Source organism: Chryseobacterium lacus (assembly GCF_003336205.1).
Classification (GTDB): domain Bacteria; phylum Bacteroidota; class Bacteroidia; order Flavobacteriales; family Weeksellaceae; genus Chryseobacterium_A; species Chryseobacterium_A lacus.
Window position 1 is genome coordinate 344,094 of sequence record NZ_QPIE01000001.1, and the last position, 85,591, is coordinate 429,684.

Sequence of the window (85,591 nt, forward strand, 5' to 3'; positions counted from 1 at the left end):
CATCAATAATATTAGCAAAATGATAGGTAGGCATGCCGTCGTTTTTTACCAGAACTTTATCATCTAATGTATTGGTATTCACGGTAAATTTTCCACGAATAATATCTTCTAAATTCAAAGTTCTGTCAACAGGCATTTTAAACCTGACTACGTGAGGCGTTTGCTGATCAATAAGCTTTTGCACCTCTTCTTCAGAAAGGGACAAGCTGTTTCTCAAAGTATTCCTTGTGATATAATTATAAGAAAAAACCTCACCTCGAGATTCAAATTCTGCACGGATTTGATCCAATTCTTCAGGCGTATCAAAGGCGATATAGGCAAAATCTGTTTTCAGGATTTCTGCAGTATATCGATCATAAATTTTCCTGCGTTCACTTTGTCTGTAAGGGCCATAATTGCCGCCGTGTTTCGGGCTTTCGTCCGGGATAATTCCTGCCCATTCCAAGGCTTCCATGATGTATTCTTCGGCTCCTTCCACATATCTTGCGGTATCCGTATCTTCAATTCTCAGGATAAAGTCGCCACCCTGATTTTTGGCAAAAAGATAATCATACAAAGCTGTTCTCATGCCTCCCAAGTGCAACGGTCCGGTAGGACTTGGCGCAAAACGCACTCTTACTCTGTTCATTTAATTTTATAATTTGCTGCAAATTTACTTAAAGTAAATGTATTTCTTTCCCGTGAATGGTATTCAAAATCGTAGTATGGACAATTAAATAGTTTGATGTATTTTTGAACAATTTTAGCAAAATGGCGAAAGTTTACAGAAACAATAAATTACTCCTTTACATTCAGGGCTTTACGAGAGCATTGCTTCCTTCAAAAACTGCTGATAAAAAAATAAGTGAGCTTTACAAAACATTGTCAAAGGAAGAAAAAGAAATTGTAGAAAGAAGGGTAAATTATTATAATAAAATTCACAAACCCACTGAAGTTCCACATCATGGAACGCTTGTGAAAGACCTCACTAAGCCAAAAACTCCGAAAGCTTATTATTTCGACACTTATGAATTTGCGCGGCATTTCTCTCCTCATCTTCCGATAGATTATGCTTTTGGAGATGTAAATACCATTTTGGATTCTCCGATGATTACGAAAAGCCGGCCCATTCATGGAAATAATGAAAATAATATTCTGTTGAATCTGGATAAAGGAAGGCATTTTGTTTCTGTAAAAGACGAGTTCCATTTTACAAATAAAAAAGACTTAATGATAGGCAGAGCAGCGGTCTATCAACAACACAGGATAGCGTTTTTTGAGAAATATTTTGAAAATCCGATGTGTGACTTGGGACAGGTAAATAAGAAAGGAGGAAATCCAAAATGGATTAAACCAAAAATTTCGGTTTCTGAGCATTTGCGCCACAAGTTTATCCTAAGCCTGGAGGGAAATGATGTTGCTACTAATCTGAAATGGATCATGTCTTCCAATTCCATCGCTGTTTCGCCTCCTTTGAAAATGGAGACTTGGTATATGGAAGGGACGCTGCGACCCGATGAACATTTTATCGGAATTAAGGAGAATTATGAAGATCTCGAAGACAAATTACAGTATTACATAGATCATCCGAAAGACGCTGATGACATCATTGCCAATGCAAAAAAACACAGAGCTCAATTTGAAAATAAAAGTGTTGAAAATTTAGTTTCTATATTGGTTTTGAAAAAATATTTTGAGTACATTCGTTAACTGAAAAATCGTGTTATGTTAGAAATAGGAGAACGACCGTGGGGGAAATATTATGTTCTGGCAGATGAAAAGAATTATAAAGTAAAAAGAGTCGAAGTATATCCAGGCCAAAAGTTATCATACCAATATCATCATCAAAGACAGGAACAATGGACTATTGTAGAAGGAAATGCCATCGTTATTCTGGATGATAAAGAAATTTCACTTTCCTACGGACATAGCATTTCGATTCCCTTGGGTGCAAAGCACAGGATTATGAATCTTACTGATAAGCCTTTAATATTCATTGAAGTACAAACCGGAAGTTATTTCGGGGAAGATGATATTGTGCGTCTGGAGGATGAGTATGACCGTCAATGATATAGTCTTTAGTTTTGCGCTGCAAAAAGATTTAGTCCAGTTGAGTAATGATGGATTGCCAAGCTTTTTTCGTAGAAAGTTCTTCGTTAAGCATTGAATATTTTTCTAATACAAAATTAGAAGCTTTTTTTCCTTTTTGTAATATTTCGGCTTCATTTTCTTCAAATTGCAAGGCATACGCTTCTATTGTTTTTACAAATGTAATAATGTCGCCATCTGGTATCACTGCAGAAAATTCCTCATGAAAATACTCTTTTCCAGCTTGTCCAGCATATCCAATAACAAAACACCCACAAGCCATGGCTTCGACTGGAGGCAAACCAAAACCTTCACGATGATTAAAACTCAGAAAAAAAACTGACTCCTTCATATGGGATGCCACTTCTCTTTCAGAAAGATTATCAATTGGGAAAAACTCCCAGCTTTTTAAATTTTTCCTAGCTTTCAAAATGTTAATAACCTGTACAGAATCTTCCTCTAACTTTCTAGGCATATAAGCAATTTTCTTTTTTTTGAATTGACCCGGGAAAAAAAAATTATCATCTATTCCCAAAGTTATCTGGAAAATTTTCAAATCTGGAAAGGTATAAGATAAATAAGAATGAGCATCATCAGAAGCAACGATTACCCCTAAGCATCGTGAATTTGTATATGGGTTTTCTTCGGGAAAATTGGCACTATAATGTTGAAAAGTATAATAACAATTTTGATTGAAAATAACATATGGATTCTCAGGCAAAGCTTTATGCATATTGCTTCCATAAATTTCAGGAAGAACTACTATTGAATCTCTCCCAATAATTTCGTCATTACGCGAAGCTACAAAAGATTTTATCCGATTATAAAAAGTAATATTATTTTTTGAAATACTTCCTAAAATTCTCTTAAAAATGTGGTAATTATAAACTACATTTTCCGCATGATACCACTTGTTTTTTGATTTATCTTTTTTTTTAATTAAAAGATAGGATTCAAATCCCACCCGCCGCAGGATGGTAACCTGACGATAAATCTGTTTTATTCCACCTGTAGGCTCTGCATTAGATGGAGAAAGAAAATATATCTTTTTACCCATTGTTATTTTTAATAATATTTTTAATCCAGCTCTCAAGGCTATACTTGTATAAAATATGCTCAGGTAATTCACGATAAGGCGTATTTAGAAAATCTGAATCTAAATGCGGGTTGTCAGGATCAATTACGAGAATATTCTGAGGATCGTAGAAATCATAATTTTTAATCATCTCATTTGTTGTGATGAGTTTCTTTCTTAAACCCATAGCTTCAAAAGGTCTGAATGATAAACCAGTTTGATTTTGATGCGCAATATCCAAAATTATTTTTGTTCTAGAACTTACCTTATAGGATTCAGAAAAAGGAATGAGTTCGTACGTCGATGTTATATGTTGGGACTTCCCATGAGTTTCAATATTTTTAGCAAGATGCCGATAAAGTATAGAATGAGCATGAAGCGAATTAGCATTCAGAAAGTCAAGTATTTTTATCAGATTATATATCCTGCCATCTTCTGTACCCCAAAACAACACATCATATAAAGGTTCGGTATCTGCAGATCTATCACAAAAATAAAAGTTATGATTTTTACTAAATCCGTATTTTATACAATCTAAGGAATCAAAACTGAAGCATTGATCAAAATATTGAATGGTTTCTTCTTGACCTTTAATTTTATTAATGCTGTCCCAAAAGATAGCTTTCATGATACTTGTTTTATTCTTCAATTTCTGAAGATTTTCTATAGATATGACATCAGGGCGGTTAATTATAATTTGCTCATAACGATCTTTTTTCTCCAAAACCCTAAAGAAGTCCATCTGTTGCTTTTCATCCTTCAAATTACGATTAAGAAACAGTTTCATAAAAAAGTTCTGCAATTTCTCTCCAAAATGACGATATTTATATCTTTTAGTGTATGCACTTACCACATGTTTTACCTCATAATTACTGTATTTCTTTAAGCCTTCAAAGATGACTTCATTAAATCCAAAATAATCAGGAGCAATGAACAAAATTTTCTTTTTCATTAGGTAAGAGTTTTAGTAATCCAAGCAGTGAAGCTATAGTTACTCGCCGTGCTATTAATCTCACAATAAGGTTCTTCTAAAAACTGTTCCAAAGACATTGAGCTTTCATTGATAATATATATGTTTCTTTCATTGTAAAAGTCGAATTCTTTTACCAGCTTGTTATTTGTAATCAGTTTTCTTTTATATCCAACAGCTTCAAATGCCCTAAAAGACAGCCCAGCGTGAATCTTATTTTCTACATCCAACACAATCTCTGAGGATTTACATTCAATCATACTCTCTTCAAACGTCAATCCTTTTTTTATAAAATTGATTGGATACTTTCGGTATTTCTCTATTTTCTTTTCATTGTTATAAACAATATTGATATTGATATTTAGTCCTAGATGTTGTAATTCTGATGCGATAAAAGCAATATCTTCAATCCGGTCTTTCATAAATGTTCCCACAAAGAAAACATCCTGTTTTATTATTGAAAACTCAGGAAGATAATCAAAATAGAAATTGGTAGTAAATTCCACACCCTGATATTTTTCTTCGTCATTCTTATCAAAAACAAAAAAACGGTCAAAAAACTGCACCCTTGTTTCAGCCAAGGGAAAACGTTTCATTCCATCCCACTGATAGGCAACTGAAAATTTTGATTTATTCTTAATTTCTTTCAGAACTGATTCAGAAAATAAATCCGGTCTTATGACTAATGCAAAATCAGATTGGCGTATGTTGCTTAGAATTTCCAGCTGTGGCTTTTCTTTTAGCACAGTCAGCTTCTCAGTTTTATAGCTTTTATCTTTTAAAAATATTTTTTTCAAAAAATGTATAAAAGAATTTATATGGGAAATTCTTATTTTTTTTGAGGCATCATGAGGAACAGAATACACGGTAAAACCTAATAATTCCAGATTTTTACGAAAACAGACGGGAAGCCCAAAGTGGTCGGGAACTGCTAATATGATAGTCTTGTTCTTATAAAGTTCCATTTTATAAAATATATCCTTTTTTTTCAAAATATGGTCTCCAGAAATGACGTTCTTTATCCCACCTGTGGCACCCGAAAGGTAAAATCCCATTATTAAAATCAATTGCTTTTTTCTGCTTGTTTTCAATAGCAAAAAGGCAGGCTTGCTTATAATCCGGTTTATAAAATTCAATGTTATTTCTTTTAGGTTCTATGCTAAAGAAAACATCTTCAGCATAAAATTCACCTCTATTTTCAGGCTTCAGATAAACTTTCACCACTTCATCCAACTGCTTGAGAATTTCTATGAATTTTTCTCGTTTCCGTAGAGATAGTCCGCCGTTTCCGACTTCATTATACAAAAGAGTTTTGTCTTTTTGCCATTTTCCATTGCCGTTATAATTTACCAACGATTTTAATTTGTATAGCCCTTTATCCCATAATCCTTTTAAAAAAGGTATGTCTTCGAAAGAGCGGATCCAAGGGGCACCAATGTAATCAAAGTTTTTTCTACACCAATCCATCAGATGATCCTCAAAAACAAAACAGTCAGTTTGGTAGATTAAAATGTATTTTTCATTAAAAGACCGATAAAAATCCAAGTTCAGCATCAATTGATTATAACCATAGATTCCATCAAAAAAATAATCATCAAACGCCAGAGAATTGAATGAGAACTGTTGATATGGAATAATGTCTAATGATTTAGGATGAATAAATGTAATCTTGTAATTTCTTAATATTTCAGTAGCCCGATTCAATGAAATTAAATCGTCACTTCCAGGCACATCTTTATAAATAGGAATGACAACATCTACCATTACTTCTTATATTCCAAAACCGTCTTCTCAATAATCTGAACGCAATCCAATAGTTGTTCTTCGGTGATGACCAATGGCGGAGCCAAGCGAATGATGTTGCCGTGTGTTGGCTTGGCCAGAAGTCCGTTGTCCCGAAGTGTCAGGCAGAGATTCCAAGCCGTAGAACTTTCGGGTGTGTCATTGATGAGGATGGCGTTCAAAAGTCCTTTCCCACGCACTCTGGTGATAAGATCTGTTTTCTCAATTAATTTTTCCATTTCAGAACGGAAAATTTTGCCCAGACTTTCTGCTTTTTCGGAAAGATTTTCCTCTTCAACTACATCCAGAGCTGCCATTGCTACTGCACAGGCTAACGGATTTCCTCCAAAAGTGGAACCGTGTTGTCCGGGCTGGATTACATTCATAATGTGATCGTCCGCCAATACGGCAGAAACAGGATACATTCCTCCGGAAAGTGCTTTTCCTAAAATCAAAATATCCGGCTGTACATTTTCATGATGGCAGGCAATTAATTTCCCTGTTCTTGCAATTCCGGTTTGAACTTCATCGGCAATAAACAGAACATTGTGTTTTTTACAAAGTTCAGATGCGCTTTTCAGATAACCTTCATCCGGAACATAAACACCGGCTTCTCCTTGAATAGGTTCCACCAAAAAAGCAGCAACATTTTCTGAATCATTTTCCAAAACAGTTCGGAGCGATTCTAAATCATTATAAGGAATTTTTACAAATCCCGGCGTGTACGGACCGTAATTCTCATTGGCGTCAGGGTCGTTTGAAAAGGAAATAATGGTAGTAGTTCGGCCATGAAAATTATTTTCGCAAACAATAATTTTAGCAGCATTTTCCGTAATTCCTTTCACTTCATAGCTCCATTTTCTGGCAATTTTCAAAGCAGTTTCTACGGCTTCCGCACCGGAATTCATAGGCAACACTTTATCAAAACCGAAAAGTTCCGTAATTTTTTTCTCGTATTCCCCCAATTTTGAACTGTAAAAAGCTCTGGATGTTAGCGCAAGTTTTTGTGCCTGATCCACAAGTGCATTGACAATCTTTGGATGCGAATGACCCTGATTAACAGCAGAATATGCTGAAAGAAAATCGTAATATTTTTTTCCTTCTACATCCCAGACATAAACACCTTCGCCACGATCCAGCACTACCGGAAGCGGATGATAATTGTGGGCGCCATATTTTTCTTCGAGTTCTATGAAAGTTGATGAAATATTGGTAGGAGTTTGCATGTTTCTTTTTAAATTTAAAGAAGCAAAATTAATGATTTATTTTCAAGTGTATAAATGAAGACCTGAGTATCATTATTAATATTCTCATTCTGAGATCTGGTTTGTCATTATTAACAAAAAATCCGTCTCATTTTAAACTGAAACGGATCTTTTTATTCTTGGAATATTGATGATTAATTCTCGAAACTCTTATCCATCACAAAATCCTCCATGAATTTTGTCGTGTAATTTCCTGCCAGATAATCTTCGTTTTCCATCAATTGTCTGTGGAAAGGAATGGTGGTTTTCACGCCTTCAATATAGAATTCCTCCAAGGCGCGTCTCATTTTTGCAATCGCTTCATCTCGCGTTTGTGCCGTGGTAATCAGCTTTGCAATCATGGAATCATAATTGGACGGGATGGTATATCCTGAATAAACGTGAGTATCAACACGAATTCCATGTCCGCCTGGAATATTCAAACTAGTAATCTTTCCGGGACTTGGTCTGAAATCATTGAATGGATCTTCAGCATTAATCCGGCATTCTATAGAATGAAGTTTCGGGTAATGATTTATCCCTGAAATCGGCGTTCCGGCTGCAAGCATAATTTGCTCACGAATCAGGTCGTAATCAATTACCTGTTCAGTAATCGGATGTTCCACCTGAATTCTGGTGTTCATTTCCATAAAATAGAAGTTTCTGTGTTTATCCACTAAAAATTCTATCGTTCCAACCCCTTCATAGCCAATATATTCAGCAGCCTTCACGGCAGCATCTCCCATTTTTTTACGAAGTTCATCCGTCATAAACGGGGATGGCGTTTCTTCGGTAAGTTTTTGATTTCGTCTTTGTACAGAACAGTCTCTTTCCGAAAGGTGACATGCTTTTCCATACTGATCTCCGGCGATCTGAATTTCAATATGCCTTGGCTCTTCAATCAGCTTTTCCATGTACATTCCGCCATTTCCGAATGCGGCTACAGCTTCCTGAATCGCAGATTCCCAATGTTCTTTAAGTTCCGACGCATTCCATACCCGGCGCATTCCTTTTCCTCCACCGCCAGCTGTTGCTTTGATCATTACAGGATAACCGATTTCTTCAGCTATCTTTGCGGCATCTTCGTAAGAACCGATCAAACCTTCAGATCCGGGTACGCAGGGAACACCCGCTTCTTTCATCGTAGCTTTAGCATTTGCTTTATCGCCCATTCTGTCGATTTGCTCTGGGGTGGCACCGATAAATTTAATACCATTCTTCTGACAAATTCTGGAAAAATTGGAATTTTCTGAAAGAAATCCGTAGCCGGGATGTATTGCATCGGCATTGGTAATTTCTGCTGCTGAAATAATATTAGGAATTTTCAGATAGGAATCTTTGCTCATGGCCGGGCCAATGCAAACGGCTTCATCTGCAAACCGGACATGGAGGCTGTCCTTATCCGCAGTGGAATATACTGCAACCGTCTTTATTCCCATTTCTTTGCAGGTGCGCAGGATACGCATTGCAATTTCGCCACGGTTGGCGATCAGTATTTTTTTGAACATCTTAATTAATTTGAAAAAGAGAAAATTTGAAAATTTGAAAAATGAGGTTTAGTACTCATTACTAAATATTATCAATTAAGAAGGATCAACTAAAAATAAAGGCTGATCGTACTCTACAGGAGTAGCATCATCTACCAAAATCTTCACGATTTTTCCTGAAACTTCAGATTCAATTTGGTTGAAAAGCTTCATCGCTTCGATAACACAGACCACTTTTCCGTTAGACACTTCATCTCCTACGTTCACGAAAACATCTTTATCCGGAGCGGGTTTTCTGTAAAAAGTTCCGATCATAGGGGATTTAATCGTAAGATATTTGCTGTCGTCGTCTGCTTTTTCTTTTGCAGGCTGTTCAGCAGATGGTGCTGGTGCTGCCGCAGGAGCCGGAGCCGGAGTTGCAGCTGGGTACATTTGGGGCTGTGCAATATAACTTACATTTTCGTTTCCTCCCAATGGTGTTTTAATGGTGATTTCAAAATCTTTGGTCTTATATTTCACTTCTGAAACTTCAGATTTGGAAACGAATTTAATAAGATTTTGTATTTCTCTGATGTCCATAATTTGATTTTTTAATAAGGCATCAAAGATACCAAAAAAACGTAAAAAACAACAAAAAACCACCCGAAATTACTGAAAATCGAGTGGTTTTTATATTAAATCGAGCTTTTCTAAGATATTCTCCTAGTTCTCTTCAGTAGTTTCAATTTCTTTTTCCATTACTATTTTTCCTCTGTAGTAGAGTTTTCCTTCGTGCCAGTGTGCTCTGTGGTAAAGGTGCAACTCACCGCTGGCGGCGTCTTTTGCCAATTGAGGAACCTCAGCTTTGTAGTGAGTTCTTCTCTTATCTCTTCTTGTAGACGATTGTCTTCTCTTTGGATGTGCCATTGTAATAATTTTTTTTGATGAGCGATGAGACTCATCATCTCATCATATTAAACTATTTATTTAATTATTGTCTTTTAATTTTCTTAAAGCGTCCCAACGCGGATCGCTCTCTTTTTGCTGTTCTTCTTCAACTTTAGGTTGATATTTCTTCAGTATTTCCAAATCTTTTTCGTCCAGATTCGGAGAAATTTTCTTCATCGGAACAGAGAGTACGATATTCTCATAAATCAGCTGTGCCACATTGAACACATAATCGTTTGCCGGAATTATAATAACTTCTTCATTGCTGTCATCATATTCCTCACCGAATTTTACCAAAACATTCACTTCGGATGCTATTGCAGCATCGAAAGATTCAGTACTGATGTCACAAAGCAATTCTACCGTACCGCTCGTATTAATCCAAAATTCCAGAAAAGTAGAATGCTTTTCCATCAAAACCTTGGCCTCTATTCTCGGATTGGTAAATTCCTGCTCTGTTTCAAAAAGTTGAAAGAACGCATTATCTATCTCAAATCGGAACTGATGTTTTCCGTCTTTCAGACCGGAAAAAGCTACATCATAATTTCTAAGCTTGTCCATAAAATGAGTGTGCAAAAATATGCATTTTTTTTGAATTAGCAAATAAATTTTCCTGAGGCTTTTTAATGAAGAGAATTTACGCAAAAACTTCTACCCTTCTGAATCGTCCGGCAGATCTTCATCAACTCCGCTGTCGGCATAAGCTTTTTTTGGCCGCAGCCTGTCCTGCATCAGTTCATTATACTCTTGGCGGTTTTTAAAAATTTTAATTCCCGTGAAAATGGCTTCGGTAATGCTGCGTTCATCAGCAACATTTTGCCCGGCAATATCATAAGCTACACCGTGATCCGGCGAAGTCCGTACTACAGGCAGTCCCGCGGTGAAATTGACACCGTCCGCATACGCTAATGTTTTAAAAGGAGCCAAGCCCTGATCGTGATACATGGCCAAAACGGCATCATAATTTTTATATTTTTCCGGCTGAAAAAAACTGTCAGCAGGAAAAGGCCCGAATGCCATAATTCCATTTTCGAAAATTTCACGAATGACGGGTTGTATGATTTCTATTTCTTCGTTCCCAATCTGGCCGCCATCACCCGCATGCGGATTAAGGCCTAACACAGCAATTTTCGGTTTCTGAATACAAAAATCCTCAATAAGACATTGATTCAAAAGTTTAATTTGTTTTTTTAATTTCTCCTTTGAAATATTTTCGGGGATTTGCCATACGGGAATATGATGGGTGGAAACCGCAACTTTCAGTTCGTCGGTAACTAAAAACATCAGTCCCTTTTTTTCAAATTTTTCTTCCAGATAACCGGTGTGTCCTGCATGTTTAAATCCGTGTTTCAGCATTTCATCTTTGTTAATGGGTGCTGTTACCAGAACATCGATGTCACCATTTTTTAAAGCTTGTGAAGCTGCTTCCAGCGAATCAATCGCCATTTTTGTCGATTCTTCAGTAGGTGTGCCCAAATCTACTTTTACATTGTCTTTCCACAGATTCACCATGTTTATTTTTCCGTTCTGAGCCTGAGCGGTCTCTTCAACATAATGGAAATTCTGCTGAATTTTAAAAATGTTTTTTTGGTAAGTGAAAAGTTTTCCTGATCCAAAAATAATGGGTGTAAAAAAATCGGTAATGCTTTTATCTTTCAGAGATTTCATGATAATTTCGGGGCCTATCCCATTGTAATCGCCTATGGAAAATCCTACTTTTATCTTATAGTTTTTTGAACTCATATTATTATCTTTGAAGATTATTAGAGAATGACAAATTTATAAATTAAAAGGGAAACTTTTATTTTTATTTGGATTCTCTCCAATCTGAACTTAGAAACTATGTTTACAGGAATTATAGAAGCAACAGGAATTGTTGAAAAAAAAGAAATACAAGGCTCCAATATTCACTTCACACTCAGCTGTCCTTTCACCGATGAACTGAAAATAGACCAGAGCTTGGCACACGACGGATGCTGCCTTACTGTGGTGAATATTTCCGGTACTGAATACACGGTTACGGCAATTGACGAAACTTTGGCCAAAACAAATTTATTTAGCTGGGAACCTGGAACCGAAGTGAATCTTGAACGCTGCACGAAAGTGGGTGGCCGATTGGACGGGCATATTGTACAGGGACATGTTGATAAAACTGGCGAGATAATTGCAATCCGGAACAAGGAAGGAAGTTACCTCATCACGGTCAGCTACAGTGCTGAAGGCGATTTTGTAACCGTTCCTCAAGGATCTGTTACAGTAAACGGAATAAGCCTCACCGTTGCTGAAAGTGATGAAAACCGGTTTTCAGTTGCCATTATTCCCTACACCTGGGAGCATACCAATCTTAGAAACTTAAAAATCGGAGATCGAGTGAATATAGAATTTGATATTATTGGAAAATATATTGCAAAATTATTAGCAAAAAATGCCGCTGAGTAGATATCGAGGATACAGTCTCCGAAACCGCGTATTCTGGGGATTTTTATTGGTCTGCATCCTCAGTATGGCAGGCTCTTCCGTGTTGTCTTTTTATCTCCTGAAAAATAATGCCGAAGAACAGAGCCGCAGCGATTTGCAGGAAGAAACCAATGCGCTGATGGCCGCTCTGGATTACGCTGTAAGCCAGACTCCGATTACTACTGAAGATATTCCCGGGGTTTTGAAAAATAAAATCATGGAAATCGCAGATATCAACAAACACGATATCGTTATTTATGACTTGAACGGCGATTTTCTTATTTCCAATAAACTCGATAATCTGGTTTCCCAAAAGAAAGTTCCACAAAATATCCTTACCCAAGTCGTCACCCAAGACCGAAGAGTGGACGTAAAAGAATTTGATCAGAAAGTAAAAGCCAATAAAACTTCGTCCTACGCCATCTTAAAAAACAACTTCTTGGAACCTATCGGAATTGTCTACCTTCCCTATTATCATAATGAAGATGTGTATCTGGATGTTCTCAATAAATATCTGAAATACATGGTTTTGGTGAACTTACTTATTGTCATTTTCAGCATTTGGCTCAGTTGGATCATCTCGAATAATCTTACCAAAGCCATCACGAATTTCTCTGATCTTATTACCAAAATTACGCTATTCGAAAAAGAAATGCAGCCGATAAAGTATTATCATAACGACGAATTGGGCGCATTGGTAATGGCATACAACAAGATGATTCTTCAAATTCAGGATCAAAAAGAAAGGCTGGCCTTCAGTGAAAAAGAAAAAGCCTGGCGAGAAATGGCTAAACAGGTAGCTCACGAAGTGAAAAATCCATTAACACCGATGAAACTAAATATTCAAAATTTTGAAAGAAAATTTGATCCGGAAGATCCCGACATCCGGGAAAAAGTAAAGCAATTGTCCAGCACAATGATAGAACAAATTGATCTAGTAGCCAAAGTTTCGAGTGCCTTTTCACAATTTGCACAGTTGCCGGAAAAAGTTAACGAAACGTTCAATCTGAATAAACAAGTGCATTCCATCCTCAGGATTTTCAATAACGACAGAATTTTTGTTCATGCCAACAAAGAGAATATCATGATCCACATGGACAAAATTTACCTCAATCGTATTATTACCAACTTGGTAACTAACGCCAAACAAGCTTTGGAAGACACAAAGGACCCTATCATTAATATTGACATTGAACTTATTCAAAAGAAAATAATGATTTCCGTGGAAGATAACGGAATAGGAATTCCGTCCGAAATGCAGGAACGGATCTTTGAGCCCAATTTCACTTCCAAAAATTCAGGAATGGGCCTCGGACTGACGATGGTGCGTAAAATGGTGGAAGATTATGGTGGGACAATAACCGTAAAATCTGAAATTGGAAAAGGATCAAAATTTACCATCAGCCTTCCCGCTAATTTATAATGAAACCCTTTGTTTTTCAAAAATTTTTGGTTCAGCAGTCTTCCACAGTATTTCGTGTGGGAACCGATGGCGTGCTGTTGGGCGCATTGTGCGATGTTTCGGAATCTGAAAACATTCTGGAAATAGGAACAGGAACGGGAATTATTTCATTAATGCTGGCACAAAGAAATCCGAAAGCAAAAATCACAGGTATCGATTTGAATGAAGATGCGGCAAATCTCGCTCTAAAAAACTTTGAACAATCCGAATTTCGGGAAAGACTGCAGGCGAAACATCAGGATATTAAAACTTTCAGTTCAGAAAAATTCGATGCAATTGTTTCCAATCCTCCTTATTTCTTGGAAAATCTTTCGTCCAAAGACAAACTGGCAAGGCAACACACCGGACTGGATTTTAATACTTTGATTTCACAATCCTCCAAACTGCTTTCGGAAAACGGTGTATTTGGTGTGATTATTCCTTCAGATTCCGAAGCGGAATTCTGCAAAACGGCCTTCGATTTTTCTTTACATTTAAAAAGAAAAATCAATATTTTTGGAATAAAAGACGGCGTTGCCAGAAGATGTATTCTGGAATTCTCATTTCAGGAAACTACTTTTTCCGAAGAAAATTTCATCATCGAAGAAAGTCCCAGAAAATACTCCGAACAATATCTAGAGGCAACCCGGGATTTTCATGTGTTTCAAAAAAATAAAGTGTAAAATCGATTTATTCGAACAATTCTGAAGTGTCCAGAACCGAAACTTTTCCGTCTTCACAACGGATGGCCTCTCCGGGAAAATTCTGAATCATGTGGTAATCATGTGTAGCCATCACCACTGCAGCGTGATTTTCAATCGCAACTCTTTTCATCAGCGTCATAATCTCGTTCGATGTTTCAGGATCCAGGTTTCCTGTAGGTTCGTCTGCAAGAATGAGTTCAGGTTGATTCAAAAGTGCACGCGCAATCGCCACGCGCTGTTGTTCTCCGCCGGAAAGCTCGTGTGGCATTTTGTGTTTTTTGGTTTTCATTCCCACACTTTCCAATACATCATTGATTCTTTCGTCTATTTTTTCTTTCTCTTTCCAACCCGTCGCTGCCAGAACAAATCTGAGATTTTTCTCAACCGTTCTGTCCGGCAATAATTGAAAATCCTGAAACACGATTCCCAGTTTTCTCCGAAGATTTGGAATATCCGAAGTCCGCAGTTTTGCCAGATCGAATCCTGCCACACTTCCCTGTCCTCCGGAAAGCGGAATATGTCCGTAGAGTGTTTTCAGCAATGAGCTTTTTCCCGAACCTGTTTTTCCGATCAGGTAGCAAAATTTTCCTTTTTGAATGTAGAGATCTACGTTGCTGAGTACAGTGAAATTTTTCTGTGCAATAGTAGCATTACTGAGGTTGATGATATTATCTCCCGTTTCGTTTCTGTGCGGCATTATAAAAAAATAAAGCTGATAAATTGATTGATGAATGTGAACTTTCAAAAGTAAATAAAGTTCTGTGGATCTCCTAAATTTTGGCAAATTTTAACAACAAAAAATGCCTGAAAAATTTCTCTTTCAAGCATTCTCTTAATATGATAATAAAAGAATTATCTCTTAGCGCGCATTGCACTAACGGTTAAACTCTTTCTGCCTTTTGCTCTTCTTGCAGCCAACACTCTTCTACCGTTTGGCGTGGACATTCTTTCTCTGAAACCGTGTTTGTTTCTTCTCTTTCTTTCTGACGGCTGGAAGGTTCTCTTGCTCATTTCTAATATCTTTAGTGTATAACTATATCTGATTTTAAGACTGCAAAAATACAAAATTTTTTAAACCCGACAAATAAATTTTATAAATGTTCAATCCGGAATGGGCTTTTTAATTTTATTCACAGAATGAATTGATCTTTTCCACAAAAATGGAGACTTTAAAATCTAAAAGGTAACTTTGCAAAAACCGAAATTTTATGTTTACAGCGTCCGAACTTTTAGATATCAACCAGCTTTTAATCCCAGAAAATAAGATCGTCATTATTACGCATTACAATCCTGACGGTGATGCTATTGGTTCTTCGCTGGGTCTGAAGCATTATCTGAATATCAAAGGTTTGAATGCAGAAGTGGTAGTTCCCAACGATTTTCCAAAATTTCTGAAATGGATGCCGGAAGCTAAAAAAATCACCATTGCCGATTACAAACGCAAAAAAGCCTGGGAAATGATTGATCAGGCGGATGTTATTTTCATTCTTGATTTTAATGCAGCACACCGTTGCGGGAATTTGGTTGGTCCGTGGATTGAAAAAGCGAAAGGCATAAAAATTCTTATCGACCACCATCAGCAGCCAGAGGATTTTGATTTCGTGTATTCCGACACATCTGTACCTGCAACTTCGCAAATGGTGTATCATTTTATAGAAGCAATGGAAGAAGAAAATATTGTTAATCAGGATATTGCGGAATGTTTGTATTGCGGAATTATGACTGATACCGGAGGTTTTCGATTCCGTTCCACATCGGCAACTACGCATCGGATTATTGCCAATCTCATTGAAAAAGGTGCAGATCCGGCGATTATTACTTCCAATACCTGGGATACCAATACGGTTTCCAGACTTCATCTTCTGTCTCTTATTTTGTCCAGAATTGAGATTGTGAAGGACGGTAAAGTTGCGATACTTTATCTAAAACGCGATGAATTGAAAGAATTCGGTTTCGATAAAGGCGATACGGAAGGTTTTGTGAATTATGGCTTAAGTATCTTGGGAACCCGAATGTCCGCTTTTTTCATGGAAGATTTGTATGAAGATTTTATCAAAATTTCTTTCCGCTCGAAGGATGATGTGGATGTAAACCAGTTTTCAAGAAAGCATTTTCAGGGCGGCGGACACATCAATGCAGCGGGCGGAAAATATTATAAAGACATCTACGAAACCATCGAAGATTTCAAAGAGAAAATTGAAGAAGAAGATTTTTAACCCTTAAAACACAAGCTTTTTCGGCAGATTGTGCAATAATTCGGTATTGATGATGGCAGCACAAACTTCCGGTTTTTCCCAATGTCCGTTATGTCCGCAATCCAGAACGTAGGATTTGATATTGGTTTTATCGGGAATATTTTTAATGAGCAAATCAGTTTTCACGGCACCATCGTGTTTTCCTGCGATAATCAGAATTTTAGCTTCCAAATCCTGTATCACATGCGTTCGGTCGGGTCGTTCTATCATCCCTTTTACACAGGCTAACGCACCTTCAGGTTTCGTGGAAAGTGCAATTTCTTTAGCCAGTTCTATTTTTCCTTCCAGAATATCTTTTTCATTCGGATTGAAAAGATTGGGAATTCCAGCTGAAACGTAAGCTCTGAAATTTTCGAGAATAATTCTGAAGCTTTTTCTGCGCTGTTCTTTTTTTTCCTCATCATCAGGGAAATAAGTGGAGAAAAACAGCGTAAGACTTTTTAGAAACTGAGGATAATTTTCTGCGAAAGCCAGTGAAACATAGCCTCCCATAGAATGTCCCAGCAAATGAAATTTCTCTAAATTCAGGAAATCCGTTACTTCCTTCACTTTCATTGCCATTTGCTCCATCGTGTGAATTTCGTCTAAAACCGGAGATTTGCCATGACCGGGAAGGTCAATTTTAATAAACCGGAATTTCTCGGACAATAAAGCTTCCATCTCTTCCCAAATGAGAAGATTTTCCATGAAACCGTGCAGCAGCACAAGGTTTTGGGTTCCGTTGCCGGATATTTCGTAGTTCAGCATGATGATCTTTTTATAACTTCGAAGATACCAAAAACCAAACAGTTGATTTTACATTCTTCTTATTTATTGTTTTTAAAATACTGAATCCCACACTCCAGGAATTTTTTAAAATCTTCTTTCGGCATATATCCCGAAACAGGTGTATTAATCACTTCTCCGTCAGGGGTTACCAACACATAATGCGGTTGGGAATTATTGTTAAAATTAACCTGCTGAAACATGCTCCATCTGTCGCCGATGGTTTTTATCCGTTTCATTTTACCATTTCCCATATCAATTCTGGTTTGCTGATCTTCAGGAAGTTCCTCTTTATCATCTACATACAGCGATGCCAAAACCACCTCATTTTGTAATAACGGCAGAATATCGGGTTCGCTCCAGATAAATTCTTCCATTTTACGGCAGTTTTCACAACCGTAACCTGTGAAGTCAATCAGCAACGGTTTATTTTCCTTCTTCGCCTGTTCGATGGCTTTGAAATAATCATGTTCAGGATGCAGCCCGAGAATTCCTTCTCCTTCTTTATGAAAATAACTGACATTCAATGGCGGAAGAATTCCTGAAAGCATTTGCAAACGAGGCCTTTCTGAAGGAAATAATCCCTGAATAAGATACATTAAAAAACCGATACTTAAGATCCCAAATACTTTTCTGCCAGATGAAATTTTGGCCTTTTTATCATCGTGAGGAAATCGGATCAATCCAAATAAATAAAGTACCAATCCCAAAGTAATCACAATCCAGAGCACGATGAAAAGTTCTCTTTTCAGTAAAAAGGTTTTAGAAACCAGATCTGCTTTTGAAAGGAATTTCAGTGCCAGACCTAATTCTATAAATCCTAAAACCACCTTCACAGTATTCATCCATCCGCCGGATTTTGGCAAACTTTGTAATGCCTGAGGAAACAGTGCCAGCAAACCGAAGATAATGGCCCACGAAAGACCAAAACCGGCCAAAGCAAAAGTGAGAAGCATCGGAATATTGCTGGAACCCGTTACCGCGCTTCCCAATAAAGTTCCTAAAATAGGGCCTGTACATGAAAAAGATACGATAACCAGCGTGAGTGCCATAAAGAAAATGCCAACCATTCCTCCCGCTTCTTCCGCCCGTGAAGATTTATTAGCAATAGAACTCGGCAGCGTGATATCGTAATACCCGAAAAAGCTTCCTGCAAAAAACAGAAATACAACAAAAAAGAAAATATTTAGCCCGACCGAAGTGGAAATCTGATTAAAAATATTCCCGGCAATACCGTCTATAACATGAAACGGGACACTCAGCAGAATAAAAATGAGCAGAATAAAAAATCCGTAAATAAAAGCATCTTTTCTTCCTTTGGCCTTATCTTTTGTGCCTTTGGTAAAGAAAGACACTGTAAGTGGAATCATAGGGAAAACGCAAGGCGTCAGCAAAGCAATCAAACCACCTAAAAAACCAAGGATGAGATACGTAAGATAACTGTCACTTTTCTCCACCGGATCGGTGCCACAATCGGTCAGAGGATTATTGAAATCCAGTGAATTAATTTTTAAATTCTTTGGATCTAACGGTGCTGCCTGAACGATTGTCGCCACATCAGGCGGCGAAAGTACAGCTTCATTCTGCGGATTTGTTTCTTCTGAAGTTTCCTGATTTTCTGAACCTGAACCTGAACCTGCGCTCACAGGTGTTATTTTCTTTTCAAATTCCAGAGTATTAGGAGCAAGGCAAACGCGGTCGTCACAGGTTTGATAAGTAAACTCAACGGAAATAACAGCTGGTTTCTCAGGATTTTTAAACCTGAATTTCTGCTTAAACTGCGCATTATTGGAAAAATACACAATTTGAACCCCAAACGCTTCGGAAAACTCGTCATGTTTTTTTCCAACTTCTGTAATTCCTCCAATCAGTTCGATGCCCTCTTTTGAAGTCACGATCATTTCGGTTGGAATTCCGCTATCCGGAGGCAAATCTTTGGAATAAATATGCCAGCCTTTTTCCAATGTTGCCGAAATCACGGCTTCATACACATTGTTCCCAGCCGGATTTACATCAAATTTTAATTTTACGGGATCTTTTATTTGGGCAGAAATTCCTGTATATAAAAAAGCTAAAACAAGAATAAACCAATTTTTAACATTCATTTTTTAATCTGTATTGATATTTTCAAAAAAGCGTTTGTGGCACTGTCAGCGGCATATCTTCTGTCCTGCCTGAACGGAATTACGCCCAGAACTTCATCATCACCATTGCACAGCAGCCAGATTTTTTCACGGGCTAAAATAGGTATTTTCTCATCCCTAAAAAACTTTGACAGTTTCTTTTTGCCAATCATCCCGATAGGAAAAATAAGATCCCTTTCATTCGCTTTTCGAATTTTCAAAGGAAAGTTCAGTTTTTCAAAATCAAAGAGCCATTCGTTCTTATCTCTTAAGGATGTCGGACGATCTGTTAACTGCATTTTCAGCTGAAAGTCATCATTCTGAAAAGTGAAGATTTCATTTTCCGAAATATTCCCGGCACGAAAAAACGCGATGTCTTGGATGGATTCCATCTTCTCCACACTTTTTTTTTCGGTAATTACCAAAGTATCGTGATCTACTAATAAACGGTATTTGTTGGAAAAAAATATTTTCCCGTTTTCCGCTTTCATAATTTTCTGAATTTCATCTGAATACAAAAACCCATACTTTCGCAAAATTTCGGATTGTACAAAGAGAGACTGTCCAGAAAATAAAGATTTATTCAGAAGGATATTTTCGTCCGAAAAAGTTGTCATTTCGTCCGCAATTTCTTCCAGTTTATTTTCCATTAGTTGCCGGGAATCAGAGAGCAACGACAGTGAAGTTTGAAAATTTTCCAAAAAGTTCGGGTTGGTTCCGATTAATAAAGGAACGATTTGATTTCGGATTTCATTTCTGAGGTAATCATTTTTTTGGTTCGAAAGATCTTCCCGATAAGGAACCTGTTTTTCTTTTGCAAAACGGTAAATTTCCTCCTTGGGAAACTGCAACAATGGCCGGAGAATTCCGTTGTCACTTTGTGGAATTCCGGAAAGCCCACGAATACCGCTTCCCCGGGAAAGATTGATTATAAAAGTTTCAAGCTGATCGTTCAGATGATGCGCCGTCATGAGAAAATCCAGCTGATTATCATTCATTATTTTCCTGAAAAAATCATAGCGCAATGCTCTTGCCCACAACTGAACAGAACCGGAAGGCTTCGTTTCTGCATCTGAAACGGTGTACAAATGAAACGGAACCGAATATTTTTTACAAAAATCCTCAGCTATTTTCTGATCAAGGTCAGAATCTTCTCCTCGCAGTTTATAATTTACATGAGCAGCGTGAAAATCGTATTCCAGTTCTTTCATCAGATGAAGCAAAAGCATAGAATCTGCACCTCCGCTGACGGCAATAAGATAGGTCTTATTTCTGCCGTTTTCGGTAATTGAAACGAGCGAATTTTCAAACGCAGAAAGTGTTAAAGTCTTCATAAATATAAGGAATACAAAGATAAGTCATCTTTTACAAAGAGAAATTTTGCCTATATTTGAAATTCTTAAAATCGACAATTTTTAAAAAATAAACATAATGAAATTAAAAAGTTTTTTAGGTATTTCAGCCGTCGCAATTTTATTGACAAGCTGTGTCAGCAAAAAGCAATTTGACGCTTTGAATTCGAACTACAAACAGAGCATTGAAAACTTGGCAGAAAGACAGCGTGAAATTCAGGATTTACGATCAGTAAATTCCGGTTTAGTAAGCGAAAACACTTTGCTGAAAAGCCAGAATGATGCTCTGAAAACCTCGCTGGACGCCTGCTTGAACAATACAACACAAGGTTCTACGAACATTACCAAATTGATTAACGAAATCAATGCGTCGAATGCGTACATCAAACAGTTGATTTCCACCAATGCTAAAAATGACAGCCTGAACCTGGCGCTTTCCAACAAGCTAAAGCGTTCTCTGGACAATATTGCTGACGACGATGTACAGGTAAAAGTGCTGAAAGGCGTGGTCATGATTTCATTATCAGACAAAATGCTTTACAAAACTGGAGAATTTGCAGTATTGCCACAAGCGAGAGAAATATTAGGGAAAGTAGCTTCTGTAATCAATGATTACGATACTTATTCTGTACTTATTGAAGGAAATACAGATAATGTACCTTTGAATTCCGCGAATGTTCCGCGTGACAACTGGGATCTTTCCGCACTTAGAGGAACATCGGTTGCGAAAATTCTACAGAATGAATTTGGAGTAAATCCTAACAGAATTACTGCAGGAGGAAGAAGTGAATACAACCCGAAAACCACCAACGCTTCTGTATCCGGAAGGTCTGAAAATAGAAGAACCGAAATCATCATCATGCCAAAACTGGACGAGTTCATGAAGCTGATGGATATTGCACCTAAGAAGTAATTTATTTTATAAATAATCTTTTATACTACCTCGCCTGAACCATCGGGCGAGGTTTTTTGTTTCATTTTTTATACATTTGAAAAAAAGTAAAGATGAGTTATTTTGACGAACAACTCCCCGAAATGGACCGGTATCTGGAGCAGCACGCTTCTTCGGAACCTGAAATTCTGAAAAGCCTGCGAAAAGAAACCTATCAGAAAACTACGCAACCTCACATGATTTCAGGTTATCAGCAAGGAAGATTTCTAACCATCATTTCCAAAATACTTCGGCCTGAAAAAATTCTGGAAATAGGAACATTCACAGGATATGCTACGCTTTGCTTAGCTGAAGGATTGCCTAAAGGAGGCGTCATTACCACACTGGACATCAACGAAGAACTGGCTTATCTTCCAAAAAAATATTTTGCTGAAAGTGAATTTTCGCAACAAATTGATTTTAGAATTCAGGATGCGAAAGATTTCCTGAAAGAAACCAACGAAACTTTCGATCTTGTTTTCATAGATGCGGACAAAGAAAATTACGTGGAATATTTTCATTCAATAAAACCAAAACTGAAATCCGGATCTGTTGTGATGTTCGATAATGTGCTGTGGTACGGGAAAGTACTGCAAGAAAATCCGAAGCAAAAATCCACGCAGGTTATCCGCCAGTTGAATGAACTGATCGCCGCAGACGAGGATTTTGAAAATCTTATTTTACCTTTGCGTGACGGGGTTAATTTGCTCCGGAAGATATAAAAAATCCATGGGAAAAGTGTATTGCAATGTGGCATTTACAGCCATTCTGGAAGATCATCATCAAGAATCTGTCATGATTTCTCAATTGCTTTTTAATGAAACTGCGGAGATTCTGGAAGAAAAAGACGGATTCTACAGAATTGCTTCAGATGATGACGAAACAGAAGGCTGGATTGATCACAAAAACGTAATAAAAATTTCCGGTGCGGAGACTTTAGAAAACATAAAAGAAAAATTCCGAAACCGTTCAGAATTTTTACCCAGTTTTTGGTCGGATTTGCCTGAAAAAATATTATCAATTTCGAGAGAAAATATTGCAAAAACTGCAAAAAGCCTTGTTAATACCCCTTATATGTACGGAGGCAGGAGCGGTTTTGGCCTCGATGCAAGCGGCTTTGTCCAATTCGTATTCCGGCAATATGGAATAAAACTCCCGAGAACGCTTTCCAAACAAGCTGAACAGGGAGAAGCTTTGTTTTTTGCCGGTGAAAGCAACGCTGGCGATCTCGCATTTTTTGAAGACGAAAATGGGGAAATAGTTCACTCCGGCATTATGCTGAATATGTATGAAATTATTCATTGTTACGGCAAAGTACGGATTGATTCAGTAGATTCTTCCGGAATTTTCAATAAAGAGCTAGGACGTCATTCGCACCGACTTCGTTTTATTAGAAATATTTTGGACTAAAATGGAATTTCTGATTGTTTTTGATATTGTAAATGCTGCGCTGCTTCTGTGGTTGTGGTACATTACATTAAAAAAATACCCTTCACTTCCCGACCAGATTCCTACAAAAATTGATTTTGAAGGCAAACCTTACCGGTTCGGAAACAAGAAATTGGTTTTTGCTCTTCCGGTGATGGCACTGCTTATTTTTGGATTATTCATCTATTTTTTTCAGTTTCCCGAAAAATTCAATTATCCTGTAGAAATAACCCATGAAAACCAAGGCAGACAAACCCTAATTGCAGTTCTGGGCCTGCGGTTGCTCCAGTTTTCAGCTTCACTGATTTTTTTGAACTTGCAGGATTTCACCCTTCGTAAAGCTGTCAATACAGAAGCCAAACCCAAAGTCAGCATGGTGGCTATTTTGCTTAGCTGGATCGCCGTAGTACTTGTGTTCATCACCATTGCCGTGGTTATAAAATAGAATATAATGCAGAGGATTTATAATATTTTCATCAGTTTAATGATTTTCGGAATGAAAATCGGAGCATCATTTAATTATAAACTGAAACGCGGACTTGCCGGCAGAAGGCAAAGCTGCGATATTCTTAAATCAGTTTTCTCAGAAACCGACCGTGTCATCTGGATGCATGCGGCCAGCCTTGGCGAGTATGAACAAGGACTTCCGGTATTGGAAAGTTTGAAAAATAAATATCCCGATTATAAAATTCTCATCACTTTTTTTTCACCTTCAGGATATGAAGTCGTGGCTAAAAAAAATACCATTGCAACTGCGGTGTGTTATCTTCCTTTCGACAAACCGGTTTGGATTAATGAATTTATTTCGAATTTCAAGCCCGTTATTTTTTTCACCGTAAAATATGAATATTGGTACAATCTGTTGCAGAAACTTAACAGAGATCAGGTAAAAATCTATGTGATTTCTTCGCTTTTTTATGAAAGACAAATCTTTTTCAAACCTTATGGTAAATGGTTTGTGCGCCAACTGAGGAAAAATGTGGACTGGTTTTTTCATCAGACCAATACTTCCTATGCTTTAGCGAAAACCATCAAACTTGATCAGTCGTCCATTTCCGGAGACACCAGATACGACAGGGTTCGACAGATAAAAGAACGAGATCCTCATGTTGATTTTATTTCTGAATTTAAAGGGAAAAAACCATTGTTGGTCTTCGGCAGTTCGTGGGAAACGGAGGAAGAAATTGCCGTGATCGTTTCTGCAAAATTACCAGAATTGAAAATTATCATCGCCCCTCATGACCTGAAAAGAGTGGAACATCTTCAACATCTTTTTCCGAATGCGGTTTTATATAGTGAAACAACCTTTGATCAACTGGACGTTCAGGTGATGATTATTGACAGTGTCGGTTTGCTTTCTAAAATATATGCTTATGCTGATCTTGCGTTCGTAGGCGGAGGTTTTCATTCGGCCGGACTTCACAACATTCTGGAAGCGGCCACCTTTGGAACTCCCGTCCTTTTCGGAAACCGATACCAAAAAAATCCGGAAGCTGATGACCTCATCAGGAATAAAGGAGGTGCTTCGTTTATCGATGAAAACTATGCTGCCGATTTTATTCTAAAAATTATGAACGACAAACAATTATTGGAAGAAATGGGAAAGAATGCCGGTGAATTTATAAATGCGCAACCCAATTCTACTGAACTTATCATGAAAAAAATCACTTCAGATTTGGGATAAAAGGTGAAAAGGCTATTATTCTTTGGAAAAAAGCAAAAAGTTTCAGAAAACGCTCTTGTTACGTCGGGAAAAATTTTAACTTTACCATCTTATTCAATTTAACATGAAAAAAATATTATTTTTTACAATGATGGCGGGAATGCTGATGACAGTTTCTTGCAGAAATGACGAAAAGGAGGAGGAAGTAACCTCAGTAATCGGAAACTGGAAAGTTCAGAAGATGACTGCGAAAGGAACCTTTACCTCCGGAGGTTTTCCAATTCCCGTTCCTAATACATCATCGGAATCCGCATGCGTAAGAGATTCAAAACTAGATCTGAATGCAGATAAAACCGGATTTGTCCTCCTGAAACAGGATATTACCGGTCCTTGTGAGGAAATTGGAAATGACAACTTTACATACGCCTACGATCCTGATACTAAAACTATTACTGCAAAATACAATGGATCTATCGAAGAATTCACCGTATCCCATCTTACCAATAACGAAATGACTCTTAAACAAGTGACTGCCATAAGTACGCCTCAGGGAATTTTTAATGGAGAAATAACGCTTAATATGAAAAAATAATTGTATTTAAAAATGAAAAAGATAATTTTATTTTTTGCAGGAATGTTGTTGCTTACAACACTGAGCTGTGACAATGAAGACCCGATTGTATATCCTGAAGTTACCGGCGTATGGAAACCCGTACAAATGGTAAAAACAGTAGTGAATAATGTGAACGCACCTACTTCCGAAACTTTCTTGTACGGCGACTGCCAGCAGGAATCCCGATGGGAATTCCGGGAAGACGGAACCGGTAAAATATTGTGGAGAGTACAATTGAATCCAACTTCCTGCACCACGGCTTTTGAGCAGAATCTGCAATACGATTATAATAACAGCAATGGTGATATTGTTATCAATTACATTACGCACCAGGAAAGAGGCAAAGCGATGGACATTACTGAAACCAGCATGAATTTGAAAATAGAAACGATAAATGCTGACACTCAGGTGTATGAATCTCAGGTGTATACACTTGTAAAGGTTCAGTAAATTTACTTAATAAAAACAAACAAAAGCTCTGTCGTATTGGCAGAGTTTTTTGTTTTTGAAACTAAACATTTAATATTAATGAATCGTCTTTTTGTATAATTTTAAGTACGCTTATTCATTAATTTTCTGATTTACAATGTATTCCTTTGATTCAATCATTCTCCACATCATCTTCTGTGACTTCTTCTCTGTCATATCCTTTATCTTCAACAAAAGGGGTGTTGACCATTTTGATTCCGCTAACAAAAGCTGTTCGGGAGATCATAAAAGCGGCTACCGGCGAAGTGATAAACAAAAAGAAAATAATGGCAAAAACCTTAGTCGAAACCGCAAAATCATAAAAATAAAATGCAACTGCACCAAGAATGCATCCCACACCTAAGGTACCAGCCTTCACTGTGACAGTGAGACGCATATAAAAGTCCGGCATCCGATAAATTCCTAAAGCGGCTATCAATATAAAAATAGCTCCCAGCGTACATAAAATTATTATTACCCACTCACTCATTTGTTCTTTGTTTTATTACTTTCTCCTTTATCCAGATAATAAGAAAAGGCGATTGTACTTAAAAAGGCTATTAGCGCCAAAATCATCGCGACATCCAGAAAGGATTCATTGTCATATAGAATACCAAATATTCCTATCAATCCTACGCCTGAAGTGATGATCAGATCAATCGCCACTACTCGATCCACCACTTGTGGACCCTTCAAAAAACGCAGGAATATAATGAAGAATGCCAGACAAATAATCGGCAAGGGCACATACAGCAAATATTCATGAACAGACATATTATCGTATTACTTCAATTAATTTTTTCTCCAGTCCGTTTCTCATTTTTTCTGCAAATTTCTCTTTATCCTTCAGATTGAAACTATGGATGTAGAGATATTTTTTGTCCGGACTTATATTCAGAACCATCGTTCCTGGCGTTAAGGCAATAAGATTTGAAATCATCGTAATTTCAAAATCAGATTTCAGGCTATGCTCAAAAATTACCACCGCCGGATTCAATTTAAATCTGGGGGTCAAAATTTCTTTTGTCACTTCTAAATTAGCTCTGATCATATCATAAAAGAAGTAGATGCAAAATAATAAAAGTTTGGGTACTTTGTAAAAATATCCTTTTTCTTCAATGGTTCCGGTTCTTGTTAGCATCCACAAAATCGCAAACCCCAGCAGAAATCCGAAAAGAGAGTTGACATAGTTCAAATGGCCGGTGAGCGCAACCCAAACCAGGGAAAGTAATAAGTTAAGTAAAAAATTCTTTATCATTTTCCGTAATTTCCGTTTAGTACCGCATCTATATAAAGATTCGGATTCATGAGTTCAACTGCTGTTCTTTGTGACAGATCATAAAAATATCCTGCATTCAATCCTAGTGATAAAGATACCAAAGAAAGTGCAGCTACCGGTGCAACCAGTGCCGCTTTTTCATAAATGGAAAGCCGTGCAAACCGGTCGATTTCCTTGGTCAAAGGCTTGGGAGATTCTTTCCAGAATACTTCAGACCACATCTTGGCTAAGGCATATAAAGTGACAAAACTAGCAAAAATAAAAGCACCCAAAAGTATATAATGCTGGCTACGTAAAGATTCTCCGAAGAACTGTATTTTTGGCCAGAATCCCGACAAAGGTGGAATTCCGATCAGTGAAAACATGGCAATTGCAATGACCAAAGACAATTTCGGATAATCCTTATACAGTCCGCCCAACCTTGTCATATCAATTGTTTCCCGTATTTTTTGAATAATTCCAGTTATCATCAGCAAATTACTTTTGACAATGACATCGTGCATCAAGTAAAATATAACTCCCACAATGGCGATTTCGGTATAAAGTCCGATTCCCGCAATCAAATATCCGATGTGACAAACAATCAGATAAGAAATAAGTCTACGGATACTGCGTTTGTTGATAGCACCCAAAGCTCCGGTAATCATCGTCAAAATGGCAATAACGATGAAAACATTCTGCATAAATTCATCAAGCTGAAATATCAGCGTAAAAGTTCTCAGCATCGCATAAATCCCCATTTTGGTAAGCAACCCGCCAAAAATAGCGGCAATGGCCGAGGGTGGTGTATGATATGAAGAAGGCAGCCAGAAATACAAAGGAAAAATGGCAGATTTAATTCCAAAACCTGCGAAAAACAATAAAGCCGTCACCGACACCAACCCTTGGTTTACGTTATTTATTTTTACAGCAAGATCAGCCATGTTCAGCGTTCCGGTAATTCCATAGAGGATACCAATAGCTGTCAGGAAAATAATGGATGCCAGCATATTCATGGTCACGTATTTGATCGCGCCTTCCATCTGAAGTCTCTTTCCACCCAGTGTCAAAAGTACGAAAGACGATATAATGACCACTTCAAACCAAACATAAAGATTGAAAATATCGCCTGTCAGGAACGAACCCAGAAGTCCCATGACCAAAAAGTGAAATATCACGAAATATCCGTATTTGATACGGCTCGGATTAATGGCGACTGTCGAATAAATTCCAACCGCCAAACTGATGATGGCCGTCAAAACTACCATAATCGAACTTAATGCGTCTGATACGAAAATAATCCCGAACGGCGCTTCCCAGCTTCCCACCTGCACAATCAAATAGCTAAATTCCTCTGTAGCCCAGAACAACCGCAGACAGAGAAGGAAGGCCAAAAAATTTCCGATGACACTGATTACTTTTTGCGCAGCAATGTTTCGCCAGAAAAAAAGCAGAACAATTGCCGTCAACATGTGCAATAATATGGGGGCAAGTATGAAGTTCGTAATCATATGTCTAAATCCTGAATATTTAGCGAATCCAAATCATCGGATCCTGTTGTGGCGTACACTTTTTTCAGTAAAATGACCGCAAATGAATTCAAAGCAAAACTGATGACAATTGCCGTCAAAATCAATGCCTGAGGAACCGGGTCGGCATAGGCACTCGTAAATGTCTTTTCTGCTTCGTCAATAATCGGTGGTTTTCCTTTTGTAAGGCCTCCCGTCAGGAAAATCAGAATATTAGCTCCGTTGCCTAATAATAAAAGTCCCAGAAGGAGTTTTACCATACTTCTGCGGAGCATCAGGAAAATTCCGGAGGCATAAAAGATACCCACAAGTAAAATCAGCAATAACTCCATCTAAACATTATCTTTAATTGTAAACAAAATCGTAAGTGTAACACCCAATACCACTGTATACACACCGATATCAAAAAACAACGCGGTTCCCACCGAACCAATAACCGCGATGGGTTCTTCTAGCCATAATCCTGTAAAAAAAGGTGCGCCGGTAAAAACGGGAATCAAAGCGCTCACCAAGCAAATTGACAATCCGACCGGAATAAGGGTTTTAGGCGAAAACCGGAACAAGGCCAGCGTAACTTTAGTCGTATGGGCAAAAGAATGCAACACGAAGGCAATCGAAGCAATCAATCCACCCACAAATCCACCACCCGAAAGGTAATGGCCTCGCAATAAAACAAATATAGAAAACATCAGCAACAACGGTATCAAATAATTTGTCGCCGTTTTCAAAATAATTAAGTCAAATGTTTTTGACTTCTGTCGGTTAGTCGGCCTCTTCATTGATTCCTCTGTATTTTAAAATTCCATAAACACCTAATGCAGCAATAGACAAAACAACGGATTCGATTAAAGTATCAAATCCCCTAAAATCCACCAAAATCACATTAACCACGTTCTTCCCCTTTGCCAAGATATAAGCGTTTTCTGCATAAAAATGACTGATTTCCTTGCTGGCTGGATACACCAGCGACTGCAAAGTAATGAGCATAATTAAAGTACCAAAACTCAATGAAATCACGGCATCACGGAAAATAATTTTTTTATTTCTGAATGGAAGAAATCCTGGTAGTTTGAACAAAACCAAAACAAATAAAACCACCGTCAGCGTATCGATGGCGAACTGTGTCATCGCCAGATCGGGCGCACCATAAAACACAAAAATCAGACAGAGACAGTATCCGATAACACCCAGACTCGCAATTGCGGTCAACCTAGAAGTCGTTTTGAGCGTGTAAAAAATAGAAACCAGAATAATGATAAAAAACGTTAATTCGTAAATACTGAAACCCGATAAATCTTCTGTAATCAATTGTAAAGGAACCGTAGTAATCAAACGGTAGCCCACCAATCCGGTTATGAATAGAATAATCACAATCAGATAGTTACGCAGATAACCATTGTGCATCAATCGAGTATAATTAAATGCAAATTTTTTGAAAAACTCACCAAACGATTCCGTGAGACTTTGTGGAGAAACGGGTTCGAGCTTGAGAACATTTTGTAGTGGCGTACGCAAATAGCGATTGAACACAAATAAAAACAAACCGAAAATAATGGTAAAGATCGAAAGTATCAGCACCGTGTTGAATCCGTGCCAAAGCTTAAGATAAAGTTCAGTTTCTCTGACTGCAATTGATGTAAACGCATGATTCAGAATACCATCGTCTGCCAGAAAAGGGAAAATCCCAAAAATCAAAGTCAACAAACTTAAAATCACAACCGGCAACCAAAGAAAAACTGAAGGTTTGTGCAGGCGTGAAGGTTTTTGTATCGGTTCTCCCAAAAAGGGTTTTACACCTGCCAGAAATCCTGAACCAGCCAATAAAACATTGGTAGTAACTGCGAAAATAGTTAGGTAGACGCCCCATTGAGGGAAATTCAATGTAGATTCATAAATTAAATCTTTGCTGATGAATCCAAAGGTAAGCGGTACGCCGGCGCTCGACAAAGCTGCAATAAAAGCTGCAATCGCTACCACAGGCATATATTTTCCTAAGCCCGTAAGTTTTGTGATATCACGTGTGTGAACAGCGTGATCAATTATCCCCGCCGTGAGAAACAAAGTCGCTTTGTAAAGGGCGTGTACCAATATAAAAGTTACGGCCGCATAAAGGGCGTAATCGGTTCCGATGCCCAATAAAAAAACAATGATTCCTAATGCGGAAACCGTGGAATAAGCCAAAATCTCTTTGAGATCTGTTCGGAAAATACTGTGAAACGCGCCGTAAATCATGGTAATTCCGCCAACGATCATCAGTGTATTATTCCAAATATATCCATCACTCAAAATGGGTGAAAACCGGGCCAGAATATAAATCCCGGCTTTTACCATGGTCGCCGAGTGTAGATAAGCTGAAACAGGTGTTGGAGCTGCCATCGCGCCGGGTAACCAGAAATGAAAAGGAAACTGAGCAGATTTTGTAAAAGCGCCTCCAAAAATAAAAATCAGAATCAGGATATACATTGAATTATTCTGCAATATTTCGCGCGAACTCATCAACTCCTGAATCGAAAAACTGCCGGTGATATTGGCGATCAGCAAGAATCCGGCAAGCAACAAAAAACCACCCAGCCCTGTAATGGCAAAAGCCGTCATGGCACTTTTCCGTGAGCTTTCTTCTTCGTTGTTAAATCCAATCAGGAAAAAGGACGTGATGCTGGTCAGTTCCCAGAACATGAACACCGTCATCAGATTGTCCGACAAAACCAAACCGAGCATAGAGCCCATAAACAGCGTCAGATAACAATAAAACCGGTTGAGGTAGTGCGCATTTTTGAGGTAATCCGAAGCATAGAAATAAATCAATGTTCCAATTCCTGTAATGAGCAGGGAAAAAAGCATGGACAGCCCGTCCAGTTTAAAGTCCAGATTGATTCCCAGCGAGGGAATCCACTTGTAATGCAGGAGCAAACTGCTTTCCTCCTGGAGATTCATCATAAAATATCCAAAATATAAAAACAATATCAGCGGAAAAATCGCCAAAAGCCTGTAATATTTGGGACGGAATGAATTCCCCGAAAAAAGAATCAGAAATGCGACGACAAAAACGGTTATTAAGATACCTATCATAAAGGTTTTTGTTTCAGTGTTCGTAAAAATACGAAAATCGACCAAATCTAACGCTCTTCATAACACTAAAATCAGAGAAAATTTCAGAAAATAATTAGAACAATTATCTTTTTATTTCTAGATATTTTTCTTTTGGCACTAGTTTCCAAAATGTTGTAGCACCTGAAGCACTTGAATTTAGATTTTTGAAATTAAATAAAATAAACAAAAGCTCTGTCGAATGGCAGAGCTTTGTGTTTTAAAGCTAAACAGCAATTATCAAACTTTTAAAAAATTTTCGTCCAAATAAAGAAAATAAAAAGAATAGAACCTAAGTTGAAAGCTAAGCCTAAAATATATTTCCTGCTTGCCTTTTTCCTATTTTGTGTCGAATCATTTTTCTTAAAAAGCATGAAACAAAGCAATACAATATTAGCAGTGAACGGCAATACAGACAAGATCTTAAAATCTGCATTTAAAAACCCTCTTCTGAAGAGAAATTCCAAAATATAACCTAAGAGAAAAAGAAAAAAGATAATTTCATTGATATTGTTTTCAATCTTAGTTTTATTTAAAATTGACTTAACCATAAACACAAGTTGTGAATTCGTAAATCATAATAGCAAGACCTACTCATGATAATAGAATTAAATCTCACCAAACATATCAAATTTAATTCACTTTTACAAATATGGCTAGTAATAATATTAATTTGTTTCCTATTATTTTAGATGTTCATTAAAATAATCCGTCACTTTCTGCATCAAATGTACTCTGTCTTTTCCTAAAACATTATGTGCATGGCCGGGATACACTGCATAATCCACCTGAACACCGGAATCGACAGCTGCTTTCAGAAACTTTATGGAATGCTGCCAAACGACTACATCATCCTGAGCACCATGAATCAGCAATAATTTTCCTTTCAAATTCTGAACTTTATCCAACAGATTGCTCCGGGAATATCCTTCAGAGTTTTCTTCCGGTGTATCCATATATCTTTCGGTGTACATAATTTCGTACATATTCCAATCGATAACAGGTCCACCTGCAACTCCAGCTTTGAAAACATCAGGATGACGAAGCATCAAACTTGTGGCCATGAATCCGCCATAGCTCCAACCATGAACGCCCATCCGTAGCGAATCCACATAAGGTAAAGATTTAAGATATTCTACTCCTTTCAACTGATCTTGCATTTCAACCGTTCCCATATCCCGGAACACCGCTTGCTCGAATTTCATACCGCGGTTGCTTGATCCTCTTCCATCCATCGTGAAAACGATGTAGCCGTTTTGCGCCATATATTCATACCAAAGATTGCCTGAAGCCGGAAATGCATTGGTAATCAACTGTAAATGAGGTCCGTTATAGAGGTAAACGATAACCGGGTATTTTTGGTTCGGATCAAAATCAGTAGGAAGAATCAATTTTCCATAAAGCGGCGTACCGTCATCTGCAGAGAGTACAATATTTTTCACTTCCGGCCGCTGATAGTTTTTCAGGGTGTTTTCTGAAGTCAGAATATTGGTGCTTTTCAGTGTTTGGGTATTAATAAGGTTAACAACTCGTGGTGAATTTGCATTGCTATAACTGTCATAAAGCCAGTTGCCATCTTTACTTAGAACGCCCGTGTGTACGCCTTCCGCTTGATCCAAACGCTGTATTTTGTAATTATTCCAGTTCACGCGATACAAATGTTTTTCCAGAGGAGTTTCTTTAGTCGCTGTGAAATAAATATCTTTTTTCTTTTCATTAAAACCTAAGAAATCCGTCACCAGCCATTCTCCTTTTGTGAGTTGCGAGACCAGTCCTTTTTCTAAATGATAATGAAAAAGATGATTGAAACCGGTTCTCTGACTTTGCCAGATGAAATCTACCGATGAATTTGGGAAAAATATCAACGGATGCTGAGGTTCCACATATTTATCATTTTTTTCTTCAAAAACAGTTCTCATTAAATTTCCGGAAACGGCATCATACTGATTCATCTGAAGGTGATTCTGCGCACGGTTCAGCACTCCTACAAAAATCGACTTGTTATCCGGATTCCAGGTAACTGCGGTTAAATATTGTTCCGGATCGCCTTCTATATTGAGAAATTTCGTTGATGCAGTTTTAATATCATAAACACCAAGAGTCACTTCATGGGATTTGGAACCGGCCATCGGATACTTAATATTAACATTTTTTGCCGGCGTCACACTCCAGTCAATCACGGGATAATCCGCTACCATGGTTTGATCCATTCTATAAAAAGCAATTTTCTGATAATCCGGAGAAATAAAAATGCCTTCACTGATGCCAAATTCCTGTCTGTGTACCGCTTGTCCGTTCACTATATTTTCATCCTGATCGGAAGTAATCGCAACAGATTTTCCATTTCTGTTCAGATAAAGATTATTATTTACGGTATAAACCCACGTTTCTTGATCGCCGAGTAACTGAATATTGGCGGCATCTTCAGGAAGTTCTATCGTTTTTTTTAAGTTCCAGATTTTTCCAGATTTCTCCCACCAGAAGAGATTATTTTTTTGTTGATAATATCCTTTGTTTCCCGAAATAAATTTCATGGGTGGAAGCGCGCGGAGTTTTTGATCCTGACTCAATTTGCCGTTGATCTGATACAATGAGATCAATGTATCCGGTTTTCCTGTTTTTAAATCTGTAATTATATAGCCGTTTCTGACACTCTGAAGATGTGATTTTCCGTCTTCTGACCAAGAGAATTGTGTAATATTTTTTACCGCAAGATTGCTCCGGAGCCCGTTAACGGCTTCAGCCATTGTGAATTTCTGATTTTGAGCCAAGATCCAGCTGCTGGCTAACAGAAATAATAAAGTAAATTTTGAGAATTTCATTTGAGAAAAAAATTTCCTCAAAAATAAGAAATAAATGTTAAAGAATGTTAATTTAAAACTGAATATTAACGCCAACCGTTTGGTAACCATAGACCGAAGAAGCGGCAACACTGATTTTGTACTGGCTTTTTTGTGCCATATTTTTTCCGGATTTGGTAATGCGTGACGCTGCAATATTTTTCCCGATGAGATATCCGATGAAAATAGCGATCGGATAATCCGCAGCCCAATGCACCCTGCTTTGCATCATTTCAAAACTCATCAATCCTAACAAAGTATATCCGACAGGTTTCAACCACTTTTTTTCGGGATAATTTTCCGTTAAAACCGTAAGTGCTGCCATCGCCGTAGTAAGATGTCCGGAGGGCATGGCATCATACCGCGAAGTATCTTTTTGATAGGCAGAAAAGCTCGGTGCAAATTTCCAGTAACTGTGTTCCCTGCCGTCACCAAAAGTGATAAAAGGACTTTCTCTTCCGGTAATTCTTTTCAGCGGCTGAACAAATAAACCGGCCTGTGCAATACTTTCCAACAATTGTAAAGCGGTACTTTGAGAACGGTAATCGTTCTTCAAAAAACCATAAGTTCCCAAACCGGCACTGATCAGAATCACCGTCGTTCCGTTTCCAATAAAATAAAGAGCAGAAGCTGCATCTGCAGGAACAATTTCCAGAAATCCGAGTTTATTGTATTGGTGATCTTCATTTAAGCCAAGCGATTCACCAAAATTTCTGCTTTCTTTTATCAGCCAAGGATCTGCGGGAATCAACGCCAAAGTGGCTCCTACTGCTGCCAAGCCGAATGGATAATAAGGCTTTGAAACAAAATCGGTAGCCGTTGCAACAAAATTTCTTGGAATTTTATTTACAGCATCCCAAACCCTTGGTTTTTTATAAACGAAAGTTTCAGTTTCCGAAATCTTATATTCCTGAGTATCAACTATTGCTTGTGTTGAATCGATAGATTGTTGACTATAGAAAAAAGCAACAGCGAAAGAAAACAGAAAAAAGTAGAGTTTTTTAATCATGTTCAGGAGACAAAGTGTTTGAATGATATACCACACCATCAAATGGATCGGTGGTAGATTTCGGTTTATTCCATTTGTATTGGTGAGTCCAATAGGCGAGTCTGGCAGAAAGAATTCCTAATCCTGCTCCAAAAAGCACATCGGAAATATAATGTTTGTTATTAATCATCCTCATCACACCGACACCGGAAGCAACTCCGTAAGCTGCATAAGGAACCCAGGGATGATGCTGTCCATATTCGATGGAAACCAATGCCGCACCTGCGAACGCATTGGCGGTATGCCCGGAAGGAAAAGAATAAGCAGAACCATCGGGCCGCTGATGATTCAACGTGCTTTTCAATAGATGAATCATCCCTAAATTCATAATCTGTGCTTTAATGATAATGGCGGTTCTGTTCTTCCAGTCCGTTCTCGGCGTCATTCCGATCCATTCAAAAGCATACAATCCGGCAAAAGGTAAAAATTGGGCATAATCGTCTACGGAATTCTGATATTCTGAAAATCGCCTTGCACCGTTGGCCATTGTCTCCTTTACATCTTTTTTCCCATTTCCGTCTGATACGGCACCGGCGAACATCAGAAGTACAGGAAGATAGGTTTTATTCTTATCAAATTTATAGCGAATATCTTTCGGAATATGGACTGAATCTGACAGGGATTGTCCGAACGTTTTGCTAAAGAGGAGCAAGCCCAAACAACAGAGTATGAGAGTTTTCATAGTTTTTTTGCAAATCTAATGAAAATTAATAAATTCCATAATCTTATAAGGGTTTTATGCATTTATTATCTTAGATCAATGGAAATCATTGATGAAGGCTTTACTTTTGCATCAGTTAATTAATCAATTTAAAACAAAATATTATGGCAACAAAATGGAATTTAGACCCTGCACACAGTGAAATTACTTTCAAAGTAAGACACATGATGATTTCAAATGTAAAAGGTGAATTCACCGACTTTGACGTACAGTTGGAAAGCGAAGACGACAATTTTAAAAACGTCACAGCAAAAGCTGAAATAAAAACCGATTCTATCAACACAAAAAGTGCAGACAGAGATACTCACCTGAAAAGTGCAGATTTCTTCAATGCCGAAAAGCATCCGCTCATTACTTTTACTACCAACTCCATGAATGATCATGTTTCCGGAAACATTACCATGAACGGAATCACCAAACCTATTGATCTAGATATAAGCTACGGCGGAACTAGCGTAGATCCTTGGGGAAATACAAAAGCAGGTTTTTCTTTTGAAGGAAAAATCAAAAGAAGTGATTTCGGGCTGAACTGGAATGCAGCGCTAGAAACAGGAGGTGTAATGGTGTCGGATGAAGTGAAAATTGCGGGCGATCTGCAGTTTGTAAAAGCGTAACACATCATAAAAGGCCATTTCACCAATGTCCTTTTATTTCACATCACAAATATTAACTTGATCATCAGACAAAGTGCATTTCATTTTGTCTGATTTTTTTTGAAAAATGGCCAGATTAGTTGTTTCTGAAAGCAGCCATATCCAGTTTCAGAGAGAAAAAATTGGAGTAAAAATTACTGCTCCCAATTCCTGAATTGGTAATCGCATAATCCAGCGTTAGTCCGCGGTATTTTATCCCAATCCCGGCGCTGGGCTGAAACGAAACTTTCCGCTGTAAATCTTCAATATCCGTTACCGTCTGAAAACGATTGACGCCCAATCTCACAAAAATGAGGTCGTCGTAAACCATTTCTGCACCGGCATACGGCGTAATACTCGCAAAATCTGTAGAAACCAACGCAGCAGTTTTCGCAAAATCTACATTAATTCCGGCTTCCGGAAGAATAGAAATATATTGGGTAATGTCAAAATTTTTGCTGGCTCCGATGTTGAGTTTAGGCATCGTAAGTTCCATTTTGTCTTTCGGTGCAGGGTTGAATTCTTCACCATTTACGATGGCGGAAAGTTCTTTCTGATCTACATTCCAGAAGTTAACGGTAGTTGTCGCATCCCGAAGCATCGCTCCGTAATTCCAACCGCTGTCTGAGTGATAAATAGCCCCCACATCGAACCCGAATCCAAAAGCATTGGCGAATTTTCCGACATTTCTGTACACGAGTTTAGCATTCACACCGGCGGAGATTTTCTGATTTCCTCCCGGATTAAAAGCGTAGGAAACCAGCGCAGCATAATCTGCCTGAGAAAATTTGGTGATTCTGTCGTAATCAATATTTCCTTCCGTATCTATCATTTGAGTAGTATTCAGAATGTTATCCACACCCAACCGAACTACAGAAACAGCGAAAACACCGCCGCTGTCTTCAAGTGTTTTTGCATAGGCGATATAATCGTATTTGGCGATACTTTCGAAATATTCTGCGTGCATGGCCGCTCCCTGCCAGTCTTTTTCTATTCCAAGCAAACCTGCAGGATTCCACATGGGGGAATACACATCATTCTGGCTGCTGATCACAGCACCACCCATTGCGAGACCTCTGGCTCCGGCACCGATATTTAGAAATTCATTGGAATATTTACGAACGATCTGAGCATCAGCCAATACTCCTGTAAATATGAATAATGCTAGTAATTTTTTCATTGGATTTCGGAGTTTAGTTTCTTTTTGATTCTTTTCGATTTTAAAATTCCATTGATAATAATTGCCAAAATCATAACAAATGACGCTATATAAAATAAAGTACTCATCTGTTCCGATTCTCCAAAGATAAAAAAAGCAAGGATAATTCCGTATACGGGTTCTAAATTTACTGTAAGAACAAGTGTAAACGGCGAAATATACTTCATCAGGTTAACAGATTCCAGCATGGGAAATGCAGTGAAAACTCCGGCCAACAATACTACCAGTGCGAGGTCTCTCCCACTGAGATCCACTACCTCAGCGAGTTGTCCGGATAAGACTGAAAATAACGCAACAATAAGAAAACCACCGAAAATTTCATAAAAAATAATATTTCCCGAACTGGTTCTGCCATACAGTTTGCCATTGAACACGGAAAAAACGGTACCGAAAAGTGCTGCCAGAATTCCATAGAAAATCCCCTCTTTGTATCGGAATTCTACATTGAAGATCAGGGAAATACAAAGTACAATGACCACTCCGATAATAACCTCGGGAAGATCTATTTTTCGTTTAAAAACAATCGGTTCGAGAATAGCTGCAAACAGGGTGGAAAGCGAAAGGCAACTTAATGCGATGGAAACATTGGATATTTTAATCGAATAAAAAAAACAAAGCCAGTGAAACGCCATGAATCCACCAATAGTTACCAACTGGTACATGAGCTTCGTTGGAACATGAAGCGATTTTTTCTGTATAAATCTGATAAAAACAAACAAAATTGCTGCGGCAAAGAGCATCCGGTAAAACACCAGAGTTTGCGCATCTGCTGTAATCAGTTTTCCAATAATCGCCGTAAATCCCCAAAGAAATACGATCAGATGCAATCTGAACAGTGCTGCATTTTTCATATAATTTGCAAAGCTACGGTTTTTACCAGCCTCCGGATGCACCACCGCCACCAAAACTTCCGCCGCCACCAAATCCGCCGAAACCACCGCCACCAAAACCACCACCGCGACTCATACCGCCACCAAAACTACCACCCATCGGAAATGGAAAAAATCCGCCGGGATAGGATCTTCTTCCGCGTCGGGAAAGGATCACATCATCGTCATCATTACCTCCACCGCCACCACGGTTCCCAAAAATACTGCTCAGAATGATAATGACGATAACAGCAATTAAAAGAATTTTTAAAAAACCGATTCCGCCGCCCTCGGAAGAATCTTTTGAAACAATCGGTTTATATTTTCCCTGCACGGTTTCCATCAACGCCGTTGTTCCGCGGTTAATTCCTTCATACCAAAGTCCCTGTTTGAAATTCGGGGCGACGATATAATCGATGATTTGTCCAGCAACCGAAGCTGTCAGATATTTCTCCACATCCCGACCCTGTTGTATGGACATTTTTCTGTCTTCAGAAGCAACAAGAAAAACAATACCGTTGTCTTTTTCTTTCTTTCCGATTTTCCATTGTTCACCAAACTGCCATGCTACGAAATTGACATCTTCACCCTCGGTAGTCGGGATGATGATTACCATAATTTCCGTAGAAGTAGAATCCTCAAATTTAATTAGTTTCTGATTTAGCAATTCTTTTTCAGAGTCCGTCAGAAGCCCGGCTTCATCATACACGGGATAAAGAATCGCCGGTTTCTCGGGTATTTTATACTGTGCCGCTGCGCTGACAAAGAAAGTGGCAATGGCAAATAAAAAGAATAATTTAAGAAAAACTGATCTCATTGGAGAGTTCATTAGGATTGTTTCCGTTGATGGGAAAATGTTTTTTCAGTTCGGTTCCTGTTTTCAGAATAGCTTCCTCCAAGGCTTCAAAATAATTTCCACGGGCAAATGCTGAGGTTATTTCATCGTGCATCCGATCCCAGAAATGCTGATGCACTTTTTTGTGAATACCTTCGTCACCGACAATGGTAAGGTATCTTTTATCAAAATTAATATGAAAAAGTACTGCATTTCTTTCTTCCGTTTTGTGCATATTCAGGCTTCGGAAGATTTCAAAAGCGGTCTTTGCATTATCATCCTCAGAATTGGAATCAATATGAACCCTGATTTCTCCGGAAGAATGATTTTCGGCAGTTTGAATGGCTTCCACGAGAGAAGCCATTTGCCTGTGTGTAAGGAAATTACTCATGATTTTTTATTCAGTGAAAACTTCAGGCGCATTTTCTGCACCAGCAGCAGCTTTGAATAAAGGTTTTTCTTTAAAATTAGTAAAATTGGCAAAAATATTAGTCGGGAACGATTTGATAGTCGTATTGTATTCCTGCACCGATCCGTTGTAGGTTACCGTTTCCGCGCGGATACTGTTTTCAATCGCGGTATATTCTCTTTGAAAATTCGTGTATTGCTGATCTGCTTTCAGGTTAGGATACTGCTCCACAACAGCCATCAAACGGCTTAACGCACCGCTGAGTTCTCCCTGTGCAGCCTGGAATTTTGCCATATCGGCTTCAGTCATATTGGTAGGATCGATGGTGACAGAAGTAGCTTTTGATCGGGCTTCAACGACACCAGTAAGGGTTTCCTGCTCAAATTGCGCATACGATTTCACCGTTCTTTCCAGATTCGGAATCAGATTCGCTCTTTTTTGATACACCGTTTCTACATTACTCCATTTGGTGTTCACATTTTGTTCCTGTTTTACGAGATTATTATACTTGGGAACTCCCCAAACGAGCAATAGCCCAAGAATAACGAGAAGCGCAATACCTAAGGTTCCTGCACTTAAACAACCTTTGTTTTTCATAGTTTATTTTATAAAATGTTGTGAAAATTAGCTGATCAAATATACAAATTATTTGCTAATTTTGTAAAAAATACATAAAAATGACAACAGCTGTAGTGGCCATGGGACTGGGAAACGAAATAGGATATGATAATCAACTTATTTGGCACCTGCCCCGAGACCTCAAACATTTTAAAAATATTACAGAGGGACACCCTATCATCATGGGCAGAAAAACGTACGAAAGCATCGGAAAACCTTTGCCCAACCGTACGAATATTGTGGTGAGCAGAAGAACAGACTGGTTTCAGGAAGGAATTCTGATTGTTGGAAGCGTGAAGGAAGCCCTTAAATTCGCTAAAAAAATTGATGAAGAAGTTTTCATCCTTGGTGGTGCCGAACTGTTCAAAAGCACCATGGAAATCATAGATAAACTGGAAGTAACGGTAATTGATGCCCATTTTGAAGCGCATACTTTTTTTCCTGAAATTGACGAGAAAATATGGAAAAAAACGCATGAAGAATTTATCGAAAGAGATGAAAAGAATGCTTACAACATGTATTTTCAAACGTACGAAAGACGATAACGGAATGAAAAATCCACTGCTCAGAATCAGGGCTGTCCGTCCCAAAATTCTTATCTTTGCACTTCTAAAATTTTAACTGATGAATAAGTATATAAAACTGGTTATTGCAGCTCTGCTCATAGCACTTGGAATTTACATGATGTTTTTTACCCGAGAGACAGGTTGGGGAGTCGTTGTTTTTTTGCTTTCCGCTTTTCCTATATTTCTTTTTTTCAAAAACGAATTTATATTGCTGGCGTTCTGGCAGATCAGAAAACAAAATATGGCGAAGGCTGTGCAATGGCTTTCTAAGATTCAGAATTATCAATCGGTATTACACCGGTCACAATATGGGTATTTTCAATACCTCTCCGGACTTACGCTGGCTCAGGATAATCCCGCGAAAGTAGAACCTTACATGAAAAAAGCTTTGGAATACGGACTGAACATGAAACAGGACCGGGCGATGGCCACGCTGAATCTTGCTGCTTCAGCCATCTCAAAAGGGAGAAAACAGGAAGGACAAAAGCTATTGGAAGAAGCACGCAAACTGGATTCTGCGGGAATAATGACCGATCAGATTAAAATGATGAAGGAACAGTTGAAAATGCCTTCCATGCAAAAACACATGCACAATCCTCACATGAGACAGCGCGGAAAGTTTTTCTAAAAAAGAATTTGTTTAAATTTTACCGAAAAAATAGCGCAGTGAAATTGATCTTCGCTGCCTTTTTTTGGTCTATTTTACGCTTCCATCAAATTCAAGAGCATCTTTCGATGCTCTTGTTGATTTCTATTTTGATACATTTTTCACCAAAAGGAAACTGGTGTGTTTGGTTACGGTAACTGTGCCCAATTCGCGCCACTGAAGAATGTACCAATATGTAGCTGTAGGAACGCGTCTTCCCTGAAATATGCCATCCCAAGTATATTTGTTTGCGGGAGTTCCCACAAAAACTTCTTTTCCGTAACGGTCATAAATTTTAAAAACCAGATCCTTTTTAGACATCAGAGATGAATAATCAATCGTTTCATTCAGGCCATCTTCATTAGGCGTAATGGCATTAATAAGATTGATAATGGAGAAATCCATGGTGATGACTCCACATCTGCTGGAATCTCTTACGTACAGCGTATATTCTCCTCTTGGAAGACCCAGAAAAACATTGGAAGTCTGCCATTGAAAGCCATCTATCGAATATTCGTAAGGTGGATAACCGCCGGTTACTGTTACCGTAATATTTCCTTTCTGAATGTCTATCGCAGTAATGACCGGAACTTCCAACTCTGAAACGGTAACCGATTGGCGATAAACACAGCCATCAAAAGTAAGATCAACCCAATAAGTTCCTGCGCCTGCAAGAATGGTTTGGGTGGTTTCACCTGTACTCCAGAGATAACTTTCAAAATTATCGCCTGCATCCAGAAGTGCTTTTGTATCCGGACAAACTTCCTGATCTGCAAGCGTATCAGATTTTTTAGGCACTTTAATATAAATAGATAAAATTCCGACAACTGAACAAAAGTTTGGTCTTTCAAAGCGGATGTAAAATGTTTCCAGAACATTCACCGTTACCGCTGATGAAATTGGATTTACTCCTTGTTGTGCATCGGACTGAGAGGCGTAGTAAGTAGCCGTCACCAAAGGATCTGTCGTAAAATGGAATAAAAATGTTGAGAGATTTACCTGTTGTATTCCGTCTAAATCGACATCACATACACTCTGATTCATGTTGTCTGAAAGCAACAGAACTTTCGTTCCTGCAAGGAAATTCAAAGGTTTTATTACTGCAGGGCAACCGTCCGGAGAATCTACACGAATGTAAATGATAGTATCCGCAGTATAACTCCATAACAACGGCAGCACATTGGCATTTCCTGCAGTGGCGTCAGATACATTAGCATAATACCGAACAGTAAAATATCCAGCGTTCGGCAATATCTGCGGAGTAATGGTGGACAGATCTACATTGATATTCCCATCCAGATCGTCATCACAAAAACTCCCTGTAAAATCAGCCACTACCGCCAAAGGAAATAATTCTAAAGTGATTTGCGCAATACTTTTGCAACCTTCCGGCGATTTCACAACGGCAAACGCAGTTCCGGGAGCAGCAACATATGATGTAGAATTAGTAATGAGCGCTGCAGGATTTTCATTTTGAGCATCTGCAAGCGTTGGATAATAGGTAATAGTAACGGGGGATTGCGTCGTTACATTAGCGGTAGTCAGATTAAAAGTTCCCTGTCCCTGGATTTCACAGCCTTTTACCGTCGCATTGTTTACCAATACCTGAGCAATATTAAGTGTAACCGTAACCGTTTCACATTCGGGAAAATCCGGATGATTGCCACAGAACGTATAGGTAAAAGTATCTACACCTACACTCTGAGCGTTAGCAGTATATACAATTTGCCCGGTTGTGGGATTTATCGTAACCGTTCCCAATGTAGGTTGTGAAATAATTGCAATGGTTGAAATGTCAATAGCTTGAGGAATACTCACCGATGAAAAAGCGGGCGTAATTTCTTGATTGGTACAAAGGGTATATTGTTCAGAAGAATTCACCATACATTTTTCAACTTTATGAGGCTCAGTAACTAATGGTGCACAGCTTCCCATGGTAACTGAAGCGGTATAAAAACCAGGAAGTGTAGGTGTAAATGAAGGATTGGTAGCATTGGGAATTAATGACCCGTTAAGATACCACTGATAACTGTCATAAATAATAGGATCTACTGTAAGCGTAATTCCCGGAATACAGGTTCCTGTGGCGATAATTACCGGTTGTGTCGGAAATCCGGCAAAGAATCCTCCGTATCCTACAGCATCGGTTCCTGCATTAATTCCTGCTGTAATAGCCTTGCTCGAATTGACGGTGATATGGCCAGAAACATTGGGAATTCCATACGTAACCCAATTAGTAGTTCCCGACATGTTGAAAGGGCCTGTTCCGGCCGGAGGTGGCACTCCATTGACGGTAACTACAGCACCTACTTCCGTGATAAGGTTGAGTTTGGTAGGAATATTCAAAACACCCGTAGGATTTGCATTGGAATGAACCTGATTCTCATCAATAAATCCGAGTTCATCAATTTGTTTCGGAAGATAGCAGTTCAGGGCTGGAATAAAATTAAAACCGCCGGTTGCTACTGACACGCCGGCCCCGTCAAAACCAGCCAAAAGCTGATAAACATACGCATTATGAGAGGTGGAAATGTATAAATTATAGTGATTATTCCCCTGAAGAATATATTTTGATTCGGGTACGCGATAATATTCACCTTCGTTAATAGTCGCAATCAAACCCTCATTGTTCACAAATATTTGCGTGTTATCTTGGGTAGCGATGATGAGGGCGCCTTCCATATTATTCCCGATACTGCCATTTCCTTTTACCAATGCAAAAGTATTTCCTAACCTGCTGACGGGCACCGACTGGTCCATCAGAATATCAGAGCTTGTAGCGATAGCTCCCGCATATTGTCCGTTAAAATTCCCATTCGTCACATTCACAGGCTTATCTGAAACAATTTTACTTCCAATGAAACCTGTACCGTTGGCTGCCATAGAACCAGAACCTTCTATGATATAAGACTGCCCTTTATTCAGAACAAAAGTCAGGGATGGAACCGCAGCTCCTGTAGTTCCGTTGGAAAACTGTATCCCGGGTGCGTAATCTGAAACGGTGACGGTAGTATTGTTTTCTGTAGCGAGAATACTCGTCATAAAATTCAGAATAGGATTCTGCACCATAATAGGTGCTACTGCTGTATAAAACAGTGTTCCCGTAGAAGCAATTCCCTTTGAAGTAACGATTTCCGCATGATTAAAAACCGAAAATCGGAGATTGGCATAGAAAGGAAATTCCGCCTGCACATGAAGCCCTTTTGTTATCGGAGTGAACAGATCACTTTGTTGTGTTGTAATAATATGCTGCCGCGGAACATCAAATTTTTGTGGATTCCCTTTGCTGATGATCACCGTTCCGATAAGGGTATTATTGTTATAAATACTTACTGGAAACGGAGTCGTCCGGTTCGTAGAAAGATAAAGTTTCTGATAAGGATTAGGATTACCAGTCCGGTCAACCATGGGAGCAAACCAATGCTCTCTGTCCAGCTGTGCCAGAAGGCCGTTATATAAAAAAAGAAATAGTAAAAAAGGTAGAAGTTTTTTCATAATTGAGAATGAGTGACTTACAAAGTTAAAAATTATTTAATCAAATTAAAGATTTTCTCAATAAAAAAGCACGACAATTTGCCGTGCTTCATAATTAAATTATAATTGATGATTATTCAATATTCTTCACCATTACCCATCCTGTGTGTTTTACAGGGGTTTTGGCTGCATCCGGCTCGTTCCATGAAATGTGATACCAGTACGTTCCGGTAGATACTCTTTTATTTCCGAATCTTCCGTCCCACATGTAGTTGTTGTTCTTATCTGCAACGTGAACACGGTTTCCATATCGGTCATAGATAGATAACGTAAGGTTTTCCTTGTATCTGAGTGCGGAATAATCCAGCACATCGTTCACACCATCTTCATTAGGAGTGATGGCATTCACCAAGTTTGGAACCGTTACTTCCACCATTACCGGAGTACAGTTGAAAGAATCTTTCACGTAGAAAATATTTTGTCCTCTTGGAAGCTCGGTAAACACATTCGAATCTTGCCAGGTAACTCCATCCAGAGAATACTGATACGGCTGTTCTCCACCTAATACAGTAAGGGTTACCGTATTGTTATTGATTTCAATATTACTAATCACCACTTCAGGTGCTTTGTGAACTTTTACGGTTTGAATCGTTGGACAACCTTCAGAATAAAGAATTACCCAATATTCACCAACGCCTACTCCTGTAATTTCCTGCGTGGTAGCTCCTGTACTCCAAAGATAAGACTGGAATCCAGGACCGGCATCTAAGGTAGTTCTGCCTTCAATACAGATAATTTTATCTACTAATACTGTTGAATAATTCGGTTGAATAACGTTCAAAGAAATTTTAGCGATAGAATAACATCCATTTTCTGTGAAGACGCGTACATAAGCTGCCGATGTGGGAGAAACATATACAAATGGATTTTGAATTTCATTGGTATTATTTTCTGCATCTGCCATCGATGGATAATATTTCACCGGTACGCCAGGGAGTGCTCCAACGTTTGCCGTAGTGAGATCAAACTCCGCTGTCGTTGGATTCTCAGGAATAAAGCAAGAACTCAGAACTGCATCATTTACAACAGGCTGGTCGTAGAAAAATAAATTTATTTTTGCAAATTCGAAACAGCCTTCGGGCGTTGTTACCCTTACAAATGCGCTTCCAGAGGCAGACACATAAGCATTAGGATATACAATTTCGTTTGTCTGGTTTTCCGCATCCGTCAATGTTGGATAAAACTGAAATGTCGGATTCGTAGCAAATGCAGTAACATCTACTGTTGTAAGATCGTAGGTTGCAACTCCATTGTACGGACATGCAGTAAGGCTGTCTTCATAAGTTTCCAGGAGAACAACATTAACATCAACTTTTACAATTTCTTTATCAAAAAATATAGGGACATCACTATTGAACTCATAAGTGAAAGTATCTGGCCCTAAATATCCAACATTTGGAGTATAAGTAATCGTGTTGGTAGCCGTATCGATCATCGCAGTTCCGTTTGCTGGCGGTATAGTGATGGTAATAGACGCCGGGTCTAATGTTTGCGTCGAGTTGGTAAACTCAACCTGATATGTTTTAGAACCACAAACATTCCCCGTTATGGTAGTATTTGTATAACAAGGAAACACTTTAAATATCTCTGTCGTTACAGGATTACATCCCTGAATACTTACCGTTAAGGTATATTCTCCTGGTGTAGTTGGGGTAAGGGTATGGGTATTCGCTCCTGGAATTGGAGTACCATTTAAGAACCACTGATAAGTTTCGTAAATATCATCCACACCTATAACCACTCCCGGGATACATTCGCCCGTTTGCTTCTCAATGATCGGCCTTGATGAGAAACCGGCAAAATAACCACCCCATCCTCCGGTGCTCCATCCCCCGTTAATTCCGGCGGTTACAGCTTTAGTAGAAGTAATCGCGAGATTACCAGTAATACCAGGGACTTCATAAGTTACCCAAGTAGGGTTGCCTGAAACAGCATACGGACCTTGCGGAATAATGGGATTATTATTGCTGGTCACTGTAACTACAGCACCAGCTTCGGTAATAATATTTAATTTGAGATCAGCTGTGCCCGTCATCCCAGGCATCTGATGAATATTTCCGATTTCATCTATTGATCGTGGCAGATAACAGCTCAATGGTGGAATGTAGTTATATCCACCCGTATTACTTCCCGACGTGGTTGAACCTGTACCTAACAATTGATATAAATACACATCTTTAGTGGTACTAATGTACATATTGTAATGTCCACTACCTCCCTGGTTTACATAATGATTACTTAAGATCCGGTAATGTTCTCCGGCATTAATAGTTGCTACTGCAGCTACACCATCGTTCAAAAAGATTTGTGTATTATCTTCGGTGGCTACGATAAGTCCACCTTCCATATTGTTCGGGTCTCCCAAATACGTTAAACTTCTTACCATAGCGAACGTTTTCCCTAACTTTTCTTTTGGTACTGACTGATCCATGATCAGGTCACTACCTGAAGTGGTATTGGAAGTACCAAACATTCCGTTGGCATTCCCGTTGGTAACATTTACAGGTTTATCAGCAAGAATTTTGGCCCCGATAAAACCTTGTTGGTTGGGAGCATGGTTTGCCTGCCCTGAAAACAAAACAGATTGTCCCTTGTTCATCGTAAATGTATAGCTTGGAGGAGAAGTTGTAGGCCCATTAGTAAATCTAACACCCGGATTATAGCCATCAACTGTTATTGTGGTATTGTCTTCTGTAGCCATTATACCCGTGGTAAAATTCATGCTGGAACTATTATAGGTAAGAGGTGCAGGAGCCGCATAAAACAGGGTTCCAATTCCTGCCTTACCTTTAGATGTTAAAAATTCAGAGTGTGCACCTTGATACATTCTTAAAGAAAGAAAGAACGGAATATCATTCTGAGCCTTGATGTATAACCCTTTATTAATTACCGTTAATGCTTCAGCAGCTGTGTTAGAATATAAATACTGATTAGCCAAAGTGGTAGAAAGTTGCCAAACTTGTGGATTACCTTTTGTCAGGTTATTAATCGTATGAACCACAGCATTGTTGTGGTATACCTCCACGGTAATCGGTACCGTTGAATCTGTAGAAAAATACAGACCATGATTATAACCAGTAGTATTGGCATAATAAGGAGCAATCCAGTGCTCAGTATCGCGCTGCGCCTGTAGATTGGCACTGAACAGCACGAAAGTCATTAAGTAAAGTAAAAGTTTTCTCATAATAATTGTTTTAAGTAAAAAAATCAATGTTCACAAATTTATAATAATTTCTCAATAAATGAAGAATATACCCAATAAATTTTTCGTTACTCCCTGTTTTTCAGCAAAACCCAACCATGATATTCCACTTTTTCAACAGTTCCGGGCTCTCTCCATTTCAAAATATACCAATACGTTCCGGTACTGAGCGGATACCCGTTCAGGGTGCCATTCCAAATATAGTTATTAGAATCTGAACTGAATATACGTTTCCCATAACGGTCGTAGATTGCGATAGAAACATCGCTTTTCGACTTGAGATCTGAATAATCCAGCACATCATTGATGCCGTCACTATTAGGAGTAATGGCATTAATGAGATTTAAAATCAGAAATTTCTGTGTCACCGGAATACATTTCTCCGCAGAGATGACGTAAACCGTATGCGGCCCTTTCGGCAGATTGTTAAAAACATTGGAAGACTGATACGTAATCCCGTCCAGTGAATACTGATAAGGTGCGGTAGCTCCAGAGACAAAAACAGTAGCCGTAGTTCCTTTTATTTCAATTTTATCAATTACAGGAGCAACGGAAGGTGAAACAGTAACATACTGGCGATAAACACAGCCATCGAAATTCAAATCTACATAATAATTTCCTACTCCTACATTAATAGAAGGCGTAACGGCTCCGGTACTCCACAAGTATTTTGAAAAACCGGGTCCTGCATCAAGAATGGTTGTTCCGCCCGGACAAATAATTTGATCTGTAAGCGTTGCTGACTCCTTTGGAACTTTCAGTTTCAGGCTTAATTTTGCTGTGTTCGGACATCCTGAATTGCCTTCAAAACGAACATAAAATTCGTTAAGGCCTGTCAGTGTTTGTGTAGAACTGATAGCATTAGCGGCATTTTGCGCATCTGCAAGGGTGAGATAAAAAGTCATCGCAACAGCGGGATTGGCCGTAAATAAATTTTTATAACTGTTCAAATTTACCTGCAATACACCATCCAGATTGTCATCGCACAATTCTGAATAGCCGTCCCGGATTAGCAAAGGAATCTTTTCACCAATACCAAAACTGATCTGTCCGAAAACTGCCGTACAGTTACCTGAAATTGCATCTACCCGAACATAAACCGTTGTGGGTGAGCTGTAACTCCAGTTTGCCGGAAGCGTATTGTTATTTCCTGCATTGGCATCGGCCTGACTTAAATAATATCTTACGGTAAAAAGATTGGCATTATTTACAATCTGAGGCGTGACGGAATTAAAATTCACTTCTATATTTCCATCAAAATTATTGTCACAAAGAAGGCCATTAAAATTTCCGGTATTTATATTCGGTGAAGGAATCACAGAAAGCGCAATCGTTGTAACCGCTGAACAGCTATTCGGAGAAGTCACCTGAACATAAACAGTGGCATTCGCCGAAGTATAATTTGTCGGATTATTGATCACATTCGTAAGGGCAGCATTGGAAAAATACGAATAAGTTACACCTGTATTTGTAGTTATATTGGCAGAAGTAAGATTAAAAATTCCATTTCCTGCGGTGGTTTCACAGGAAGTCAAAGTCGCTGCAGTCATTTGAATGGTTTCAAGATTCAGGTTCAATTGTACTACATTGACACATTCTGTCGGATGCTGAAGCCTGATAAAATAGGTTGCTGTTCCGGTGATGGTTTGCGTAGCGGGAAGAGCGTTCACGTTATTCTGCGCATTCGCAAGAGAATTATGATAGCTAAAAGTGACCGCAGGATCTGCAGTAAAAGCATTCTGATATGTAGAAAGATTCACGGATTCTGAACCGTTTCCATCCGCATCGCAAACGATGGCAGAATGATTAGAAACAATCGTTGTAATTCTGTTTCCAAAACTAAAATTAATTTGATCCAATGCAGGCGGACAATTTCCTGCTGCACTTTCTACCCTTACATACACTGTTGTAGCTGCAGTAAAGCTCCAGTTGTTGGGTAAATTATTATTATTTCCCGCATTGGCATCTGCCTGATTGGTATAATATTTCACATTGAACAAATTGGCATTCGTTACAATCTGAGGCGTAATGGTTTGAAAATCGACCGAGATCGTTCCATCAAAATCATTATCACATAAAATTCCGTTGAAATTGGAAGCGGTAATATTCGGAGACGGATTTACAGTAAGCTGAATCTCAGCCATTTTTGAACATCCGAAAGAGGAAGTGACATTTGCATATACAATACCCGCAGTCCCTTGATAAGAGGTCGGATTCGAAATAGCTCCTGTTAAATTGGAATTAGTAAAATAGGTAACTGTTGCTGCAGGATCCGGAGTTACGCTGACCGAAGTAAGATCGAAAAGACCACTTCCGCTCGCATCACCACAGGAAGTGATTGACGCATTTGTGGTTTGAAGCACATCAATATCAATATTGACACGGATATATTCAAAATCCGCATTGGTTCCGGCTGCCTGAATATAATACACAAAAGTGGTTTGCGCATCGGCAGTAAGTCCTGCAGGAGGTGTATACGTAATTACTCCTGAAGTGGAGTTGACAGAAACATTTCCTATCGCTGGCGGAGCTATAATCTGAGTAAGTGACGGCACTATTGTCTGTGAAGAATTGGTAAAAACAGGAAGAATCTGAAGTGAGTTACACGATCCCATAGTCTGTTGATGAACCGCAAGAGGAGGACAAAGAGTATATTGATAAACTTCAGTAAGTTTAGATTCACAATTGTTTTTTGTGATCAGCACGGTATAATTTCCGGCACCGTAAAGCTCCGGATTAATCGTGTAATTGTTCGCTCCCGGAATCGGATTTCCGTTCAGATACCACTGGTAAGCATCGTAACTGTTATCTACCTGAAGTAAAATTCCCGCATAACAATCGCCGGTTTTCACAATCACAGGAACGGATGAAAATCCCGCAAAATAGCCACCATATCCCACCGCTCCACTTCCGCCGGCAATTCCTGCAGTCACCGATTTGGTGGACTGAACCGTAACAGTTCCGGTAACATTCGGCACAGAATAAGTCACCCAATCTGTATTTCCGGCTACAGGATAAGGCCCGTTCACCGTAGGAATGGGCGTTCCGTTGAGTGTAACGCTTGCTCCGGTTTGGGTAATGATGTTCAGCTTGGTATTATAAGTTGTAATTCCGATATTGTTGATAAATCCGATTTCATCCACTTTATTAGGTAGAAAACAGCTGAGCGGCGGAATATAATTAAATCCTCCGGCTGCATGAACACTTCCTGAAGATGTACCGCCAAGCAACTGATACACATACGCATTTTTGGAAGTGCTGACGCTCATGTTATAATTATTGTTTCCCTGAAGAATATAATTATTCCCGTCAATCATGGTGTAATCCCCTTCATTAAGCGTAACTCCTGTGGGATTTCCATTAACGGTAATCTGAGTATTATCCTGTGTTGCCACCACCAATAAGGTTTCCATTCCGGAACTTATCGGCGCATTTCCTTTTACCACCACAAAGTTGTTTCCGAGTCTTTCCACCGGAACAGCCTGATCCATCAGAATATCATTATTGCTGAAATTCTGATTGGTATAAATCCCGTTAAAATTCCCGTTGGTTACAGAAATGGGTTTGGTTGCAGATATTTTCGCTCCTATCAATCCGTCTAGGTTATAAAAACTTGTTGAGCTGATAGCATCCAGAATATACGATTGACCTTTATTTAACGTAAAAACTTTCGTTGGCTAAGAGGTTCCGTCGGAAAAAATAACATTGGGATTATATCCCGAAACCGTCACCACGGTATTGTCTTCTGTAGCAATAACACCTATAGTGGAATTTACATAAGCAGCTGTTCCTGTGTTGGCCGCCATCGCAGCATAAAAAGTGGTTCCTAATCCCGCCAGGCCTTTCGAAATAATAATTTCAGCGTGATTCGGTATTGAAAAACGATAATTGGCAAAAAATTTCTTCGGCCCTTTTACATTCAATCCTTTCTGCGACGGAATAAACAGCTCACTTTGATAAATCCCCATCATTAGACCTGCAGGAATATATACCTGGGCGGGATTTCCTTTGCTGATCTGTATAGTAGTGTACAGGGAATTGTCATTATAAATACTGACCGTAAACGGAGTTACTTCATTGGTGGAAAGATAAAGATAACTTGTAAATCCGCCAGTTCCGGCTTTAGCCGCCATGGGTGCAAACCAGTGATCGGTATCTAATTGTGCAGAGAAAAGACTCCACAGGAATGTAAAAATGAGAATAAAATTTCTTTTCATCATGATTCAAAAAAGGGAAACAAAAGTAAACATTAATTGTGATATAAATAAAAAAATCTCCCTGGCTTTCAGGGAGATGAATATTAATTATTTTTAAAGCAAATTACTCTGCATCGAAATCAGCATCTGCATCAGCAGTCACTTTTTCTCCTTCTTCTTTTGCTTTTTCTTTGTCTGCTTTTCTTTGAGAAAGCCCTTCTTTGATGGATTCAGATACTACCGAAAGAATCATGTCGATCGATTTGGAAGCATCATCATTTCCTGGAATAACGTAATCCACTTTTCTCGGGTCAGAGTTGGTATCTACGATCGCAAATACAGGTATTCCCAATTTCTTTGCTTCCGTTACCGCGATGTGCTCATTCATGATATCTACCACGAAAAGAGCCGAAGGCAAACGCACCATGTCAGCGATGGAACCCAGATTTTTCTCAAGATTAGCTCTTTGTCTGTCAACCTGAAGTCTTTCTTTTTTTGATAAAGTTTCGAAAGTTCCGTCTTTCTTCATTTTATCGATATGGTTCATTTTCTTAACAGCCTTTCTGATGGTTACGAAATTCGTAAGCATTCCTCCGGGCCATCTTTCAGTAATGTAAGGCATATTCAGTTCAGCAGCGTGTTTTGCCACTATTTCTTTCGCCTGCTTTTTAGTCGCTACGAAAAGAACTTTTTTACCTGAAGAAGTAATTTTTTCTAAAGCGTTGCACGCTTCGTCCAGTTTTACTGCTGTTTTATGTAAATCGATAATGTGAATACCGTTTTTCTCCATAAAAATGTATGGAGCCATATTTGGGTTCCACTTTCTGGTCATGTGACCGAAGTGTACCCCCGCCTCTAAAAGGTCTTTAACATTTGCTTTTGCCATGTCTCTTTTTTGTTTTTAGTTTACGTTCCGCTTTTTTGCAATCAACTTTTCTTTAGATGGGAGAAGAGTTTGGATGCTAAACTAAACGGGGCATTTTTTTGATTAGATAATAGAACCAAGAGCCGAAAACCAAGATTTTTGAAAGTCTCGAATCTCGTGTCTCGAATCTGCTTGATTAACGTTTTGAGAATTGGAATCTCTTTCTTGCTTTCTTCTGACCTGGTTTCTTTCTTTCCACCATTCTTGCATCTCTGGTTAATAAACCATGAGGCTTCAAAAGTGGTCTGAATTCTGCGTTTATTTCGCAAAGCGCTCTGGAAATCCCCAGTCTGATAGCTTCAGCCTGTCCTGTATTACCCCCTCCGAAAACGTTTACGGTAATATCATACTGGCCTGCAGTTTCAGTAAGAATAAAAGGCTGGTTTACTTTATAAACCATCACGTCTGTAGAAAAATAATCCTTAGCATCTTTTCCGTTTACTACGAAGTTTCCCGTTCCCGGCTTCACATAAACTCTGGCTACTGATGTTTTTCTTCTTCCGATTTTATGAACTGTAGACATACTTGTTATTTAAATTCGTTAACATTAATAGTTTTTGGCTGCTGAGCTTCGTGCTTATGCTCTGTACCTTCATATAAATAAAGGTTTTTAAAGATAGCAGATCCCAGTTTATTTTTCGGAAGCATTCCTTTTACAGATTTTTCCAAAACCTTCATCGGGTCTTTTTTCAATAGCTCTTCTGCAGTCTGCGACTTCTGACCACCAGGGTATCCTGTATGCCAGATGTACGTTTTATCTGCCCACTTGTTTCCTGAAAGAGTAATCTTCCCAGCATTCAAAACGATTACGTTATCACCACAATCAACATGAGGCGTAAAGTTCGTTTTGTGCTTTCCTCTCAAAATCTTCGCAACCGTGGAAGCTAATCTTCCTAATGGTTGCCCTTCAGCGTCTACCACAACCCATTCTTTATTAGCGGTAGCTTTGTTAGCTGAAACGGTTTTGTAACTTAATGTATTCACACTTTTTTGTTTACGGTTAAACATAATTTTCCCAATAAGGGTGTGCAAAGGTAGAAATTTTTTTTCAATCTGAAAACCTTTTTGTAATCTTTAAATAAAGTTGGGAAGCCAAATCTATTTGCTACTCAATAAATAAGGAAATACCTTTAATTCCGGAGCGATTTGGAGCTTTTGAAACTTGCGATGAGATAATATCCTACAAATACTGTAGAAAACTTAATGACCGACGGAACGGCAGTTTGAAAATCGAAAAAGAGAAATCCGGTAAGCAAAAGCACAGCAATTCCGATAAAAGAAATTCCCATTTTCTTACTCAATGGCCATTCCGGTTTGTCTACAAAATAAGCCATTCCCCAACCCAACCCGAAGGCGGTGCCATTGTACAAATCTATCATCCAGCCCTGGCTGCCTAACACATAATGATTGAGCAAGAAACTCAGTACAGTTCCAATAAGAAAATAAAGAAGGGCTTTCGGCATATTCAAATTATTTTTTTCAACTTCACAAGAGGGCAAAATTATGACATTTTATGAGAAATTAAAAAAAGATTTTGCCTGCATATTCTATTTCTGTTTCTTTGTTTTTTTTTAAATAAATTGTATATAATGAAAAAATATTTGTTTATTGTAGTGGTATTGCTATCCGTGCTTTCCTGTGATGCTTATTGGGAAAGACAAAACATGAAGAATTATGACTCTCCTTATAAAGGAAATTGGAAGGCCACTTATTCCGGAGAAGAAAACGGTTTTTTTACTTTGGATATAAATAAAAGTGGAAATGTTTTTGGTTTAAGAAATAATACAGACCATTTAGGTGGGAAGGTATATGAAGGTGGAGTTTTGATGAACTTACATTCACCCACTTCTGGTTTCGTTATTAATGGCAATTTGGAAACAAAAAGTGGCACGTGGAAAATGGGATCTATATCTGGAACATGGACAATAATAAAACAATGAAAAATTAATTATAACAGCTTTATCCTTTTTTAGTGTTTTTACATTTGCTCAGGATTCAGGTAGTGTAAAAAAATCCATTACAGGAACGCAAATCGGATTGTTTGGTGCAGAAGTATATAACGAGGCAAAACTTTCAGAAAAACTTGCACTCCGAAGCCAGCTTGCTTTATATCCTTCGCTTTGGGGTGGCAATATTTACAATAAAACGGGTTTCGCACTTACTCCTGCAATTTCGTTAACACCAAAATACTACTACAATTTGCGAAAAAGAGCAGATGCAGGGAAAAACCAAAACAATAATGCGGGTAATTATATTTCTCTAAAAGTAGAATACCTCCCGAATTGGTTCGTCATTTCCAATGTTGAAGACATATATGTAACCCCAATGATTTCTTTTGTTCCGACATGGGGATTAAGAAGAAACTTAGCAATTAAATTGGGATTAGGAGTAGGGAAAATCTTGGGAAAAGAAAATCACACGCAAATAGTTCCCGATATAAGTTTTAAAATCGGATACGATTTTTAGAAAAAAATCCGCCAAAAAAAACCTTCTCATGAGCATTTGAGAAGGTTTTATTTATTTTTGACAATCACCTTAAAACTAATGAAATCCTCATTTTTTAATTATTTTTCCCGTGGAAACATTTATTCCGGAATCATTGGTGATCCGGTAAACATAAATTCCGGGCTCCAATACGTCTTTATTTAACCGGTTTTCTCCTTTTTCTAATCTGTGTCTGCCTGTCATTTTGCCCGACAGATCAAAGAAATCAACCCACCCTTTTTCTTCTGCCATAATACTTAACACATCATAGAAAGGGTTCGGATATACAGAAAATTTTGAATGGAAAGATTCCACAGTTGCCAACGCACCGAAATTCATGATACCAAACGGTGAAAAACTGGAAATTCCTGATGCTGTAATCGAAAAGGGACCGCTGCCAGTTACACTGCCGCTGTTTTCTTGGTTCCACTGCCCGTTGTAGTAATGTCCTACCATTGCACCGGCCGCACTGAAGTTCACGTTCTGTTGCGCCGCATTCCAGCCGAAGGTGAGGTTTACGTTGCTGCCGCCGGCCGTGGCCTCAGAAATATCCCACGTAGCGTTTACGGCACCGTTTGTCGTATTCGCAATTCCTTCGGAGACTCTGGCCGAAAATGTATCTGGAGTACCGGAGTTGGAAACGGTGATGGGATTGTAGTGGTTTGCCGTTCCTATGGGCAAGGAAACCGCTCCACGTGCGGCGTTCAGATGCTGCACATTTACCGTGCCGGTGCCGTTGGTCACCATATACTGCGACGGACCGCCATTGGCCACTTGCGCAGCAGGCCCCAGATTTACGGAGTTGGCATTGAGGGTAATGTTTGCACCCAGGTTAAGGTTGCCGCCGATGTTCAGATTACCGGAAGAAAGATTCAGTGGCGAATTCAAACTCAGGTTGCCGGCATAGGCGGGGGCATCTGCAACAACGGTAAACCCTGTAGGTATATTTACAGGATCCGTAAAGCCCGGCACGGCGCCCGCACTCCAGTTGGAAGGGTTGCTCCAGTTACTGTTCACGGAGTTATTAAAGGTGTAGTCTCCCTTGAATTTATACAGATTCTTCGGGCTTTCTGTCACGAAATAAAGGCTGTCGCCCAGGGTGAAGAAATTCGTAGGTTTTGAAGAGTTGGAGATGGTATATGAGGAAACCGTAGTTGTACCCGGCAGCACGTCTAGAAGTCGCGCCGTATTTCCCACCGTACCGTCGCTGCGCCAGACTTCCATATTGTCGGCCACCTGATTAGAAAAATAAGGCACCATCTGGTCAAAGTCCTTATAATAGGCCGCTCCCTGATACAAAGCAAAACTGGGACGGTTGGTATTTTTGGTGGATACCACCGTGGTGCCTGAAGCAGTACCGTCGGAGTGAACCAATCTGAAGGTTGATGGCGACTGTATGAACTCTTCGAAAAAAACGTGCCCGTTGGATACTATGGTATAGTCAACCAGATAGTTGGTGGCATCCCGGATCTTTTTGGTATTCGACAGCGTTCCGTCCGTTGTCCACACTTCATTCTGCTCATTATTGGCAGGATCCTGTTTCAGCATAAAATAAAACTTCTGGCCATCGTTCACAAAATCGAGTACATTACCATAATAAGGTTTTTTGGAATCTGCGCCACTGGCCGTCTCATAGAAAAGCTGTGTCCCGGCGGCAGTTCCGTCGGATTTCCAGATTTCGTAATTCTGCTGGTTCCAGGATGGGCCCAGATTATCCGTAGCCCAGAACAGGAATTGTCCGTTGAGGGGTTTACTGAAGTGAGAACCCACAAACCAGTTGACAGCAGCTGGATTCACCTTCACCGTACCGGCAGCCGTTCCGTTGGTCTTATACAGAAACCCGCCCTGATCTGTGGTGACCTGACTACGGCCTGCGAAAAAATACTCACCATTGACTTTGGTACCACCTGTACCACCACCGTAGATTTTCTCTCCGCCAGCGGTAAGAAGCGGCTGTGTTCCCGCTACGGTACCGTCGGTCACCCATGCGATCTGATTTCCGTTGGAAACGGTGGTACTTGCGGGATCGTACGCCGTGAAAATCAGCTTGTTCCCGGCAAAATTATCGTTCAATTCCTGTACTCTGCCGCGTCCAAATAAAGAAATGGGCGATACTGCACTGTAATTGACCACCGGTGTGATTTTGTTCATGAGCTTCAGGGTTCCCGCCGCGGTGCCGTCTGTCACCCACAGTTCCGTAGTCATTTCCGTGGGGGCACCCCCGGCAGAAGGGTTAAGGTGTTGTGAGCGAAGAAAATAGAGCCGGTCTGCTGTCTGATTAAAAGATCCTATGGTACTGTAGTTTCCGTTTCCGGTGGTGTAAATAGTTCCCAGGTCTTTTAACAGCTGGGTACCTGCTGAGGTTCCGTCGGTTACATAAAGTTTACATTCCTGCGGGTTGGCCGGCTTCCCGATATAATACATTTTATTGTTAAAGATCTGTGGTAGTTCCACATCTTCATATTTGGGAACTTCAGCATTCGAAAGTTGTTTCACTAATGTAAGCTGCGCGTTTGTGGCAGTGAATACGCCCAGGGCGATCAGTATATATATGTTTTTCATGGTTTTAGTTTTTAAGCAGTTTGCCGGAAGCTATGGTTCCTCCTTTCAGATTTTTCAAAGCATAATAATAGAGTCCTGCTGGCAGCACGCCCACCTCCAGCCTGTTGGTGCCTTCTTTCAGCATTGCAGTTTGTACCATCTTTCCAGAAACATCAAAAAGGGTTATTGTTCCATTTTCTTCCGCTTCCACCTGAAGGTAATTACTAAACGGATTGGGATAAACGTGTACTGATGAATTGCGGACCTCCGCCGTCGCCAGCGCTCCGAAATTCATCACACCAAATGGAGAGAAGGTGTTGATGCCCGTCGCAGTTATATCAAACGGTCCGCTGCCGGTTACACTGCCGCTGTTTTCTTGGTTCCACTGTCCGTTGTAGTAATGTCCGACCTTCGCACCTGCCGCACTGAAGTTCACGTTCTGTTGCGCCGCATTCCAGCCGAAGGTGAGGTTTACATTACTGCCGCCGGCCGTACCTTCAGAAATATCCCACGTTGCGTTTACAGCACCGTTTGTCGTATTCGCAATTCCTTCGGAGACTCTGGCCGAAAATGTATCCGGAGTTCCCGAGTTGGAAATCGTAATGGGATTGTAATTTGTTGCAGTTCCTATTGGCAGCGTTACTGCACTGCGTGCGGCGTTCAGATTTTCAACATTTACGGTGCCTGTTCCATTCGTGACAACGTAATTGGAGGCATTTCCGTTTATAACTTGCGAAAATGAGCCCTTCAGATTGAGATTATTTTCGTTTAACGTTATTTTTGCGCCGAGATTAAGGTTTCCGCCAATATTTAGATTTCCATTTGATAAGTTGATCGGGGAGTCTTGCAATACATTGTTTGCATAAGCTTCAGCATCAATATTGACATTGGTACCGGCAGGTATGATTGCGTTTTCAGTTGAAAGAGGTGTTGCTGCCGAATTCCAGTTTGCATTGTTGCTCCAGTTATTATTCACGGAACCATTAAAAGTAAAATCTCCCACAAATTTATACAGTTTGTTTCCGCTTCCGTCATTTGCGAAAAAGAAAAGATTATTGTTTATCTCAAAATAACCGAAAGGTAAAGAAGGTAATAATCCTGGACGAATATCGAATGTTTTTACTGCCTGGGTCCCATCGCTGCGCCAAGGTTCTTTTTGATCTTGTGTATAATTAATAAATCCGGAACTAAACCACAACGTATTTTTAAAATTAAAGAACGACTCTACTGCAGGATTGGTATGGGGTAGAATTTGATAACCGTTCTCCTGATAATTGGTTTTAAAGATCGTTTGCATCGTTCCGCCATTGTAAGTGTAAAGACTTTCATTATTCATAGCAAAAGTGTCCGATGTAGATCCTTGAATAGCATCGGTGGGAGAAAGCTGGACAGTGCCGGCATCCGTGCCATCTGTTTTCCAAAGCGTTAGCATAGTATTGGAGGTGTCCCCGGTGGTCTGTATAGGAATGAGGATACCACCGGGGATTTTTCTAAATGCGAAATTTTTCCAAGTGTAATAATAGCTTGTTTGGGGTGAAATGTTTTTTATTATATGAGTCCCTGAAGTAGTTCCATCCGTAATCCAAGGTTCCATACCATTTGTAGCATCATAACCAAGAAAAATTAATTTACCATTAAATTCCACCATCGTATTATACATATAAACGATTAATCCTGCAGGGAGGGGAATATTGACGGTTCCGGCGTTGGTTCCGTCAGATTTCCAAAGTTGACCAGTACCTGTAAAGAAATACACATCCGTGCCCAATCTCGTAAATGCGTCCATTGGAGTATTTCCTGCTCCTGTCGTAATATCTTTTACCAATACTGTCCCCGCAACGGTTCCGTCGGATTTCCATAACTCTTTTCCGCTTGCCGTAGTATATCCGGAAAAAAACATTTCATTGCCAAGAATGGAATAATTGTAATAATCTGATAAATCACTTCCTATATCCAAAGGATAAGATGTGGTATTACTAAATTCTTTCAGTAAAAAAGTTCCTGCCGCTGTCCCGTCGGATCTCCAAAGTTCGTCATGCATTGCAAATGAAGGCGAAAAAACCATAACATTTATTTGAAAATAAAAGAAATCCTGTGCTGGAATAATCTTAGTGATGGTTCCGCCAGTAATACCTAAATCTTTAATCATCATAGTACCAGCATCAGTACCATCTGTGACCACTAATTTAACGGTAGTCCCGGCTTCAAAATAATATTTGCCGTTCCATTTATTATTTTGCCAGAAAGCTTGTTTGTTTGACGTAGGACTTAATCCAGCTAAAGTCACATCCTTTACTATACTGAGTTGCGCATTGGCAAATACCGACAAGACTATTGTCAGAAGATAGAATTGTTTCATTTTTTTAATATTTTTCGGATTAAAGCTGTAACCTTATTTTTTATCTATTTTCTGCCCTCGGTAAGTTAATTTTATTAGAAATCTCTAGACAATTTATTATTTTAGAAGTAAAAATTTACAATCAAAAAATTGGGCTTTTGATGAAGCCCTTCACCAGGCATGTTTGATAGAAAAAAAGCCGGCCAAAATGAAACCGACTCTTCCGCGTTTTTCATCAAATTTAATAGGTTATTACGCTTGTAGTGGTGTTTGTTCCTTTTGTTTCTACTCTTTTTGTGGGATAACCTTCACTATTGTATTCGTAGGTATAAGTAGTATTCATAGTACCTTGGTTATAAGTCAATCTGTTATTGGCATCTGCCTGAATCAAATCCCAGAAAAGTCCTTCCAAATTGAAAATTTTGCTAAGTCCTGTGATGTTTTTATGAATATTATTTTTTGCATCAAAAGTTGCGGTATCTGTTGAAACTACGTTGCCATTGTTGTCTAAATATTCTGTTTTGGCAATGTTCCCAGAACTCAACGTATATTTTTTGTTGGAATTATAGGCGCCGGTTGTTACTTCTGTCACCGTTCCATCTGTATTGTATGTATAATTGCGAACCGTGGTATTGCTGTTATAAATAGAAGTAACTTTTGAAAGTTTGTCATTTGCATATTCAAATGTACTTACAGTATAAGGCGTAAAATTTGGCCCGCTAAAAACTTCTAGTTTGGTGATGTTGTCGCCGGTATAAGTAAACTTTCCTTTGCTTACGTCGACTTGTGGATTGATGTTGATTTCTTTAATCTTATTTCCATCATAGGTGTAAGTAACCGTGGAAGTTGGCCATCCTTGCGAATAACTTCTTTCAATTGTTTTGGGAACTAAACCTCCTGTGGGAACTATTGGTAAAGGATCATTATCATTGGTACATGAGATAACACTTGTGACGGAAGCAATCACAAATGCTTTCATAATAAAATTTTTCATATTGACATATTTTTGGGGTTAGACAGATTATTGGGCAATTTTAGTTGTAGCGAATAAAAAAATCAAAAATGCCTTTATCGAACATATTAATTTTGATAACTACTCAACAAATTTGCGTCATAATATCCTATCAGTCAATGGGCTGTTCAGCCCAAAAATTTTTTCTTGTTTGCTTTATGAAGCAATTCTACACGATTATGAGCATGTAGTTTTTTGTAAATATTTTCGATGTGCCTCTTTACAGTAAATGGAGATATAAAAAGATTGTCTGCAATGGCTTTGTTTGTGAGTCCTTTCATGATCTGCTCCAGAATTTCTGATTCTCGGTCTGAGAGCTGGGGACTCTCGTCTTCAGAAACATGTCCGGAAAAAGAAGAACCGCGAAGAAAACTAAGCGTTTTCTGCGCGATAGAAGGAGACATTACTGCGCCACCGTTTTGTGTATCCAAGATGGTTTCGAATACTTTATCAGCTTTGGTGTCCTTTAAAATATAACTGTCCGCACCCGCTTTTATTGCATCAAATACATAATGGTCAGCATCATGCATGGTAATGATGATAATTTTAATCTGCGGATATTTTTGTTTAATGATTTCCGTGGCCCGTATTCCGTTCATTACGGGCATTTCAATATCCATGAGAACAATGTCTATCCTATGGTTTTTTGAAAGAAAATCCAGCGCTTCCTGTCCATTGTTAACAGTTCCTTTTATTACCACTTCGGGAAATTCTGAAAGTTTTATTTCCAGTGCCCGCAATGCGGTTATACTGTCTTCTGTAATGAGGGTTCTGATTGACATTATAATTTTACAGTAATTTCAAATTGAGTTCCTTTTCCCGCCGAAGTTTCAATGCCCAATTGCCCGCCTAATTCCATTATGCGTTGCTGAATATTCGCTAAACCTAGTGATTTATTTTTTTCGGTTTCCCAATTAAAACCAATTCCGTTATCTCTGATTTTTATGTAAAGATGATTTGCCGCTTGTTCTACGACTACAAAAATATCTTCCGCTTGTGAATATTTGATGGCATTATTCAGAATTTCCTGAAAAATTCGGTACAAATTGATAGCCTGCTTGGAATTCAGCTGAACATCATGTTGAATATCAAATGAAAAATGAAATTTTACTTTCTCCTGTGCTTCAGACGCCTGACTAATAAAATTGAGGAGTTTCACCTTTAGCTCGTGAAGCTTCAGCTCAGAACTGTTCAGAACCCAAATGGTATTTTTCAATTCATTAACGGTATTTTCGGAGAACTCGGACAATGTGTTGATTTTTTTACTAATGCTTTCATCCAAAATTATTGCGGAATTCTTCAGACTATCTGAAATAGAACTGATTAAAGTAAGCTGCGAACCTAAACTATCGTGCAATTCCCGTGATATTTCGAGCTGTAGTTTTTTCTGTTTTAATCTTGATTTAATCTGCAAATAACGCACGATGCCCAAAGTAATCACAATAAGACTGCCAAGCAAAAGCAGCCAGATGTTTTTTCTTTGTGAACGAAATTCTTCTTCTCGCAACTGAAGCTGAGTTTCCGAAAGTTCTTTTTCTTTCTTTTTGGTCTCGAAAAGTGCGTTGTATTCAGCAAAAGATTTCTCGCTTTCTTCGTTCAGATGCTTTTTATATTTCTCCAGATAAATTTCGTTTGTTTCCAGCGCTTTTTTAAAATTATCCTGTTTTTCATATATTCTCTTTAGAGCTGCATATGCTTTCAGGGAGTTATTAAATTGTTGGGTTTCTGAAAAAATATTGATTGCTTCCTGAAGATATTCGTGTGCCTTTTCATAATTTTCCCTCGCCGTTTCTACCTCTGCAAGATTGATATACGTATCTGCAATCCAAGTGGGATTGTTTAACTTTTTATCAATGATGAGATTTTGTTTGAAATAAAAAACAGCTTTGTCATAATCCTTCAGATAATTAAAGTAACATCTTGCCAGATTGTCCTGAAACGTGATTTTCACGGCATCATTCCCAGCTTTATCTGCAAGTATCATCCCTTTTCTGTCCAGATCCATGGCAATGAGATAGTTCCCTTTTTTCGCTTCCATATTGGCCAGAGTATGCAAAGCAATAAAATAAGGCTTTCCTATTTCTTTATTTTTTTGAAGTTGAAAAACCTGTTCAATATATTTTCTGGCTTCATTTTCTTGTTCTTTTTCAAAATGAAGCTGCGCCAGCGAAGCATAGGTTCCCGCCAGACGCAAAGTGTCTTTTTGGTTTTCACCATATTCAACTGACTTCTGGAACCAGCCTAATGCTTTGGGAAAATTTCCCAAATGTCTATAACAGACTCCCATTCCCACAAATGCATAATCAGTTGCGCTATCATTTTCAGGCAGTCCCTCCAGGGCTTTTTCATAATGAGTTATAGCTGACAGATATGCACCCTCTTTTCTAAAATAAGTGGCTTTACTCAATTCATTTAGCGCTGTAAAATAAGGTTTTTTTGATTGCAATACTTCCAGTTTCTGAAAATACCACAACAGACTATCTTTCGGTAAGTCAGCCTGCAAAACGATTTGGGTGTAGGCGTCTTTTATTTTTTTCTCATCATCATGGAGTACTTCCACGCTGTCTCCCGCACTCTTTTCCTTGCTGCAGGAAACAACCGCGAATAAAAAAAAGAAAATTAAAACCCTAAATTTTCCCATAAATGTGATTTGGCTGCACGAAATCAGCGTTATAACGCAGTAAACTTTACAATATGAAGATTCTCAATAACGCCTGCACCCTTACATCAAAACTACAAATTTTTCTCTTTCACTGTAAAAAATATACATGATTCTTAATATTTTTTTGAGCGGGGTCTGCCTACCCAGTCCAGAGTAAAGACATATTATCATTTTTATATATATCTTCATTTGTTATTCCCTTTTTTACTTTTTGCGGAATTGCCTATCTTTGAAGACTTTCAAATTTTCTACATTTTTTTATGGAAAACCAAAAATATACTCCTAAAAACAAGGTGAGAATCGTAACTGCTGCATCCTTATTCGACGGGCACGATGCTGCTATCAATATCATGCGCCGCGTGATTCAGGGAACAGGCTGCGAGGTAATTCACCTCGGACATGATAAATCTGCGGAAGAAGTGGTCAACACTGCTATTCAGGAAGATGCAAATGCTATTGCCCTCACTTCCTACCAAGGCGGACATAATGAATATTTTAAATATATCTACGATCTTCTGAGAGAAAAAGGTGCTCCGCAAATCAAGATTTTCGGCGGCGGCGGCGGCGTAATTCTGCCCGAAGAAATTAAAGATCTGATGTCGTACGGTATCGACCGGATTTATGCTCCCGATGATGGCCGCGAATTAGGATTGCAAGGAATGATCGACGATTTGGTGCAAAAATCCGACTTTGCTACCGGCGAACACATCACCGTTTCCGATTTGGACAAAATTTCTTTTGAAGATTCAAAATCTATCGCGCAGGTCATTTCTGCAGTGGAAAACTTCTCTGAAGAAAAGCCCGAGTTGGTACAGGAAATCAATGATCGTATTGCTGCATTATCTTCTGAAGAAGGGATGAAGAAAATTCCCATCATTGGCATCACCGGAACCGGCGGGGCTGGAAAATCCTCACTCACAGATGAACTCGTACGGAGGTTTCTTCGTTCCAATCCAGAAAGAAAAATCGCTATTATTTCTGTTGATCCTTCCAAAAAGAAAACCGGCGGTGCGCTGTTGGGCGACAGGATCCGGATGAATTCCATTAACGATAAACGGGTTTACATGCGTTCCATGGCGACTCGGGAAAATAATGTTTCGGTTTCCCCATACATCCATTCCGCGATTAATATTTTAAAAATCGCAAATCCAGATTTAATTATTCTGGAAACTTCAGGAATCGGACAGAGCGGTTCGGAAATCACTGAAATTGCAGACGTTTCTATGTACGTAATGACTCCTGAATACGGAGCTTCTACACAATTGGAGAAAATCGATATGCTGGATTATGCAGATCTTATCGTGCTTAATAAATCTGACAAGCGCGGCGCTTTGGATGCACTGCAGGCTGTTAGAAAACAATACCAGAGAAACCACGTTCTTTTCGATAAAAACCTTGAAGAAATGCCGGTATTTTCTACCAAGGCAAGCCAGTTCAATGATTGGGGAACCACCGAGGTTTTCAATGCGTTGGTAGGAAAAATAAACGAAAAATTTGAAAGCCTGAACCTGGATGAATATCAAGAACAGAACGTGTCCGAAGACAGTACCGTCATTCCCCCAAAACGGGTTCGCTATCTTTCAGAAATTGTGGAAAACAACCGCGGTTACGATAAAAATGTAGAGGAACAAGCACTTATCGCCAAGCAAATGTACTTGATAGACGGAGCCAAAAAATTCATTACTGATGATCCGCACACCCACGATAAGTTGGAAAAAATCTTTCTGAAAACCAAAAAAGATTTGCTGGAAGAAAACAGCGCATTTCTTCGGGGTTGGCATCATTTCAAGGAAGACCTGAAAGCCGACAGCTATTCTTATTTTGTTCGTGGAAAAGAAATAAAAGTAGAAACCACTTCTGAAAGTTTATCCGGGCTAAAAATTCCAAAGATTTCTCTGCCGAAATTCCAGGACTGGGGCGACCTCATCCGATGGAAAGGCCAGGAAAACGTACCGGGACAATTTCCGTTCACCGCAGGAATTTATCCTTTCAAAAGAACTGGTGAAGACCCTACAAGAATGTTTGCCGGCGAAGGCGGACCGGAAAGAACCAACCGCAGATTTCACTATGTATCTGCCGAAATGCCTGCCAAAAGGCTTTCCACAGCTTTCGACTCTGTGACACTATATGGACAGGATCCCGCATTTCCACCGGATATTTATGGGAAAATTGGAAATGCCGGCGTTTCTATCGCCACTCTGGATGATGCCAAAAAACTCTATTCCGGTTTTGATCTGGTGAATGCTTTAACATCGGTTTCCATGACGATCAACGGGCCGGCTCCCATGCTGTTGTCATTCTTCATGAATGCTGCCATTGATCAGAATTGTGAAAAATATATTGAAGAAAATAACCTTTGGGATATCGTTGAAGAGAAATTAAAAGCAAAATTCGATGATAAAGGCCTGAAAAGACCAACCTACAGCGGTGAACTTCCGCCTTCAAATAACGGTCTCGGATTAAAACTTTTGGGAATAACCGGCGATGAAGTTCTGGACAAAGAAGTGTATGAAAAAATAAAAGCTGATACCATTGCTACCGTTCGCGGAACTGTTCAGGCAGATATTCTGAAGGAAGATCAGGCACAGAACACCTGTATTTTCTCTACAGAGTTTGCATTAAGGCTGATGGGCGATGTTCAGGAATATTTCATTGAAAATAAAGTCAGGAATTTCTACTCAGTTTCTATTTCCGGATACCATATTGCCGAAGCCGGTGCTAATCCTGTTTCACAATTAGCTTTTACGCTTGCCAACGGCTTTACGTATGTGGAATATTACCTTTCCCGCGGAATGGACATCAATGCATTTGCACCGAATCTTTCTTTCTTTTTCTCCAACGGAGTGGATCCTGAATATGCCGTTATTGGTCGTGTAGCAAGAAGAATTTGGGCAAAAGCCATGAAATATAAATACGGAGCCGATGAACGTTCGCAAATGCTGAAATACCACATCCAGACTTCGGGAAGATCGCTGCATGCTCAGGAAATTGATTTTAACGATATCCGGACAACGCTTCAGGCACTTTATGCTATTTATGACAATTGTAATTCATTACATACCAATGCTTACGATGAAGCCATCACAACGCCAACGGAAGAATCTGTAAGAAGAGCAATGGCCATTCAATTGATCATCAACAAAGAATTAGGCTTGGCTAAAAATGAAAATCCGTTGCAGGGTTCTTTCATTATTGAAGAGTTAACAGATCTGGTAGAAGAAGCGGTGTATGCTGAATTTGACAGAATTACGGAAAGAGGTGGTGTTCTGGGTGCGATGGAAACAATGTACCAACGTTCGAAGATTCAAGAGGAATCCATGCATTATGAATGGCTGAAACATACGGGTGAATATCCGATTATCGGGGTAAATACTTTTCTGGGGAAAGATGGTTCGCCAACAGTTCTTCCGGGAGAGGTAATCCGTTCCACTGAAGAGGAAAAGCAACTGCAGATTCAGAATCTGGAAAATTTCCAGAAAGCACATGCGGACAAGTCTGAACAAATGCTGGAGAAACTTCAGAAAGCTGCCATCAATCAACAAAATTTATTTGAAGTAATGATGGAAGCCGGAAAACACTGTTCACTTGGGCAAATTACAACTGCACTATTCGAAGTAGGCGGAAGATACAGACGAAATATGTAATATCGTTGATTCAAATGATTATATTAAATTAAAAGTAAAGCTTCCGGAAATTTTCAGGAAGCTTTACTTATTTTTAAAGGTCTAAGTTTATTATAATTTATCGATCAATCCAAAAATCAATTATCTTTTATAAAATAATGAATAGGTTTAAAAGTGCCACCATTACTGTCTTCAGCAGAGCACGCGGTAAGACCAACCAGCAGATCCATCAGGGCTTCAAACTCCACATAATCGCCAGGTTTGGAAGTAGGAGGTAGAACGGAAATCTTTCCGCTTACATCGAACTGAACATTCATGAATATATTAAAAGCTGTGGGAACATCATCCTGTGTAATCCCAAAAGGTTCGAGATTTTTCGTCAAATTCTCCAGACAACTGGGATGATAATCATGATAATCATACATAATTTCAAAAGTCTCTTTACTGCACGGAGCGAGAAGAAAATCGTTCCGTCCATTGGTGTCGGCCGAAATTCGAACCATTTTCCGAGAACGATTACTCCACAATGTATTTCCTGCTGTGAGCAATATTGATTCTTCGAAGTCCAACGTTTTTCCAGATGAAATCCTTTCCCCATAGTCATGTAAATTAAACAAAACCATGTCGCTCACCTGCTTTCCCTGAGGGTCCATTACGGTAAGAATCTGTCCTTTTTTCATGGTGAAGGCCTTCCCTGTCTGCGGAGGTATAATAGTATAGTTTTCCATTCTGATTTATTTGTGATGAAACGGACACTTCCAGTTGCTTTCCACGTGTCTGCCGCTGTATTGCCGGGTTTCTGAATCTTCTCCGAAATCCCGTAGCACCGGATTGATACTTCCTTGTAGTTTTTCGTCGTTTTTTCGAACCAAATCCCGTATTTTTTCATACTTTCCGATTTCCCGGAGTTTCTCAAACTGGCAATGAAGATTGAACACCAAAGTTGTAGAGGGTGCTTGCCGTGCTTTTCTGGAACTTTTCGGATGAAGGCCAATAATATAGAATGCTTTGCCGAGAAGGCTAAAACTGAAATCGGCATCTTCAGGATCTCGACTCACAGTAGAATCCCAAGGTTTAGGATCATGATGATGTAAGTTTTGTAAAAGTTGCCATAAAGATTTTTCAAAAGTGATTTCATCTTCAAAATGATTGTCAGGGAAAATGGCGGCAAATGAGCGATATTCCGTAGAATTTAAGTTAGTATTTTCCAGAAAAGTCTGTAAATCCTGTAAAATAGCATGAGCTGTGGCATCACTTTTCATTTCATCATACACTCGTATATCGTAACGTTCCATTTTAAAAACGGAGCGCGCCATCATACAAGGATGATTTCCTTCTAAAATAAAAGATTTAAAGTTTTTCTCTATTGTATTCCTTAAATATTCAGGTTGAATACTGCTCATTATCTTTTGTTTATTGGTTGGCGTCGAATCTTATGGGTTCAGTTGGCTTTTAGTGCAAGTATAATACCACGAGACGACATCGCTCTTTTGAGAGGTTGAACAATAAAACAGACTTTGCGATAAGAATTAGAAAAATATTTGTTTGGGACTATCCATAGAGTTATGGAAGTGTGATTTCTCATCAGCCTACCAAAATAAAAGAGGAATTTACCTTACAACTTATTTTAGAATCGGGATGAATTCTAATTATTTTTACAGTAACAAAACATGACGATAAGGAAATTTACCCATGTTGCGATTTAAATAAAAAAAACTTCAAGGTTCCGGTGTTCACCCTTGCTTCAGATACTTCAAAAAAGGTTTTACTTTCTGAATCTGCCGGAGATAACGTTGTTGCGATAAAAATATCAAAATGCTCGCTGAATATAATAAAAAGCATCCGAAAGCAATCACCACACTGCGGTTGATATCATATCGAATTTCCGAATGAAAAGTGTTGTACCAATAGGAAGAAATGTCATTCATCCGCAGCAAGAACTGTAGAGAAACTATAGGAAAGCTGATAAAAGTAAAAACATACATCTGATATTCTGTCAGAACATAATTGCTGTACTTTTTTGCCAATGCGAAATCTTTACGATTCATAAAATAAAACAACACCGGCCCGAAGACAAACACGATATAAGCTGCGATCATCAGATATAGAAAATGACTTTCTGATAAAAATGCCATCGAAACATACATCATTCCCGTCAACAGCAAACCGAATAGTGCAGCTTTGAAAAAAATACCTCTAAAACTTTCCCTGCGAATTCTTCGCATTAAATCGCTTTTATCTTCAATATCTAATCCGCCGCTCCAATAGGGTTTCAGGTCTTTTCTCCATGTATTTTTAGTTTTGGTGAACGCTTCTTCAAAAGTCTGACCTTCTTTCTGCAGCTCCATCATTTGGGAAATAAAATGATCATTCACTTCTATCAGAACGTCTATCGGAAGTTTCTTTGTGAGAAGATAATTTCGGATTTCAGAGAGTTGTTCTTCGGTGATCATAAAACTAATTTTTTATTCTTTTGAAACCTCAGCAAAAGGATGAAAACAATCAAAGTATAAGTGATGCCAAATGTTCGGATGAAAGCTGTATAATCTTTTTCAAAAAAATCTTTGGAAAAAAATTCTCCAAACAGAAATACCCCAAAAACTAAAGCATGCCCTCTTGTCGCCATTGGATGGAAAAACAAACGGAAGACTTGCAGAACATCGATATTCCTTGAAATGAGTGAATGTAAAAAAAACAAAACAAAAATAAAGGAAAGCCCTACTATAATGTAAGACTGCATAGGTGGATACAAAAGCTGAAAAAGCAGAAATACACCTGCAATAATAAAGCTATTTTTAAAAATTGCTTTATAGTAACTTTGTCTTATTCTGGCCTCAATTCGGGGAATTCTGCCGATGGATAAAATATCCGGCGAAACCATTTTAAATTCATCATGCCATTTTAATTTAACTTGGATGAACGCTTCGTGAAAACCCATTCCTTCCGACATTTTTTTGTCAATATCCAAGAAGAAATGATCCAATACTTCTTTATACAAAGGATAGGACAGTTTTTTACTTTTCAGAAAATCAATTACAGTGTTTTTTTCAGCAAGATTCATACGCTAAATATTAAAAATCGTGTTTAGATTTCCGATATAACTTTTCATTTCCTGCTCCTGTTTCGCCTGTTGTTTTTTTCCTTTCTCAGTAAGCAGATAATATTTTCTGTCGCGCCCATTTACATTCTGAATTTCGGAATAAATAACGCCTTCGTTTTCTAATTTATGAAGAATGGGATACAATGCACCTTCCGTCATTTCCAGTTCGCCTTGGGTGAGTTCTTTCGCTCGCTGCGTCATTTGATAACCATACATTTTCACCTCGGCTGAGAGCAACTTGAGGATAATATTCTGTAACGTTCCTTTGTATAATGCATTTCTCTTCATGTTGAATATAAATGATGTAGGACAAATTTATACATAATTTTCTTATGCATGCAAATGATTGAACAAAAAATTTTTAATCATTACATTTGTCTTGTGGAAAATGATAAAATAATTCTGGGCATCGATCCCGGAACTACCATTATGGGATATGGATTGATTTTGGTTAAAAAAAACAAAATGGAACTCCTTTCCCTTCATGAACTTATTCTGAAAAAATACCCGAATCATGAAACCAAACTGAAGTATATTTTTGATAAAACCTTGGCACTGATTGATGAATATCATCCGGACGAAGTGGCTTTGGAAGCACCTTTTTTTGGAAAAAATGTACAGAGCATGTTGAAATTGGGACGTGCACAAGGCGTTGCGATGGCGGCCTCGCTTTACCGAAATATTCCCATCACCGAATATTCCCCGAAAAAAGTAAAAATGGCCATCACAGGAAATGGAAATGCAAGCAAAGAACAAGTCGCAGGAATGCTGCAAAACTTGTTGAATCTGAAAGAATTTCCCACAAAATATTTGGATGCTACAGACGGATTAGCCGTTGCAGTGTGTCATCATTTCAATTCAGGAAATGCTGTAGGTGAGAAATCCTATTCCAGTTGGGCAAGTTTCCTGAAACAAAATCCTGATCGTATCAAATAATTTAATGATCGAAATTAATTTATCCTGTGTAAAGAACTTGCACAGAATTTACTTGGTTAAACATAATACTGTCTGTAACATTGTTCCGTTTTGTAAGACTTATCTTTAAATAAATTTTAAAATGATTCACACAAATTCTCCGATGTCCCGGCACAAAATGAACTGGTTTCAAAAATTCATGCTGATTTGTTCCGGAGGAAATCTTCATATCCTTAGAAAAACACCTTCCGAATGGAACAAGTTTTCCGGAATTGGCGGTGTGATTCTATTCACAGCAGTTTTCGCTTCGCTTTCCGGTGGTTATGCACTGTACACAATTTTTGATAACCTTTGGTATGCGATAGGTTTTGGAATATTATGGGGATTGATGATTTTCAACCTAGACCGGTATATTGTTTCATCTATCAAGAAAACAGGAACTTGGGGAAACCAACTGATAATGGCGATTCCCAGACTTATTCTGGCTACTTTTTTGGGAATTATTATTTCGAAACCGCTGGAACTTAAGATTTTTGAAAAAGAAGTGAATAAACAATTAAACACCATTATCCAGCGTAACAAAACGCAACTTCAGGCTGAAATGAACGCCAGAATTATGCAACAAAGCGGACCTTTTGAACAGGAAAAAAAACAAATCAACACAAAAATTCAGGAATATCAGAAAGCATTTGATTCCGCAGCAACTGAACTTGAAAAAGAAATTTTAGGAACTAAAACCCATCTTACTTCTGGAAAAACCGGATATGGGACCAATGCAAAAAGAAAGGAAATTCTGAAGCAACAGAGACGCACAGATTTGGAAAACTATCAAAAACAAATAGCGCCCCGTCTCCATTATCTGGACAAAGAAATTTCAAAAGTGTACAACAATATTGAAACCGAGAGAGCTAAGACCGAAACCGCCGAAGACCGTTTTAATGGTTTTGCAGCAAGGCTTCAGGCTTTGGATGAACTTGGGAAAAATTCTTCTGTCATTGCAGCGGCTTCAATGTTCATTATGGGATTGTTTATTTGTTTGGAAATATCCCCGGTTTTGGTAAAACTGATTTCTTCAGTAGGACCTTATGACCATCTTTTGGACAAAACCGAAAATGATTTCCGGCTTTATGCCAAAGAAAAAATGGAAAAGGGCAACACTGCTACTGATTTTCGCATTTCCAAATTCCGGAAAGACATTGAAAGCAATTCTGATTAATTCTTCATAAAAAACCTGCAGAAAGACTACGCTTCCTGCAGGTTTCAAAAAAACACAAATTGACTATAATTTATTAACGGTTTCTGCGATGCCGGAAGCATTTACGGTTCCTTCTGCCTGGCTCACCATTTCGCCGTTTTTGTTAAAAACAGTAATAATGTTGGAATGTGAAAAAACAACCGGTGAGATTTTCTTGTATTTTACGGCTAAAACATTGGCAAGTTCGCGGGTAGATTCCTTATCACTCCTCAAATAAATCCAAGGTTCTCCGTAGATATTTCTGGCTTTTGCATATTCTTTCAGAACTTCCGGTGTGTCATTTTCCGGATCAATAGTGACCATCACCAACGATGTTTCCTTCAGTTTCTTTTTATCAATCTTGGCATAAATATTCTGCATATCCGCTACCAACATCGGACACGCTGTTTGACAACTGGTGAAGATCAGTACTACAACAAGGTTTTTACCCTTCAAATCTCTGAGTTGTAATTCTTTTCCTTCTTCATTCTGCCATTTGGAATCCAGCAAAAATATAGAATCTGCGGAAATTTCTTCTTCAGGAGCAGGTTTGTCCTGACATGAAAATAATAAAACCGAGAAAAATAAAAGAATGATTAACTGTTTCATTTCAGAAATTATTGATTAATATCTTTCGCACATCTGAAACCCAGATTAGCGACTGTATAATTCGCTTTCAAGCTGGATCTGAACGCATACCGCATAAAGGCAGCATAGTTCAGAACATCCGTTACACTGGTTGCTGACGCTGCACAAAACAGACCTTTATCGTCCACTTTTCCGTTTCGGGAATCGGAAGTCGACATGATGGAATTAAAATCATCCGTCCATTCCCAAACCAAATCGAACATATTGTAAACGCCCCAATAATTGGGAGCCGACTGTTTCACGGGATTTTTCTCCCGGAATTTAACATGATACAGATTAATGATATTTTCGGAATAAGACACTTTATCTCGGGCGTTTGCCAACTCTTCATCGGCCATCGCCACAAATTCCCACTCATCTAAAGTAGGGAGTCTTTTACCTGCACTTTTCGCATAAGCCTTGGCTGCAAACCAAGAAACATAGGTAACAGGAGCATCAGGGTTTGCATTTTTCGGAAGCGTTTCATCATCCTGCCAATCCTGAAGATAGGTTTCATCTGCAAAAATGGCTTTCACATTGCTGCGTTTCCATTGCGGATTTTTCTTTACAAATTCCAGAAATTCTTTGTTCGTTACCTGCCTTTCGTCCAAAAGAAAATTGTTTACTTCCACCAGCGTGCTGTCTTCTCCATAAAAAGGTTGATATTTTCCGCCTTTTATAGAAACCATGTTTACATCTGTTTGAATTTTAACTAATTCCGAATCTTCTGTAACGGAAGTAATTTCTTGTTGCGAACTGGAATTTTCACATGAAAAAAGAAAAAAGAAACCACCAGCAATCAAAAATATTTTCAAAAGTTTAATCATAGTTGCTTCTTTTTTCTAAACACAAATGAAGATTTATTTATTTTACTTTATTATAAACTTTAGGATTTTTTTCACCTGTAACCACCAGTTTTCCGATGGCACCTTTGTGGAATGCTCTGAAAATGGAATGGTCAACAAGGATATATTCTCCAGGTTCTTCTACTTTAAATTCTACGATCACGGCTCCTCCGGCTGGAATAAGCGTGGTTTGTACATTTTCATTTATTTTGCTTCCTCCTTCTACATACACACGGTCAAAAATTTCTCCGATAACGTGGAATGATGATGCGAGATTCGGGCCTCCGTTTCCAACAAATAGACGTACTGTTTCGCCCACTTTTGCCTGAAGTGCGTTTTCGCCCATCAAAGCATTCTTTTTCCCGTTGAATACAACATAGGTTGGTTTTTCATCTACCCCTTTATCCTGATCAAATTCCTGAAATCCTTTTTCATCAGTTTTTCCTTTGGTATAGAAATCACCCTGCATAATGTAATATTCGCGATCCACTTTTGGAAGTCCTCCTTCTGGTTCTACGAGAATCATTCCATACATCCCGTTGGCAATATGCAAAGCAACAGGAGCTGCCGCACAGTGATAAACATACAGACCCGGATTCAGGGCTTTAAAGGTGAAAATCGCTTCTTTTCCAGGAGCTACATTGGTTGCTTCGGCACCACCACCAGGACCATTCACAGCGTGAAGATCAATATTGTGCGGCATTACGCTGTTGCTGGCATTTTTAAGTCGTAACTCAACTTCATCGCCCACTCTTATTCTGATAAAAGTTCCGGGAACGGTATTATTAAAAGTCCAGAATTTATACGTTACACCATCTGCCAGTTCTTGCTCGATTTCGGTTGCTTCAAGATTGACAATAATTTTCTTGGCACCACGATTTCCTACCGGTTCCTGAACGAATGGCGGAGCGAGAGCTTTCTGGGTTTCAGGTTCGCCACTTACCTGAATATCCATGGTATTGGTATTTGAGGACGATGCTTCCGAATTTGTTGTGTTTTGCTTGCACGCCTGAAATGTTAATAATACAACAGCCAGTGCACCTAAGATTTTTTTCATATTAATTTAATTTTTTTATTACGATTTTTAAACAGGACAAAGCTATCCTAATTAATTTATTTCGCGAAAATTTTGGGTATGAGATATGTCATTCACGTTGACCGCGATCTGTGCCGTACAATTCGGTTGAAAGAACCACTACATTTAAATAAAACCAATTAGTTTGATAAAATAAATGGTTTGTGAGAAACAGAAACCTGGTTTTTACATCTGAATTGGTTCCGTCAAAAGCTAAAATGAATAATTCGGAGCCTCTTGTGTAATGATAACATCATGAGGATGACTTTCTTTCAGCCCATTTCCGGTGATCATTACCATTTTGGAATCATTTTGCAAAGCGATAATATCTTTAGCTCCACAATATCCCATTCCTGCACGGATTCCTCCAGTAAGTTGGAAAATCACATCTTCAAGTTTACCTTTGTGTGGAACTCTTCCTTCGATACCTTCCGGAACAAATTTCTTCGCTTCACTTTGGAAATACCTTTCTTTGCCGCCTCTTTTCATGGCAGCGAGGCTTCCCATTCCCTGATAAGATTTGAATTTTCTTCCCTGAAAAATAATTTCGTCGCCCGGCGCTTCGTCTGTTCCGGCCAAAAGCGATCCCAACATCACTGCACCTGCGCCGCTTGCGATGGCTTTTACAATATCTCCTGAAAGTTTGATGCCGCCATCTGCGATTACAGCAACATTCTTGGTATTTGCATATTCAAAAACATTATAAATGGCTGAAAGCTGAGGAACACCTACACCGGCAACTACTCTCGTAGTACAAATAGAACCTGGACCAACACCTACTTTCAGAACATTGGCACCCGCATTAATCAGATCTTTGGCTCCTTCAGCAGTAACAATATTCCCTCCAACAATATCGAGATCAGGAAATGAATTTCTTATTTCTTTCACTTTTTCCAGAACTCCTTTGGAATGCCCATGAGCAGAATCTACTGCTATAATATCGACGCCGGCTTCTACCAGTGCGGCAACCCTTTCCATCGTATCTTCGCCCACGCCTACTCCTGCTCCAACAAAAAGACGCCCGTTTTGGTCCTTATTGGCATTCGGATATTCCAGTTGATTATCAATATCTTTAATGGTAATAAGCCCTACCAAACGATAATCCGCATCTACAATCGGCAGTTTTTCTACGCGGTTTTCCAGAAGGATTTTCTTGGCATCTTCGAGTGTGGTATTTTTCCCGGAAGTGATCAAATGATCTTTTGTCATCAGTTCTTCTACCTTCATTTCGAGATTTTCCTGATATTTCACATCGCGGTTGGTAATAATTCCGATCAGTTTATTGTCAGGATTTACCACGGGCAGCCCGGAAATTTTAAAACGGGACATCAGCTCTTTTGCTTCTGCCAGCGTATGATCTTTAGACAACGTCACCGGATCTGCAATCATTCCATTTTCGGAGCGTTTCACTTTATTAACATGAGAAGCTTGCTCCTCTATCGACATATTTTTATGAATAAAACCCAAACCGCCAACTCGTGCGAGAGCAATAGCCATATCTGCTTCGGTGACGGTATCCATAGCCGCCGAAACGATGGGAACGTTCAAAGTAATTTTATCGGTAAGTCGGGATTTTAAAGAAACCTGATTGGGTAAAACTTCAGAATATGAAGGAATAAGAAGAACATCATCGAAAGTGATGGCCTGCTCCGTAATTTTGTTGTGAATAGACATCTTTACTTTCTTGACAAAATTACTGCATTTATTTTGATTTTGAAAATTTTTAATGAAATGCTTTTATCAAAATATGTTAGCAAAAACCATTTTTAATACTGATTAAAAATATATTCCAGTATTTTTTTGTCCGCTTCCGAGAGTATAATTTTTCTTCTGATCATCGCTTTTTCTGCTACTTCAATGGCTTTTTCCAATTTAAATTTCTCATCGCCTTTCATGCCGCCCCAACTGAAGTTCTCCACCAGATTCGGAGGAAATCCACTTTTAAAAATATTGGCAGCAAGGCCTACTACTGTCCCGGTATTCAGTTGTGTATTGATGGCTGTTTTCGCATGATCTCCCATGATCAGTCCGGCAAACTGAAGTCCGGTATCGGTAAATTTTTTCGATTTATAATTCCAGAGTTTTACTGTAGCGTAATTATTTTTCAGGTTGGATGAATTGGTATCAGCACCCAAATTGCACCATTCGCCAATGACAGAATTCCCGATAAACCCATCATGACCTTTATTAGAGTACCCAAATATCACAACATTATTCACTTCGCCACCCACTTTGGAATGTGGGCCCACCGTTGTTGCGCCATAAATTTTCGCACCCAAATTAAATTTTGAATCTTCGCAAAGTGCAATCGGGCCGCGAAGATGGCAACCCTCCATAATTTCAGCGTTTTTTCCGATATAGATTTTTCCAGTTTTCGTATTTAAAGTTGAAAATTCAATTTGAGCACCTTCTTCAATAAAAAGATCTTCCGGATTTCCCAAAAATCCGTTGGTCGAAGATAACGGCTGAGAGGTTCTGCCCTTGGTTAATAATTCAAAATCAAAATCAATCGCTTTATGATTGTATGAAAACAAATCGGTAGGTTGTTTGAAAAACAGAAGTTCTTCGGTAATATCCGTCATTTTTTCAATCTGGCTCAGTTTGAAATTTTCCATATTTACTTTTGCTGCCAGCAATTCATCCTGATACACCAAAGCTTCTCCTTTGCGAAGGTTTTTTATTTGCTGAAGAACATCCGGTGTTGGCAGAAAATTCGGAACAAGAAACAGGCTTTCTCTTTTTTCAGGTTTCTGAAATTTTTCCTGCAAGAAATCTTCAGTGAGATAAGAAACTTCATCGATTGTCAACAATTTTTTCCAACGTTCGGAAAAAGTTAAAATTCCGCAGCGCATTTCGGCGATTGGGCGGGTAAAAGTAAGTGGAAGAAAATCTTCCCAATACTGAGCGTCTGAAAATACAAGCTGCATCCTTCTGAATTTTAAAAATAAAGTATCTGAAAATAACATTCAAAAATACAACAAAAAAGCCTTTCCTGATTTGGAAAAGGCTTTTAATTATTCCTGAATACGAAATTTATTTCGCGAATTTCTTGTATTTGTTCATGAATTTATCTACTCTACCTGCAGTATCTACCAGTTTTAGTTTTCCGGTATAGAATGGGTGAGAAGTGGATGAAATCTCCATTTTGATTAATGGATACGTTTCTCCTTCGTATTCGATAGTGTCTTTTGTTTCTGCAGTGGATTTGCAAAGAAACATCTCGTCGTTACTCATGTCTTTGAAAACAACAAGTCTATAGTTTTCTGGGTGAATTCCTTTTTTCATAATAAAAATTTTTAAAAATAAAAGTTTTGCTTCAGAAATAGTAATGGATATTCCTCTGCTAAATTTCAGATGGCAAAATTAATAATTTTTTTTAATATAACAACATGATTTTTAAATTTAAAAACTGAAGGTTACAGCTTTTTTCGTTACATTTGAATTCTGTTTAAATTTTTACTCGCAATGAAATACAAAATACTTCTGGCAGTGCTGTTTTGGGCAGGAATCCTGACTATTTCCTGCAATCGCGATGACATTGATTTTGATACGCCTTCGCAGGAGCTCAGATTTTCCACCGATACTGTTTTTTGTGATACCGTTTACCACCAAGTGCGTTCAGAAACGTACGCCGTAAAGGTATATAATGACGAAGACAAGGATATTATGATCCCAAAGATTGAACTGGGCCGAGGCGGAGCGTCTTTATATAGAATTAATATTGACGGTACTTCAGGATTTTCTTTTACCAATGTTCCCTTGAGAAAAAAAGACAGTCTGTATATTTTTGTAGAAATTGCACCTACAGCTTCCGGCCCGGAAATGATAGCTGAAGACAGAATTACCTTCACCACACCAGCGGCTTCACAACAAGTTACCTTATTTTCAGTAGTTCAGGATGCAGAATTTTTTGTTCAAACCAACACTCCCGGGTCCAATATTTTGACCGGAAATCACACTTGGAATAACAATAAAGTAAAGCTCATTTACGGAGATCTTTCCCTGGCTCCCGGTGCTACACTGAATGTACAGGCAGGGACGAAAGTTTATTTTTTCCGAAACAGCGGAATGAAATTACAGAACGGATCAGCATTGAATATTAACGGAGACCTGAACAGTGAAGTTATTTTTCGCGGAGACAGAAATGATCCGCGATATGATACGATTCCTAAAAACTGGAATTCAATCCGAATGGAAGCCGGTTCCATGCTGAATATGAATTATGTCAAAGTATATGGCGGAACTACGGGAATTGAAATGAAAGAAGCGCAGGCAAACATAAAAAATTCCATTATCCACACCTTTGATGAACATGGAATTATGGCCATCAATTCTGTTATAAATGCTGAAAACCTGGTGATGAATAATTGTCGATTCTCGGATTTTGGCATCTATAAAGGAGGCTCTTACCATCTCACCCATGTTACTTTAGCCAATTATTGGAATCTCGGCACCTTAGGAAACGGACAAGCATTATACGCCACCAATGAGTGGACAAATCCTAATGGACAAACGGAAACAGCACCGCTTACATTGAACATCCGGAATTCTATTCTGTATTCCCGATATCCAAATGCGGTGGATTTCAAGCCTGTTTCCGGACAGTCTTTTCAATATTTAATTCAAAATTCCCTGTTGAAATATGACGCTTCGGCCGGATTTAATTTTGACGGAAACCCGAATATTGTTGCTTCCCATCAGAATTTGGATCCGGAATTTGAAAATTATTATACCGAGAAACTCAATATGAGAGTAAAATCTACATCTCCGGCGAGAGGAAAAGGAAATACTTCTGTTGCGGCCACAGTACCTTTGGATCTTCAGAAAATTTCCCGAACTACTAATCCTACATTAGGAGCTTATCAATAAGTTTTTGACTCATGGAAATAACCAGCCTTCAGAAACAAGTAGATGAATGGATAGAAAAAGTGGGTGTCAGGTATTTTAATGAACTGACCAATATGGCGATGCTTACAGAAGAAGTAGGAGAAGTCGCTCGCATTATTGCCAGAAGATATGGCGAACAAAGCGAAAAAGAAAATGACAAAACGAGGGATTTAGGTGAAGAACTGGCGGATGTGCTTTTTGTTACGCTGTGCTTGGCCAACCAAACGGGAATCGATCTGCAAAAATCTTTTGACCATAAAATGAAAATAAAAACCCAACGCGACGCCGAACGTCACAAGAACAATATAAAACTGAAATAAAAGTAAATGCTTTTAAAAAAATCCAATTTACTTCATAATAAAACAATACAGATCTGCGGTTCGAAAAGTATTTCGAACCGTTTGCTGATCTTGCATTCTCTTTTCAGAAATATTAAAATTGAAAATACTTCCGATGCGCAGGATACTTTCCTGCTTCAACAGGCCTTGGAAAGTGAAAAAGATGTTATAGATGTTCATCATGCCGGAACTGCCATGCGTTTCCTGACCGCCTATTTTGCGCAAAAAGAAGGTCGAAACGTAGTTCTTACGGGTTCCGAAAGAATGTTACAACGCCCCATTAAAGATCTTGTGGAAGCATTGTTGGCCTTAGGAGCTGACATTCAGTATCTTGGCGTGGAAGGCTATCCTCCGTTGAAAATAACAGGGAAAAAGCTGAATCGGGACGAAGTTGTCATTCCTTCTGGGATTTCCAGTCAGTTTATCACCGCATTAATGTTGATTGCACCAAAACTCGAAAATGGCTTAACTATTCATTTAGAAGGGAAAATTACTTCTCGGCCTTACCTCGAAATGACACTGAAAACTTTGACCAGCATCGGGGTCTCGTATGAATTTGACGGAAGAAGCATTAAAATATCCCCATTGGATTTTGATCAAAAATTATCGAATATTTTTTATTTTGAGGTGGAGAGCGACTGGTCATCCGCTTCATATTATTACGCAATGGCCGCTATCGGCAGAGGAATTATTAATTTAAGAAACTTTCAGGCGCATTCTTATCAGGCTGACTCGAGAATCAAAGAAATTTACTGGGATTTTTTTGGTATCAATACGATTTCTGACGCTCAGGAACATCGGATTTCTATATGCCCGGAACCATTTGTTTTTCCAGAGATTATTAAAATAGATATGAACGACTGCCCGGATATTGTTCAAACGGTGTGTGTAACTGCGGCAGCTTTGCAAATTCCTTTTGAAATTACTGGACTCGAAACGTTAAAAATAAAGGAAACTGACAGGCTTCAGGCACTGCACAAAGAACTTCAGAAGATCGGTTGCGAAACGCAAATTACCGAAAACTCCATTGCTTCAGTACGATTTTTTGAGCCTGAAGAACCTATTTTTATTAAAACTTACAACGATCATCGCATGGCTATGAGCTTTGCGCCTTATTGCCTCAAGAAAGAAATTACCATTGAGGATGAAAATGTCGTTGAGAAATCTTATCCGAAATTTTGGGAAGATTTAAAGGAGATTCTTGATCCCATAAATTGATTCAAATTGAAAAAAACAATCATTATCACAGGAACATCGTCCGGAATTGGGAAACATCTGGCTGAATATTTTGGCCAAAAGGGGCACCGCGTGTATGGACTTAGCCGGAAAAATACGGAAAGTGATTATTTTAAAACGATTCCGACAGATATTACCGATGAAAAAGCTGTAGAAAATGCACTTTCTGAAATTTTGCTGTCAGAAAAAAGAATCGATTTTCTTATCAATAATGCAGGAATGGGGATGGTAGGAGCGGTAGAAGATGCCACGAAAGAAGATATCCGCAAGCTTTTTGATCTGAATCTTATAGGAGCTGTGCAGGTAATGAATGCTGTTTTGCCAAAAATGCGCGATCAAAAAGCCGGCAAAATCATTAATATATCCAGTATCGGAAGCGAAATGGGATTGCCTTTTCGGGGATTTTATTCCGCTTCCAAAGCTGCTTTAGACAAGGTAACAGAAGCGATTCGATATGAAGTTTCGCCTTGGAATATTGATGTTTGTTCGCTTCATTTAGGCGATATTAAAACAAAAATTGCCGATCATCGTGTGATGAGTACTGTTTCGGAACCATACAGAAGTACTTTTAATAAAGTATTCGCTTTGATGAACTCTCACGTTGACCAAGGAACGGAAACCGCTGAAGTGGCTGAATATATTGAGCGTCTTCTGAATAAAGAAAATTGGAAAGCGCATTATTATTTCGGGAAGTTTGGGCAACGAATCGGGGTTCCGCTGAAATGGATTTTACCTCAAAAAACATTTGAAAAACTGATGAGAAAATACAATCAATTTTCTTCATGAATTTTGAAACAGAATATTACCGTAATCGTTGCGTTTATAATCAATATCGCTAAATTGAAATCTGCTGTCGTCTTCCTCATTTTCCTTACAAGTGTTTTATTTCAGGCACAGGAAAGGGAATTTTGGTTGATTGATACAGAAACACAACAGAAGAAAATCGTTAAAGATTCTGTTTCCGCAGTGAAATTTCTGGATTCTCTTTCTAAAAATCATTTCATTTTTACCGAATTAAAAAATGTAAAAAAAGTAGGCTTACGCACTGAAATCTATTATGATAAAGGGCAAAATTTCAATGAAGCTTTTGTTCAGCTTTCCGACAGTTTGTCATCGGAACTGAAAATAGAAAAACAATTTTACACCAAAAACCTTGATTCTTTAAAAAAAGAAATCAACAAAAAGTACATCGATCAGGGCTTTGCGTTCAGCCGAATTCAATCGAAATATCTCGGAAAACAAAATGGGAAACAAAAGGTAGAACTTACTGTAGTGAAGGATCAGAAACGGTTGATAGATGGATTTGTCATCAAAGGATATGAAAAAGTACCTTCCAGATTTGTCAAAAATATAGAAAAAGAATTTCGAGGAAAAAAGTATGATGAGAAAAACCTTCTGGCCATCAACCGAAGTTTGCAAAACCATACTTTTGTTTCGCTGGAACGCCCTCCACAAACGCTTTTTACCCGAGATTCCACCAATATTTATCTTTTTCTTCAAAAGAAAAAAGTCAATTCTTTTGATGGAATTGTCGGTTTTGGGAATGATAAATCAGAAAAATTCACCTTCAACGGAACCCTGAACCTGAATTTTAAAAACATTTTCAATGGTTTTGAAAGCATTTCGCTATTCTGGCAAAGAAATCCGGACAGAGGCCAGACTTTCGATTTGCAAACCGATATTCCTTACCTTTTTAAATCCAACGTTGGTGTTAATATGAACCTGAATATTTATCGCCAGGATTCTACTTATGCAAATGTAAAAATACTTCCAGCAGTTTATTATCACCTGAATAATCGGCAGAAAATAGGGCTTCGCGGTACTTTTGAAACTTCCACGGTGATGGATTCTCTTTATATTCAGGGAAAAGATTACAGCAAAAAAGGAATTGGGATTTGGTATGATTATACTGAACCGACGGAAATAGAGCTTTTTTTATATAAAACAAGGATTCGTGCGGAGGCAGATTTACTTTCTACACATTATTCCAAAGAAGAAATTACTGCCGGACAAACCCGTTATTTTCTTCTTGCCGAAAGAAATTTTTATTTGGGCGGTCGTCATTATCTAAATATAAAAGGAGAATCTGCCTTGTTAAATTCCGAAAACGAACTCAGCACCAACGAGCTTTTAAGATTTGGCGGCTGGAATTCTATGCGGGGTTTCAACGAAGAATCTCTATTTGCGGATTTTTATTATTATGGCAAAGCAGAATATCGTTATTTAGTGAGTAATCAAGCGTTTTTTGACACTTTTCTACAGTATGGTGAACTGAGCAGCAAAGCACTTGGTTTGAGACCTAAGCTCTACAGTTTCGGGCTTGGATTTAATTTCTTTCTGCCCATCGGACTCATGAGTTTCCAGATTTCCAACGGAAGCGAATTCGGCAACGAAATCCGTTTCAGTGATACAAAGATTCATTGGGGAATTTTGACGAGGTTTTGATTTAAGAAACATTAGCTGACCCTCTATTTTCAATCAGTTTGTTTAAAAAATTCCTCCTTATGAGAATAAAGATGATTATTTTTTGATAAACTTTTCTGTCTTCCACTTATTTCCGCTTAAAAACTTAATAAAATAAATTCCAGGTTTCAGAACTGTAAATCAAATTTCTGTTTGCTTTCAAGAAAGATAAAGGCAACTAAAAACAAAAAAAGCTCACCAAAGCAAATTGGTGAGCTTTAAAAAAACTGGCGGCGACCTACTCTCCCGCGTTAGCAGTACCATCGGCGCTAGAGGGCTTAACTTCTGTGTTCGGAATGGGAACAGGTGAGCCCCTCTGCTAAAA

Annotated in this window: 81 protein-coding genes, 1 rRNA gene and 2 pseudogenes (1 of these 84 running past the window's edge); 26 read left to right on the forward strand and 58 right to left on the reverse strand. The window is 38.7% G+C overall.

Annotated features, from left to right (window positions below):
• Positions 1-628 carry the start of a glutamate--tRNA ligase gene (gene gltX, locus DQ356_RS01660; RefSeq protein ID WP_114302710.1) on the reverse strand. 884 nt of this gene lie to the left of the window's left edge, so only the first 628 of its 1,512 coding nucleotides appear in the window; the start codon lies at positions 626-628; its stop codon lies beyond the left edge, outside the window.
• Between the two features lie 122 nt (positions 629-750).
• Between gltX and DQ356_RS01665 the strand changes: the two genes are divergently transcribed.
• Together DQ356_RS01665 and DQ356_RS01670 are read left to right on the forward strand one after the other, a co-directional pair.
• Complete coding sequence (locus DQ356_RS01665) at positions 751-1,689, forward strand: glycosyl transferase family 90 (RefSeq protein ID WP_114302711.1); 939 nt, start codon at positions 751-753, stop codon at positions 1,687-1,689.
• Between the two features lie 15 nt (positions 1,690-1,704).
• Entirely contained in the window at positions 1,705-2,049 is a 345-nt protein-coding gene (locus tag DQ356_RS01670) for a phosphomannose isomerase type II C-terminal cupin domain (protein ID WP_114302712.1), read from the forward strand.
• 31 nt (positions 2,050-2,080) lie between these two features.
• Here the strand turns inward: DQ356_RS01670 and DQ356_RS01675 are convergent, their stop codons facing one another.
• The 10 genes from DQ356_RS01675 to pdxA form a co-directional block, all read right to left on the reverse strand.
• Positions 2,081-3,124: a glycosyltransferase gene (locus tag DQ356_RS01675; RefSeq protein ID WP_114302713.1), complete on the reverse strand. Its 1,044-nt coding sequence runs from the start codon at positions 3,122-3,124 to the stop codon at positions 2,081-2,083.
• A complete protein-coding gene (locus DQ356_RS01680; RefSeq protein ID WP_114302714.1) occupies positions 3,117-4,094 on the reverse strand; it encodes a hypothetical protein in 978 nt (325 codons plus the stop codon). The genes DQ356_RS01675 and DQ356_RS01680 overlap by 8 nt, the downstream gene beginning before the upstream one ends.
• Entirely contained in the window at positions 4,094-5,077 is a 984-nt protein-coding gene (locus DQ356_RS01685) for a hypothetical protein (protein WP_114302715.1), read from the reverse strand. Before DQ356_RS01685 ends, DQ356_RS01680 begins: the two co-directional genes overlap by 1 nt.
• A 1-nt stretch (position 5,078) precedes the next feature.
• Entirely contained in the window at positions 5,079-5,876 is a 798-nt protein-coding gene (locus DQ356_RS01690; protein WP_114302716.1) for a DUF5672 family protein, read from the reverse strand.
• On the reverse strand, positions 5,876-7,120 hold the full coding sequence (rocD, locus tag DQ356_RS01695) for an ornithine--oxo-acid transaminase (protein ID WP_114302717.1): 1,245 nt from the start codon (positions 7,118-7,120) through the stop codon (positions 5,876-5,878). The genes DQ356_RS01690 and rocD overlap by 1 nt, the downstream gene beginning before the upstream one ends.
• Positions 7,121-7,293: 173 nt before the next feature.
• Positions 7,294-8,646, reverse strand: coding sequence for an acetyl-CoA carboxylase biotin carboxylase subunit (gene accC / locus DQ356_RS01700; RefSeq protein WP_114302718.1), 1,353 nt, complete (start codon positions 8,644-8,646; stop codon positions 7,294-7,296).
• 75 nt (positions 8,647-8,721) lie between these two features.
• The gene (accB, locus tag DQ356_RS01705; RefSeq protein ID WP_114302719.1) at positions 8,722-9,204 is read right to left on the reverse strand and encodes an acetyl-CoA carboxylase biotin carboxyl carrier protein; all 483 of its coding nucleotides are present in this window, start codon (positions 9,202-9,204) and stop codon (positions 8,722-8,724) included.
• A 123-nt stretch (positions 9,205-9,327) separates the two neighbouring features.
• Positions 9,328-9,531, reverse strand: a complete 204-nt coding sequence (rpmF, locus tag DQ356_RS01710; protein ID WP_114302720.1) for a 50S ribosomal protein L32 — start codon at positions 9,529-9,531, stop codon at positions 9,328-9,330.
• A gap of 60 nt (positions 9,532-9,591) precedes the next feature.
• Positions 9,592-10,113 (reverse strand): YceD family protein, encoded by a 522-nt coding sequence (locus DQ356_RS01715; protein WP_166413035.1) that lies wholly within the window; start codon positions 10,111-10,113, stop codon positions 9,592-9,594.
• Positions 10,114-10,203: 90 nt separating this feature from the next.
• Positions 10,204-11,295 carry a 4-hydroxythreonine-4-phosphate dehydrogenase PdxA gene (gene pdxA / locus DQ356_RS01720; RefSeq protein ID WP_114302722.1) on the reverse strand — a complete coding sequence of 364 codons (1,092 nt, stop codon included), beginning with the start codon at positions 11,293-11,295 and terminating at the stop codon, positions 10,204-10,206.
• A gap of 99 nt (positions 11,296-11,394) precedes the next feature.
• Between pdxA and DQ356_RS01725 the strand changes: the two genes are divergently transcribed.
• Genes DQ356_RS01725 through DQ356_RS01735 form a run of 3 tightly spaced genes read left to right on the forward strand, consistent with a single transcriptional unit; the run spans position 11,395 to position 14,133 of the window.
• Positions 11,395-11,991 carry a riboflavin synthase gene (locus tag DQ356_RS01725; RefSeq protein WP_114302723.1) on the forward strand — a complete coding sequence of 199 codons (597 nt, stop codon included), beginning with the start codon at positions 11,395-11,397 and terminating at the stop codon, positions 11,989-11,991.
• The gene (locus tag DQ356_RS01730) at positions 11,978-13,432 is read left to right on the forward strand and encodes a sensor histidine kinase (RefSeq protein ID WP_114302724.1); all 1,455 of its coding nucleotides are present in this window, start codon (positions 11,978-11,980) and stop codon (positions 13,430-13,432) included. Before DQ356_RS01725 ends, DQ356_RS01730 begins: the two co-directional genes overlap by 14 nt.
• Positions 13,432-14,133 (forward strand): tRNA1(Val) (adenine(37)-N6)-methyltransferase, encoded by a 702-nt coding sequence (locus tag DQ356_RS01735; protein ID WP_114302725.1) that lies wholly within the window; start codon positions 13,432-13,434, stop codon positions 14,131-14,133. The genes DQ356_RS01730 and DQ356_RS01735 overlap by 1 nt, the downstream gene beginning before the upstream one ends.
• Before the next feature lie 7 nt (positions 14,134-14,140).
• Here DQ356_RS01735 and DQ356_RS01740 read toward each other — a convergent pair whose 3' ends face one another.
• Positions 14,141-14,851: a cell division ATP-binding protein FtsE gene (locus tag DQ356_RS01740; RefSeq protein ID WP_114302818.1), complete on the reverse strand. Its 711-nt coding sequence runs from the start codon at positions 14,849-14,851 to the stop codon at positions 14,141-14,143.
• Positions 14,852-15,006: 155 nt separating this feature from the next.
• Positions 15,007-15,165 carry a 50S ribosomal protein L34 gene (gene rpmH / locus DQ356_RS01745; protein WP_114302819.1) on the reverse strand — a complete coding sequence of 53 codons (159 nt, stop codon included), beginning with the start codon at positions 15,163-15,165 and terminating at the stop codon, positions 15,007-15,009.
• 197 nt (positions 15,166-15,362) lie between these two features.
• Between rpmH and DQ356_RS01750 the strand changes: the two genes are divergently transcribed.
• Complete coding sequence (locus tag DQ356_RS01750; RefSeq protein ID WP_114302726.1) at positions 15,363-16,370, forward strand: DHH family phosphoesterase; 1,008 nt, start codon at positions 15,363-15,365, stop codon at positions 16,368-16,370.
• 3 nt (positions 16,371-16,373) lie between these two features.
• On the opposite strand, the gene DQ356_RS01755 is transcribed toward DQ356_RS01750, so the two are convergent.
• Genes DQ356_RS01755 through tilS form a run of 3 tightly spaced genes read right to left on the reverse strand, consistent with a single transcriptional unit; the run spans position 16,374 to position 20,631 of the window.
• A complete protein-coding gene (locus DQ356_RS01755; protein WP_114302727.1) occupies positions 16,374-17,156 on the reverse strand; it encodes an alpha/beta fold hydrolase in 783 nt (260 codons plus the stop codon).
• A 59-nt stretch (positions 17,157-17,215) separates the two neighbouring features.
• Positions 17,216-19,279 carry a protein-disulfide reductase DsbD family protein gene (locus DQ356_RS01760; protein ID WP_114302728.1) on the reverse strand — a complete coding sequence of 688 codons (2,064 nt, stop codon included), beginning with the start codon at positions 19,277-19,279 and terminating at the stop codon, positions 17,216-17,218.
• Positions 19,276-20,631 carry a tRNA lysidine(34) synthetase TilS gene (tilS, locus tag DQ356_RS01765; protein ID WP_114302729.1) on the reverse strand — a complete coding sequence of 452 codons (1,356 nt, stop codon included), beginning with the start codon at positions 20,629-20,631 and terminating at the stop codon, positions 19,276-19,278. The genes DQ356_RS01760 and tilS overlap by 4 nt, the downstream gene beginning before the upstream one ends.
• Before the next feature lie 97 nt (positions 20,632-20,728).
• Between tilS and DQ356_RS01770 the strand changes: the two genes are divergently transcribed.
• From DQ356_RS01770 to DQ356_RS01800, 7 genes are all read left to right on the forward strand, one after another.
• A complete protein-coding gene (locus DQ356_RS01770) occupies positions 20,729-21,562 on the forward strand; it encodes an OmpA/MotB family protein (RefSeq protein WP_114302730.1) in 834 nt (277 codons plus the stop codon).
• Between the two features lie 92 nt (positions 21,563-21,654).
• Positions 21,655-22,302 (forward strand): O-methyltransferase, encoded by a 648-nt coding sequence (locus tag DQ356_RS01775; RefSeq protein WP_114302731.1) that lies wholly within the window; start codon positions 21,655-21,657, stop codon positions 22,300-22,302.
• Between the two features lie 7 nt (positions 22,303-22,309).
• Positions 22,310-22,990 carry a C40 family peptidase gene (locus tag DQ356_RS01780; protein WP_114302732.1) on the forward strand — a complete coding sequence of 227 codons (681 nt, stop codon included), beginning with the start codon at positions 22,310-22,312 and terminating at the stop codon, positions 22,988-22,990.
• Position 22,991: 1 nt separating this feature from the next.
• Positions 22,992-23,453: a DUF1648 domain-containing protein gene (locus DQ356_RS01785; protein ID WP_114302733.1), complete on the forward strand. Its 462-nt coding sequence runs from the start codon at positions 22,992-22,994 to the stop codon at positions 23,451-23,453.
• A gap of 6 nt (positions 23,454-23,459) precedes the next feature.
• The gene (locus DQ356_RS01790) at positions 23,460-24,692 is read left to right on the forward strand and encodes a 3-deoxy-D-manno-octulosonic acid transferase (protein ID WP_114302734.1); all 1,233 of its coding nucleotides are present in this window, start codon (positions 23,460-23,462) and stop codon (positions 24,690-24,692) included.
• Between the two features lie 103 nt (positions 24,693-24,795).
• Positions 24,796-25,263 (forward strand): lipocalin-like domain-containing protein, encoded by a 468-nt coding sequence (locus DQ356_RS01795; protein WP_114302735.1) that lies wholly within the window; start codon positions 24,796-24,798, stop codon positions 25,261-25,263.
• A gap of 12 nt (positions 25,264-25,275) precedes the next feature.
• Positions 25,276-25,734, forward strand: a complete 459-nt coding sequence (locus DQ356_RS01800) for a lipocalin family protein (protein ID WP_126723219.1) — start codon at positions 25,276-25,278, stop codon at positions 25,732-25,734.
• Between the two features lie 151 nt (positions 25,735-25,885).
• On the opposite strand, the gene mnhG is transcribed toward DQ356_RS01800, so the two are convergent.
• From mnhG to DQ356_RS01855, 10 genes are all read right to left on the reverse strand, one after another.
• The gene (mnhG, locus tag DQ356_RS01805) at positions 25,886-26,242 is read right to left on the reverse strand and encodes a monovalent cation/H(+) antiporter subunit G (protein ID WP_114302737.1); all 357 of its coding nucleotides are present in this window, start codon (positions 26,240-26,242) and stop codon (positions 25,886-25,888) included.
• Complete coding sequence (locus tag DQ356_RS01810) at positions 26,239-26,526, reverse strand: cation:proton antiporter (protein WP_114302738.1); 288 nt, start codon at positions 26,524-26,526, stop codon at positions 26,239-26,241. Before DQ356_RS01810 ends, mnhG begins: the two co-directional genes overlap by 4 nt.
• A gap of 1 nt (position 26,527) precedes the next feature.
• The gene (locus DQ356_RS01815; protein ID WP_114302739.1) at positions 26,528-27,010 is read right to left on the reverse strand and encodes a Na+/H+ antiporter subunit E; all 483 of its coding nucleotides are present in this window, start codon (positions 27,008-27,010) and stop codon (positions 26,528-26,530) included.
• A complete protein-coding gene (locus DQ356_RS01820; protein WP_114302740.1) occupies positions 27,007-28,521 on the reverse strand; it encodes a proton-conducting transporter transmembrane domain-containing protein in 1,515 nt (504 codons plus the stop codon). The genes DQ356_RS01815 and DQ356_RS01820 overlap by 4 nt, the downstream gene beginning before the upstream one ends.
• Positions 28,518-28,871, reverse strand: a complete 354-nt coding sequence (locus DQ356_RS01825) for a Na+/H+ antiporter subunit C (protein WP_114302741.1) — start codon at positions 28,869-28,871, stop codon at positions 28,518-28,520. The genes DQ356_RS01820 and DQ356_RS01825 overlap by 4 nt, the downstream gene beginning before the upstream one ends.
• Complete coding sequence (locus DQ356_RS01830; protein WP_114302742.1) at positions 28,872-29,318, reverse strand: Na+/H+ antiporter subunit B; 447 nt, start codon at positions 29,316-29,318, stop codon at positions 28,872-28,874. It abuts the gene before it with no gap.
• Positions 29,302-31,608: a putative monovalent cation/H+ antiporter subunit A gene (locus tag DQ356_RS01835; protein ID WP_114302743.1), complete on the reverse strand. Its 2,307-nt coding sequence runs from the start codon at positions 31,606-31,608 to the stop codon at positions 29,302-29,304. Before DQ356_RS01835 ends, DQ356_RS01830 begins: the two co-directional genes overlap by 17 nt.
• Positions 31,609-32,309: 701 nt before the next feature.
• Positions 32,310-34,448, reverse strand: a complete 2,139-nt coding sequence (locus tag DQ356_RS01845; protein WP_114302745.1) for a S9 family peptidase — start codon at positions 34,446-34,448, stop codon at positions 32,310-32,312.
• 52 nt (positions 34,449-34,500) lie between these two features.
• Complete coding sequence (locus DQ356_RS01850) at positions 34,501-35,475, reverse strand: phosphatase PAP2 family protein (RefSeq protein ID WP_228420592.1); 975 nt, start codon at positions 35,473-35,475, stop codon at positions 34,501-34,503.
• Positions 35,468-36,196: a phosphatase PAP2 family protein gene (locus DQ356_RS01855; RefSeq protein ID WP_114302747.1), complete on the reverse strand. Its 729-nt coding sequence runs from the start codon at positions 36,194-36,196 to the stop codon at positions 35,468-35,470. The genes DQ356_RS01850 and DQ356_RS01855 overlap by 8 nt, the downstream gene beginning before the upstream one ends.
• Before the next feature lie 143 nt (positions 36,197-36,339).
• Here DQ356_RS01855 and DQ356_RS01860 point away from each other — a divergent pair, with 143 nt between their 5' ends.
• The gene (locus tag DQ356_RS01860; RefSeq protein ID WP_114302748.1) at positions 36,340-36,849 is read left to right on the forward strand and encodes a YceI family protein; all 510 of its coding nucleotides are present in this window, start codon (positions 36,340-36,342) and stop codon (positions 36,847-36,849) included.
• Positions 36,850-36,964: 115 nt separating this feature from the next.
• Here the strand turns inward: DQ356_RS01860 and DQ356_RS01865 are convergent, their stop codons facing one another.
• Genes DQ356_RS01865 through DQ356_RS01885 form a run of 5 tightly spaced genes read right to left on the reverse strand, consistent with a single transcriptional unit; the run spans position 36,965 to position 40,796 of the window.
• Entirely contained in the window at positions 36,965-38,047 is a 1,083-nt protein-coding gene (locus tag DQ356_RS01865) for a putative type IX sorting system protein PorV2 (RefSeq protein WP_114302749.1), read from the reverse strand.
• Positions 38,044-38,937, reverse strand: coding sequence for a DMT family transporter (locus tag DQ356_RS01870; RefSeq protein ID WP_114302750.1), 894 nt, complete (start codon positions 38,935-38,937; stop codon positions 38,044-38,046). Before DQ356_RS01870 ends, DQ356_RS01865 begins: the two co-directional genes overlap by 4 nt.
• 22 nt (positions 38,938-38,959) lie before the next feature.
• On the reverse strand, positions 38,960-39,772 hold the full coding sequence (locus DQ356_RS01875; protein ID WP_114302751.1) for a TPM domain-containing protein: 813 nt from the start codon (positions 39,770-39,772) through the stop codon (positions 38,960-38,962).
• Positions 39,753-40,181, reverse strand: coding sequence for a TPM domain-containing protein (locus DQ356_RS01880; protein WP_394337232.1), 429 nt, complete (start codon positions 40,179-40,181; stop codon positions 39,753-39,755). Before DQ356_RS01880 ends, DQ356_RS01875 begins: the two co-directional genes overlap by 20 nt.
• 6 nt (positions 40,182-40,187) lie before the next feature.
• Positions 40,188-40,796: a LemA family protein gene (locus DQ356_RS01885; protein WP_114302753.1), complete on the reverse strand. Its 609-nt coding sequence runs from the start codon at positions 40,794-40,796 to the stop codon at positions 40,188-40,190.
• 80 nt (positions 40,797-40,876) lie between these two features.
• Between DQ356_RS01885 and DQ356_RS01890 the strand changes: the two genes are divergently transcribed.
• Positions 40,877-41,362, forward strand: a complete 486-nt coding sequence (locus DQ356_RS01890) for a dihydrofolate reductase (RefSeq protein WP_114302754.1) — start codon at positions 40,877-40,879, stop codon at positions 41,360-41,362.
• A gap of 79 nt (positions 41,363-41,441) precedes the next feature.
• Complete coding sequence (locus tag DQ356_RS01895) at positions 41,442-42,011, forward strand: DUF2892 domain-containing protein (protein WP_114302755.1); 570 nt, start codon at positions 41,442-41,444, stop codon at positions 42,009-42,011.
• Positions 42,012-42,134: 123 nt separating this feature from the next.
• Here the strand turns inward: DQ356_RS01895 and DQ356_RS01900 are convergent, their stop codons facing one another.
• The 9 genes and pseudogenes from DQ356_RS01900 to DQ356_RS01935 form a co-directional block, all read right to left on the reverse strand.
• Positions 42,135-45,524: a T9SS type B sorting domain-containing protein gene (locus DQ356_RS01900; RefSeq protein ID WP_114302756.1), complete on the reverse strand. Its 3,390-nt coding sequence runs from the start codon at positions 45,522-45,524 to the stop codon at positions 42,135-42,137.
• A 112-nt stretch (positions 45,525-45,636) separates the two neighbouring features.
• Positions 45,637-48,747 carry a T9SS type B sorting domain-containing protein gene (locus tag DQ356_RS01905; protein ID WP_114302757.1) on the reverse strand — a complete coding sequence of 1,037 codons (3,111 nt, stop codon included), beginning with the start codon at positions 48,745-48,747 and terminating at the stop codon, positions 45,637-45,639.
• An 86-nt stretch (positions 48,748-48,833) separates the two neighbouring features.
• The gene (locus DQ356_RS11415; RefSeq protein WP_317048680.1) at positions 48,834-51,380 is read right to left on the reverse strand and encodes a T9SS type B sorting domain-containing protein; all 2,547 of its coding nucleotides are present in this window, start codon (positions 51,378-51,380) and stop codon (positions 48,834-48,836) included.
• A gap of 309 nt (positions 51,381-51,689) precedes the next feature.
• A pseudogene (locus tag DQ356_RS11380) lies at positions 51,690-52,421 on the reverse strand (IgGFc-binding protein); the annotation flags it as partial.
• Positions 52,422-52,442: 21 nt separating this feature from the next.
• Positions 52,443-52,985, reverse strand: a complete 543-nt coding sequence (locus tag DQ356_RS01915; RefSeq protein ID WP_114302759.1) for a hypothetical protein — start codon at positions 52,983-52,985, stop codon at positions 52,443-52,445.
• A 100-nt stretch (positions 52,986-53,085) separates the two neighbouring features.
• Positions 53,086-53,847 (reverse strand): 30S ribosomal protein S2, encoded by a 762-nt coding sequence (rpsB, locus tag DQ356_RS01920; RefSeq protein ID WP_114302760.1) that lies wholly within the window; start codon positions 53,845-53,847, stop codon positions 53,086-53,088.
• A 175-nt stretch (positions 53,848-54,022) separates the two neighbouring features.
• Entirely contained in the window at positions 54,023-54,409 is a 387-nt protein-coding gene (gene rpsI / locus DQ356_RS01925) for a 30S ribosomal protein S9 (RefSeq protein ID WP_114302761.1), read from the reverse strand.
• 5 nt (positions 54,410-54,414) lie between these two features.
• Positions 54,415-54,870 carry a 50S ribosomal protein L13 gene (gene rplM / locus DQ356_RS01930; protein ID WP_114302820.1) on the reverse strand — a complete coding sequence of 152 codons (456 nt, stop codon included), beginning with the start codon at positions 54,868-54,870 and terminating at the stop codon, positions 54,415-54,417.
• Positions 54,871-55,016: 146 nt separating this feature from the next.
• Positions 55,017-55,349, reverse strand: a complete 333-nt coding sequence (locus DQ356_RS01935; protein ID WP_114302762.1) for a hypothetical protein — start codon at positions 55,347-55,349, stop codon at positions 55,017-55,019.
• Between the two features lie 126 nt (positions 55,350-55,475).
• Here DQ356_RS01935 and DQ356_RS01940 point away from each other — a divergent pair, with 126 nt between their 5' ends.
• Complete coding sequence (locus tag DQ356_RS01940) at positions 55,476-55,826, forward strand: hypothetical protein (RefSeq protein ID WP_114302763.1); 351 nt, start codon at positions 55,476-55,478, stop codon at positions 55,824-55,826.
• Between the two features lie 97 nt (positions 55,827-55,923).
• The gene (locus DQ356_RS01945; RefSeq protein WP_228420594.1) at positions 55,924-56,352 is read left to right on the forward strand and encodes a hypothetical protein; all 429 of its coding nucleotides are present in this window, start codon (positions 55,924-55,926) and stop codon (positions 56,350-56,352) included.
• Positions 56,353-56,439: 87 nt separating this feature from the next.
• Here the strand turns inward: DQ356_RS01945 and DQ356_RS01950 are convergent, their stop codons facing one another.
• From DQ356_RS01950 to DQ356_RS01970, 5 genes are all read right to left on the reverse strand, one after another.
• Entirely contained in the window at positions 56,440-58,932 is a 2,493-nt protein-coding gene (locus tag DQ356_RS01950; protein WP_114302765.1) for a T9SS type A sorting domain-containing protein, read from the reverse strand.
• A 4-nt stretch (positions 58,933-58,936) separates the two neighbouring features.
• Positions 58,937-61,270, reverse strand: coding sequence for a T9SS type A sorting domain-containing protein (locus DQ356_RS01955; RefSeq protein WP_114302766.1), 2,334 nt, complete (start codon positions 61,268-61,270; stop codon positions 58,937-58,939).
• Between the two features lie 220 nt (positions 61,271-61,490).
• Complete coding sequence (locus DQ356_RS01960; RefSeq protein WP_114302767.1) at positions 61,491-62,243, reverse strand: hypothetical protein; 753 nt, start codon at positions 62,241-62,243, stop codon at positions 61,491-61,493.
• 146 nt (positions 62,244-62,389) lie between these two features.
• A complete protein-coding gene (locus DQ356_RS01965) occupies positions 62,390-63,043 on the reverse strand; it encodes a response regulator transcription factor (RefSeq protein ID WP_114302768.1) in 654 nt (217 codons plus the stop codon).
• Positions 63,043-64,902 carry a tetratricopeptide repeat-containing sensor histidine kinase gene (locus DQ356_RS01970; RefSeq protein WP_114302769.1) on the reverse strand — a complete coding sequence of 620 codons (1,860 nt, stop codon included), beginning with the start codon at positions 64,900-64,902 and terminating at the stop codon, positions 63,043-63,045. The genes DQ356_RS01965 and DQ356_RS01970 overlap by 1 nt, the downstream gene beginning before the upstream one ends.
• Before the next feature lie 281 nt (positions 64,903-65,183).
• Here DQ356_RS01970 and DQ356_RS01975 point away from each other — a divergent pair, with 281 nt between their 5' ends.
• Positions 65,184-68,567: a methylmalonyl-CoA mutase family protein gene (locus DQ356_RS01975; RefSeq protein ID WP_114302770.1), complete on the forward strand. Its 3,384-nt coding sequence runs from the start codon at positions 65,184-65,186 to the stop codon at positions 68,565-68,567.
• A 116-nt stretch (positions 68,568-68,683) separates the two neighbouring features.
• Here DQ356_RS01975 and DQ356_RS01980 read toward each other — a convergent pair whose 3' ends face one another.
• The 5 genes from DQ356_RS01980 to DQ356_RS02000 form a co-directional block, all read right to left on the reverse strand.
• Positions 68,684-69,274: a DUF1989 domain-containing protein gene (locus DQ356_RS01980; protein ID WP_114302771.1), complete on the reverse strand. Its 591-nt coding sequence runs from the start codon at positions 69,272-69,274 to the stop codon at positions 68,684-68,686.
• A gap of 6 nt (positions 69,275-69,280) precedes the next feature.
• The gene (gene gntA, locus DQ356_RS01985) at positions 69,281-69,952 is read right to left on the reverse strand and encodes a guanitoxin biosynthesis heme-dependent pre-guanitoxin N-hydroxylase GntA (protein WP_317048681.1); all 672 of its coding nucleotides are present in this window, start codon (positions 69,950-69,952) and stop codon (positions 69,281-69,283) included.
• A gap of 327 nt (positions 69,953-70,279) precedes the next feature.
• The gene (locus tag DQ356_RS01990; protein WP_114302773.1) at positions 70,280-70,999 is read right to left on the reverse strand and encodes a hypothetical protein; all 720 of its coding nucleotides are present in this window, start codon (positions 70,997-70,999) and stop codon (positions 70,280-70,282) included.
• Positions 70,996-71,607: a hypothetical protein gene (locus DQ356_RS01995; protein ID WP_114302774.1), complete on the reverse strand. Its 612-nt coding sequence runs from the start codon at positions 71,605-71,607 to the stop codon at positions 70,996-70,998. The genes DQ356_RS01990 and DQ356_RS01995 overlap by 4 nt, the downstream gene beginning before the upstream one ends.
• Positions 71,608-71,610: 3 nt before the next feature.
• Positions 71,611-71,934 (reverse strand): PadR family transcriptional regulator, encoded by a 324-nt coding sequence (locus tag DQ356_RS02000; protein WP_114302775.1) that lies wholly within the window; start codon positions 71,932-71,934, stop codon positions 71,611-71,613.
• A gap of 93 nt (positions 71,935-72,027) precedes the next feature.
• Between DQ356_RS02000 and ruvC the strand changes: the two genes are divergently transcribed.
• Both ruvC and DQ356_RS02010 read left to right on the forward strand, forming a co-directional pair.
• Entirely contained in the window at positions 72,028-72,582 is a 555-nt protein-coding gene (ruvC, locus tag DQ356_RS02005) for a crossover junction endodeoxyribonuclease RuvC (RefSeq protein ID WP_114302821.1), read from the forward strand.
• 157 nt (positions 72,583-72,739) lie between these two features.
• Complete coding sequence (locus tag DQ356_RS02010; RefSeq protein ID WP_228420596.1) at positions 72,740-73,777, forward strand: DUF4407 domain-containing protein; 1,038 nt, start codon at positions 72,740-72,742, stop codon at positions 73,775-73,777.
• A gap of 63 nt (positions 73,778-73,840) precedes the next feature.
• On the opposite strand, the gene DQ356_RS02015 is transcribed toward DQ356_RS02010, so the two are convergent.
• The 6 genes and pseudogenes from DQ356_RS02015 to DQ356_RS02040 all read right to left on the reverse strand — a co-directional run bounded on the left by DQ356_RS02015 (position 73,841) and on the right by DQ356_RS02040 (position 79,627).
• Positions 73,841-74,404 (reverse strand): SCO family protein, encoded by a 564-nt coding sequence (locus DQ356_RS02015; protein WP_114302777.1) that lies wholly within the window; start codon positions 74,402-74,404, stop codon positions 73,841-73,843.
• Positions 74,405-74,412: 8 nt separating this feature from the next.
• Positions 74,413-75,249 carry a formylglycine-generating enzyme family protein gene (locus DQ356_RS02020; protein WP_228420598.1) on the reverse strand — a complete coding sequence of 279 codons (837 nt, stop codon included), beginning with the start codon at positions 75,247-75,249 and terminating at the stop codon, positions 74,413-74,415.
• 40 nt (positions 75,250-75,289) lie between these two features.
• Positions 75,290-76,324 (reverse strand): annotated as a pseudogene (gene nirK, locus DQ356_RS02025) (copper-containing nitrite reductase); the annotation flags it as partial.
• Positions 76,325-76,555: 231 nt separating this feature from the next.
• Complete coding sequence (gene guaB, locus DQ356_RS02030) at positions 76,556-78,016, reverse strand: IMP dehydrogenase (protein ID WP_114302779.1); 1,461 nt, start codon at positions 78,014-78,016, stop codon at positions 76,556-76,558.
• Positions 78,017-78,108: 92 nt separating this feature from the next.
• Entirely contained in the window at positions 78,109-79,269 is a 1,161-nt protein-coding gene (locus tag DQ356_RS02035) for a GlmU family protein (RefSeq protein WP_114302823.1), read from the reverse strand.
• A 106-nt stretch (positions 79,270-79,375) separates the two neighbouring features.
• A complete protein-coding gene (locus tag DQ356_RS02040; protein ID WP_114302780.1) occupies positions 79,376-79,627 on the reverse strand; it encodes a type B 50S ribosomal protein L31 in 252 nt (83 codons plus the stop codon).
• A 180-nt stretch (positions 79,628-79,807) separates the two neighbouring features.
• Between DQ356_RS02040 and DQ356_RS02045 the strand changes: the two genes are divergently transcribed.
• Genes DQ356_RS02045 through DQ356_RS02065 form a run of 5 tightly spaced genes read left to right on the forward strand, consistent with a single transcriptional unit; the run spans position 79,808 to position 85,248 of the window.
• Complete coding sequence (locus DQ356_RS02045) at positions 79,808-81,211, forward strand: hypothetical protein (protein WP_114302781.1); 1,404 nt, start codon at positions 79,808-79,810, stop codon at positions 81,209-81,211.
• Positions 81,212-81,222: 11 nt separating this feature from the next.
• Complete coding sequence (locus DQ356_RS02050) at positions 81,223-81,549, forward strand: nucleotide pyrophosphohydrolase (protein WP_114302782.1); 327 nt, start codon at positions 81,223-81,225, stop codon at positions 81,547-81,549.
• A gap of 6 nt (positions 81,550-81,555) precedes the next feature.
• Positions 81,556-82,785, forward strand: coding sequence for a 3-phosphoshikimate 1-carboxyvinyltransferase (locus DQ356_RS02055; protein ID WP_114302783.1), 1,230 nt, complete (start codon positions 81,556-81,558; stop codon positions 82,783-82,785).
• Between the two features lie 6 nt (positions 82,786-82,791).
• Complete coding sequence (locus tag DQ356_RS02060) at positions 82,792-83,589, forward strand: SDR family oxidoreductase (RefSeq protein WP_114302784.1); 798 nt, start codon at positions 82,792-82,794, stop codon at positions 83,587-83,589.
• Positions 83,590-83,592: 3 nt separating this feature from the next.
• Positions 83,593-85,248 (forward strand): hypothetical protein, encoded by a 1,656-nt coding sequence (locus DQ356_RS02065; protein ID WP_317048679.1) that lies wholly within the window; start codon positions 83,593-83,595, stop codon positions 85,246-85,248.
• A gap of 75 nt (positions 85,249-85,323) precedes the next feature.
• Here DQ356_RS02065 and DQ356_RS11430 read toward each other — a convergent pair whose 3' ends face one another.
• On the reverse strand, positions 85,324-85,398 hold the full coding sequence (locus tag DQ356_RS11430) for a T9SS type A sorting domain-containing protein (RefSeq protein WP_114302825.1): 75 nt from the start codon (positions 85,396-85,398) through the stop codon (positions 85,324-85,326).
• Between the two features lie 93 nt (positions 85,399-85,491).
• A 5S ribosomal RNA gene (rrf, locus tag DQ356_RS02075) occupies positions 85,492-85,591 on the reverse strand; the annotation flags it as partial.

Bases quoted from the DNA above. Each gene is read 5' to 3' on its own strand.
- DQ356_RS01795 (WP_114302735.1), top strand. From the start codon at position 24,796: ATGAAAAAAATATTATTTTTTACAATGATGGCGGGAATGCTGATGACA.
- DQ356_RS01760 (WP_114302728.1), bottom strand. From the start codon at position 19,279: ATGAATGTTAAAAATTGGTTTATTCTTGTTTTAGCTTTTTTATATACA.
- DQ356_RS01895 (WP_114302755.1), top strand. From the start codon at position 41,442: ATGAATAAGTATATAAAACTGGTTATTGCAGCTCTGCTCATAGCACTT.
- DQ356_RS01800 (WP_126723219.1), top strand. From the start codon at position 25,276: ATGAAAAAGATAATTTTATTTTTTGCAGGAATGTTGTTGCTTACAACA.
- DQ356_RS01970 (WP_114302769.1), bottom strand. From the start codon at position 64,902: ATGGGAAAATTTAGGGTTTTAATTTTCTTTTTTTTATTCGCGGTTGTT.
- accC (WP_114302718.1), bottom strand. From the start codon at position 8,646: ATGTTCAAAAAAATACTGATCGCCAACCGTGGCGAAATTGCAATGCGT.
- DQ356_RS01670 (WP_114302712.1), top strand. From the start codon at position 1,705: ATGTTAGAAATAGGAGAACGACCGTGGGGGAAATATTATGTTCTGGCA.
- DQ356_RS11415 (WP_317048680.1), bottom strand. From the start codon at position 51,380: ATGGGATCGTGTAACTCACTTCAGATTCTTCCTGTTTTTACCAATTCT.
- DQ356_RS01685 (WP_114302715.1), bottom strand. From the start codon at position 5,077: ATGGAACTTTATAAGAACAAGACTATCATATTAGCAGTTCCCGACCAC.
- DQ356_RS01865 (WP_114302749.1), bottom strand. From the start codon at position 38,047: ATGAAAAAATTACTAGCATTATTCATATTTACAGGAGTATTGGCTGAT.
- DQ356_RS01905 (WP_114302757.1), bottom strand. From the start codon at position 48,747: ATGAGAAAACTTTTACTTTACTTAATGACTTTCGTGCTGTTCAGTGCC.
- DQ356_RS02015 (WP_114302777.1), bottom strand. From the start codon at position 74,404: ATGAAACAGTTAATCATTCTTTTATTTTTCTCGGTTTTATTATTTTCA.
- DQ356_RS01900 (WP_114302756.1), bottom strand. From the start codon at position 45,524: ATGAAAAAACTTCTACCTTTTTTACTATTTCTTTTTTTATATAACGGC.
- DQ356_RS01870 (WP_114302750.1), bottom strand. From the start codon at position 38,937: ATGAAAAATGCAGCACTGTTCAGATTGCATCTGATCGTATTTCTTTGG.
- DQ356_RS01730 (WP_114302724.1), top strand. From the start codon at position 11,978: ATGCCGCTGAGTAGATATCGAGGATACAGTCTCCGAAACCGCGTATTC.
- DQ356_RS01885 (WP_114302753.1), bottom strand. From the start codon at position 40,796: ATGAAAAACAAAGGTTGTTTAAGTGCAGGAACCTTAGGTATTGCGCTT.
- DQ356_RS01915 (WP_114302759.1), bottom strand. From the start codon at position 52,985: ATGATGAAAAGAAATTTTATTCTCATTTTTACATTCCTGTGGAGTCTT.
- DQ356_RS02055 (WP_114302783.1), top strand. From the start codon at position 81,556: ATGCTTTTAAAAAAATCCAATTTACTTCATAATAAAACAATACAGATC.
- DQ356_RS01980 (WP_114302771.1), bottom strand. From the start codon at position 69,274: ATGGAAAACTATACTATTATACCTCCGCAGACAGGGAAGGCCTTCACC.
- DQ356_RS01995 (WP_114302774.1), bottom strand. From the start codon at position 71,607: ATGAATCTTGCTGAAAAAAACACTGTAATTGATTTTCTGAAAAGTAAA.
- DQ356_RS02035 (WP_114302823.1), bottom strand. From the start codon at position 79,269: ATGCAGCTTGTATTTTCAGACGCTCAGTATTGGGAAGATTTTCTTCCA.
- rpsB (WP_114302760.1), bottom strand. From the start codon at position 53,847: ATGGCAAAAGCAAATGTTAAAGACCTTTTAGAGGCGGGGGTACACTTC.
- DQ356_RS02010 (WP_228420596.1), top strand. From the start codon at position 72,740: ATGAACTGGTTTCAAAAATTCATGCTGATTTGTTCCGGAGGAAATCTT.
- DQ356_RS01735 (WP_114302725.1), top strand. From the start codon at position 13,432: ATGAAACCCTTTGTTTTTCAAAAATTTTTGGTTCAGCAGTCTTCCACA.
- accB (WP_114302719.1), bottom strand. From the start codon at position 9,204: ATGGACATCAGAGAAATACAAAATCTTATTAAATTCGTTTCCAAATCT.
- DQ356_RS01740 (WP_114302818.1), bottom strand. From the start codon at position 14,851: ATGCCGCACAGAAACGAAACGGGAGATAATATCATCAACCTCAGTAAT.
- tilS (WP_114302729.1), bottom strand. From the start codon at position 20,631: ATGAAGACTTTAACACTTTCTGCGTTTGAAAATTCGCTCGTTTCAATT.
- rocD (WP_114302717.1), bottom strand. From the start codon at position 7,120: ATGCAAACTCCTACCAATATTTCATCAACTTTCATAGAACTCGAAGAA.
- rpmF (WP_114302720.1), bottom strand. From the start codon at position 9,531: ATGGCACATCCAAAGAGAAGACAATCGTCTACAAGAAGAGATAAGAGA.
- DQ356_RS01975 (WP_114302770.1), top strand. From the start codon at position 65,184: ATGGAAAACCAAAAATATACTCCTAAAAACAAGGTGAGAATCGTAACT.
- DQ356_RS01875 (WP_114302751.1), bottom strand. From the start codon at position 39,772: ATGAGATCAGTTTTTCTTAAATTATTCTTTTTATTTGCCATTGCCACT.
- DQ356_RS01790 (WP_114302734.1), top strand. From the start codon at position 23,460: ATGCAGAGGATTTATAATATTTTCATCAGTTTAATGATTTTCGGAATG.
- pdxA (WP_114302722.1), bottom strand. From the start codon at position 11,295: ATGAGTTCAAAAAACTATAAGATAAAAGTAGGATTTTCCATAGGCGAT.
- DQ356_RS01940 (WP_114302763.1), top strand. From the start codon at position 55,476: ATGAAAAAATATTTGTTTATTGTAGTGGTATTGCTATCCGTGCTTTCC.
- DQ356_RS01750 (WP_114302726.1), top strand. From the start codon at position 15,363: ATGTTTACAGCGTCCGAACTTTTAGATATCAACCAGCTTTTAATCCCA.
- DQ356_RS01810 (WP_114302738.1), bottom strand. From the start codon at position 26,526: ATGTCTGTTCATGAATATTTGCTGTATGTGCCCTTGCCGATTATTTGT.
- DQ356_RS01755 (WP_114302727.1), bottom strand. From the start codon at position 17,156: ATGCTGAACTACGAAATATCCGGCAACGGAACCCAAAACCTTGTGCTG.
- DQ356_RS01850 (WP_228420592.1), bottom strand. From the start codon at position 35,475: ATGATTAAAAAACTCTACTTTTTTCTGTTTTCTTTCGCTGTTGCTTTT.
- DQ356_RS01770 (WP_114302730.1), top strand. From the start codon at position 20,729: ATGAAATTAAAAAGTTTTTTAGGTATTTCAGCCGTCGCAATTTTATTG.
- DQ356_RS01990 (WP_114302773.1), bottom strand. From the start codon at position 70,999: ATGATCACCGAAGAACAACTCTCTGAAATCCGAAATTATCTTCTCACA.
- DQ356_RS02050 (WP_114302782.1), top strand. From the start codon at position 81,223: ATGGAAATAACCAGCCTTCAGAAACAAGTAGATGAATGGATAGAAAAA.
- rpmH (WP_114302819.1), bottom strand. From the start codon at position 15,165: ATGAGCAAGAGAACCTTCCAGCCGTCAGAAAGAAAGAGAAGAAACAAA.
- DQ356_RS01825 (WP_114302741.1), bottom strand. From the start codon at position 28,871: ATGGAGTTATTGCTGATTTTACTTGTGGGTATCTTTTATGCCTCCGGA.
- DQ356_RS01820 (WP_114302740.1), bottom strand. From the start codon at position 28,521: ATGATTACGAACTTCATACTTGCCCCCATATTATTGCACATGTTGACG.
- DQ356_RS01890 (WP_114302754.1), top strand. From the start codon at position 40,877: ATGACAACAGCTGTAGTGGCCATGGGACTGGGAAACGAAATAGGATAT.
- DQ356_RS02045 (WP_114302781.1), top strand. From the start codon at position 79,808: ATGAAATACAAAATACTTCTGGCAGTGCTGTTTTGGGCAGGAATCCTG.
- rpsI (WP_114302761.1), bottom strand. From the start codon at position 54,409: ATGTCTACAGTTCATAAAATCGGAAGAAGAAAAACATCAGTAGCCAGA.
- DQ356_RS01725 (WP_114302723.1), top strand. From the start codon at position 11,395: ATGTTTACAGGAATTATAGAAGCAACAGGAATTGTTGAAAAAAAAGAA.
- DQ356_RS02020 (WP_228420598.1), bottom strand. From the start codon at position 75,249: ATGATTAAACTTTTGAAAATATTTTTGATTGCTGGTGGTTTCTTTTTT.
- DQ356_RS01835 (WP_114302743.1), bottom strand. From the start codon at position 31,608: ATGATAGGTATCTTAATAACCGTTTTTGTCGTCGCATTTCTGATTCTT.
- DQ356_RS01830 (WP_114302742.1), bottom strand. From the start codon at position 29,318: ATGAAGAGGCCGACTAACCGACAGAAGTCAAAAACATTTGACTTAATT.
- DQ356_RS01935 (WP_114302762.1), bottom strand. From the start codon at position 55,349: ATGCCGAAAGCCCTTCTTTATTTTCTTATTGGAACTGTACTGAGTTTC.
- DQ356_RS01845 (WP_114302745.1), bottom strand. From the start codon at position 34,448: ATGAAATTCTCAAAATTTACTTTATTATTTCTGTTAGCCAGCAGCTGG.
- DQ356_RS01690 (WP_114302716.1), bottom strand. From the start codon at position 5,876: ATGGTAGATGTTGTCATTCCTATTTATAAAGATGTGCCTGGAAGTGAC.
- DQ356_RS01675 (WP_114302713.1), bottom strand. From the start codon at position 3,124: ATGGGTAAAAAGATATATTTTCTTTCTCCATCTAATGCAGAGCCTACA.
- DQ356_RS01815 (WP_114302739.1), bottom strand. From the start codon at position 27,010: ATGATAAAGAATTTTTTACTTAACTTATTACTTTCCCTGGTTTGGGTT.
- DQ356_RS01785 (WP_114302733.1), top strand. From the start codon at position 22,992: ATGGAATTTCTGATTGTTTTTGATATTGTAAATGCTGCGCTGCTTCTG.
- DQ356_RS01950 (WP_114302765.1), bottom strand. From the start codon at position 58,932: ATGAAAAACATATATATACTGATCGCCCTGGGCGTATTCACTGCCACA.
- DQ356_RS01715 (WP_166413035.1), bottom strand. From the start codon at position 10,113: ATGGACAAGCTTAGAAATTATGATGTAGCTTTTTCCGGTCTGAAAGAC.
- guaB (WP_114302779.1), bottom strand. From the start codon at position 78,016: ATGTCTATTCACAACAAAATTACGGAGCAGGCCATCACTTTCGATGAT.
- DQ356_RS01855 (WP_114302747.1), bottom strand. From the start codon at position 36,196: ATGAAAACTCTCATACTCTGTTGTTTGGGCTTGCTCCTCTTTAGCAAA.
- DQ356_RS01665 (WP_114302711.1), top strand. From the start codon at position 751: ATGGCGAAAGTTTACAGAAACAATAAATTACTCCTTTACATTCAGGGC.
- DQ356_RS01680 (WP_114302714.1), bottom strand. From the start codon at position 4,094: ATGAAAAAGAAAATTTTGTTCATTGCTCCTGATTATTTTGGATTTAAT.
- DQ356_RS01860 (WP_114302748.1), top strand. From the start codon at position 36,340: ATGGCAACAAAATGGAATTTAGACCCTGCACACAGTGAAATTACTTTC.
- DQ356_RS02040 (WP_114302780.1), bottom strand. From the start codon at position 79,627: ATGAAAAAAGGAATTCACCCAGAAAACTATAGACTTGTTGTTTTCAAA.
- DQ356_RS01780 (WP_114302732.1), top strand. From the start codon at position 22,310: ATGGGAAAAGTGTATTGCAATGTGGCATTTACAGCCATTCTGGAAGAT.
- mnhG (WP_114302737.1), bottom strand. From the start codon at position 26,242: ATGAGTGAGTGGGTAATAATAATTTTATGTACGCTGGGAGCTATTTTT.
- DQ356_RS01965 (WP_114302768.1), bottom strand. From the start codon at position 63,043: ATGTCAATCAGAACCCTCATTACAGAAGACAGTATAACCGCATTGCGG.
- DQ356_RS01880 (WP_394337232.1), bottom strand. From the start codon at position 40,181: ATGAGTAATTTCCTTACACACAGGCAAATGGCTTCTCTCGTGGAAGCC.
- DQ356_RS01775 (WP_114302731.1), top strand. From the start codon at position 21,655: ATGAGTTATTTTGACGAACAACTCCCCGAAATGGACCGGTATCTGGAG.
- DQ356_RS01955 (WP_114302766.1), bottom strand. From the start codon at position 61,270: ATGAAACAATTCTATCTTCTGACAATAGTCTTGTCGGTATTTGCCAAT.
- DQ356_RS01960 (WP_114302767.1), bottom strand. From the start codon at position 62,243: ATGAAAAATTTTATTATGAAAGCATTTGTGATTGCTTCCGTCACAAGT.
- DQ356_RS02000 (WP_114302775.1), bottom strand. From the start codon at position 71,934: ATGAAGAGAAATGCATTATACAAAGGAACGTTACAGAATATTATCCTC.